Annotated in this window: 82 protein-coding genes and 1 pseudogene; 45 read left to right on the top strand and 38 right to left on the bottom strand. The window is 56.6% G+C overall.

Annotated features, from left to right (window positions below):
• Positions 1 to 185: pseudogene (locus C5F52_RS27755) on the top strand (IS3 family transposase); the annotation flags it as partial.
• A 225-nt stretch (positions 186 to 410) separates the two neighbouring features.
• Here C5F52_RS27755 and C5F52_RS30100 read toward each other — a convergent pair.
• On the bottom strand, positions 411 to 662 hold the full coding sequence (locus C5F52_RS30100) for a DUF333 domain-containing protein (RefSeq protein ID WP_201747105.1): 252 nt from the start codon (positions 660 to 662) through the stop codon (positions 411 to 413).
• Positions 663 to 818: 156 nt separating this feature from the next.
• On the opposite strand from C5F52_RS30100, the gene recC reads away from it, so the two are divergent.
• The 4 genes from recC (at position 819) to C5F52_RS27730 (ending at position 8,796) form a co-directional block, all read left to right on the top strand.
• On the top strand, positions 819 to 4,502 hold the full coding sequence (gene recC / locus C5F52_RS27745) for an exodeoxyribonuclease V subunit gamma (RefSeq protein WP_104801609.1): 3,684 nt from the start codon (positions 819 to 821) through the stop codon (positions 4,500 to 4,502).
• Positions 4,499 to 8,116: an exodeoxyribonuclease V subunit beta gene (recB, locus tag C5F52_RS27740; RefSeq protein ID WP_104801608.1), complete on the top strand. Its 3,618-nt coding sequence runs from the start codon at positions 4,499 to 4,501 to the stop codon at positions 8,114 to 8,116. The genes recC and recB overlap by 4 nt, the downstream gene beginning before the upstream one ends.
• Before the next feature lie 96 nt (positions 8,117 to 8,212).
• Positions 8,213 to 8,467, top strand: a complete 255-nt coding sequence (locus C5F52_RS27735) for a type II toxin-antitoxin system HicA family toxin (protein ID WP_104801607.1) — start codon at positions 8,213 to 8,215, stop codon at positions 8,465 to 8,467.
• Positions 8,464 to 8,796, top strand: coding sequence for a type II toxin-antitoxin system HicB family antitoxin (locus tag C5F52_RS27730; RefSeq protein ID WP_104801606.1), 333 nt, complete (start codon positions 8,464 to 8,466; stop codon positions 8,794 to 8,796). Before C5F52_RS27735 ends, C5F52_RS27730 begins: the two co-directional genes overlap by 4 nt.
• A 58-nt stretch (positions 8,797 to 8,854) precedes the next feature.
• Here C5F52_RS27730 and C5F52_RS27725 read toward each other — a convergent pair whose 3' ends face one another.
• Together C5F52_RS27725 and C5F52_RS27720 are read right to left on the bottom strand one after the other, a co-directional pair.
• Positions 8,855 to 9,178 carry a CcdB family protein gene (locus C5F52_RS27725; protein ID WP_104801605.1) on the bottom strand — a complete coding sequence of 108 codons (324 nt, stop codon included), beginning with the start codon at positions 9,176 to 9,178 and terminating at the stop codon, positions 8,855 to 8,857.
• Positions 9,178 to 9,435 carry a type II toxin-antitoxin system CcdA family antitoxin gene (locus C5F52_RS27720; protein WP_104801604.1) on the bottom strand — a complete coding sequence of 86 codons (258 nt, stop codon included), beginning with the start codon at positions 9,433 to 9,435 and terminating at the stop codon, positions 9,178 to 9,180. The genes C5F52_RS27725 and C5F52_RS27720 overlap by 1 nt, the downstream gene beginning before the upstream one ends.
• Before the next feature lie 99 nt (positions 9,436 to 9,534).
• Here C5F52_RS27720 and C5F52_RS27715 point away from each other — a divergent pair, with 99 nt between their 5' ends.
• From C5F52_RS27715 to C5F52_RS27700, 4 genes are read left to right on the top strand one after another with little or no spacing between them, the layout of a single operon-like run.
• Positions 9,535 to 10,032: a DUF2878 domain-containing protein gene (locus C5F52_RS27715; RefSeq protein ID WP_104801603.1), complete on the top strand. Its 498-nt coding sequence runs from the start codon at positions 9,535 to 9,537 to the stop codon at positions 10,030 to 10,032.
• A 23-nt stretch (positions 10,033 to 10,055) separates the two neighbouring features.
• On the top strand, positions 10,056 to 10,604 hold the full coding sequence (locus C5F52_RS27710; protein ID WP_369954535.1) for a DUF3833 domain-containing protein: 549 nt from the start codon (positions 10,056 to 10,058) through the stop codon (positions 10,602 to 10,604).
• Positions 10,605 to 10,607: 3 nt separating this feature from the next.
• Positions 10,608 to 10,946 (top strand): 4a-hydroxytetrahydrobiopterin dehydratase, encoded by a 339-nt coding sequence (locus C5F52_RS27705; protein ID WP_104801602.1) that lies wholly within the window; start codon positions 10,608 to 10,610, stop codon positions 10,944 to 10,946.
• The gene (locus C5F52_RS27700) at positions 10,937 to 11,506 is read left to right on the top strand and encodes a histidine phosphatase family protein (RefSeq protein ID WP_104801601.1); all 570 of its coding nucleotides are present in this window, start codon (positions 10,937 to 10,939) and stop codon (positions 11,504 to 11,506) included. The genes C5F52_RS27705 and C5F52_RS27700 overlap by 10 nt, the downstream gene beginning before the upstream one ends.
• A 28-nt stretch (positions 11,507 to 11,534) precedes the next feature.
• On the opposite strand, the gene C5F52_RS27695 is transcribed toward C5F52_RS27700, so the two are convergent.
• On the bottom strand, positions 11,535 to 11,822 hold the full coding sequence (locus tag C5F52_RS27695; RefSeq protein ID WP_104801600.1) for a TIGR03643 family protein: 288 nt from the start codon (positions 11,820 to 11,822) through the stop codon (positions 11,535 to 11,537).
• Positions 11,823 to 11,961: 139 nt separating this feature from the next.
• Between C5F52_RS27695 and C5F52_RS27690 the strand changes: the two genes are divergently transcribed.
• The 8 genes from C5F52_RS27690 to acs all read left to right on the top strand — a co-directional run bounded on the left by C5F52_RS27690 (position 11,962) and on the right by acs (position 22,751).
• On the top strand, positions 11,962 to 12,954 hold the full coding sequence (locus tag C5F52_RS27690; protein WP_161499780.1) for a MerR family transcriptional regulator: 993 nt from the start codon (positions 11,962 to 11,964) through the stop codon (positions 12,952 to 12,954).
• The gene (locus C5F52_RS27685) at positions 12,951 to 13,118 is read left to right on the top strand and encodes a DUF2256 domain-containing protein (RefSeq protein WP_104801598.1); all 168 of its coding nucleotides are present in this window, start codon (positions 12,951 to 12,953) and stop codon (positions 13,116 to 13,118) included. Before C5F52_RS27690 ends, C5F52_RS27685 begins: the two co-directional genes overlap by 4 nt.
• A complete protein-coding gene (locus C5F52_RS27680) occupies positions 13,115 to 14,719 on the top strand; it encodes a cryptochrome/deoxyribodipyrimidine photo-lyase family protein (protein WP_104801597.1) in 1,605 nt (534 codons plus the stop codon). Before C5F52_RS27685 ends, C5F52_RS27680 begins: the two co-directional genes overlap by 4 nt.
• A gap of 20 nt (positions 14,720 to 14,739) precedes the next feature.
• Positions 14,740 to 16,695 (top strand): exodeoxyribonuclease V subunit alpha, encoded by a 1,956-nt coding sequence (recD, locus tag C5F52_RS27675; RefSeq protein ID WP_201747104.1) that lies wholly within the window; start codon positions 14,740 to 14,742, stop codon positions 16,693 to 16,695.
• Positions 16,696 to 16,721: 26 nt separating this feature from the next.
• Positions 16,722 to 18,278 carry a hypothetical protein gene (locus C5F52_RS27670; protein WP_146100180.1) on the top strand — a complete coding sequence of 519 codons (1,557 nt, stop codon included), beginning with the start codon at positions 16,722 to 16,724 and terminating at the stop codon, positions 18,276 to 18,278.
• A 17-nt stretch (positions 18,279 to 18,295) separates the two neighbouring features.
• Positions 18,296 to 19,045 (top strand): OmpA family protein, encoded by a 750-nt coding sequence (locus C5F52_RS27665; protein ID WP_104801595.1) that lies wholly within the window; start codon positions 18,296 to 18,298, stop codon positions 19,043 to 19,045.
• 14 nt (positions 19,046 to 19,059) lie between these two features.
• A complete protein-coding gene (locus C5F52_RS27660) occupies positions 19,060 to 20,532 on the top strand; it encodes an EH signature domain-containing protein (protein ID WP_104801594.1) in 1,473 nt (490 codons plus the stop codon).
• A gap of 254 nt (positions 20,533 to 20,786) precedes the next feature.
• On the top strand, positions 20,787 to 22,751 hold the full coding sequence (acs, locus tag C5F52_RS27655; protein WP_104801593.1) for an acetate--CoA ligase: 1,965 nt from the start codon (positions 20,787 to 20,789) through the stop codon (positions 22,749 to 22,751).
• 112 nt (positions 22,752 to 22,863) lie between these two features.
• Here the strand turns inward: acs and C5F52_RS27650 are convergent, their stop codons facing one another.
• Positions 22,864 to 23,640 carry a class II aldolase/adducin family protein gene (locus C5F52_RS27650; protein ID WP_104801592.1) on the bottom strand — a complete coding sequence of 259 codons (777 nt, stop codon included), beginning with the start codon at positions 23,638 to 23,640 and terminating at the stop codon, positions 22,864 to 22,866.
• Between the two features lie 47 nt (positions 23,641 to 23,687).
• Complete coding sequence (gene hppD / locus C5F52_RS27645) at positions 23,688 to 24,767, bottom strand: 4-hydroxyphenylpyruvate dioxygenase (protein WP_104801591.1); 1,080 nt, start codon at positions 24,765 to 24,767, stop codon at positions 23,688 to 23,690.
• A gap of 106 nt (positions 24,768 to 24,873) precedes the next feature.
• On the opposite strand from hppD, the gene C5F52_RS27640 reads away from it, so the two are divergent.
• The gene (locus tag C5F52_RS27640; RefSeq protein ID WP_104801590.1) at positions 24,874 to 25,407 is read left to right on the top strand and encodes an Lrp/AsnC family transcriptional regulator; all 534 of its coding nucleotides are present in this window, start codon (positions 24,874 to 24,876) and stop codon (positions 25,405 to 25,407) included.
• Here C5F52_RS27640 and C5F52_RS27635 read toward each other — a convergent pair whose 3' ends face one another.
• From C5F52_RS27635 to C5F52_RS27595, 9 genes are all read right to left on the bottom strand, one after another.
• A complete protein-coding gene (locus tag C5F52_RS27635) occupies positions 25,408 to 26,292 on the bottom strand; it encodes a 2-hydroxy-3-oxopropionate reductase (protein ID WP_369954528.1) in 885 nt (294 codons plus the stop codon).
• Between the two features lie 22 nt (positions 26,293 to 26,314).
• Entirely contained in the window at positions 26,315 to 27,658 is a 1,344-nt protein-coding gene (gene gudD, locus C5F52_RS27630; RefSeq protein ID WP_104801588.1) for a glucarate dehydratase, read from the bottom strand.
• A gap of 7 nt (positions 27,659 to 27,665) precedes the next feature.
• Positions 27,666 to 28,628 carry a tripartite tricarboxylate transporter substrate binding protein gene (locus tag C5F52_RS27625; RefSeq protein WP_104801587.1) on the bottom strand — a complete coding sequence of 321 codons (963 nt, stop codon included), beginning with the start codon at positions 28,626 to 28,628 and terminating at the stop codon, positions 27,666 to 27,668.
• Between the two features lie 25 nt (positions 28,629 to 28,653).
• Positions 28,654 to 29,637 carry an SMP-30/gluconolactonase/LRE family protein gene (locus C5F52_RS27620; protein ID WP_104801586.1) on the bottom strand — a complete coding sequence of 328 codons (984 nt, stop codon included), beginning with the start codon at positions 29,635 to 29,637 and terminating at the stop codon, positions 28,654 to 28,656.
• Between the two features lie 36 nt (positions 29,638 to 29,673).
• On the bottom strand, positions 29,674 to 30,957 hold the full coding sequence (locus C5F52_RS27615) for a TRAP transporter large permease (RefSeq protein WP_104801585.1): 1,284 nt from the start codon (positions 30,955 to 30,957) through the stop codon (positions 29,674 to 29,676).
• Entirely contained in the window at positions 30,948 to 31,436 is a 489-nt protein-coding gene (locus C5F52_RS27610; protein WP_104801584.1) for a TRAP transporter small permease, read from the bottom strand. Before C5F52_RS27610 ends, C5F52_RS27615 begins: the two co-directional genes overlap by 10 nt.
• A gap of 11 nt (positions 31,437 to 31,447) precedes the next feature.
• Positions 31,448 to 32,428: a TRAP transporter substrate-binding protein gene (locus C5F52_RS27605; RefSeq protein WP_104801583.1), complete on the bottom strand. Its 981-nt coding sequence runs from the start codon at positions 32,426 to 32,428 to the stop codon at positions 31,448 to 31,450.
• Between the two features lie 30 nt (positions 32,429 to 32,458).
• Positions 32,459 to 33,274 carry an NAD(P)-dependent oxidoreductase gene (locus C5F52_RS27600; protein WP_104801582.1) on the bottom strand — a complete coding sequence of 272 codons (816 nt, stop codon included), beginning with the start codon at positions 33,272 to 33,274 and terminating at the stop codon, positions 32,459 to 32,461.
• A 64-nt stretch (positions 33,275 to 33,338) separates the two neighbouring features.
• Entirely contained in the window at positions 33,339 to 34,388 is a 1,050-nt protein-coding gene (locus C5F52_RS27595) for a LacI family DNA-binding transcriptional regulator (protein ID WP_104801615.1), read from the bottom strand.
• An 84-nt stretch (positions 34,389 to 34,472) separates the two neighbouring features.
• Between C5F52_RS27595 and garD the strand changes: the two genes are divergently transcribed.
• From garD to C5F52_RS27580, 3 genes are read left to right on the top strand one after another with little or no spacing between them, the layout of a single operon-like run.
• Positions 34,473 to 36,020, top strand: a complete 1,548-nt coding sequence (gene garD / locus C5F52_RS27590) for a galactarate dehydratase (protein ID WP_104801581.1) — start codon at positions 34,473 to 34,475, stop codon at positions 36,018 to 36,020.
• Positions 36,021 to 36,071: 51 nt separating this feature from the next.
• Positions 36,072 to 36,728, top strand: coding sequence for an energy transducer TonB (locus C5F52_RS27585; protein ID WP_104801580.1), 657 nt, complete (start codon positions 36,072 to 36,074; stop codon positions 36,726 to 36,728).
• Between the two features lie 20 nt (positions 36,729 to 36,748).
• Positions 36,749 to 37,621, top strand: coding sequence for a fumarylacetoacetate hydrolase family protein (locus tag C5F52_RS27580; protein WP_104801579.1), 873 nt, complete (start codon positions 36,749 to 36,751; stop codon positions 37,619 to 37,621).
• A gap of 85 nt (positions 37,622 to 37,706) precedes the next feature.
• Here C5F52_RS27580 and C5F52_RS27570 read toward each other — a convergent pair whose 3' ends face one another.
• Both C5F52_RS27570 and C5F52_RS27565 read right to left on the bottom strand, forming a co-directional pair.
• Entirely contained in the window at positions 37,707 to 38,612 is a 906-nt protein-coding gene (locus C5F52_RS27570; protein ID WP_104801578.1) for a hydroxymethylglutaryl-CoA lyase, read from the bottom strand.
• Positions 38,609 to 39,796, bottom strand: a complete 1,188-nt coding sequence (locus C5F52_RS27565; RefSeq protein ID WP_104801577.1) for a CaiB/BaiF CoA-transferase family protein — start codon at positions 39,794 to 39,796, stop codon at positions 38,609 to 38,611. Before C5F52_RS27565 ends, C5F52_RS27570 begins: the two co-directional genes overlap by 4 nt.
• Positions 39,797 to 39,910: 114 nt before the next feature.
• On the opposite strand from C5F52_RS27565, the gene C5F52_RS27560 reads away from it, so the two are divergent.
• Positions 39,911 to 40,822, top strand: a complete 912-nt coding sequence (locus C5F52_RS27560) for a LysR family transcriptional regulator (protein WP_104801576.1) — start codon at positions 39,911 to 39,913, stop codon at positions 40,820 to 40,822.
• Here the strand turns inward: C5F52_RS27560 and C5F52_RS27555 are convergent, their stop codons facing one another.
• A complete protein-coding gene (locus C5F52_RS27555; RefSeq protein ID WP_236658034.1) occupies positions 40,823 to 41,452 on the bottom strand; it encodes a hypothetical protein in 630 nt (209 codons plus the stop codon).
• A 289-nt stretch (positions 41,453 to 41,741) separates the two neighbouring features.
• On the opposite strand from C5F52_RS27555, the gene ppx reads away from it, so the two are divergent.
• Both ppx and C5F52_RS27545 read left to right on the top strand, forming a co-directional pair.
• Positions 41,742 to 43,235 carry an exopolyphosphatase gene (gene ppx, locus C5F52_RS27550; RefSeq protein WP_104801613.1) on the top strand — a complete coding sequence of 498 codons (1,494 nt, stop codon included), beginning with the start codon at positions 41,742 to 41,744 and terminating at the stop codon, positions 43,233 to 43,235.
• Between the two features lie 54 nt (positions 43,236 to 43,289).
• Positions 43,290 to 43,823, top strand: a complete 534-nt coding sequence (locus C5F52_RS27545; RefSeq protein WP_236658033.1) for a hypothetical protein — start codon at positions 43,290 to 43,292, stop codon at positions 43,821 to 43,823.
• On the opposite strand, the gene sixA is transcribed toward C5F52_RS27545, so the two are convergent.
• The 5 genes from sixA to C5F52_RS27520 all read right to left on the bottom strand — a co-directional run bounded on the left by sixA (position 43,792) and on the right by C5F52_RS27520 (position 49,191).
• Positions 43,792 to 44,292: a phosphohistidine phosphatase SixA gene (gene sixA / locus C5F52_RS27540; RefSeq protein ID WP_104801575.1), complete on the bottom strand. Its 501-nt coding sequence runs from the start codon at positions 44,290 to 44,292 to the stop codon at positions 43,792 to 43,794. The two genes, C5F52_RS27545 and sixA, sit on opposite strands and share 32 nt — an antisense overlap.
• 10 nt (positions 44,293 to 44,302) lie before the next feature.
• Positions 44,303 to 46,405: a polyphosphate kinase 1 gene (gene ppk1 / locus C5F52_RS27535; protein WP_104801574.1), complete on the bottom strand. Its 2,103-nt coding sequence runs from the start codon at positions 46,403 to 46,405 to the stop codon at positions 44,303 to 44,305.
• 124 nt (positions 46,406 to 46,529) lie between these two features.
• On the bottom strand, positions 46,530 to 47,576 hold the full coding sequence (locus tag C5F52_RS27530) for a glycosyltransferase family 1 protein (RefSeq protein ID WP_104801573.1): 1,047 nt from the start codon (positions 47,574 to 47,576) through the stop codon (positions 46,530 to 46,532).
• On the bottom strand, positions 47,573 to 48,436 hold the full coding sequence (locus C5F52_RS27525; RefSeq protein WP_104801572.1) for a UDP-2,3-diacylglucosamine diphosphatase: 864 nt from the start codon (positions 48,434 to 48,436) through the stop codon (positions 47,573 to 47,575). Before C5F52_RS27525 ends, C5F52_RS27530 begins: the two co-directional genes overlap by 4 nt.
• Entirely contained in the window at positions 48,343 to 49,191 is an 849-nt protein-coding gene (locus C5F52_RS27520; protein ID WP_104801571.1) for a GNAT family N-acetyltransferase, read from the bottom strand. The genes C5F52_RS27525 and C5F52_RS27520 overlap by 94 nt, the downstream gene beginning before the upstream one ends.
• Positions 49,192 to 49,339: 148 nt before the next feature.
• Between C5F52_RS27520 and C5F52_RS27515 the strand changes: the two genes are divergently transcribed.
• Positions 49,340 to 50,092 (top strand): 1-acyl-sn-glycerol-3-phosphate acyltransferase, encoded by a 753-nt coding sequence (locus C5F52_RS27515; protein ID WP_104801570.1) that lies wholly within the window; start codon positions 49,340 to 49,342, stop codon positions 50,090 to 50,092.
• Between the two features lie 6 nt (positions 50,093 to 50,098).
• Here C5F52_RS27515 and C5F52_RS27510 read toward each other — a convergent pair whose 3' ends face one another.
• From C5F52_RS27510 to C5F52_RS27495, 4 genes are all read right to left on the bottom strand, one after another.
• Positions 50,099 to 51,883, bottom strand: coding sequence for a TRAP transporter large permease subunit (locus tag C5F52_RS27510; RefSeq protein WP_104801569.1), 1,785 nt, complete (start codon positions 51,881 to 51,883; stop codon positions 50,099 to 50,101).
• On the bottom strand, positions 51,883 to 52,890 hold the full coding sequence (gene dctP / locus C5F52_RS27505) for a TRAP transporter substrate-binding protein DctP (protein ID WP_104801568.1): 1,008 nt from the start codon (positions 52,888 to 52,890) through the stop codon (positions 51,883 to 51,885). The genes C5F52_RS27510 and dctP overlap by 1 nt, the downstream gene beginning before the upstream one ends.
• Before the next feature lie 10 nt (positions 52,891 to 52,900).
• Positions 52,901 to 53,752, bottom strand: a complete 852-nt coding sequence (locus C5F52_RS27500) for a TRAP transporter TatT component family protein (protein ID WP_236658031.1) — start codon at positions 53,750 to 53,752, stop codon at positions 52,901 to 52,903.
• Between the two features lie 117 nt (positions 53,753 to 53,869).
• Entirely contained in the window at positions 53,870 to 54,985 is a 1,116-nt protein-coding gene (locus C5F52_RS27495) for a magnesium transporter CorA family protein (protein ID WP_104801566.1), read from the bottom strand.
• 118 nt (positions 54,986 to 55,103) lie between these two features.
• Between C5F52_RS27495 and C5F52_RS27490 the strand changes: the two genes are divergently transcribed.
• The 7 genes from C5F52_RS27490 (at position 55,104) to C5F52_RS27460 (ending at position 62,653) form a co-directional block, all read left to right on the top strand.
• A complete protein-coding gene (locus tag C5F52_RS27490; protein WP_161499779.1) occupies positions 55,104 to 56,354 on the top strand; it encodes a DUF3419 family protein in 1,251 nt (416 codons plus the stop codon).
• On the top strand, positions 56,354 to 57,400 hold the full coding sequence (locus tag C5F52_RS27485) for a hypothetical protein (protein WP_104801564.1): 1,047 nt from the start codon (positions 56,354 to 56,356) through the stop codon (positions 57,398 to 57,400). The genes C5F52_RS27490 and C5F52_RS27485 overlap by 1 nt, the downstream gene beginning before the upstream one ends.
• A gap of 96 nt (positions 57,401 to 57,496) precedes the next feature.
• On the top strand, positions 57,497 to 58,648 hold the full coding sequence (locus C5F52_RS27480; protein ID WP_104801563.1) for a porin: 1,152 nt from the start codon (positions 57,497 to 57,499) through the stop codon (positions 58,646 to 58,648).
• A 138-nt stretch (positions 58,649 to 58,786) separates the two neighbouring features.
• Complete coding sequence (locus C5F52_RS27475) at positions 58,787 to 59,023, top strand: hypothetical protein (RefSeq protein ID WP_104801562.1); 237 nt, start codon at positions 58,787 to 58,789, stop codon at positions 59,021 to 59,023.
• Between the two features lie 69 nt (positions 59,024 to 59,092).
• Entirely contained in the window at positions 59,093 to 60,529 is a 1,437-nt protein-coding gene (locus C5F52_RS27470; protein WP_104801561.1) for an alkaline phosphatase, read from the top strand.
• Positions 60,530 to 60,548: 19 nt separating this feature from the next.
• The gene (locus C5F52_RS27465) at positions 60,549 to 61,967 is read left to right on the top strand and encodes an alkaline phosphatase (protein ID WP_369954541.1); all 1,419 of its coding nucleotides are present in this window, start codon (positions 60,549 to 60,551) and stop codon (positions 61,965 to 61,967) included.
• 2 nt (positions 61,968 to 61,969) lie between these two features.
• Complete coding sequence (locus C5F52_RS27460) at positions 61,970 to 62,653, top strand: hypothetical protein (protein WP_104801559.1); 684 nt, start codon at positions 61,970 to 61,972, stop codon at positions 62,651 to 62,653.
• Between the two features lie 85 nt (positions 62,654 to 62,738).
• Here the strand turns inward: C5F52_RS27460 and C5F52_RS27455 are convergent, their stop codons facing one another.
• Complete coding sequence (locus tag C5F52_RS27455; protein ID WP_104801558.1) at positions 62,739 to 63,068, bottom strand: polymer-forming cytoskeletal protein; 330 nt, start codon at positions 63,066 to 63,068, stop codon at positions 62,739 to 62,741.
• A 171-nt stretch (positions 63,069 to 63,239) separates the two neighbouring features.
• Between C5F52_RS27455 and leuC the strand changes: the two genes are divergently transcribed.
• From leuC to leuB, 4 genes are read left to right on the top strand one after another with little or no spacing between them, the layout of a single operon-like run.
• Positions 63,240 to 64,661, top strand: coding sequence for a 3-isopropylmalate dehydratase large subunit (gene leuC / locus C5F52_RS27450; RefSeq protein ID WP_104801557.1), 1,422 nt, complete (start codon positions 63,240 to 63,242; stop codon positions 64,659 to 64,661).
• A 15-nt stretch (positions 64,662 to 64,676) separates the two neighbouring features.
• Positions 64,677 to 64,811, top strand: a complete 135-nt coding sequence (locus tag C5F52_RS27445; RefSeq protein ID WP_104801556.1) for an entericidin A/B family lipoprotein — start codon at positions 64,677 to 64,679, stop codon at positions 64,809 to 64,811.
• Entirely contained in the window at positions 64,811 to 65,455 is a 645-nt protein-coding gene (gene leuD, locus C5F52_RS27440; RefSeq protein WP_104801555.1) for a 3-isopropylmalate dehydratase small subunit, read from the top strand. Before C5F52_RS27445 ends, leuD begins: the two co-directional genes overlap by 1 nt.
• A gap of 32 nt (positions 65,456 to 65,487) precedes the next feature.
• Positions 65,488 to 66,573, top strand: a complete 1,086-nt coding sequence (leuB, locus tag C5F52_RS27435) for a 3-isopropylmalate dehydrogenase (RefSeq protein WP_104801611.1) — start codon at positions 65,488 to 65,490, stop codon at positions 66,571 to 66,573.
• Between the two features lie 48 nt (positions 66,574 to 66,621).
• On the opposite strand, the gene C5F52_RS27430 is transcribed toward leuB, so the two are convergent.
• A complete protein-coding gene (locus C5F52_RS27430; RefSeq protein WP_104801554.1) occupies positions 66,622 to 66,909 on the bottom strand; it encodes an addiction module antidote protein in 288 nt (95 codons plus the stop codon).
• Positions 66,910 to 67,319: 410 nt separating this feature from the next.
• Between C5F52_RS27430 and asd the strand changes: the two genes are divergently transcribed.
• The 9 genes from asd (at position 67,320) to C5F52_RS27385 (ending at position 76,114) form a co-directional block, all read left to right on the top strand.
• Positions 67,320 to 68,450 carry an aspartate-semialdehyde dehydrogenase gene (asd, locus tag C5F52_RS27425; protein ID WP_104801553.1) on the top strand — a complete coding sequence of 377 codons (1,131 nt, stop codon included), beginning with the start codon at positions 67,320 to 67,322 and terminating at the stop codon, positions 68,448 to 68,450.
• A 23-nt stretch (positions 68,451 to 68,473) separates the two neighbouring features.
• On the top strand, positions 68,474 to 70,135 hold the full coding sequence (locus C5F52_RS27420; protein WP_104801552.1) for a FimV family protein: 1,662 nt from the start codon (positions 68,474 to 68,476) through the stop codon (positions 70,133 to 70,135).
• Between the two features lie 3 nt (positions 70,136 to 70,138).
• Positions 70,139 to 70,936: a tRNA pseudouridine(38-40) synthase TruA gene (gene truA, locus C5F52_RS27415; RefSeq protein WP_104801551.1), complete on the top strand. Its 798-nt coding sequence runs from the start codon at positions 70,139 to 70,141 to the stop codon at positions 70,934 to 70,936.
• On the top strand, positions 70,933 to 71,613 hold the full coding sequence (locus tag C5F52_RS27410; protein WP_104801550.1) for a phosphoribosylanthranilate isomerase: 681 nt from the start codon (positions 70,933 to 70,935) through the stop codon (positions 71,611 to 71,613). Before truA ends, C5F52_RS27410 begins: the two co-directional genes overlap by 4 nt.
• Positions 71,614 to 71,696: 83 nt before the next feature.
• Positions 71,697 to 72,986: a tryptophan synthase subunit beta gene (gene trpB, locus C5F52_RS27405; RefSeq protein ID WP_104801549.1), complete on the top strand. Its 1,290-nt coding sequence runs from the start codon at positions 71,697 to 71,699 to the stop codon at positions 72,984 to 72,986.
• Between the two features lie 8 nt (positions 72,987 to 72,994).
• Entirely contained in the window at positions 72,995 to 73,804 is an 810-nt protein-coding gene (trpA, locus tag C5F52_RS27400; protein WP_104801610.1) for a tryptophan synthase subunit alpha, read from the top strand.
• A 74-nt stretch (positions 73,805 to 73,878) separates the two neighbouring features.
• The gene (gene accD / locus C5F52_RS27395; protein ID WP_104801548.1) at positions 73,879 to 74,751 is read left to right on the top strand and encodes an acetyl-CoA carboxylase, carboxyltransferase subunit beta; all 873 of its coding nucleotides are present in this window, start codon (positions 73,879 to 73,881) and stop codon (positions 74,749 to 74,751) included.
• Between the two features lie 60 nt (positions 74,752 to 74,811).
• Positions 74,812 to 75,441, top strand: coding sequence for a hypothetical protein (locus C5F52_RS27390; RefSeq protein WP_104801547.1), 630 nt, complete (start codon positions 74,812 to 74,814; stop codon positions 75,439 to 75,441).
• Between the two features lie 28 nt (positions 75,442 to 75,469).
• Entirely contained in the window at positions 75,470 to 76,114 is a 645-nt protein-coding gene (locus C5F52_RS27385; RefSeq protein ID WP_161499778.1) for an aspartyl/asparaginyl beta-hydroxylase domain-containing protein, read from the top strand.
• On the opposite strand, the gene C5F52_RS27380 is transcribed toward C5F52_RS27385, so the two are convergent.
• From C5F52_RS27380 to C5F52_RS29965, 9 genes are all read right to left on the bottom strand, one after another.
• Positions 76,062 to 76,883: a GNAT family N-acetyltransferase gene (locus C5F52_RS27380; RefSeq protein WP_104801545.1), complete on the bottom strand. Its 822-nt coding sequence runs from the start codon at positions 76,881 to 76,883 to the stop codon at positions 76,062 to 76,064. The genes C5F52_RS27385 and C5F52_RS27380 overlap by 53 nt on opposite strands.
• Complete coding sequence (locus tag C5F52_RS27375; protein ID WP_104801544.1) at positions 76,880 to 77,140, bottom strand: hypothetical protein; 261 nt, start codon at positions 77,138 to 77,140, stop codon at positions 76,880 to 76,882. Before C5F52_RS27375 ends, C5F52_RS27380 begins: the two co-directional genes overlap by 4 nt.
• A 17-nt stretch (positions 77,141 to 77,157) precedes the next feature.
• Positions 77,158 to 79,146, bottom strand: coding sequence for a prepilin peptidase (locus C5F52_RS27370; RefSeq protein WP_104801543.1), 1,989 nt, complete (start codon positions 79,144 to 79,146; stop codon positions 77,158 to 77,160).
• A 9-nt stretch (positions 79,147 to 79,155) separates the two neighbouring features.
• On the bottom strand, positions 79,156 to 81,315 hold the full coding sequence (locus tag C5F52_RS27365) for a site-2 protease family protein (RefSeq protein WP_104801542.1): 2,160 nt from the start codon (positions 81,313 to 81,315) through the stop codon (positions 79,156 to 79,158).
• A gap of 40 nt (positions 81,316 to 81,355) precedes the next feature.
• A complete protein-coding gene (locus C5F52_RS27360; RefSeq protein ID WP_104801541.1) occupies positions 81,356 to 83,227 on the bottom strand; it encodes an efflux RND transporter periplasmic adaptor subunit in 1,872 nt (623 codons plus the stop codon).
• Between the two features lie 15 nt (positions 83,228 to 83,242).
• Positions 83,243 to 84,019 (bottom strand): efflux RND transporter periplasmic adaptor subunit, encoded by a 777-nt coding sequence (locus tag C5F52_RS27355; protein ID WP_161499777.1) that lies wholly within the window; start codon positions 84,017 to 84,019, stop codon positions 83,243 to 83,245.
• 59 nt (positions 84,020 to 84,078) lie between these two features.
• Positions 84,079 to 85,647: a TolC family protein gene (locus C5F52_RS27350; RefSeq protein ID WP_146100179.1), complete on the bottom strand. Its 1,569-nt coding sequence runs from the start codon at positions 85,645 to 85,647 to the stop codon at positions 84,079 to 84,081.
• 20 nt (positions 85,648 to 85,667) lie between these two features.
• Positions 85,668 to 86,456, bottom strand: coding sequence for a SapC family protein (locus C5F52_RS27345; RefSeq protein ID WP_104801538.1), 789 nt, complete (start codon positions 86,454 to 86,456; stop codon positions 85,668 to 85,670).
• Positions 86,457 to 86,543: 87 nt separating this feature from the next.
• Positions 86,544 to 92,849, bottom strand: coding sequence for a hypothetical protein (locus C5F52_RS29965; protein WP_236658030.1), 6,306 nt, complete (start codon positions 92,847 to 92,849; stop codon positions 86,544 to 86,546).
• Between the last annotated feature and the right edge of the window lie 8 nt (positions 92,850 to 92,857).

Raw genomic sequence — 92,857 nt, 5'->3', positions numbered from 1 at the left:
AGTTGATTCACCGCCGTGCGCCTTGGAAAACGAAGGAGTCTGTGGAATTGGCAACTCTTGAATGGGTGTCTTGGTTCAACCACCACAGGTTGCTGGAGCCGATTGGGTATATTCCACCTGCCGAGGCTGAGGCCAACTACTATCGGCAACTCGCTGAGAAGGCCAACACCGAGGTGCTAACTTAAACCAACTGGCCTCCTCGAAATGCGGGGCGATTCACATCGATAAATACTTTTTAACTGCGTGCACACGCACTAGTTCTTTGCGTTCAAAACTTATAGGAGCCTGAAGGTCTGCGGTGATTTGCCTATCTTCTATTTTTTCTTTTTTGTGTCCTATCAAATAGTCCATACAAACTTTCAAATTCAATTTTTAATCTAGGGTCAAGCCGCGAAATAGCTTGTCTTGGTTCACAAACACTCACCCCGAAACAAAGCCCACTCCTCACACACCTTGCCCGAGGGCAATTGGCACATGCCAAATTCGCCTTGCTGCGTTCGCTGGATGGTCAACTTGCCGCCTGCGTTGATGCAGTGCACCGATGCGGGGTTGGCCATTTCGGTGGCGGGCTTGGTGGCGGGTTCAGACGGGGTGCAGGCGCTGGTGGCTAGGGCGATGGCGATAGCGGTGGTGAATAGGGTGGGAATTTGCGGCAGATGCATGTCAATTAACCGTCATGCATTCGTTTTAAAAATTAATTGAATTTTATTGTGTCTATTTTTCGACGATTGATAGGATCACAGTTTGCGCCCAGCCATCCAGTATGCTCACTGGCTCACGCACATATTTAGTCCCTTTTTTCGCCTGTTCTGCCCCACATGTCTAGCCCCCACGCCACCGGTTTTATGGTGCTTCATAGCAACCAGCTAGAGGGCCTGCGCGAGTTGGCGGTGCAGTTCATCCGCAACCACCCGCTGCCCGTGCTCGCGCCCGAGGTGTTGCTGGTGCAAAGCAACGGCATGAAGCATTGGCTAGAGCTGGCCTTGGCCAAAGACCTTGGCATTTGCGCGGCCACGCAGGTGGAGCTGCCATCGACGAAGCTGTGGCAGATTTACCGCGCCGTGCTGGGCCCAAGCAATGTGCCCGCGCACATGCCGCTGGACAAGTCGCCACTGGTGTGGCGCATCATGCGTTTGCTCCCCAGTTTGTTGGCCAAGCCCAGCTTTGCGCCGCTGAAAAACTACCTAGGCCAAGCTGAGGCTGACCCGTCGCCCATGAACCGCCGCGCTTATCAGTTGGCCGCGCAACTGGCCGACGTGCTGGATGGCTACCAAAACTACCGCGCCGATTGGCTAGAAGACTGGGCCAATCACAAAGACACACTGCGCACACAAGCAGGCACAAACGCTTCCGCATTCACCACACCCCTGCCCGCCTCACAAAGCTGGCAGCCCGAGCTGTGGCGCGATTTGCTAGATGACCTCGCAGCTGATACCGAGGTGAAAGCCGCTTTAAACACGGAGACGCAACACAGCTTTAGCTCACGCGCCAAAGTGCACGAGGCCTTCATGACCAAGATGGCCACCTTGCATGAATTGAACGAAGGCAGTGGCCAACGCCCTGAGGGCGTGCCGCACCGCATCATGGTGTTTGGCGTGACGTCGCTGCCCATGCAAACCGTGCAGGCGCTGGCCGCTTTGGGCCGCGTGTGCCAAGTGCTCATGCTGGTGCAAAACCCCTGTCAGCACTACTGGGGCCATGTGGTGGAAAGCCGTGTGCCATTGGCTAAGTTGTCTAAACAACGCCAAGCACACAAAGCCGGTTTGCCCGTGCCGCAAGACGATGGCTCGCTGTCCGAGGCCGACCAATACACCCTGCACACCGACACACATCCGCTATTGGCCGCATGGGGCAAACATGGCCGCGACTACTTGCACTTGCTCGATAGCTTTGACGATGTGGACCAATACAAAGGCCAGTTCAACCGCGTGGATGTGTTTGTCGACCCCGCAGACACAGCCGACTACGAAGGCAGCGAGCCCACGATGCTGGAGCATTTGCAGTCGTCCCTGCTCAACCTTGCGCCACTGCCCAACCACTTAACCAACGTGCCCGCAGACGACACCAGCGTGCGCTTTGTGCAAACGCACTCGGCCCAACGCGAGGTCGAGGTGCTGCACGACCGACTGCTGGCGTGGCTGGATGCAGACCCCACGCTAAAGCCTGCCGACATCATGGTGATGGTGCCCGACATGGCCAACTTTGCGCCGCACATCCACGCGGTGTTTGGCCGCTTTGCCCACAACGCCCAAGCCCATGACCCGCGCCACCTGCCCTACACCGTGGCCGACACCACACCGCGCACCGAACCACTGGTGCAAGCGCTAGACACCCTGCTGCAACTGCCCCAACTGCGCGTGACACGCGTGGAGTGGCAAAGCCTGTTTGAAGTGGCCGCCGTGCGCGAACGCTTCGGCCTAGAAGAACACGATGTGGCCCTGCTCGACACCTGGCTGGCCGACGCTGGCGTGCGCTGGGGCCTAGACGCGCCGCACCGCAAACCTTGGGGCATTGCGCCCGACATGGCCGACGCCAACCAAAACAGTTGGCTGTTTGGCATCGAGCGTTTGTTGCTGGGCTACGCCACGGGTGCGAGCGACGACCTCGCCTCACCTTGGGCCGACACCCTGCCCCAAGCAGGCGTGGGCGGGCTGGACGCACGCGTGGTCGATGGCCTGTTGCAATGGCTGCGCCACACACAAATTGCGCTAATCAAACTGCGCCAAGAACACACGCCCACCGAATGGGTGGCGGTGTTGCAGCAGTTGGTGGCTTTGTTCTTCAAACCGAGCGACGAAGCGGATGTGCGTTTGATTGAACGCGTCATGGCCCCGCTAGAAACATGGCTGGCCGAATGCCAACTGGCCCGCCTCGACAGCCCGCTGCCACTGGTGGTGGTGCGCGAACACTGGATGGCACAACTGCAGCAGCCCGCCATGCAACGCCGCTTCTTTGGCGGTGGCGTGCAGTTCGCCACGCTCATGCCCATGCGCTCCATCCCGTTTAAGTGCGTGTGCTTGCTGGGCATGAACGATGGCGACTACCCACGCAGCCAAACCCCACGCGACTTTGATTTGATTAGCGACGCCGCACACGCAGGCAGCACCCAATCGCACTGGCGCGCAGGCGACCGCTCGCGCCGCGAAGACGACCGCTATTTGTTTTTAGAAGCGTTGCTCTCAGCCCGCGACAAGCTCTACATCAGCTGGCAAGGCCGCCGCACGACAGACCACGAAATCAAACCACCTTCGGTGTTGGTGGCGCAGTTGATGGACTACCTCAATGCGGTGTGGACGCGCGGCAAAGACGCAGACAGCGGCCAAGACATACCTGCGTTTGACATCCACAACCAGCTGCAGCCGCTGCAAGCTTTCTCGCCCAAGTACTTCACGCAAGGCACAGGTTTTGAAACCTACGCGGCTGATTGGCAACGCGCACGACCTGCCGCACAAACTGCACAAGCATCTTCGGCAAATATCTCCACAACTTCTGACGTATCCAGCGCAATAACAGCCAACACGCTGGCCAACCACGCCGCCCCCTCCGAACTCACGCTGCAACATTTGCAGCGCCTGCTCAAACAACCGGTGGAGGTGTTCTTGGTGGACCGCTTGCGTGTGCGCCTCGACAAGCCCGAAGAAGCCGCCGAACAAGAAGAGCCTTTCTCGCTGAACGGTTTGGAGAAATACAAACTCAACCAAAGCATTGCCCAAGCCGACGATGCCGAGCAAGCCATTGCCCAACTGCGACTGAGTGGCCAGCTGGCCTTGGCGGGTTTTGGTGAAGCGCAGCAACACATGTTGCTCAAAGACCGCAGCACCCTGCGTGACCAGCTCGACGTACTGCTGCCCAAATGGCCTCATGTGCTGGGCGTGCAGTCGGCCCATTGGCAACTGGGCCCAACCCGCCTCAACGCTGAATGGGCCAACGGACAAACCTTGTGGCGCAGCAACACAGACATGCCAACCGCCAGCACGCAATGGCTGCAAGTCGCCCTGCGCCCAGGGGCCGTGACCGAAGGCAAAAAAGAAAACCAACAAGCGCGACTCGACACCCTAGGCCACCTGTGGCTGCACCACTTGGCAGCCTGTGCCAGCGGCGTGCCGACCACCAGCGTGCAAATTGGTTTCGATGCCGCTGTCGAACTCAAACCCATCGCAGCCGACGCGGCCCAAGCCCTGCTGCAAGACCTCTGCAACGCCTACCAAGAAGCCTGGGCACAGCCCTTGCCCATCGCCGCCAAAACGGCATGCGCCTATTGGATGGCGCGCCAAGGCGACGGCAAAGACCCCTTAAGCAAAGCGCAAACCACCTTCAATGGCGCCCACCAAAAGCGCGGCGAATACCAAGACTCGCCCGCATTGCAACGCATGTTCAACCGCTTTGACGATGTGGCCGACGCCCTGCCCGCTTGGGCCGAGCGCCTGTACGCCCCCATGCACAGCGCAGCCAAGGTCATTCACCTGAGCGAAGACGACGACACCCAAGGGGCCCACGCATGAAAGCGCTCAACCCCCACACGCTACCGCTGCTAGGCCGTCAAGTCATCGAAGCCAGCGCAGGCACTGGCAAAACCTGGACCCTCGCCGCGCTGTACCTGCGCTTGGTGCTGGGCCACGAACGCACCGAGGCCTTGCTGCCGCCACAAATTTTGGTGATGACCTTCACCGATGCCGCCACCGCTGAACTGCGCGAGCGCATCCGCACACGACTCAGCCAAGCCGCCACTTACTTTGACCTGAGCGCCCAAGGCCGCCCGCTGCCCGAGCGCTTGAAGGTGGATGGATTCTTGGTCGAGCTGCGCGACAGCTTTGATGAAACCCTGTGGCCCCGCTGCGCCCTGCAACTCAACTGCGCCGCCGAGTGGATGGACGATGCGGCCATCTACACCATCCACGGTTGGTCGCGCCGCATGCTCACGCAACACGCGCTAGAGAGCCAAAACTTGTTCGAGCAAACGCGGCTCGAAAACGCCGCCGAACTCAAACTCACGCTGGTGCAAGACTATTGGCGCGCATGGTTTTACCCCTTACCCGCTGACACACTCCAACACATCGCCCCGCTCATCGGCCAAGACCCGAGCCAACTGCTGAAAACCTTGAGCGACATGTGGCGCGAGCAAGAGCGCACGCCACGCGCAGTGCCCGAGCCCACCACCAGCCCCTCCGAAGCCGTGGCCGCGCACATGGCGTGGCAGGCCCAAGTGCAAGCCTCCGCCCAAGTTGCGCGTGAGGCTTGGAGTGACGCCGTGTTGCAAGCCCTGCAAGACGCAGGCGCTCAGAAAAAAATCAAAGGTCTGCGCGCTGACTACTTTGCCAACTGGCTCAAGGTGTTGCAAGCGTGGGCCGTGCAAGGCGAGAAAGCAGATCGCAAAGTGCTGGAGCGCTTCACCACCCAAGCGCTGCAAGACAAAGGCTGGGCCGAGGCCGAAGGCTTTGCCTTCTTCGCCGCCGTGGCCGATCACATCCAATCGCTAGGCGCTGAGCCCAGCACCACCAAGCTCATTGCCCTGCACGCCGCACACGCGGTGGGCGAGGCCTACAAGGCAGCCAAAACGCAACGCGCCGCGTTTGACTTTTCGGACCTGCTGCAAAACCTGCACCACGCCGTCATGGCAGACGACGGCCGATTGGCCACCGCCATTCGCCAGCAATATCCGGTCGCGTTGGTGGACGAGTTTCAAGACACCGACCCTTGGCAGTACGGCACGCTCAACCGCATCTATGCGCCAGAGGCCTGCACCGACGCCAATGTGCTGGTGATGATTGGCGACCCCAAGCAAGCCATTTACAGCTTTCGTGGCGCAGACTTGGGCACGTACTTGCAAGCGCGCGAAGATGCACAAACCCACACGGACGATGGGCAAAAACGAGACGACACACTGCACACCCTCACGGGCAACCACCGCTCCAGCGAGGGCTTGGTCAAAGCGGTGAACCATGTGTTCATGCAAACCGAGCAACCGTTTGCATCGGCACAAGGCGAGATTGCGTTTGTCGAAGTGTCGGCACAAGGCCAGCAAGCACCGCTTGTGGTCAACGGCGCAGAACAACCCCCGTTCACCGTGTGGCAGATGCACCCCGAAGGCGACAACGACACCGTGTCGATCAGCAGCTATTTGCAACACACCGCAGCCGTGTTTGCCGACCAAATGGCGAACTTGCTGAACGCACAAGCAGCCACGCCGGGCGATATGGCCGTGCTGGTGCGCAGCCAAGCGCAAGCCGACGCCGTGCGTGGCGCCCTGCGTGCCCGCCACATCCCCAGTGTGTATTTGTCTGACCACACCAGCGTGTACCAATCGCCCGAGGCCACCGACCTGTGGCGCCTGTTGCGGGCCGTGGCGTCACCCCGTCAAACCGCTTGGGTCCGCGCCGCGGTGGGCAGCCGTTTATGGGCGCTTGATTTGCAAGAGGTGCTGGCCACCACGCAAGACGAAGCGCCATGGGAGCGCTTGCTCGACCAGTTCCACCAATGGCACGTGCTGTGGCAACAACACGGCGTGTTGCCCATGCTGCACCAATGGCTGCACGGCCAGCACGTCGCGCAACGTGTGTTGACACAAGCCGACGGCGAACGGCGCTTGAGCAACCTGCTGCATCTGGGTGAGTTGCTGCAACACGCCGAGCAAAGTTTGCAAGGCGAGCACGCCTTAGTACGTTACTTGGGTGAGCAAATTCAAACGCCACACCACGATAGCGACACCCAACAGGCGCGCTTAGAAACCGACGCCTTGTGCGTCAAAGTCATCACCTATCACAAGAGCAAGGGCTTGCAATACCCGCTGGTGTTTGTGCCCTTCGCGGGCGCTTTTGGTGTGGAGAAAAAAGCCAAAACCAACTACGCCCAAGACGACGAAGCCGATGACGACAGCGACCCCACCGCCTCCTCGGTCGAAGAAGACATGCGTCTGCTGTACGTGGCCCTCACGCGGGCGCAACGCGGCCTGTGGCTGGGCGTGGCAGAAACCAAAAACGATTTGAGTGGCAGCGCCGACAAAGGCACCCTCAAACGCAGCGCACTGTCGCTGTTGCTAGACCGCCAAGCGCGTGGCGACTTAGGCAACCAACTCCACACCTTGTGGGGGCCTTGCCCGCACATCCAAGTGGCTGCGCTGCCCGAGGTGCAACACATCGCTTACCAAGCGCCAGCAGCCACCAGCGCTGCACAAGACGCACGCACCCCCACACGTACCCACCACAGCTTGTGGTGGACGGCGAGCTTCAGCGCCATCACGCGTGGCTTGGTGTCCGAATCCAAACGCGATGAAGCCGTGGCCGATGCGATGACAGATGCCATGAACGACGTGTTGTCCGACGGGCTGACGAATCAAGCCACCACCACACCTGCGCCCGACCCCGACAGCATCAGCCCGTGGCAAAGCTTCCCAGCCGGTGCGCGCTACGGCACGCTGCTGCACGACTTGTTGGAATGGCTGTCGCAAAACGAATGGCCTGTGGCCGAGGGCCACGCACCCGCATGGGCGCAACAAGCTTGGGCTGAGTTACTCACACGCAAAGCCAGCTGGCTGCAAATCGACGACACACACAGCGCGCAACTCACGCCTTGGCTGCAAGCCGTGGTGCAAACACCGCTGCCACTTCATGAACTGAACGCCTCACCACTGACATTGGGCCAACTGACGCGCGAGCACATGTGGCCCGAGATGGAGTTCAACCTAGAGGTGAGCCATGTGCCCGCCACCGTGCTGGACCAACAGATTCAAGCCCATGTGTTTGAAGGCACGCCACGCCCTGCGCTGCAAGCGCGCGTCATGCAAGGCATGCTCACCGGCTCGCTAGATTTGGTGCTGCAACACGACGGCCGCTATTGGGTGGTGGACTACAAGTCCAACAAACTCCCCAGCTACGACCCCGCCACCCTGCAAGACGCCGTGCTGCACAAACGCTACGACGTGCAATACGTGCTCTACACCTTGGCCCTGCACCGCTTGCTCAAAGTGCGCCTGCCCAATTACGACTACGACCAGCACATGGGCGGTGCGGTGTATGTGTTCTTGCGCGGCATCCACGCACAAGGCGCGGGGGTGCATTTGCGCAGACCGCCACAGGGGTTGATTGAAGCTCTGGATGATTTGTTTGCAAATGGCTCGTGAAAAACACAAGCCGCACCTGCACTGAAGCAAACAAACTAGCCAAACAATTCGTTTCATCGGCCACACCAACCAGTACCAATTACTGGTACCATACAAATGAAGCGAAAACACCAAAAAACTTTAGACGCCGTTTACGCTCGCCCCGTCAGTGCCAACATTCAGTGGCGCGACATTGAAGCACTCTTTGCAGAGCTGGGCGCAGACATCAGCGAACGGGAAGGTAGCCGTATTGCGGTGGTGCTGTTTGATGAAGTCCGCGTATTTCATCGGCCACACCCTTCGCCCGATACGGACAAAGGTGCAGTCGCCAGCATTCGCAAGTGGCTTGAACAACACGGAGTCGCACCATGAATTTGATGACCTACAACGGCTACAACGCCAAAATTGAATACGACGCTGAACTGGATATGTTCAGAGGTGAAATCCTAGGCCTCACAGGCGGCGCAGACTTTTACGGCAAGAACCCCAAAGAGCTACGTGCTGAATTTAAAAAATCACTTGAGATTTTTTTAGAGGTGTGTAGAGAAAAAGACATAGCGCCACGCCGCAATTTTTCGGGCAAGTTCAATTTGCGTATTTCCACCGAGTTGCACGAAAAGCTGGCCATCGTGGCGCAAGCCGAAGGCAAGAGCATCAACACGTTGGCACAAGAAGCTTTGCTTCAGAGAGTGGCTGCATAAAGCCAAACGCGAATGCGATAGTGAAGCCATGATCGCCGTTGGTAGGAGCGTTTATGCCTCAATGCCAAGATCGCGTCAGCAACTCATCCAACGCATCTGCAATGTCTTGGCCATGGTCTGCCAATGAGCCCACACATTCGCCCAACTGATCCAAGGCCACAGACACCATGTCCAGCGGGTGCAACACCAGCACCGCACCACGCACTTTGAAACTCGGGTTCATCCGCGTGCCCGCGATGCCAGCAGGTAAGACATTGCGACGCACCAAGGGCACCACCACGCGGCGGCGATAGCCGTCAAACAAAGAAGACTGAACCACGACCACGTAAGGGATGGTGTCCTTTAAAGGTCCTTTGTTTTTGTGAAGATCGAACTGCGCCATCAGAGTGTGGAGTGTTCGTCGGCAAAAGAGCCAAGGTCTGCATGCAAAGCATTCCAGCCTGCCACAGCTTGATCAGCTTCTTGTTGACGATTGAGCCGCGCAAGCTTTTGCTCAACAACATAGGCGGAGAGCAACTCTTCAGCCGTCGCAGACAAATTCGATGTGTAGCTTTTGAGGTCTGCCACCAAACCTTCGCTCAAAGTCAGATTGACAGGGCGTTTGCGTGATGCAGCGGTGGCTGTGTTGATGCGTGGCATGATAGATCCTTTGTAAGGCTATGCGCATTTTATGCGCATAGAACCAAAGCATATCACCACGAAAACTCAAAGGTTAAGGGTAATTTTTAGAATCGCTTTATGTATCGTTTCATCAATGCCATTGGATTTCAAGCCGCTTGGTGGGCCTGTGTGGCCGGGGTGGCGCATGGCTTTGAAATTCCGGCCTTGATGTTTGGCGCATGCTTGGCGGGTGCGCATCTTCTGTACACCGAACACAAGCGGCAAGACATGCGACTGGCCGCCTGGGCGCTTGGCGTTGGCATCGCCACCGACTCGCTGCTTCAATATTTTTCGGTGATGCAGTTTCACGGTCTGTCCATCTGGGGGCTGAGTCCACTTTGGTTGTGGATGCTGTGGGTGTTGTTCGCCCTGACGCTGAACACCTCACTCGCCTTTTTAAAAACAAAACCTCTGACGTTGTCTGCGCTGGCAGGCTTTGTTTTTGGGCCCCTCACGTATTACGCAGGCGCTGAGCTGGGTGCTGCATCATGGGAGGGTGCGCGTTTTCCATTTCTGACGCTCGCACTCGCTTGGATGGTGACGCTGCCCGGCTTGGTTTTTCTCGCCAGAAAATGACTCGACAACCCAAGAGGTTTCCCATGATGAATCGACGACTGCTTTTACTCACAGGCATCACCACCACGGTGAGCGCCGCCAGTCTGAGTGGCTGCGCCAGCCCCACAGTGGACGACTATGCGGCTGAGAAGCCCGTGCTTGATTTGAAAACTTACTTCAACGGCATGGTCGACGCGTGGGGCCTCTTCACCGACCGCAACGGCAAAGTTGTCAAACGCTTCACCGTCGAGATGAAGTGCGATTGGCAAGGCAAGCAAGGCACACTCGATGAAGATTTCGTTTACTCAGACGGCACGCGCGAAAAACGCATTTGGCAGCTGACCGATCAGGGCAACGGCGCGTACTCAGGCACCGCAGGCGATGTGGTGGGTGTGGCGCAAGGTCAAACCCGAGGCAACGCCTTCAATTGGCGCTACACCTTGGCCTTGCCCGTGGATGGCACCGTGTTGAATGTGCAAATGGACGACTGGATGTACCTGATGAACGACCGCGTGATGCTCAACAAAGCACGCATGACCAAGCTCGGCATTCATCTGGGCGATGTCACTTTGTCCTTCACACGCAGGGCTTGACGCATGCGTGCCGAAAAACTCAATGCCGCCCAAATTCAGGAGGCTGTGGCCAAGCTAGATGCTTGGACGCTGGACACGGACACAAACACCATTGAGAAAACTTGGACGTTTGACAGCTTTCCAACCGCCATGGCATTTTTTGCACAAGCCGGGGCGTTGGCTGAACGCCTCGACCATCACCCCGAATTTTTGTCGACCTACACCCGCATGCGGGTGCGCCTTTGGACGCACGACGTGAATGGTTTGACACACCTAGACTTTGAACTCGCAACCGCCATCGACCACTTGGTCGCCACTGAGTTTTCACAACGAGTGCGCAGCACGGAGCCACCATGCGCCTGAAACACCTCACCCTGGCAGCGATGTGCAGCCTCTTTGCCTTGTGGGCGCAGGCCAGCGACTTGTCAGACAAACTTACATCCAACGATTACGTGCTGTTGATGCGGCACACACTGGCACCCGGCGTGGGCGATCCAACTGGTTACACACTGGAAAACTGCAAGAGCCAACGCAACCTCAGTGCAGAGGGCCGCAGCCAAGCGGTGACGGTCGGCAACTGGCTGAAGAAACAAGGCATCACCACGGCCGATGTGCGCAGCAGCGCGTGGTGTCGTTGCAAGGACACCGCTGAACGGCTGACCTTCAAAGGGTTCAAGGTAGAGCCGACCTTGGCCTCCTTTTTTGACGAGATGGACAAAGCCCCAGAAAGAACGCAAGCCCTGCAAAATTTCATCGCCGAGCGGCGTCAAACCAAGGGTGCCCAAGCGCTCATCTTGGTCACCCACCATGTCAACATCCATGCCTACATGGGCGAAAACATCGCCTCAGGCGACATGGTGCTGGCCAAAGTCGATGGCCACGGAAAAATGGTGTCTTACCAACTGATACCAAGACCTGACTGAACTCAGGGGGCGCTTTGTCGCTTAGAAATTAGCAATTAGCCCGGCGATGGTCAGCCACGGCATGGTCGTCAAACTTCATGTCGGGGTTGCGCAGCGCTCGGTGCTTAGTCACACGGCCCCGCATGCGGGTGCGCCACATCTTGAACGAACGTGGCGTGAGTTCAGCCCGCATCAAGCGAATGACATCTGGCTCGCCAAGTCCCATGCGCGCTTGGATGGTTTCAAACGCGGTTCTGTCTTCCCAGGCCATTTGAATCACGGCCGAGCGGTCGCCCAAACTCAAGCTGTCGAGGCGATGACGGAAGGGATTGGGCATGAATAAACTCCAATGAAACCGCAGCAGTGCTGCACAAAAGGGTATTTTTAGGCACTTAGCTACGCAAAACAAAGTGAACTCTAAAATTGAAAGATATTTCGACCATAAATCTACGCAACCCCTACGCAAAGGTGCCACTTTGGACCCCAAAACTGCCTACTCCACACCGCTGTATCGCATTGGCGCGGTGTCCAAAACCACAGGCATTCCGGTGTCCACCTTGCGCGTGTGGGAGACGCGTTACGGCGCCTTCAGCCCCTTAAAAACACAAGGCAAGCAACGCTTGTTTGAAGAGCTGGATGTGTCCAAGGCGCTGCTGCTCAAGCAGCTGTCGCAAGCTGGGCACGCCATCAGCGCGATTGCCAATTTGGAGCTGGACCAGCTGCGCAGAATGAGCCTTCGGTCCAACGTCACGACACCCAGCTTGGCCGAAGTCAAGCAACCCATGTCATTGGCCATCATCGGTCTGAGCATGGCGAATCGTCTGGAGTCCAGCAAGTTCGCCCAGAACTGGCAGCACCACACCCTGCCCATCACCCACGTGTGGGTCGACTTGGCCACGGCCAGCGCGGCCAGCGTCGAGGCGTCAAGCACACCACGGGTCTTGCTCATCAAAGTCAACACCCTGCAAATGGCGGTGCATGACGCCATTCAAGCCCTGATTCAAAAGCACAAGTTTGCGCAAACGGTGGTGCTCTACCACTTCGCCACGGATGCGATGGTTCAAGCCATGACCTTGTCTGGCCTGATCGTTCGACGCGAGCCCTTGGCAGACAACGAACTGGCGGGGCTGTTGCAGTCGGTGCTGGGCGCCCCGCACGCTCGCCAGCCAGACTTCAGCACGGCAGAGCCCCTGATCGCGGCACGCAAATACTCGGACGCAACCCTCAGCCGCGTGGCTGGCATTTCCAGCAACGTGCTGTGCGAATGCCCCAGGCATGTGGCCGAGCTGATTTCGCAACTCGCCAGCTTTGAGCAGTACAGCCAAGAATGCTTGAACAAAAGCACCGACGACGCGCACCTCCACGCGTATTTGCGCACCATCTCTGGCTCAGCCCGCGCTTTGTTTGAAACGGCACTCGAAAAAATAGCCTTGCACGAAGGCATTGATTTGCACGAGTCGGTGCCGTGAAGTCGTCCTTCAAAGGCAACAAGCAAAGCCTGCCCAGCAAGCCCTGCGCCGCGTGTGGGCGTGACATGACATGGCGCAAGGCGTGGGCCAAAAATTGGGAGCAGGTGCTGTACTGCTCCGACGCCTGTCGCAAAAACAAACCCAAGCCAGCCGCCCAGCCATGACGTATAGCTTGGTGTGGTTCAAGCGCGATTTGCGCTGGCAAGACCATGCGGCGCTGGCTGAGGCGGCCAAGCAAGGGCCGGTGCGCTGCGTGTATGTGATCGAGCCCGAACTGTGGCTGCAGCCCGATGCGGCGCTGCAACACTTTGAGTTCGTGCGTGAGTCGCTGCAAGCGCTCAACGATGCGCTGCATGCGCAAGGCGGCTGCATAGAGGTGCACACGGGTGAACTGCCCGAGGTGCTGACCCGTATTTGGCAACAAGCCCCCTTTCGTCAGCTGCACGCGCACCAAGAAACAGGCAATGGTTTTACCTATGAGCGCGACCTGAAAGTAGGCGCATGGTGCCGAGCCCACGGCGTGGGTTGGCACGAGTACCCGCAGTTTGGCGTGGTGCGCGTGCTGAAAAATCGCAACCTGTGGCAAGCCGCTTGGGAAAGGCACATGGCCGAGCCCGTGCATCACGTTGGCGCCTTGCAGTTTTGGCAGCCGTTGGCCAGCACTCAAGCAGGCACAGCAAGCTGCACAAAGTTCGAACCACCAAGCCCCTCATGCCAAACACCCGCTTGGTGCTCGCCGTCGCACATGCAAGCGCCTGAGCATCTGCAGCACAACCCGCCTTTGCGCCAGCGCGGCGGCAGGCCTTTGGCGCTGGGCATCTTGCAAAGTTTTTTGACGGCGCGCAGCTTGGGTTACCGCGGGGGCATTTCATCGCCGCTGTCTGCGCCCGATGCGTGCTCGCGCCTGTCGGCTTATTTGGCGTGGGGCTGCATCAGCCTGCGCGAAGTCGTGCAGCAAACGCGGGCGCACATCGCGCAACTGCCGCCACAGGCCACGCGGCACCGCGCGGGTTTGACCGCTTTCATCAGTCGCTTGTACTGGCACTGCCACTTCATTCAAAAGTTGGAGAGCGAGCCCGCCATCGAGTGGCAAAACATGCACCGTGGCTATGACGGCCTGCGTGAGCACGATTTTGATGAAGCGCTCTTTGACGCCCTCAAAGCCGCCCGCACCGGCTGGCCCATGGTGGATGCGTGCGTCACCATGCTGCGCGAAACCGGTTGGCTGAACTTTCGCATGCGGGCCATGCTGGTGTCTGTCGCGGCCTACCCGCTGTGGCTGCACTGGCGGCCTGTGGGCGAGTGGCTTGCCACGCAATTTCTGGACTACGAGCCGGGCATCCACTGGAGCCAGTTGCAAATGCAATCGGGCACCACCGGCATCAACACCACGCGGGTCTACAACCCCATCAAACAAGCGCAAGACCAAGACCCGCACGGCCAATTTGTGCGGCGCTGGCTGCCCGCCATGCGGCGTGTGCCCGACACGTGGTTGTTTGAACCCTGGCTGATGCCGCCCATGGTGCAAACCCATGCCGGCGTGCAGCTTGGCGTGGACGTTCCCGAGCCCATCGTGCCGCTGGCCGAAGCCACACGCACGGCCAAGCAGCAATTGCACGGGCGGCGTCAAACGGCAGAAGTCAAAGCGGGCAAAAAAGCAGTGGTCGACAAACACGCCTCACGCAAAACCATGGGCCAACGAAAAACCTCGCGTGCGTCAGCCGCAGCCACCGATGCCAAGCAGCAACTGGGCTTTGATTTTTAATTCTTCCAAGTAAACTGCCTGTGAAAGCCACCCCTGTGGCGCTGCTCGGCATGTCCACCACACCCACACTCTCTCCTCTGCTGCAATCGTCTTGGGCACAAACCGCCCCCCTGACGGGTTTAGACAAATCGCTGGCCAACCTGCTGCAAAGCAAGCAACCCAGCGACGACCCGCGCCACGTTTGGCTGGCCGCACTCACCAGCCACCAATGGGGCCGAGGCCACGCTTGTCTGGACTTGACCGCCCTGCCATCCGAAGCCGCCGCGCTGTTGGGCTGGAGCGACGAGCAAGTCGCCCTGCTCCCCACTGATCTACACAACGCTGCCGCCACCCTGCCTTGGACGCAGGGCGAGGCCAGCCCCTTGGTGCTCGTGCAAGGCGCAGACAAAGAGCAAGAAAACAACCCAGCCGATAACGCCCATGGAGACCGCTTGTATTTGCGCCGCGCTTGGGCCGCCGAACAAGCCATTCGCCAACACATCACGCAACGGCTGGCCATTCCCTGCGACGTGCCCGCCGATTTGCAGCAACGCCTAGAGGCGCTGTTCCGCCCGAACAGCCCAGCCGACGCCCCAACAGGAGCCCAACCCGACATGCAGCGCTTGGCCTGCGAAGTGGCGGCACAAAACCGCATCACCCTCATCACGGGCGGCCCGGGTACAGGCAAAACGACCACCGTGGTCAAACTGCTGGCCTTGCTGGTGGGCACAGCGCAAAGCGACTTGCAAATTCACCTCGCCGCGCCCACGGGCAAAGCCGCGGCACGTTTGACCGAATCCATCCGCAACGCGCTGCGCAAAATGCCTGCCGAGTTGCAAGCCCGCATTCCCACCCAAGCGCAAACCCTGCACCGCTTGTTGCAAACCAACAGCCGCGCCAACCCCACCCACGCACTGGCCACCGATGTGGTGGTGGTCGACGAAGCGTCCATGATCGACTTGGAGATGATGGCGCGCCTGCTGCAAGCCGTGCCGCCCACCGCCCGCCTCATCTTGCTGGGCGACAAAGACCAACTCGCGTCCGTCGAAGCCGGTGCGGTGATGTCGCAGCTGTGCACCGGCGCTTTGCTGCGCGCGCAAACCGTCACGCTCACGCACAGCCACCGCTTTGGTGCCCAAAGCGGCATTGGGCAATGGGCGCAAGCCGTGAACCACGCAACAGCCAACAACACCCCCGCGCTCAAAGCCTTGTGGAAAACAGCACCTGACTGGCTGGCCAGCTTGCCCCTGCAACAACGCTTGGACGGCGACATGCCCGAGCCCGATGTGACGCGCTTGCAACTCAGCAGCGCCAGCGACCCGCAGTTGGCGGTGGGCCTGCGCCACGGCTGGCGTCATTGGCTGACCTTGCTGGACGCACACCGCCCCAGCAAAACACGCGCCGCCGCACCTTGCCGTGATGAGCAGGCCTTGGCACTGCTCAACGCCTTCACCGAGTTTTGCGTGTTGTGCGCCGTGCGCGAAGGCCCGCTGGGCGTGACGCAGCTCAACCCCCACATCGAACGCGCCTTGGGGCTGGGCGACAACATTTGGTATGCCGGTCGCCCCGTCATGGTCACCCGCAACGACTACGCGTTGTACCTGATGAACGGCGACATTGGCCTGTGCCTGCCCGATGCCAACGGCGTGCTGCGTGTGGCCTTCCCCGCCAGCGCAGAGCCTTCAAACCCACCCAAAACCCAGCCTTCGCCTGTACGCTGGGTCATGCCCTCGCGCTTAGAAAGCGTGGAAACCGTGTTCGCCATGACCGTGCACAAATCGCAAGGGTCTGAGTTCACCCATGTGCTGCTGGCCCTGCCTGCCCAAGAGTCGCCCGTGCTCACACGGGAGCTGGTCTACACCGGCCTCACCCGCGCCCGCGAACGCCTCACCCTGTGGGCACCCAACGTGGGCCTGCTTTGGAATGCTTGTGCGCGCCGCGTGATGCGTGCGGGCGGTTTGGATCACCCAGACAGCACGGGGCGATCGGCCCCCTGATCTTTAGACACAATAGCGCTATGCCCATGAATCCTTACCTTGCCCAACTCGAACAGCTGGCTGTGCCACTGGCCATTGCGGCCCTGATTTTTGTCTTTGCAATTTTGAACTTTCAAAGATGGACGGCTCGCATCTCCAGCGTGCGCGAACAAGTGCGTGAGCTCAACGACTGGTTGGCCGCCGCCACCGGCAGCAGCCGCGATGCCTTGCTCAAAGCCGAACGCCAAACGCAAGACAACGAGTTGAAGTTTTTGCTGCGCGAAACCGAAGCTGGTTTGATCGACTTACCCGCAATAAATGGCACATCCAGCGGGGCCAACGCAGGCCAACGCGCCAGCTACAGCTTTCGCAGCCATGCCGACACCTGGACCGTGCGCAGCGTGTTGGGCGGTCGCCTCAATTTGGCGCTGTTCGAGACCATGCCCAACTTGCTGATTGGCTTTGGTTTGATGTGCACGTTCATCTTTTTGGCGGTGGCCTTGCAACAAGCCGGTTTGGCCTTGAACGCTTTGGACGTGTCGGCACGTCAGCAAGACCAAGCCCTGCAATCGTTGATCGCCACGGCGGGCGGCAAGTTCATCACCTCCATTGCGGGTCTGCTGTGCTCGCTGGTGTGGAACTGGCGTGCCAAGATTTCGCTGGAAAACCTGCAAAACAGCATCGACACGCTGTGCCACACCCTGCGTGCACGCGTGCCTGACAACGCGGCCGAAGCCAGTGTGCGCATGCAACTCGCGTTATTCCAAGACATCTTGGACGAGAACCGCACCCAAGTGGGCCAACTGCGCCGCTTAGAAGGCGACTTTGCCGATGCCGTGGGTGAGTCCTTGGCGCGCAACATGCAACCCGCGTTCGACAAACTCGCCACCTTGGCCGACAGCATTCAAATCTCGAGCCAAAGCTTTGGCAGCGCGGGCACACAAGCCGCTGGCGAACTCAGCAAAGCCGGTGCTGCTCTCACGCAAGGCATGGAAAGCGGCCTGACCTCGTTCAACGACGCCGTGGGCATGCTGACCCAAGCCGTGCAAGCCACACGCGGCACGGTGACCGAACTCGACACCGCCTTAGAGCGCATCAACCATTCGGGCCACCAAGGTGCCATTCAGCTTGAGTCGTTGCTCAGCAAATTTGGCCAAACCATCACCACCGTGCAAAACGCCATGCGCGGCTTAGAAGGCACCGTGGGGCTGATCCAGCAAACCGCCGAAGCCTTCAAGGGCAGCGCCAGCACCATCGAAAACTCGGTGGCCTTGCAACGCGCCGCCGCCACCGATTTCAAAGACGCCTTGGTGCCCATGAACCAAGCTTTGGGTCGCACCGTGGAAACCCTGCAAACCAGCGCCCAAGCAGCCGACTCGGCCTTGGGCCAAGTGCGCACCCACATGCAAGACGCGCAAGAAGCCTTGCAAAGCACGGTCAGCGCCATCACCCAAGGCGTGTCGGGCTACACCCACCAAGTGGCGGACTTGCACCTCAAGATGGACCAACACCTGGCCACCGCGGTGACCCAGCTCGGCGGCAGCATCAGCAACTTGGAAGAAGTGCTCGATGAGTTCATCGACGCGCTGCCCGTCAAGCGCTAAATGCCGAGCGTTCACCCATGTTGATTCAACGCCGCCGCCCCTCCGCCGTCAACGAACAGGTTGAAGAGTCGGGCTACATGGCCTCGGCCAGTGACTTGATGATTGGTCTGCTGTTCATCTTCATCGTCATGGTGATGGTGTTGCTGGCCCGCAAGCCTGAGATTCCCACCGACAACCCACCCGACCCACTGGCGGGCGTGGTGCAAGCCATTGGCAGCCGCCTGCAAAAAGCGGGTGTGCCCGTGGCCATTGACCAAGCCTCGGGCGTCATCACCTTGCCCACCGACACCTTGTTTGCACGCGGTCGCCCCGACTTAGAGGCCAACGGCGTGCGCGCCCTGCGCCAATCGGCCGAGCAACTGCAACAGGTGCTGCCTTGCTACATCTATTCACAACGCCGTCAATTGCCCGCCAACTGCCCGCCCAACCCACAGCATGTCGAAATTGAAACCGTGCTGATTGAGGGCCACACCGACTCGGTGCCCTTGCAACGCGGCGACTACAGCAACTGGCACTTAGGACTCGACCGCGCCCGCGCCGTCTACAAAGAACTCAATGCCGGCCCCATGCAACACTTTCGCAACGAGCGCGAACAGCCCGTCTTTGGCATCAGCTCGTACGCCGATGAACGCCCCAGCAACAAAAAAGACGCCGCGCAAAACCGCCGCGTCGAGCTGCGCTTTGTGCTGGCCTTTCAAGCAGGCGACAACGCCGCCACCAAAGGCGCCAGCAGCACCTTGAAAAAGATGCAAGAAGTCGTGCGCTGAAAGCGCAAGCCGCCATGACCGTGTTGTTTGCGCCCCTGCCCCTCGACTTTGACCAGCTTGCGCTTGCAGCCCGCGTCAAGCGAGGCAACGGCATTGGCAACGACCCCGATTTGCGAGGCGTGGGCGAGCGCACCTACGCAGCCTTTGAGGCCGTGAACTTTGCCCCCTTGTTGCCCCATGCGGCGCGGCAAGCGCTGGCCTCAGGCACGGAAGAAACACCCACCCCGCGTCTGCGTGACTGGCGTCACATTCCCTACGCCCTGTGGCTCAGCGGCGGTCGTGGCTTGCACACGCAAACAGCCTTGGTCGATCGTTACCTGGCCCAAACCCTGCACGAGACGGTGCGCAGCCGCCGCCCCATGCGATGGGGTCGCAGCATGCTGCACACCTATTGGCAACATTTCGACCTTGAAAATCCGGTGCTGGTCAAACTGGCCAAAGCCGCCAACACGTTTTTCAAACAGCCCCGGGTGATTCAAGCCTTGGAAGGCGGTCAATCGGCGGGCTTGATCCGCTTGGTCACCGAGCTCGACATGTTTGACCCCCAGCTTGGCCCCGCCAACATCGCCCGCGACATCTTGAACCTGCCGCCGCACACCAGCTTGGCGCAATGGCAAAGTCAGCATGACGTGAGCGAAGGCTTTTGGCTCAGCCCGTTTTGTCGCCAAGCCTTTGCGCTGGCCTTGACCGCCCCTGAAGATGTGCGCAGCAGCTTGGCCTACGTGCGGCGCATGTGCGAATGGGCGGTGCATGCGCCCAACACCGACGCACGCCGCTTTCGTTACCCGCTGTGCCGCGACGACTTTGCCTACAACTTGCTCTCGCCATGGTTTGAGCGCTCGCCACCACCCGAGTTGCAAAACGCGCTGTTGTCTGAATTGCTGCGCACCTTGGGCGACCCGCGCCACGACCACGCCGGATGGTTAGGCGTACGCCGCGAGGCCATCGCCACCGCCAGCCGCTGGGCCAGCGCGCGCACCTTGAGCGCATTTTTTGACATCCTCGACCACACCCAAGACGACATCGCCCCCTACCGCCGCCGGTTTTGGGAGGCCTATTCGCAGAGGGGCCACATCAGCGAAGCGTGGGTGGCCTTGGGCGAAGACGCCGCCGCACAACTGGCCCGCATCGATCCCGCAGGGGAATTGAGTTACGCCCAAATTCTGGGCAAGATCGCGCCCAACCAAAGCGTGCTCCTGCTACGCATGGGCGACTTGTTGTTTTGCGACTGGAGCCACCAAGGCCGTCTGCGCGCCATCGCGGCCTCCAGCCGGCAAGCGCCCAAGCTTTACCTGCCGCGCTACGAACTGTTCGAACTGCGCTTTGCCACGCCCTTGGACTTCAACCAAGGTCAAGACCAAGACCCCGGACTGCTGCACCACGACGCCAAACTGGGTGGATGGCAAGACAGGGCACGTCAATTCATCGCGCAGCACTTGGACATTCACCTGACCTTGGCTGAGCTGATGCCTGCCCCAAAGACCTGATCGGATTTTTATTTTTTTCCAAGGCAAGTTGGACCGCTCGTTCTTTTGGATACCAAATTGATTGTGATTTTTGAGGGTTTTATCAACCCTCAACTGTTTTTCTCTTATTGATTTAAGAGTTGTCTCAACAGTGCGGGTCATCCCTAGGCCCAACGCGCGGGTCAGGCCTGAATCAGTCAGACCCTTGTAAGAGCGGAGCGCCACAGTCGTGGGGTTTTGAAAGCCAGCCGTCTAATAAAGAGGAGACCGTTTCTATGAGCGACATCACCATTCACCTGCCATCCGCAGAGTTCGTCAAACAAGCCAACGTATCCGGCATGGCCGCCTACGAGGCCTTGTGCAAAAAGGCAGAGACCGACTACGAAGGATTTTGGGCCGAGCAAGCACGTGAACTGCTGAGCTGGAAGACCCCTTTCACCAAAGTGCTCGACGAGAGCAACGCCCCTTTCTTCAAGTGGTTCGAAGACGGCACATTGAACGCCTCTTACAACTGCTTGGACCGCAACATCGAAAAAGGCTTGGGCGACAAGACCGCCATCATCTTCGAAGCCGACGGCGGCGAAGTGACCAAAGCCACTTACAGCCAATTGCTGGCCAAAACTTGCCAATACGCCAACGCCCTGAAATCAGTCGGCGTCAAAAAAGGCGACCGCGTGATGATCTACATCTCCATGTCGATCGAAGGCGTGGCCGCCATGCAAGCGTGTGCCCGTATCGGCGCCACCCACTCGGTGGTGTTTGGCGGCTTCTCCGCCCAATCGCTGCGTGACCGCGTGGAGGACACAGGCGCTGTGGCCATCATCACGGCTGACCAACAAGTGCGCGGTGGCAAGCACCTGCCCCTGAAAGCCATCGTCGACGAAGCCCTGACTTTGGGCGGTTGCGACTCTGTGAAAAACGTGTTGGTGGTCAAGCGCACCGGTGGCGACATCGCCATGACCGCTGGTCGCGACCAATGGATGGCTGACTTGGCTGAAAAACAAGCCACCACCTGCGAACCAGAATGGGTGGGCGCTGAGCACCCCCTGTTCTTGCTCTACACCTCGGGCTCCACTGGCAAGCCAAAAGGCGTGCAACACAGCACCGGTGGCTATCTTCTGCACGCAGCGTTGACCACCAAGTGGACCTTCGACTTGAAAGACAACGACGTGTTCTGGTGTACCGCCGACATCGGTTGGGTCACAGGCCACACCTACATCACCTACGGCCCATTGGCTTTGGGTGGTACTGAAATCGTGTTTGAAGGCGTGCCCACTTACCCAGACGCTGGCCGCTTCTGGAAGATGATCCAAGACCACAAAGTCTCGATCTTCTACACCGCGCCAACCGCCATCCGTTCACTCATCAAAGCGGCTGAAGCCAACGATGCTGTGCATCCCAAGAGCTACGACTTGTCGAGCCTGCGTTTGCTGGGTTCGGTCGGCGAGCCGATCAACCCAGCTGCATGGGAGTGGTACTACAAGCACGTGGGCGGCAGCCGTTGCCCCGTCGTCGACACCTTCTGGCAAACCGAAACCGGTGGCCACATGATCACCCCGCTGCCAGGCGTGACGCCGATGGTTCCCGGTTCTTGCACCTTGCCCTTCCCCGGCATCCAAGCAGCCGTGGTGGACGAAGCAGGTCACGACATGCCCAACGGCCAAGGCGGTATTTTGGTGGTCAAGCGCCCATGGCCTTCGATGATTCGCACCATATGGAATGACCCCGAGCGTTTCATCAAGAGCTACTACCCCGAAGAATTCAAGGGCAAGTACTACTTGGCTGGCGACGGCGCGATCCGCGACGAGAAAACTGGCTACTTCACCATCACCGGCCGTATCGACGACGTGTTGAACGTGTCGGGCCACCGCATGGGCACGATGGAAATCGAATCGGCCTTGGTGAGCTGCACCGAGTTGGTGGCCGAAGCCGCTGTGGTGGGTCGTCCTGACGACACCACCGGCGAAGCCATCTGCGCGTTCGTGGTGCTGAAGCGCGCGCGTCCCACAGGCGACGAAGCCAAAGCGATTGCCAAAATCTTGCGCGACCACGTGGGTAAAGAAATTGGCCCCATCGCCAAGCCCAAAGACATCCGCTTCGGCGACAACTTGCCCAAGACCCGCTCCGGCAAGATCATGCGCCGCTTGCTGCGCAGCTTGGCCAAGAACGAGGCGATCACGCAAGACACCTCGACACTGGAAAACCCAGCCATCTTGGACCAGTTGACCGACAACCACTGATCCGTGTGTTGAACACATCAGGCACTGACGCAGCGCCTGATGCGCCACAAAAAAGCCCGCTGAATATTCAGCGGGCTTTTTGTTTTAGGGGGTGTTGAGGCCCTCTGATGCGTTATGCGTCGTAGCCGGGGTTCAACCGATCCAAACGACGCAGCAGCGCAGGCCAAGCCAGCTGCCCCGCCGAGCCTCGGCCTTGCCCCTGCTGCAAGCGCATGGCCGTTTCCACACCGTCCAACACCGTTTGCGACACCATGTTGAGTTCACCGCCCGCTTGCGCGCTGATTTGAATTTGGCAGGTGGATTCCAAAAAGTACATCGCCAAAAAGGCGTCGGCCACCGTTTTGCCGACCGTCAACAAACCGTGGTTGCGCAGCACCATGTAGTTGCTGCTGCCCATGTCGGCCTTCAGGCGCGCCCGCTCGTCGTCGTGCACCGCCAAGCCTTCGTAGTCGTGGTAACACAGCGAACTCATCAACAACGTCGCCTGTTGCGAAATGGGCAGCACACCCGCCTTTTGCGCACTCACCGCCACGCCCGCGCGCGAGTGGGTGTGCAGCACACACGCGGCGTCGTGACGCGCTTCGTGGATGGTGCTGTGAATCACAAAGCCCGCGCGGTTGACACTGAACTCGGACGGCGTGATTTGGTTGCCTGCCATGTCGATGCGAATCAACGACGAGGCCGTGATTTCATCGAACATCAAGCCATAAGGGTTGATCAAAAACTGCGGCGAATCACCGGACACACTGTCTGGCAACTTGGCGCTGATGTGCGTGAAGATCAAATCACTCATGCCGTACATGGCCACCAGGCGATAACACGCCGCGAGGTCCACACGCAAGGCCCACTCTTCGGGGCTGACTTCATTTTTGAGGGACGGAATGTGCATGAAAAGTGTCTCCTAAGTTGAATGGCTTGAGGGTAACGGCATTGCCGTCAATCACTTGTCACCAGTACGCCACGCTGAATTTGATCACGCTCAATCGACTCGAACAGCGCTTTGAAGTTGCCCTCCCCAAAGCCCTCGTCAGCACGGCGTTCAATGAATTCAAAGAACACCGGCCCCAGCATGGTTTGCGAAAAAATTTGCAGCAGCAACCGTGGCGCACCCTCGCCCGTGACGCCGTCGAGCAAAATGCCGCGAGCTTGTAAGTCCGGCACATGCACCCCATGCCCAGGCAAGCGTTGCTCAAGCATTTGGTAATACACGTCATTGGGTGCCGTCATCAAAGCCACGCCCGCCAGTTGCAGGCGATCCACGGTGTCCACCAAGTTGTCGGTCAACAAGGCAATATGCTGAATGCCTTCGCCATTGAACTGCATCAAAAACTCTTCAATTTGCCCCGTGCCCTTGGAGGCCTCTTCGTTCAAAGGAATGCGGATCATGCCGTCGGGCGCCGTCATGGCTTTGGACGTGAGCCCCGTGTGCGTCCCCTTGATGTCGAAGTAACGGGCTTCTTTGAAGTTGAACAATTTTTCATAAAAATTAGCCCAATACTGCATGCGGCCTCGGTAGACGTTGTGCGTCAAGTGGTCAATCAAACGCAAACCGTGGCCAACAGGGTGGCGCTCTACGCCTTGAAAAAACTCAAAATCAATGTCGTAAATCGACTTGCCCTCTTCAAAGCGGTCAATCAAATACAGCGGCGCACCGCCCAGCCCTTTGATGGCGGGCAAACGTAACTCCATCGGTCCGGTTGGGATGTCCACCGGTTGTGCACCCAGCGCCAAGGCGCGCGCATACGCTTGATGCGCGTCTTTCACACGAAACGCCATGCCGCAAGCAGACGGCCCATGCTCGGCAGCGAAGTAAGCCGCCGCACTGTTGGGTTCCTGATTGACGATGAAATTGATCCCCCCTTGGCGATACAGCCACACGTTTTTAGAACGGTGCTTGGCCACGCAGGTGAAACCCATGCTGTCAAAAAGGGGGCCAAAGATTTCTGGATGGGGCGCAGCGAATTCGACGAATTCAAAACCCATCAAGCCCATAGGATTGTCTAAATGTTCGGTCATGGCATACGCCTCGTTGGTGTGATGAGAAAACCCATTGTGGTGAAAACCCACAGCAAGAGGTGCGCATTTTCAGCACCAGAAAAGCTAATTCATGCATAATTTGTGCATGAAAACACCCATCAACGACGATCTTCTTCTAGACACTTTTGATCTCAAGCTGTTGACTGCGTTGCAAAACAACGCGCTCGCCACCAACCAAGAGCTGGGAGATTTGGTGCATCTGTCGGGCTCACAGGTGAGTCGACGCGTGCAAAGACTGCACGCCAACGGACTGATTCGTCAATACACAGCGCTGCTGGACGCCCAATTGCTGGGGTTGACCGTGCGTGCCATCACCGCCGTCAGTTTGCTCAGACACGGGGGTGATGAAGGACGCGCGTTTGAAGCCGCGATCCAAGACATGCCAGAAGTCTTGGCCTGCGACTCCGTGACTGGCGAGGCCGACTACATTTTGCAAATCGTGGCGGCCAACTTGGCCGATTTGTCGGATTCGGTGCTGCGCCGACTTACCGCGCTCGAAGGGGTGAGCAGCATTCGCTCGAACTTGGTGTTGCAACGCATCAAGTCCAGCACCGAATTGCCACTGCAGCATTTGAGCCGCAACAGCGGTCAAGCGCGCGTGGCCAAGTTGGTCTCCTGATCAGCCTTGGCTGACCTCGTGCGCGGCCATCAACTCCAGCGACTTCACCAAAGCCGAGTGGTCGAGTTGGTCCCAGCCTTGCGCCGCACACACTTGCATGAGTTGCGCCGCCGAAGCGGTTTGCGGCAATGCCACGCCCATGGCTTTGGCGCCACTGAGCGCGAGCCCCAAGTCTTTTTGATGCAACGCGATACGGAAACCGGGGTTGAACGTGCGCTTGATCATGCGCTCGCCATGGACTTCCAAAATGCGGCTTGACGCAAAACCACCCATCAAGGCAGCGCGCACTTTGGCGGGGTCGGCGCCCGCTTTGCTGGCAAACAGCAAGGCCTCACCCACCGCTGCAATGTTGAGCGCTACGATGATTTGGTTGGCCACCTTGGTGGTCTGACCATCGCCATTGCCGCCCACATGGGTGATGTTTTTACCCATCAACTCGAACAGTGGTTTGACACGCGCAAACGTGTCCTCTGTGCCGCCCACCATGATGGTCAAGCTCGCCGCTTTGGCCCCCACTTCGCCGCCCGACACGGGTGCATCAAGGTACTCAGCGCCCTTGGCGTTGATTTGCTGGGCAAAGGCCTTGGTGTCGATGGGCGAGATGGAGCTCATGTCCACCACCACTTTGCCAGCGCTCAAGCCCTCAGCCACGCCGTCTTTGCCAAACAACACGGCCTGCACATCGGGGGTGTCGGGCAACATCAAAAAGATGATGTCTGCCGCACGCGCCACATCGGCGTTGGTGGCGCACACGGTGGCGCCTTGCAAGCCTTCGGGCACTTTGCTGCGGGTGCGTACAAACATCTCGTGGCCAGCAGCCAACAGGTGTTGCGCCATGGGGGCGCCCATGATGCCGAGGCCAATGAATCCGAGTTTCATAGTCATATTTCCTTTTTTATTTCCAAAATCAGCGCACCATGCACGGGCGCTTGTGGTCAAACTTCCAGCCTGGAATCAGGTACTGCATGGCCGTGGCATCGTCACGCGAGCCCAAGCCGTGTTGCAGATACAGCTGATGCGCGGCCTCGACTTTGGCCATGTCAAGCGCAATGCCCAAGCCCGGTTTTTGCGGCACTTGCACATGACCATCCACAATTTGCAGGGGCTCTTGGGTGAGGCCTTGGCCGTCTTGCCAAATCCAATGCGTGTCGATGGCTGTGACTTTGCCCGGTGCCGCCGCCGCCACATGGGTGAACATGGCCAGCGACACATCGAAATGGTTGTTGGAGTGCGAGCCCCAAGTCAGGCCCCAGTCGCGGCAGGTTTGCGCCACGCGCACCGAGCCCGCCATGGTCCAGAAATGCGGATCGGCCAGTGGAATGTCTACGCTTTGTAGCGATAAGGAATGCACCATCTGACGCCAATCGGTGGCGACCATATTGGTGGCGGTGGGCAAGCCGGTTTCGCGTCGGAACTCGGCCATCACTTCGCGGCCGCTGAAGCCTTCTTCGGCACCGCATGGGTCTTCGGCGTAAGCCACCACGCCGTGCATATCGCGCATCAAATGAATGGCTTCTTTGAGCGACCAGCCACCATTGGGATCGAGCGTGACGCGCGCTTGCGGGAAGCGTGCGTGCAAGGCGCGAACGGCTTCAATTTCAGCCTCACCAGCCAACACCCCCCCTTTGAGCTTGAAATCGTTGAAGCCATATTTCTCACGCGCGGCTTCGGCCAAACGCACCACCGACTCAGGCGTCATGGCTTTTTCGTTGCGCAAGCGGAACCAGGCGTTATCGGCATCGGCCTCTTGGCGATAAGGCAAATCGGTTTGTGTGCGGTCGCCAATGAAAAACAGGTAACCCAGCATCTCCACCGCGCTGCGCTGCTGGCCTTCGCCCAAGAGCGCGGCCACAGGCACGTTGAGGTGCTGGCCCAACAAGTCGAGCAAGGCCGACTCCACCGCCGTGATGGCGTGGATGGTGGTGCGCAAGTCAAAGGTTTGCAAGCCACGGCCGCCCACATCGCGGTCGGCGAAGCGGGTGCGCATGGTGTTGAGCACCGCTTGCACATTGCCAATGCTCTGGCCCACCACCAGCTCGGTGGCGTCTTCCAGCGTGGCGCGAATCTTTTCGCCGCCCGGCACTTCGCCGATGCCCGTGCGTCCCGCGTTGTCCGTGAGGATGAGGATGTTTCGGGTGAAAAACGCGCCATGTGCACCCGACAAGTTGAGCAACATGCTGTCATGCCCCGCGACAGGGATGACACGCAATTGAGTGATGACGGGAGCTTGCGTCACAGTGGTGTTGGCCATAAATCGTTCAGTCTGCTTTGATGTTGCGGGTTTCAATCAGCTTCTTCCAACGCGCAAACTCAGTCGCTTGGAACGCGGTGAATTGCTCAGGGGTGTTGGCCACGATCTCAAACCCCAAGTCCAGCAATTTGGGCTTGACTTGCGGGTCGTTCAAGGCAGACACGATGGCCGCATGCAATTTGGCTTTGATGTCGGCTGGCAGACCTTTGGGCGCGGCGATGGCTTGCCAAGAGTTGACGTTGGCATCTTTGATGCCCAGCTCTTCTAACGAAGGCACATTGGGCAGCAAGGGCGAACGTTTGGCACTGGTGATGGAGAGCGCACGCAACTTGCCCGACACAATTTGTGGCATGGCCGTGTTGATGTTCATGAAGGACGAGTCCACTTGGGCACCCAGCAAATCGCTCATCACAGGGCCACCACCTTTGTAGGGCACATGGATGCCCGTGGTGCCTGTTTGCAACCAGAACAACTCAGCGGTCAGATGGTCGCTGCTGCCGTTGCCCGAGGAGGCAAAGGTCATTTTGTTGGGATTGGCTTTTTGGAAGGCGATGACATCGGCCATCGATTTAAAGGGCGAACTCGCGGGCACCACCAACACGTTCGGCGCTTGCACAGCGACGGTGATGTAGTCGAAGTCTTTCAAAGCGTCGTAAGGCACTTTAGTCAACAAATGGGGGGCAATCACAAAGGGCCCTAAAGACGACACAAACAAAGTGTGGCCATCGGGGGCAGAACGCGCGACAAAACCCGCGCCAATCGTGCCTGTGGCTCCTGCTTTGTTGTCGGTGATGAAGGTGCCGCCCAGTTTCTCTTGCAGCTTGGGGGCCAACGTGCGTGCGATCAAATCGGTGGACCCACCCGGTGGGAAAGGTACGACCAAAGTGACGTTTTTGTCAGGCCAAGCATAGGCCGCGGTCATACTCAGGAAACCCGCAAGGCATGACATCAAAAAGTTACGTTTTTTCATAGAGGACTCTCTTCTTTCATTGAAATTAACCGAGCGCATTTGCGCCACGGGTGTGGGTGTAAACGGCATACAGCGAGTGGCTGCTGGCCATGAAAAGTCGGTTGTTTTTGGCGCCACCAAAGCAGACGTTGGCGCAACGCTCAGGCAAGTGGATATGGCCAATGGCCGTGCCATCTGACGCAAAGACACGCACACCATCGAGCTGTTCAGGATTGCCGTGTGCCGAGCCATCGCTGCCCCAGCCGCACCAGAGATTGCCTTCCACATCCACCGCTATGCCGTCCAAAGCACCGGGCCCTTGCGCGTCAATCACCACGCGGCGGTTTGACAACTCGCCTTGTGCGTCCACGTCATACGCCCACACCTGACGGTGTGGTTTGGCCCGGCTCGCCACGATGTAGAGCACCGACTCGTCCGGTGAGAAGGCCAAGCCGTTAGGCCCAGGCACATCGGTCAGCACCTGTTGCAGTGCGCCCGTTTGTGGGTCGATGCGGTACACCGCATGGGGCAATTCGGCAGGCGCAGGGTCGCCCTCCCAATCGCCCGCAATGCCAAAGGGCGGGTCGGTGAACCAGACCGCGCCATTGCTTTGGCAAATGATGTCGTTGGGGGAGTTGAGGCGCTTGCCTTCGAAGTGATCGGCCAACACGGTGATGCGACCGTCGTACTCGGTGCGCGTGATACGCCGTGACTGGTGCTCGCAGGCCAACAAGCGTCCTTGCTGGTCGCGCGCGAGGCCGTTGGCGTTGTGCGAGGGCGTGCGAAATTCACTCACCTGCCCCGATGCCTCGTCCCAACGCAAGATGCGGTTGCCGGGAATGTCCGACACCAACAGGTAGCGACCATCGCCAAACCACACGGGGCCTTCGGCCCAACGCATGCCACTGAAGAGTTGCTCCACGCTGTTGCTGAAAACGCGCAATTTCATAAAGCGCTCATCCAACACCTCGATGCGAGGATCAGGGTAGCGAGGGCTGGTCACAAATGGGATGGATGGGCCTTGGTTCATACAGGTGTATCAGTTCAGGTGTGTGTGCCGTGAGGCTTATTTCAAAATCAAGTTGGGCAGCCACATCGAGAACGAGGGCACGTAAGTCACCAGCATCAAAGCGGCGATCAAGCCACCGTAAAACGGCCAAATGGTTTTCATCACCGTGCCCACCGAAACGCCACCAATGGTGCAACCCACAAACTGGGTGGTGCCCACGGGCGGCGTGTTCAAGCCCAGCGCACAGTTGATGAGCATGACGATGCCAAACTGCTCGGTGCTCATGCCCATTTGCTGGCAAATGGGCAAGAAGATGGGCGTGCAAATCAAAATCGTGGCGGCCATGTCGAGGAAGGTGCCCAACACAAACAAGATGACGTTCACGCACAAAAAGATGACCCACGGTGTGCTGCTGAAGCCCGACAGCAAATTGCCCGTCAACTCAGCCACGCCGTACAAGCCAATCAAGTAGCCAAACATGGAGCTGATGCCGATCAGCAACAACACCGCACCGGTGCTCTTGACCGCTTTAGAAGCCGCCTTCATCAACTGCTCGCGCGTGAGTTTTTTGTAAACCACTGCGGCGAGGAACAAGGCCCACAGCACCGCCACCGAGGCCGACTCGGTCGCGGTGAACGCGCCCGACAAAATGCCCACGATGATGATGACCACCACAAACAGTCCTGGCAGCGATTGCACAAACGAGTGCCCCACCACCGCCCAACCGGGGAAGGTGCCTGCGGGATAACCGCGCTTGACGGCCACCGCATACGCCGCCACCAAGTTGCAAATGGTCAGCACAATGGCTGGCACGATGCCCGCCAAGATCAAGGCGGCAATGCTCACCTTGCCACTGGCTGCCAGCGTGAAGATGATGAGGTTGTGGCTGGTCGGCATCAAGGCGCCCACCAACGAAGCATGGGTGGTGACGTTGACCGCGTAGTCGGCGTCGTAGCCCTCTTTTTTCATTTGTGGAATCAACACCGCACCCATCGCCGACACGTCGGCCACAGGAGAGCCCGACACACCGCCAAACAAGGTGCAAGCCAACACGTTGCTCATGCCCAAGCCGCCGCGCACATGGCCGGCGAGCGACTTGGCGAAGTCCACAATCTTGTCGGCAATGCCGCCGTACATCATGATCTCGCCTGCGAAGATGAAGAACGGAATCGCGAGGAACGAAAACGGGTTCATGCCCGAAATCATTTGCTGAAAGCCGACCGCAAGCGGCAAGCCTTCGTAAAACAGCGTCGCCAAAGACGACAAGCCAATCGAGAACGCCACGGGCACACCCAAAAGCAGCAACAGCGTGAAGCTCACGCACAAAATAGTCAATGCCATGCGGGTTCTACCTCTTCACCGCGCAACAAGGCGATGATGTGTTCCAACGAAAACAAAGAAATCAAGACACCCGCAAAAGCAGGTGGGGCGTACTTGAAGGCTTCTGACAATCCCAAGGTTGGAATTTTGTAGTCCCACACGCTTTGCGCCAACACCGCGCAGTTGTAGGCCATGATCAGGCCAAACACCAGCACCAAGGCGTGAATGAGCAGCTCCATCTTCAAGCGCACGGCCTCTGGGACCAGCACCAACAAAGACTCCAAGCCAATGTGACCCGCGTCGCGCACCCCCACCGCCATGCCCAGCATGGTCACGTAGAGCACCAACAACACCGCACCACTCTCCGCCCAAGTGGGCGTGTCGTTGAACACGTAACGGCCAATCACTTGGTAGAGCACGGCGGCAATCAGCAACCCAAGGCCGCCGACGCCCACCTTCAAACAAAGCCGCGCTAAGGCGGCACAAAAGCGTGTGTACATGAACGACTCAGTTACTTGACAGCGTTGATGCGCTTGACCATGTCTTGGAGTTTGGGGTCCTTCAAGAACTTGTCATACACGGGCTTCATGGCATTTTGGAAAGCAACCTTGTCAACTTCCACAATCTCAGCACCGCCGGCTTTCACAATCGCCAGCGATTTGGCTTCACGCTCGTCCCACAGCTTGCGCATGTACGTCACCGACTCTTTGGCAGCTGCGCGGATTTGCTTTTGGTCTTCAGCAGACAGGGTGTCCCACACCTTCTTGGAGAACAACAAAATTTCGGGCGCCATCGAGTGCTCGGTCTTGTTGTAGTACTTGGCCACTTCGAAGTGACGTGAGCTCTCATACGAGGGGTAGTTGTTTTCTGCGGCGTCCACCAAACCAGTTTTCAACGCGGTGTACACCTCGCCATACGGCATGGGCGTGGCATTGGCGCCCATGGCTTCGAGCACCGACACCCACAAATCGCTTTGCTGCACGCGCACCTTCAAACCCTTGGCATCAGCCAAGACCTTGATGGGCTTTTTGACGGTGTAAATAGAGCGTGCGCCTGAGTCGTAGAAGGCCAAACCCACAAAGCCTTGTGGTTCGCAATCTTTCAAGATTTCTTCACCAATCGCACCATCCAACACTTTGCGCATGTGCTCGGTCGAACGGAACAAGAACGGCATGGTGGGCACCATGGTGGCCGCACAAATGTTGTTCATGGGTGCCACGTTGACGCGGGTCATGGCGATGGCACCGAGCTTGGTTTGCTCAATCGTGTCTTTTTCTTGACCCAAGGTGGACTTGGAGAACACCTTGATGCTGTGCTTGCCATTGGTGGCCTTGCTCAGCTCTTCGCTCATGTGGCGCACGGCCTGTACGGTGGGGTAGTCGTCAGGGTGCGTGTCTGACGAGCGGAACTCTGTGGCGTTGGCCGCCATGGCGAATAGGGAAGCGGCGGCCGTGGCCACCAAGGTTTGAATCAGGCTGAAGCGTTGTGTCATGGTGTTGTCTCCTGTGAGGTTGTCTAAGAATTAAAAAGGACCCGCTTTGACAAACCCGCCGCCCTGGTAAATCACAGCGGGGTCGTTCAAATCAAGAATGGGCTGACGCGCTTCGGCGGCGGCGCGGAAAGGCTCGGAGCTGTCTTGCGGGCGGTAGCCAATGTGTTTGGCAGGCGTGTTGTCCCACCACACATGGTGGTTGTCGGACATGCCGTAAATCACGCTGTAGCCCACCACGGGTGAGCTGAGGCTGGCGACCACCAAACGCTCTAAGTCGTCGTAGCTCATCCAAGTGGCGAGCATGCGGCGGTCTTTGGGCTCGGGGAATGAGGAGCCAATGCGCAGCGCCACGGTCTCGATGCCGTAACGGTCAAAGTAAAAGCGGGCCAAGTTTTCGCCAAAGGCTTTGCTCAAACCGTAGTAACCATCGGGACGCACGGGTTGGTTGGCATCGATCACCTCGTCTTGGCGGTAAAAACCGGTGACGTGGTTGGAGCTGGCAAACACAATGCGACGCGTGCCGTGAATACGGGCCGCTTCGTACAGGTTGTAGGCGCCAATGATGTTGGCTTGCACGATGTCGTCAAACGGCTGCTCGGTGGAGATGCCCCCTAGGTGCACCACCGCATCCACCCCTTGCAACAGTTGCATCACGGCGGGACGGTCTTGCAGCGCGGCAGGTCGGAGCTCTTCGCCATCGGCGGCTTCGCCCAAATTCGACAAATCGCTGACGCGCAGCACATCGCAACGGGTTTTCAAGCGTGGGCGCAGCACTTGGCCCAGTCCGCCCGCAGCGCCCGTCAAAAGCAAACGCGAATACATGTGTGATGAGGAAGTTATATTCATTTGGTAGCGCTACCAAGTTAAGTTAAAGGGATGGTAACGACGCAAAAACGCAGCGTCAATGCTTTTAGCCTAGGGTTTTCGCTAGGGCTGTACTCTCACGCTCGATGATCGAAAAGCCCACATCCACGATGCGTGGGTCCACGGGTCGATCCTCGGCGCGGTCAATCAAAAAGCGGGCCGCTAGCTCGCCAATTTGCCCACCGTTGATGCGCACGGTGGTCAGCGCAGGCACCATGTCAGCCACAAAAGGCACGTCGCCAAAACCCATCACGGCCACATCGTCGGGCACCGACAGACCGCGTGCGCGCGCCTCGGTCATCACACCCAAAGCCAGCAAGTCGGAACTGCAAAAAACAGCCTGCACGCCTGGCGCTTCGGCCAAGATGCGGGCCATCGCGTCGCGCCCACTTTTGAGGGAACGTGAGGCCCCCACGTTCACCACAAACACAGGTGGCAAACGCCGCTGCGCAACGGCCTCTTGAAACGCCACGGTGCGGCGATCGGCGCGCTCATCTTCCGCACGCACGATGGCGAATTTTTGGTAGCCCTTGGCCATCAAGAAATGGGCCACTTCACGCCCAATGTCCGAGTGAGAGAAGCCAATCAGCATGTCGATCGGGGTGGGCGTCAAGTCCCACGTTTCGACCACCGGAATGCCCGATGCCAGCAAACGCGTGCGCGCCCTGCCCGGCGGCAAAATGCCCGTCAAAAAGATGCCGTCAGGACGACGTCCAATGATGGCTTCAAGCAGCAACTCTTCGCGCTCGGCAGAGTACCCCGATTGGCCCAGCATGAGTTGGTAACCCGCGTCAAACAAAGTGCCGTTCAATGACTCGATGGTTTCCATGAACACCGACACCACGGTGCTGGGCACCACGGCGGCAATCAAGCGACTGCGGGACGAGGCCAAACCACCCGCCATGCGGTTGGGCACATAGCCCGTGCGTTGCACCGCCTCTTGCACTTTGCGCAACACCTCGGGCGACACCTGCCCGGGCGTGTTGATGGCACGCGAGGCCGTGATGGGCGCTACACCCGCGAGCATGGCCACGTCACGCAGGGTGATGGCACCGCTGCTGCGGCGTGATCGTTTGGGGGTTTCTTTGTCAGTCATGTCGCTCACTTGCACGTCGGTATTCAACGGGTTCTTGACCGGATAAATGGTACCGCTATCATTATCCACAAACAGGAGACTTTGATGACCACCCCGATCACCATCCGCATGCATGCCCGCGACAACGTGGCCATCGTGGCCAACGCAGGCGGCTTGGCTGCTGGCACCGTGTTGCCCGACGGCCTGACCTTGACCACCCAAGTGCCCCAAGGCCACAAAGTAGCGCTGGTCGATGTGCCTGCTCAAGCCGCGGTCATTCGCTATGGCATTCCCATTGGCTACGCGCTGCAAGACATTCCTGCAGGCAGCTGGGTGCATGAGCGCCTGCTGCAAATGCCCGAAGCCCGCGAGCTGAACAACCTGCCCATCGCCACGATCATGCCCGAGCCGCTTCCTCCGCTGGAGGGCTACACCTTCGAGGGCTACCGCAACGCCGATGGCTCAGTGGGCACGCGCAACATCTTGGCCATCACCACCACCGTGCAATGTGTGTCGGGCGTGGTGGAATTTGCGGTGCAACGCATCAAAGCGGAGTTGCTGCCCAAATACCCCAACGTCGACGACGTGGTGGGCATCGAACACACCTACGGCTGCGGCGTGGCGATTGACGCCGACGGTGCAGAAATCCCAATTCGCACGCTGCGCAACATCAGCCTGAACCCCAACTTTGGCGGCGAAGTGATGGTGGTCAGCTTGGGCTGCGAAAAGCTGCAACCCGAACGCCTGATGCCCCCCGGCGCCATCCCGATCAACGACCAGCGCGGCGAAGCCCTGGATGTGGTGTGTCTGCAAGACGACGCCCATGTGGGCTTCATGTCCATGATTGACGACATCATGCAAACCGCCACACGCCACCTTAAACGTCTGAACTTACGACGCCGCGAAACCGTGCCTGCCAGCGAGCTGGTGGTGGGCGTGCAATGCGGCGGCAGCGATGCGTTCTCAGGCGTCACGGCCAACCCCGCCGTGGGCTTTTGCACCGATTTGCTGGTGCGAGCAGGCGCCAGCGTGATGTTCTCGGAAACCACCGAAGTGCGCGATGGCATTGACCAACTCACCGCACGCGCCACCACTCCGGAAGTGGCCGAGGCCATGATCCGTGAAATGGCTTGGTACGACGCCTATCTGGCCCGCGGCCGTGTGGACCGCAGCGCCAACACCACGCCGGGCAACAAAAAGGGCGGTTTATCCAACATCGTCGAAAAAGCGATGGGCTCCATCGTCAAGTCAGGCTCGGCCCCCATTTCGGGCGTGCTGTCACCGGGCAACAAGCTCACCCAAAAAGGCTTGATATACGCGGCGACCCCTGCGAGCGACTTCATTTGCGGCACGCTGCAACTCGCCGCGGGCATGAACATGCACGTCTTCACCACGGGGCGCGGCACACCGTATGGCTTGGCCGAAGTGCCCGTCATCAAAGTGGCCACCCGCACCGACCTTGCCCGCCGCTGGCACGACCTGATGGACATCAACGCGGGCACCATCGCGGATGGCGACAAAACGATTGAAGACGTTGGCATGGAACTGTTCCAACTCATGCTGGACGTGGCCAGTGGTCGTAAAAAGACATGGGCGGAGCATTGGAAACTGCACAACGCGCTGGTGTTGTTCAACCCAGCCCCCGTGACCTAAAGAGGTCACACGGGCGCCCTAGAATCAGAGTTGATTTTCAGTACCCGCCCCGTGCACACTTCTTCGACCTCCTCATCGCCCTACGCCCAGCGCCAACGCAACCCGCGCAAGCACCTCGTCAGCATCGCGCTAGTGGTGTTGCTGCATGGGCTGCTGCTGTGGGCGCTTCAGTCGGGCTTGGCCCAAAAGGTCGTGAAAATCACCGAGGTCAAAGTGGTCGCCATGTTGCTGAGCGAGAACGTACCGCCGCCGCTCGCCCCACCCCAAACGCCACCACCGCCCCCTAAAGCACCGCCGCCGCCTGCTGCCGCGCCTGTGCCAACCCCCACCAGCACCACACCGACCATCACCGTGCCTGTGGCACCGCCCAGCGCAGCCCCTGCTGTGGTGGCACCACCTGTGCCAGCCGCCTCACCAGCCCCTGCGATACGCACAGGCGCGACCATTCAAGCCGGCGCGAGCTGCGCCAAGCCCGACTACCCCAGCGCCTCACGCCGCCTCGAAGAAGAAGGAACCGTCACGCTGAAGTTTTTGATTGGTGCCGATGGCCGTGTGCTGCAAGCCGAGATTGAAAAGTCTTCTGGCTTCAACCGCTTGGATGAAGCGGCACGCAATGCCCTCTCGAAATGCCAGTTCCGACCTGGCACAGTGGACGGCAAAGCTGAACAAAGTTGGGCCAGTATGAAATACACCTGGCGCTTGGAATAAATAAAAAAGGAGACAACCACATGCGATTTTTAAGCTTCAAAACAGACCACCACACCGGCGTGGGCTGGATCAAAGATGCGTCCTCCGAGACGTTGGTGGACCTGAGTTTGCTGGGCCTCGATTTACCCGCAGATTTGAAAACGCTGATTGCCACCGAAGGTGCCATGGCCGCCGCCCACGCCGCCGCACTCAAAGCCCCCGCCACGGCCATTCGCACGCTGTCGTCGGTTCAATTGCTGCCGCTGATTCCCAACCCCGGCAAGATCGTTTGCATGGGTTTGAACTACGCCGACCACGCCAAAGAAGGCGGCAATGCGCGCCCCGAGTACCCCAGCTTCTTCATGCGCGGCGCCACCTCGATGGTGGGCCACCAAAGCCCCATCGTGCGCCCCAAAGCGTCGACACAGCTCGATTACGAAGCCGAGTTGGCAGTGGTCATCGGCCAGCGTGCACGCCACCTGACAGCGGACAATGCGCTAGCCTGCATTGCCGGTTACGCCTGCTTCAACGACGCGAGCATCCGTAACTACCAACGCAAATCCGCGCAATGGACGATTGGCAAAAACTTTGACGGCACCGGCCCCTTCGGGCCTTGGCTGGTCACGCCCGACGAGCTGCCCGCAGGCGCTGAGGGCTTGCGCATTCAATCGCGCTTGAATGGCAAAGTCATGCAAGACGCCAACACGCGCGACTTTTTGTGGAACGTGGTGGAGTCGTTGCGCATCATCACCGAGTGCATGACCTTGGAGCCTGGCGACGTGGTGATCACCGGCACGCCAGCGGGTGTGGGCTATGCGCGCACACCACCCGTGTGGATGGCGCCTGGCGATGTCTGTGAGATCGAGATTGAGGGCATTGGCACCTTGTCCAACCCCATCGTCGACGAGCAATAAAGAACAAACACCGCCACGCGCGTGTAGAAATCGACACAAGCGTCTTCGTTGAAGGTGGTGAGCACTAAATGGTCGAGGTGATCCATCATGGCGCTGGATGCAAATCGGTGATGCGACCGGCCTTGGCCACCTGCCCCGGCACCTCGTGGCCCACCATCTGCGGCAACTGCCGCGCCAACTTGATCAGCTGCGCCACGTCCATACCGGTGTCGTAGCCCATGGCGTCGAGCATGTGAATGGCGTCTTCGCTGCACACATTGCCACTGGCGCCAGGCGCATAAGGGCAACCGCCCAAACCGCCCAGCGAGCCGTCGAAACGTGTGATGCCCGACTGCACCGCCGCCAAGATATTGGCCAAGCCCATGCCACGCGTGTTGTGAAAGTGCAGCGTGAGTTGGGTGTTTGGCAATTGCTGTTGCAGCGCTTCGGCCATGCGCGTGACTTGCAGGGGATGCGCCATGCCCGTGGTGTCGCAAAGGGTGAGGCCACGCACACCGAGGTCGACAAAGCGACGCGCGACACCCAACACATCAGCCAACGCGACATCGCCCGCCATGGGGCAACCAAAGCACGTCGAGAGTGACACGTTGATGGGTGTTTGACCGTCCACATAGCGCACCACGCCAGCCAATGCGGCGAAGCTTTGAGCGCGGGTCATGCGCAGATTGGCGAGGTTGTGCGCCTCGGAAGTGGACATCACCAAATTCAACTCATCAGCCTTGGCCTCCATGGCACGCTCAGCGCCACGCAGGTTGGGCACAAGCACGGTGTATTCCACGCCGGGCACACGTTGAATGCGGCCCATCACCTCGTCGGCGTCACGCAACATGGGAATCGCTTTGGGCGAGGTGAACGACGTGGCTTCAATCTTGGCGTAGCCACACAAGCTCAAAGCGTCGATCAAGGCCACCTTCGCATCCGTAGAAATAAAGTTGGGTTCAATTTGAAAGCCATCACGCGTGACGACTTCGTTGAAATAAATGCGGGTCATGCCACGATGCCTTTGTCTTTGAGCGTTTGAATCTGTGCTGAGGTTAAACCCATGTCTTGCAGCACCGCATCGGTATCTTGCCCAATGGTGGGGGCATTGCGACGGTGACTACCTGGGGTGCGCGACAACTTCGGCACGATGCCGGGGACAGACAGAGAGGTGCCATCGTCCATCTGCACCTGTTGAATCATGCCGCGCGCTTGGTAATGCGGATCTGCAGCGATGTCGGCCACGGTATAGATACGGCCTGCGGGCACAGCCGCCAGATCGAGCGCGGCCAACACATGGTCCACGGTGTGCTGGGCGGTCCATGCGCCAATGACGGCATCAATTTCTTCCACGCGTTTGACGCGACCGGCGTTGTCCGCGAGGGCTGGGTCTTGCCCCAAATCGTCACGGCCCAAGGTGTGCATGAGGCGTTTGAAAATGCTGTCGCCATTGCCCGCGATCAGCACATAGCCCTCATCTTGGCAGCGGTAAGCGTTGCTAGGTGCAATGCCAGGCAACGCGCTGCCTGCAGCTTCGCGCACCACCCCAAAGGCGCTGTACTCGGGCAGCAAACTTTCCATGCAGTTGAACACAGCCTCGTACAAAGCCACATCGATCACTTGGCCTTGGCCACTGTGTTGGCGCTCTTGCAGTGCCAACAAAATGCCAATCACGCCATGCAAGGACGCCAAGGTGTCGCCAATGCTGACGCCCACACGCACGGGCACGCGACCGGGTTCGGCCGTCAAGTGGCGCAAACCACCCATGGCCTCGGCCACCACGCCAAAACCGGGCTTGTCGCGGTAAGGCCCGGTTTGGCCATAGCCGCTGATGCGCAACATGATGAGGCGCGGGTTGATGGCCAACAAGGCATCGGGGCCCAAGCCCCAGCCTTCCATGGCACCAGGGCGGAAGTTCTCGATCAGCACATCGGCGTCTTGCACCAATTGACGCACGATGTCTTGCGCTTCTTTTTCTTTCAGGTCCAGCGCCACCGAACGCTTGTTGCGCGACTGCACTTGCCACCACACCGAGGTGTCGTCTTTGAGCAAACGCCATTTACGCAGAGGGTCGCCCGTTTGCGGCGTTTCAATTTTGACCACGTCGGCACCGAAGTCGGCCAAAGTTTTGGCAGCAAACGGCCCGGCGATGAGTTGTCCGAGTTCAATGACTTTGAGTCCAGTTAGTGCGGACATGGTTTTGGGATTTCTAAATCAAACATGTGGAGACTGTAAAAACAAAGCGCCTTCAAGAAAATTGCTCATGCGTAAAATCTCCTTCGCATTTTGCGAAGGTCAACACACTCACGCATGAAAAAAAGTTTCAACCTCAGCCGATTCGACTTTGTGACACTGCGCCTCTTTTGTGCGGTGGCTCAAACAGGCAGCATCACCAAAGGCGCAGAAGCCTGCCATTTGGCTTTGTCTGCGGCCAGTCGACGCTTGTCTGACTTCGAAACGGCGACAGGGTCACAGTTGCTAGATCGCAGTCAAAAAGGTGTGCAGCTCACGTCTGCGGGGCACTTGGCTTTGCAGCACTGCATTCGTTTATTTCAAGGTTTAGAGCGGTTCAACAGTGAGCTCAGCGATTACTCGCAAGGCATTCGCGGCCATGTGCGTTTGTGGGCCAATATGTCGTCGCTCACCGAATACCTGCCCAACATCCTGCATACGTTTTTGTCCGAGCACGCCGATATCAGGGTGGAACTCGAAGAACAACTCAGTGGCGACATTGCGCGCGCCTTGGTCGACGGCATTGCGGATATTGGCGTTTTGGCCGACGAAACGCCCTTGGACGGGTTGACGGTGTTGCCATTTCAAACCAACGAATTGGTGGTGCTCAGCCATGCCACGCACCCGCTAGCCAAGCTGAAAACCGTGGACTTTAAAACTTGTTTGCAATACGACTTCGTTGGCCTGAACCGAGGCAGCTCGCTGCTAGAACTCACGTCGCGCATGGCAGAACAAGAAAGTGAACACATGCACATGCGCGTGCAAGTCCGAAGCTTTGACGCCATGTGTCACATGATTGCGGCAGGCTTGGGCGTTGGCGTGTTGCCGCTAGGCGTTTGCGTAAGTCAAGTGGAAGCACTCAAGCTCAAAGTTATTCCGCTGCAAGACGCTTGGGCCAAGCGTAAATTGGTGGTCGCCTTTAACCCCCAGCGCGAGCTATCGCCCTCGGCACAACTGCTGATGCAACAGCTGACCTACGCCTCTGCATGATCAGGGTAAAAATGCAGGACTAAGCAAGCGCAAACCCACAGAAATCCAACGCATCTGTTCAGGCATGCCGACTTGATTACCATACGTGGCGTCAACCTGAACGCGTTGCGGCACTAACCAGACACGAAGTCCGAGCTGATAACGCCGACCAGCATCTTGTTCGCCAAAGGTTTCTGCAATGGCAATGACCTTGTCGCTCAATGGCAACTCGCCGCCTACGCCCCATGTGGCACGACTCACGCCCAAGCTTTGATGCTGCACCCAGCCTGCGTTGACGTGAAAAAAACGGTCTGCCCCAAAAGGCACGGTAACAGGCACGTTGAGGTAGTAGTCTTTGTCGCTGGGTCGCAAAGCCGTGGCGGGCCGCATAGACACCACCCCGACCGTGGTTGAAACGCCTACCTTACCTTCGCCCACAGGCAGCCAACGCTTTTTCACTTGGCCCGCCCAATACCGGGTTTGACCCACCACATCTTCGGCTTGGGAATTACCTCCCAGCGTCCACTCAATTTCACCGCCAAAATTGCAACCAGGTAGCGCCCAGCGTTCTAGCGAGGTGTGCGTAGTTTTCACCCACGCCTCCAGCTGACACGATTTCTCATCCACGATGTTGGCGTCATCCGTATTCATAGGACGGGCTGCTTCAGCTTCGACCATGCACAACAAAGCCAAGCTAAAAGCCAACGCAGTTTGTCGCAAAGGAATAAAAGGAGGAATGAGGCCTAGCACGTTTTAAGGGAGGTTAGAACACAGCTCAGATGTGCAATTTGTACATTGTAGAAAGCCTTTGTTTCATTTCGGTGAATTCACCTATTGCGTAGCGGACGGCGTCGAGGTCTCAGCTCAAGGTACAGCAGTACACCAAGCCTTTCACAAAATTGACATCAATTTGTCACGAAAAAAAGATAATATTGTTTTTATGAATCACGGCACCTTACTTGCAGCAATCGACTTAGGCTCCAACAGCTTCCGACTTGAAATTGGCCGTTACGACCATGGACAAATCCAACGCATTGAGTATTTGAAAGAAACGGTCCGTCAAGGCAATGGCTTGGACGAAGACCGAAACCTCACGCCCGACGCCATGGAGCGAGGTTGGGCTTGTTTGGCACGCTTTGCCGAGCGTCTGTCGGGTTTCAAAAAAGCACAAGTGCGCGCGGTCGCCACGCAAACACTGCGCGAAGCCAAAAACCGCGATGTGTTCATCCAACGTGGCTGCGAGATTTTGGGGTTCCCGATTGAAGTGATTGCAGGCACAGAAGAAGCGCGCTTGATTTACCAAGGCGTCTCGCACATGCTGCCGCACAGCGATGAGCGCCGCTTGGTGATCGATATTGGTGGACGCTCCACAGAGTTGGTTCTGGGCTTGGGCACAGAAGCAACCGAAACGGCTTCGTTCAGGGTTGGTAGCGTGACGTGGTCCATGGCGTATTTCCCCCAAGGCGAGTTCACCGAACAAAGTTTTTACCGCGCAGAAATTGCGGCACAAGCCGTTTTAGAAGAAGCCCTCAGCAGCTACCCTCGCACGCAATGGGACACGGCTTATGGCGCGTCGGGCACCGTGGGTGCAGTGGCGGACATCTTGGCGTTGTCGGGTTGGCCCGCAGGTCAAGTGACACGCGAAGGGCTAAATTGGTTGGTGAAATGTTTGCTGCGCGCTGGCCACGCCTCACAAGTGCGCCTAGAAGGCTTGAAAGAAGATCGGCGCGCTGTGATTGGCGGCGGCGTGAGCGTGTTGCGCGCCTTGATGGAGCTGCTGGAAATTGACACCTTGCAGGTGGCACAAGGGGCCTTGCGTCATGGGGTGTTGTTCGAGATGGTCGAGCGCGATGACCACAACACCGATGCGCGAGACATCTCGGTGCAGCGCTTGGCGCAAAAATTCTCGGTCGATGCGGCACAAGCCACACGCGTCAGCAGAGCCGCCCTCACCTTGTTTGAGCGCATCGCCCCCAAAGACACCCCACACACCGACAAGCTAGAACGTAAGCTCAGCTGGGCGGCCCATTTGCACGAGGTGGGCATGGCCATCTCGCACAGTGACTATCACAAGCACGGTGCTTATATTTTGGACAACGCCGATCTGCTGGGTTTTGGCATGCAAGAGTTGCACCGCTTGAGCGTGTTGATACTGGGGCAACGGGGCAAACTGAAAAAACTAGAAGCCGAGTTTGATGAGCCGGATTTCGTCAAAATGCTTTTGTCGCTGCGCATCGCCATCATTTTGTGCCACGCACGCAAAGAGCCAGACCACAACGGTCTCTCCCTGCGATGCAACGATCTCCGGCAATTGTTCGTTTTGACAGTTGATGCGGAGTGGACAAGCCGCTACCCACAATCGGCGCACTTACTCAGACAAGAGTGCGCGGCTTGGGAGAGAACACCTTGGACGCTTCATTTTCTAAATCATTAACAAAAAGAGTAAACGGTTTATACTGTTTACTATTTTTAATTGAAGGATTCCTCAATGAATGCACAAGCCACCCCCAGCGTGACCTCCCACGAACCCAAAGCAGCCGCGCCTAAAGCCGTCAAAGCAGCGACGCCTAAAGCTGTCGCGAAGCCCAAAGCGGCTGTCAAAAAAGTTGTCGCCAAAAAATCTGCGGTGAAAACACCTGCGAAGCCAGCCGCCAAAGTGGCCGTCAAGCCTGCAGCAAAACCAGCAGCCCCCAAGGCAGCGCCCGCAAAAGCTGTGAAGAAAGCCGTCAAAGTTGCCGCTCCCAAAAAACCAGTGGTAGCTGCCAAGCCCGCAAAAGCTGAGAAACCAGCCAAAGTAAAAAAACCGAAATTGGTCCGCGACAGCTTCACTATTCCTAAAGACGAATACGAAGTCATCGACGCCCTCAAAGTGCGCGGCGGCAAGTTGGGTCAAGCGGTCAAGAAAAGCGAACTCTTGCGCGCAGGCATCAAAGCATTGGCCGCCATGAGCGACATTCAGTTCAAAGCAGCCTTGATCAAAGTGCCCACGATCAAGACCGGTCGTCCCACGAACGCGAAATAAGGTCTGGACAGACCACGGTCAAGAGCACCGTTTGCAGTTGACCTTCGCGTACCCGCGTGCGCAGCCACCACACGCTGCCTTTGCGAATGGCGCAGGCTTGCTCAGGCATACCGAGCAAGCGCGCCACCAATTCCCCCAAATAAGGCTGGTGTCCCACCAACAGCACCGGACCTTTGCCTTGAGGCCCCGTCTCTGGGTGCCACTTGATCAAGTCCAGCACGGCATCTGCACTGCTGTCGGGCACCAACTCTTCGCGCAATTTGAATTTACGGCCCAAGGCCTTGGCCGTTTGCTCTGTTCGCTTTGCAGGACTGCACAGCACGCGTGTGCCTTCAGGCAAGTGACTGTCTAGCCACGAGGCCATGCGCTGGGCCTGGCGGTCGCCTTTTGACGTCAAGGCCCGCGACAAATCATCATCGCCTTCAGCGGCAACTTCGGCCTCTGCATGGCGCCACAAAATCAAATCCATCGCATCCCCCTCAAACTTTGACGCCGTACAACGCTTTCAACGCGGCCTGAGCGCTTTGTGGTTCTTTCGGCTTGGCTGAGCGACTCTTAGGTGCTTGTACGCGTTTGTAGTTGCCATCGGCATCCAACTCCCATGCGTCCACGTTGTCCTGCAAATACGCCACCAAACATTCGTTGACGATGCGAGTTCGCAAGGCCACATCTTCCACAGGCCATGCCAACTCCACACGGCGCAACATATTGCGATTCATCCAATCAGCACTCGACAAATACAAGGTCTCACTGTCACCGCTGGCAAAGTAAAACACGCGTGAGTGCTCTAAGAACTGACCGATGATGGAACGCACGCGAATGTTGTCTGTGAAGCCAACGCGCTGCGCAGGCAACATGCAAGCGCCACGCACGATCAAATCAATTTGCACGCCCGCCTGCCCTGCCCGCACAAGCGCTTCCATCAACTTCTCATCGGTCAAGGTGTTCATCTTCAACACGATGCGACTGGGAACGCCCGCCACAGCCGACGCTGCGGTTTTGTCGACCCATTCGATGAGACTACGTTGCAAGTGAAACGGCGCAATCAACATCTTGTTGAGGCGAGGAATTTTGCTTTGACTGGCCAGCAAATTGAAGACGGTTTCAACGTCTTGCGTCAATTTGGGGTCGCAAGTGAGGTGACTCAAATCGGTATAGAGCTTGGCGGTGCGTGGGTTGTAGTTGCCCGTCGACATGTGCGCGTAACGGCGGATGTTGCGACCTTCGCGGCGCGACACCAGCAGCATCTTGGCGTGCGTTTTCAAACCCACCACCCCATACACCACTTGTGCGCCGATGTACTCCAGCTTTTCCGCCCAGTTGATGTTGGCCTCTTCGTCAAAGCGAGCTTTCAGCTCCACCACCACGGTCACTTCTTTGCCACGCTGCACGGCCTCGCGCAGCAACTCCATCAGCACCGAATCGGCACCTGTGCGGTAAATGGTTTGCTTGATGGCCAACACATCGGGGTCACGCACGGCGTCACGCAAAAAGGCCAGCACGCCATCAAAGCTCTCATAGGGCTGATGAATCAACACATCACCGGCTTGTAGCTGCTCAAAAATGGACGTATTGGGATTGAGCTGATGCGGAAAGCTGCCGACATAGCGCGGGAACAGCCACTTGGGGTTGTCCACCAAATCGATCAACTGGTTCATGCGCACCAAATTGACAGGGCCATGCACGCGGTAAAGCGCAGAAGCAGGCAACTCAAATTGATGCAGCAAAAAATCAGACAAATGTTCAGAGCAACCCGCCGATACTTCCAAACGCACCGCTTGGCCGTAGTTGCGGTGCACCAGCCCCTTGCGCAACGCCGTGCGCAGATTTTTGACGTCCTCTTCATCCACCGCCAAGTCTGAATGGCGGGTCACGCGGAACTGTGAAAACTGCCCCACATCGCGGCCTGGGAACAGGTCTTTCAAATGCGCGCGAATCACGCTGGAAATCGAGACAAACAACTGACGCTTGCCAGACAATTTTTCAGGCACAGGGATGAGACGCGGCAAGCTGCGCGGCACTTTGACAATGGCAATTTCGTTGTCGCGGCCAAAAGCGTCTTTGCCTGAGAGTCGCACAATGAAGTTGAGTGACTTGTTGGCCACTTGGGGGAATGGGTGTGCAGGGTCCAAGCCCACAGGCAAAAGCAACGGGCGAACTTCGCGGTCGAAAAAGGATTTGACCCAACGGTGTTGAGCCAAGTTGCGCTCGCCATGCGACAAAATGCGCACGCCTTCTTTGGCAAATGCGGGCATCAACACATCGTTGTAGAGCGCATATTGCTCGTCGACCAAGGCGTGTGCCACCTCACTCAAATTCAAATGGGCTTTGGCGCTGGCAGCGTCTGGCGCGGCTTTGGGGTTGTCGACGCTTGAATACAGCGCGGCACGCACTTCAAAAAACTCATCGAGGTTCGACGAGACGATGCACAAGTAGCGCACACGCTCTAACAAAGGCACTTCAGGGCGTTTCGCCCAATCCAGCACACGGGCATTGAAGGCAAGAAGACTTAAATCGCGATCCAACCAATCGGTCGATACCGTCGCTGCGGGTGTCTTTGAGGGCGTTGGCGAAGTCGTCATGTGGATACCTAGTTTCAATACATGCAAGTTTGTCCTGCCATCGTGACAGTCTCGTGACAAATCAACGCATATCGACAAGCTTGACACATTTCAAACACCACGTCTGCGCGGCAACGCACCATCCTCAAACGCGCCGAGGCGGCACTTTGACCAAATGCGATTCAAACAAACGCGTGGCCTCATCCCAACTGAAGCTCAGCGCTTGCAAGCGCGCGTTGTGGCGCGGCACTTTGAGCGCTTCTAAACTGGCCAAAGCCAAGTCTTCATGCAACACACCGCCCTGCGGAAGATTCAGGGCACCCGACGGATCACGCAACACCTCCAAGGGCCCATCCACTGGAAAAGCCGCCACGGGGGTGCCGCATGCCATGGCTTCCAGCATCACCAAACCAAAGGTTTCATTGCGGCTGGGAAAGGTGAACACGTCCGCACTGGCATACACCTTGGCCAGTTCATCACGCGGCAACACGCCTAGCCAGCGAACGTCGTGAAAGCGTTGCTTCAATGACGCCTCCAACGGCCCAACACCACAGACCACTTTGCTGCCATGCCAAGGCATCGCTAAAAATTGGTCAATGTTTTTTTCATACGACACGCGCCCCACGTACAACGCAACAGGACGCGGCAAATCATCCAAAGCAGGGTGATTTTGAACCGATGAACAAAACTCAAACAGCGCCATATCCACACCATGGGTCCAGCTGCACAAGTTTTTAAAGCCCTTGCCATCGAGCAAGCGCATCACGCCTTGCGTGGGCACCATCACGCCCGAAGAGGGCTTGTGAAAATGCCGAAATAAGGCGTAGCCCATCCACAACGGCACACGCAGGGCTGCCTTCAAAATTTCGGGGAACCGTGTGTGAAAGGCCGTGGTGAAAGGCAGCTTTCGACGCACACAATATTTACGCGCGGCCCAACCCAGAGGGCCTTCCGTCGCAAGGTGAATCGCATCTGGCACAAAGCGATCCAGCTGCGCTTTGAGCTGCGCGTCAGGACGCACGGCCAATTCAATGCCCGCATACCCTGGGCAAGGGCGCGTCTGAAACAGACCTGGGTGCACCACCTCGACCTCATGACCTTGGGCCATGAGTTGATCGACCAGCTCGACCAGCGTCGTCACCACACCATTGATTTGTGGACGCCAAGCGTCTGTGATCAAAGCGATTTTCATGCGACCTTGAGTAACTTGGGTTTTTCAACGGCCTTGGCTTCGGCATTCCAGAACAACAACTCTAAGCGGCCATCTTTGTGCTCGACCAATGCGCTTCGGCTTTCCACCCAATCGCCGTCGTTGCAATACAAAACGCCATTCACATCGCGAATCTCAGCGCGGTGAATGTGGCCGCACACCACACCTTGGTAGCCATGCTTGGCCGCTTCTTGCGCCACTGCATTTTCAAAATCAGTGACGTAGTTCAAGGCCTTCTTCACCTTGTGCTTCAAGTAAGCAGACAAAGACCAGTAAGGCAAACCCAAGCGACCACGCATGTTGTTCAAGTAACGATTGAGTTTGAGTGTGAACTCGTACAAATAGTCACCCACGTAGGCCAGCCATTTGGCTTGCTGCACCACGGCGTCAAAGTAGTCGCCATGAATGACCCACAACTTGCGACCATCAGCCGTCAGGTGCGTGGCTTCTTCCACCACCTCAATGCCGCCGAATTGATGGTCTAAAAAACCGCGTGCAAACTCATCGTGGTTGCCTGGCACGTAAATCACACGACAGCCCTTGCGGGCTTTGCGCAACAGCTTTTGCACCACATCGTTGTGCGCTTGTGGCCAATACCATTTGCGACGCAATTGCCAACCATCCACGATATCGCCCACCAAGTACAAATAGTCACTGGTGTTGAGCTTCAAGAAGTCAAGCAAGGCATCGGCTTGGCATCCAGGCGTTCCCAAATGCAAATCAGAAATGAAGATCGCCCGGTAATGCATCAAGCACCCAAAAAGTGTTTGCGGTAACGCGCTGGCATGTCGTTGATTTTCATCAACATGGGCAAATCTGCGGTGTTGAAGTCGGGGTCCCATGCGGGCGCGCCCAACACTTTGGCGCCCAAGCGCAAGTAGCCTTTGATCAACGCTGGCGGCTCAAAAGCAGGGTTCACCTCCCACTGGTCTACCGGCAACGCCAAACGTGGCGTGACGTGGTCCGACACATCCGCCAAATGCGTTTGCTTGAGTTGGTGCCAAATGCTGGCGGCCACTTCGCCACTGATCACGCCTTGGTGCAGCATCGGGATGCTGGCACAACCGATCATCACGTCTAACTTGTTGCGCACCATGAATTCAGCCAACGCACCCCACAGCGCCATGATCACGCCACCGTGACGGTGCTCAGGATGCACGCAGCTGCGACCTAACTCGACCATGCGCTCGCGGTAAGCACGCAAGCGAATCAGATCAAATTCCAAATCAGAATAAGTGCTGCCAATGCGTTTGGCTTGTGCGGGCGTGAGCACGCGGTAAGTGCCAATGACTTGCTCGGTGGCGTCATCACGAATGATCAAGTGCTCGCAGTAATCGTCGAATAAATCGATGTCATGGCCTGGGATGCTTTCTTTCAAACGCGCACCCATCTCTGTGGCGAACACGTCGTAGCGCAAACGCTGTGCTTCACGCACCTCATCTTGGTGCTTGGCCCACTCAACGATCAGCGCTGGACGCTCTTGAGCTTTTTGGGGCGCAACAAGATTTTTTTCAACTTGATGATCGTGTCGATGAAGTGACCCCCGAGGGAAGTCGATCAACGACAACGGCATGGTGGGGTTTGGCAATTCTTTCATGGTCAGTCCTTTTTTTGACGTGATGTATGTCTTGCAATGCCTGCAATTCTCAAAACATCGCGTGACGGGACAAAGACGAAACCATGAAATTTTGATGACAACGATTTAACGGTTTTGTCACATCGAAGACCTAAACTTCTAGGCGTTTATGCTGCTCATCAAATACCTACGCCTCATGCAGGCATTCCTCCGTGCATTTTGGATTTTGTGGGTGCGATTCCCCAAACTCAGCCGCGAAGAAAAACTCTTAGCCATACAAACTTGGTCTGCGCAAACCGTGAAACTCATGGGCGTGACCGTTGAAGTCATCGAGCCCATCCAGCGTCACCCGTTGGCAGACACCCCCCAACTGCTCGTCGCCAACCATGTGTCGTGGTTGGATGTGCTGGTCATTCAAACGATACAGCCCAGCATCTTTGTCGCCAAACAAGAAGTGCGCCATTGGCCCGTGGTCGGCGCCATCGCGCAGGCTTGCAGCGTGGTGTTTGTGAACCGAGGGTCGCCGAGTTCGGCGCGGCGCATGGTGGTCGATGTGGCCACCGCCTTGCAGCAAGGCTACAACGTTGCGGGATTCCCTGAAGGCACCAGCACACTGGGCCACTCCGTCGAGATGTTTCATGCGAACTTGTTTGAGTCGGCCATTCACCAAGATGTCCCCGTGCAGCCCTTGGCGTTGCGTTACACCAGCACGCACACAGGCGCGCATTGCACACGCGCTGCGTTTGTGGGCGATGTGAGCTTTCTCAACTCACTCCACCAGGTGATGCGAGCCCGTGATGGTGTCTGCATCAGCTTGCATGCAGGCCACTGCTTGATGCCACAAGGTCATTCCAGAAAAAGCTTGGCACTGCTGGCACGCAGCAGCGTGACCGCGCAACTAGAGACACTCAGCGCAGGCTGATCAACGTCAGCGCCAACCAGCGGCCACCAGCGCTGGCAAGCCCGTCGCCACAAGTGGTAGCCACGAAATCAACACCGTCCCCACAAAAATCGCCACCAAAGCAGGCAAGACAGACAACGCGACCTCACGCAATGACTTCTCAAAAACGGCCGACGCAAAATAAATGTTCATGCCTGCCGGTGGACATAAAAATCCCATCTCCATATTGGCTAAGAAAATGATGCCGAAGTGAATGGGGTCGATGCCATAGCTCACGGCCAACGGCAGCAACAGCGGCACCAACACCACAATGGCTGCATAAATTTCCATCAAAGCACCGGCAAAAAACAAAAAGACGTTCAATGCCAACAAGAACACCCACTTGTTGCTTGTGATGCCTTGCACCCAGTCGATGGCCAAATCGGGCACGCCTGCATCCACCAAAAAATTGGTCAAGCCCAAGGCCATTCCCAAAATCAACATCACGCCGCCAATGATTTGCGCACACGTCGACAAACACTGCGCCAACAAACGGGTGGTCAATTCACCATGCGCAAAAGCCTGTGTGAGCACCGCATAAACGGCCGTCAAAGCCGCACTTTCAGTCGGCGTGGCAAGGCCTGAAATCAACGAGCCAATCGCGACGACCGGCGCCAATATTTCCCACTTGGCTTGCCACACCGCATCTTTCAGAGAAAGAGATGCCGAAGCTGTTTGTGCACTTGTAGCGGCCGTGGGAACGCGCAAATAGCCACCAAACAGCAGCAAGCACCCCACCATCACCACGGCCGGAATCAAGCCCGCCAAGAACATGGTGTTGATCGGCACGCGCGCGATGATGGCGTACATGATCAGTGGCACAGACGGCGCCAACAACACCCCCAATGCGCTGGCACTGGTGACCAAGCTGATGCCCTTTTTCTCGGGATAGCCCGCATTGCGCAACAAGGGCAACAACAAACCACCCAAGGCCAAAATCGTCACCCCGCTACCGCCCGTGAATGCGGTAAAGACGGAGCACAACACCGTAGCGGCCACGACCGACCCCGCAGCGCCGTGGCCAAACATGGCCAAAAAGACAGCCCCTAACCGCTGCGCGGCCCCCGTGCGTGCAAAGACCAAACCTGCCAATGTGAACAAGGGCAAAGCGGGCAGCGACGGATTCACTGTGATTTGATAATGCGACAACGCAATCGACGCCAACGGCAAACCTTCTTGCCAAAACAACGCCAAGGCCAGCCCGCCCAACACCGCAAAAATGGGCGCTCCGCACAACAACATCAAGGCCAAGCCCAAGAGCATCGGCCATAGCGCAAGCACTTCGCCGTCGCCCATCGCCCCCAAACTGAAACCCAATACGGGCAGCAAGATGCCTAAGAAAAGTTTGCCCCAAAGTTGCGGCACGCAGCGTGCGGCCAATTTAAAACCCAACAACGCAAAACCCACAGGCATCGCCAACTGCACCCACCACATGGGCAGGCCATAGGCCAAGGTTTGCGCGCCCTCACGCTCGCTCGCCACCAACTGCCAACTTGCCCAGACCAACACCCCGCACACCAGCGAGGCCGCAGCTTGCGCCCAAGCATTGAAGCCTTGGAACACAGCCCCCAAACTCGTCAAATGACCGTGTCGCTCAGCCGCCAAAGCACCCCACATGGCCATCACCAATCCCAAGTGCTGCACCAACACCGGTGCGTTCTCAACGCCCTTGCCCAGCAGGGGGCGAGAGACAATTTCAAGAATAGGGATCAGCGCCATCAAGGCCAGTGCAATCCCTGCCAAAGCCTCGTCTAAGGGCCAGATTTTTATCATCACTTGGCCTTGCTGGCACGGTAGGCCTTCAAATGACGAAACACTTCGTCAAAGGTTTCGGCTGGCACCAAGGTGCCGCGAATACGGGGGTAGAGCTTGTCGGCCAACTCGGTCCATTCACGCATTTGTTCGGGGTTGGGTTTGTTCACCACAAGGCCACGTTTTTTCATCGCGTCAACGGCCTCCTCCACCTCTTGGCGCGCTTTGGTACGAATTTGAGCGCCGGCTTTTTCACCCGCCACACGCACCGCATCTTGCGTCGCGGGGGACATCTCGTCCCATGCCTTTTTAGTCACAACCAAAGCCCCAACGATCGGCGCCCAATTGATCTCCAACATATGGGGGGCCATGGTGTAGACCTGACTGGCCAAGGCAAAGTAAGGCGTCGAAGGCACCACATTGATCATGCCCGTTTGGATAGAGGGCAAGATGTCGCTGGTCTCAAGAGGCACTGGGGTGTAGCCCAGACTTTTCATGATTTCTTGCTGATCGGCCTCGCCACCCCACGCAAAAAACTTCATCTTTTTGTAGTCGTCGGGCCTGAAGGCCGGCTCTTTGGAGAAAAACCTCACCCAGCCTGCATCCCCCCAAGCGAGCACCACAAAGCCTTTGTCTAAAAATTTCTTCTCCATGGCAGGGCGCATTTTTTCGCGCACGAAATCCACCTCGTCCCAACTCTTAAACAGCAGCGGCATCGCTTGCAGCGCGCTGATTGACGGCTCAATTTCATGCAAGCCAACCACCGACAACAGGGCCCCTTGAAGCTGCCCAATACGCATGCGGCGCGCCAGCTCTGTCTCACCGCCTTGACTGCCATCGGCAAACACCACGTACTTGGCGCTGCCACCTTGCGCAGCACGCCAAGCCTCACCCACCTCTAAAAGTTGGCGGTGATAGAGCGAATTTTTCGGGGCCAACGTACCCATACGAAATGGCTTGTCGGCCGCTGAAACAGAACACATGGCGCCCCACGACACCGCCAACACCACCAAAGCAGACTTCAACATAACAAGGCTTTCAAAATAAATCGTCCGTCATTTCAAGCAGCCACACAGCGCGCTCGCGCATGACTTCGTTTTGCAAATTGCGGTGGCGGCTGGCCACATCGACCGCTTGATGCAACAGCTGCTCAAACATCGCGCGATCTTGCGCGACCAACGCAATGCCTTCGGCTTTCGCCACATAAGGCCCTGCTTGGGCACCTGCACCATCGCGCATGGCTTGGTCGAAATACTGTGCAGCTTGTGTTGCAGACCCGTTGGGTCGCGCCGCCTCAAACGTGCCCAGCAAACTGGCCAAAGCGCCCTGCCCATAACTCGGATTCGCCTGCCAAGCCCAATGCGCTAAGCGAATGGCCTGAGGTAAATCGGCCACCACATCGGGTTGGTCTTTGGACAAAGAAATGAGGCCGCCCCACGACGCAGCAGCCCAATAAGCCAGGGCCACTTGTTGCTCAGAAGGGTTCGGAGCCAGCACTTTGGACGGCTGCGACAGCGCCAAGGTCAATCCTGGGTTGCTCTGTTCTAAAGCGGTCATGGCATGGCGGTGCGCACGACCATACAAACGTGCTGCACGCTCGCGCAGCACAAAAGCGGCCTTGGCATTCACAGGTTCGGTTTTCTCGGCCTCGAAGGCCACAAACGCATAGGCGTATTGTGTGAAGCTCGCCGCGACGGTTTGCGCTAACTTGAGGTTGCTAGGCGACTCGCGCAGCAAAGATTCAGACACCTTGAGGTAGAACGCGCTGGCTTCGCGCACCAACACCAAGTCATCCTCAGCGGCAAGATCTTGGCCCGCTAGAGCGTTTGCCGCTTGATCGACGGCATAACTGCGAATGGCGCACCCAGACAAGAGGTGCAAGAGGCACAAGCAGCACGCAGCCTTAAAGATAGGGCGAAAAATAAGGCCACCTTCATGTCAATCGATTGAGAAATTGACATGAACTTTAGCGACCCATTGTGAAAAATCAGTGACAGTGCCGCAAGCTCAACTGGTGCCACCCAAATAACGCTTGCGCCAAAAGAAAACCACCAAGCTCACTGCCAAGACCAGCATGAACAGCGTCGTCCACCACAAACCATGCTCATCATGAAGGACGGCAAAGGTCTCAAAGTTCATGCCAAAAAATCCGGTGATCAAGTTCAAAGGCAAAAAGATGGCCGTCAAAACCGTCAAGGTGCGCATGATGTCGTTGGTCCGATTGCTCTGCGCGTTGAAATGCATTTGCACGGCCGTTTCAGCACTTTGCTCTAAGCGGCGCACATGGTGCACCACCCGCTCAATGTGCTCCAACACATCACGACTGCGCACTTTGAGCAACTCAAACGAACGCGGGTGCACGGCATGCGGCTCAACCACCGCATCGAGGGCGTCGATCCAGTCTTGAATGGCCGCACGTTGGTCTTCGCAAATCTCATCCAAATGGTGCAGAGACAAACGTGCATCCAACAAAGCGCTCCAATTGTTGAAACGCGTTTTGGGGTTGATCAACTCACTTTGCCAGTGGTCAAGTTGGCGCGTCAGTTCACGACGCAAATTGAGATAGCCGTCCACCATTTGACTGATCACACGCAGCATCAAATCCGGTGGACTTACAGGCAAACGGTTGGGTTGCTGACCCGCTTGTGTATTGGCAGCCAACGCGCCCAAGCTCAACAGGCGCGCGGCATAGCTCTCGCGAATGGCACAGTCGGTCGGGTGGACCGTCAACACCAAGCGGTCAAACACCACAAAGGCCACAGGGCTGGTGTCGATGCGGTGCAACACGGGCGGGCCGCCTTTGTCGCGGGAGCGATGCAAGATCTCGCCAGGTCGGGACAGGTCTGACTCCGTTTGTCCCGCCGCAAGCCGTCGAAACACCATCAGGTTGTAGTCGGAGGTGTAGTCGTAATGCGAAGGCAACTGGTTGTTCAGCACATCCAGCACATGCAAATCGACAATTTGCGCGCCGCACAAGCGTTCTAAGGTGCTCTGAATCTCTTGCTGCAAAACCTCAAATTCTCGTCTTGCAAAAGCCATCCAGATGAAGCCTTGTTCGGGCAATTGATCGGGCAGCTTGGCCGACTCAACAACGGCTTGGGGGTTGATTTGAAAAACTCTCATGGCGCGAACTGTACGTGAAAAGCGTGCCTCTAATTTCATGAACGCGACACCAAATCGTCACGCTATCTTCACGAATGAAACGCATCATGCAAGGCGTCGCTTCTACTCAAAGTACGTCATGGAATTCACACAAACAATCCCCGCCCCCATTGCCAACGCAGACCGCTCTAAAGAATTATTGAGCAACGCGGTGTTTGGCCACAAACAAAAAGCGACCTTGAAAGAGCGTTTGTTTGCGATGTGGTTCCGTCAATTGGTTTACACGCAAATTTGGGAAGATCCAGTGATGGACATGCAGGCCTTGAATTTGGGTGAAGGTGACCATGTGGTCACCATTGCCTCAGGCGGCTGTAATGCCTTGTCGTATTTGACAGCCAATCCAGCCAAGGTGACAGCGGTTGACTTGAACCACGCCCACGTCTCGTTGGTCAAGCTCAAAATGGCGGGGCTGCGCGCTTTGCCCAGCTACGAGGATTTCTTTCAGTTCTTTGGCATTGCACAAGCGTCGAGCAACGTGCGTGTCTACAAAACGCTAATCGCGCCCAAGCTCGATGCGGACAGCCGCCATTACTGGGAAGGTGGCCCCATTGGCTTTCGACGCATTCGCATGTTTGCCAAAGGCTTCTACAAATATGGTTTGCTGGGGCAGCTGATTGGCATCATCCACTGGGGTGCCAAATTGCACGGCGTGAAGCTCAATGAGTTGCTGGAGCAACCCACCCAACAAGCGCAGGAAAAATGGTTTGACGACAAAGTTGCCAAAATTTTCGACTCCAAATTGATGGCCAAAATTTGCAGCAGCCCCTTCGCGCTTTATAACTTGGGCATTCCACCCAGCCAACACAACGCCCTGTGCGATGAGCAACCCGACAACATGGCCCAAGTGTTGAAAGAACGCGCACGTCGCTTGGCCACGGTGGTGCCCATCAAAGACAACTACTTTGCGTGGCAAGCCTTTGGTCGACGCTATGACGCAACAGGTCAAAGTGCGTTGCCACCTTATTTGATGCGCAAACATTACGCGCAAGTCAAAACCAACTTGAACAAACTCTCGGTCGAGCAAAGCAACATCCGCGATGCGATTGCACGCATGGATGTGCTCAGCGTGGATGCCGTGGTGTTGCTGGATGCACAAGACTGGATGTCGAACGAAGAGATCACCGCTTTGTGGCGCGAAATCACCCGCGCAGCCAAGCCTGGTGCACGCGTGATCTTCAGAACAGCGGGCGTCACCTCTCCGGTGGACGTCTGCTTTACGGGCGACTTGCAAGGCAAATGGGACCGCGACGATGCCACCTCTGACACACTCGGCCCCACCGACCGTTCGGGCATTTACGGCGCGTTCCATTTGTACCGTTTGCAAGCCTGATGCCACCCACATGGCCGCGCCAGCCGCTTGAGCGCTGGATGCGCAATGCCTGCGCGGACCTGCAATGGCTGGGCACTGCGCCATGGGCAGTCACGGTCTCGCACAGTCAACGAACGGCCAACACCAGCTACCTCACCTCGCTGCGCAGCGGTTGGTTTGACTACGCCGCAGAAGAGTTGCAAGACAAATGGTGGGCAGCTTGGTTGATACGACGGCTAGGAACCTGTTCGTCTTGGATGGGTCTGGACCGCATCGCCTTGGTGGGCAATTGGCCCGTTTCTACCAACGTGTGGGACGGCGCAACCGTCGCAGACTTGACGCAGATGTGCACCCGCGTCATGACCGAGAACCCTGACTATTTTGTGGGCGTGCGAAACCTGCAACCCGATAAGCATGCGCACCTAATCGCCGCACTGCGCCAGATAGGTTTTGTGGCGCTACCTGCACGCGTGGTGTATGAGTTTGACTTGCGCCAAGGCTTGGCGCGCAAACCTTCGCACCTGATGCGTGACCACACAGCACGCAAACGATCAGGCCTGCGCATGGCCGTGATGGACAGCGTATCGCGTGAATCAGCACGCCGTATGGCCGCGCTTTACACCCGCATTTATTTAGACAAGCACAGCCAACTCAACGCCCAATACACCACTGATTTTTTTGAAGACATATTGAATCAACACGTCATGCGCGCGGTGACACTGACACACAGCAACGGCGACATCATGGCCTTTGCCATGCTCTACCAAGTCGGCAACACCTTGACCGTGCCAGCGCTGGGCTACGCCACAGACGCAGAGATCGACGGTTTGTACCGCCTGTTGTTTTCGGCCATTCATGAATACACCCAAACCCATGCGTTGCTTTTGAATTACAGCTCAGGCGCAGGCGACTTCAAGCGCAAACGTGGTGGCTTGCCGCAACTGGAATACACGATGGTTTGTGCGCCATCTAGAAAAAGGAACGGCTGGCGAACTTCGTTGTTACGTTGGCTAGAAAAGAAAACACGCGGTATCAACACGACCGCACTTATCGCACTTGGTGCTTGAATTTAGCGGTTTCAAAAAAGTTTCATAAATCCTTCACGGCCTCGTCATACGCGAAGGCAACACTGGCTAGGTTTTTAACCAACCGGAGTTTTACTCGTGAAAAAGAATGTAATTTTGGCTGTGGCCATGGGCGCTACCGCATTGTCAGCCGTTGCTCAATCTAGCCAACTCAAAACCGCAGGCAACTGGGAGTTTTACGGCCGTGCGCACATCTCGTTTGACCAACTCAACGATGGCAACAAATACGACCGCATGAACTTGTCCAGCAATTCATCACGCGTGGGCTTTCGTGGCGACAAGAGCTTTGGCGACCTGAAAGGTATTTGGCAAATTGAATCTGAAGTGTTGTTCACCAAAACTTCGGACTCTTCCAACGCGGTCACCATTCCTGCTTTGCCTGTTACTGGAACAACACCCACAACAACAGCGACATCCATCAACGCGCCTCAAGACGACAAAAACCGTCTAGCCACGCGCGACACATTCGCCGGCATCGAAGGTAGCTTTGGTCAAGTCAAAGTGGGTAAGTTTGACACCCCCATGAAAGTGGCACGCGAAGCTGCTAACTTGTTTGGCGACCAACTGGGCGACATGCGCAACATCACGCGCACAGGCGCCAAGTTTGACGAGCGTCCTAACAACATCATTCAGTACCAATCGCCTGACATGATGGGCATCCGCGTTGCTTTGGCTTACTCGCCTCACGAAGCCGCCACAGCCGTGACCAGCTCTGCTGGCGTGGAAACCAAAAACGCTATGACCAGCATGTCTGCGACTTACAACGGTGGTGATTTCTCAGCCGCTTTGGCCCAAGAAAACTACCAAGCCAACGCCAAAGACGGTGACCGCGATGCCACCCGTTTGGCTTTGTCTTACAAAGTGATGAGCGATTTGAAATTGGTCGGCTTCTACCAAAAAGCCAACTACATGAAAACCGCCACAGATGACCAAGGCAGCAAGATCACTGGCTTTGGCGCTGAATACCAAATCATCCCTAACCACACCGTATTGCGCGCCCATGTGATGGACCGTTCTGCCAACAAAGTGGGCATGGACACCAAGATGACCGCCGTTGGTATCGACCGCATCATCAACAAAGAGCTCCGTTTCTACGCCAACTACGCCACCGTGTCTAACGGTACAGCCGCTGCTGTGACACCTTGGACTGAAGGCCGTTCGACCAACGTCGCCGGCAGCACAGGCAAGGACAGCAAGGGCTTGTCTTTGGGTATGCGTTACGACTTCTAAGAAGTTGTTGATTTGAGTTTGGAGGTGTTGCGTGCAGCAGCGCCTCCAACTCGGATAGTTCTCTCCAAGGTCTCCTAGCCTTTTCAAAAGCCGCAACTTGCGGCTTTTTTTTGATGCCTATTTTGTGAGGTCAAGCGCATGAACGATTACCACCACGACAAAACACAAATCGCCAGCGATGGCTTGCGCTACACAAACAAAAAAAATGGCTCCCCCTTTCAAGGCATGGGTCGCACCGGCGAAACGATGAGCTGCATGAAATGCGGCCAACACAAAATGCGCAACACGGGTTCGTTCAAGCGTTATTTGGGTGCCAATTTGTTTTTTTGTGCAGATTGCAAACCACTCAAATCTGCTGACGCGAAATCTTCATAAATCTTTCATGACCTCGTCTTATTGGGTTGCAAAGATACACATTTTCTTTGCTACTCAACGAGGATCATCATGAAGCGTAAAGTCATTTTGTGGGGTGCACTTGCAGCACTCTCGGTCGCAGGTTTGTCAGCCTGCAGCTCCACCAACGAGGCACCTGTTGCCAAGAACGTGATCTTCTTTTTAGGTGACGGCATGGGTTTAACCACCATGACCGCAGCCCGCATCTACAAAGCGGGTGAAGACGGTGAGTTGACAATGGACACACTGCCAGAAACGGCTTTCATCACCACCTACTCAGGTGATTCGCAAGTGACTGACAGCGCTCCTTCTATGGCCGCTTACATGACCGGCGTCAAAATGAACAACGAAGTTGTTTCGATGTCTGCGGACACCAGCGCCTACGACAAAAACACATTTGCCTCTTATGTCAGCGGTGCCAACAGCACTTGCCCAAGCAACAACGGCACGCCTGTTCCTACCTTGCTCGAAAAAGCAAAAACAGCGGGTATGGCAACGGGCATCATTACAACGACGCGCATCACGCACGCCACACCCGCAACAACCTTTGCACACATTTGCCACCGTGACGGCGAAAACGCTATTGCGGCACAACTCGTGCCCAACGGCAGCGGTTACAACAGCGCATTGGGTTCTGGCGTTGATGTGATTTTGGGCGGCGGTTTACGTCACTTCACACCAGCTGGCACCACGGGTACCAGCCGTACCGACAACCGTGATTTGGTGGCTGAGTTCAAAACAGCTGGCTACAAATTCGTTGCCAATAAAACTGAATTCGACGCGGCCTCAACCAGCGAAAAGAAATTGGTGGGCTTGTTTACTGGTAGCCACATGAGCTACGACTTAGATCGTCTCTCGACTCCCGCCACATTGGCCAAGGAGCCTAGCTTGGCAGAAATGACAAGCAAAGCCATTGATATTTTGAAGAGCAACAACCGTGGCATGTTTTTGATGGTCGAAGGTGGCCGTATTGACCATGCTCTGCACGAAACTACGGCGCGCAAAGCCCTGCAAGACACTGTTGCATTTGACGATGCCATCAAAGTAGCGATCGACAAAATGAAGGTGATCGACCCCGATCTGAAAAACACCTTGATCGTTGTGACTGCTGACCATGACCACACCTTGGTTTTGAATGGTTACGCAAAATTGACTGGCAAAACAACAGACACCAGTCCAGGGGTTTTAGGCTTATTGAAGGATTACATCACCGGCTCAGAGTCCAAAGACTTAGACGGTAACCCGTTCACCATCATTGGATTTGGCAATGGTGAAAACCGTCTTGCAACGCGCACTGCGTTGACGGACGCCACAGTATTTGGGGCCACGTACCACCAAGAAGCGGTTATTCCTACAGCCTTAGGCAGTGAAACCCACGGTGGCGGTGACGTGTTTTTTGGCGCCATCGGCAAAGGCGCTGACAAGTTCACGGGCGTTCTCAACAACACCGAAATCTTCGGTTTGATTCGCAACATCTTTGGCCTGTAAACCCTGACTATTTTTTGGAATACACACCATGAAACACTCTTTCAAACTCTCGATGGCAGCTCTTGCCATGACGTGCGCCGTATCTGCTTTTGCTGATGGCGAAGCTAAAAACGTGATCTTCTTTTTGGGCGATGGCATGGGCCCTGTGACCGTGACTGCCAGCCGCATTTACAAATACGGTGAATCAGGCAAGCTAGCGATGGACACCATGGGCCGCACGGCTCGTGTGAAAACATATTCGCTGGATGCGCAAACCACTGACAGCGCCCCATCCATGGGCGCTTACATGACCGGCGTGAAATCACGTAACGAAGTGGTATCGATGGATGGCAACACCTTCGCGCAAGGTTCATTCAGGCCCACGACTGACACCTCTGTAACGCCCAACGTCAGCAGCGCGATCAACAACTGCCCTGCAACTGGTAACGGCGCTTCTGTACCCACATTGCTTGAGCAAGCCATTGCCAAAAATAAGGCGACTGGCGTGGTCAGTACAGCACGTTTGACACACGCAACCCCGGCTATTACTTACTCACACATTTGCAACCGTAATGCAGAGTACGACATTGCGCGCCAAGCCGTCCCCGGCGGTGTGGGCGCCAACCCTGCCTTGGGGACTGGCGTCGATGTTTTGATGGGTGGAGACAGCCGTTACTGGGTGCCTTTCAACACAAGCATTTCTGGCAAGGGCCGCCCTGATGGTCGTAACTTGGTGGCAGAGTTACAAGCCAAGGGTTACACACACGTTACCGATCTGACCACCATGAACGCGGCCCCCACTGCGGCGGGCACCAAGATCATTGGTTTGTTTGACCAAGCGATTGCAGAAGGTCAAATGTCTTACGAGCTAGACCGTAACCCAGCCTTAGAGCCTAGCCTCGCACAAATGACCGCAAAGTCGATTGACATCTTGTCTAAAAACGCCAACGGTTACTTTTTGATGGTTGAAGGTGGTCGCATTGACCATGCTTTACACGGCACCAATGCGGCACGCGCCTTGGCTGACACCATTGCTTTTGACGATGCCATCAAAGTGGCGTTGGACAAAGTGGATCTGAAAAACACCTTGATTGTGGTCACGGCTGACCACGACCATGTCATGGCATTTAATGGTTACTCTCATTTGGGCAACAACATTCTCGGTAAGACAACCAACTACCGCACCAAGCAATTGGAAATGGCTGCCGACGGCAAACCTTTTACAACGCTCGTTTTTGGCAATGGCCCTAACCGCAAAGCCGTGCGTGATGATTTGACCAGCGTTGACACTATTTACAACAAAAATTATCAGCAAGAGACAGGTGTTCGCCTGAGTTCTGAAACCCACGGTGGCGGTGACGTGATGTTGTTTGCCAAGGGCGCTGGTTCTGCAGGCTTTAAGGGCACGATTGACAACACCAAGGTCTACACCTTGTTGAAGAAAGCGTTTGGTTTTTAAAGATGAATATGTTTTACAAAGTCAAACCTTGGGGCTTGGCCCTGGGGTTGGCTTGCATGGGCGCCGCGCAAGCGGCACCTGATGTGAGCTTAGAAGTGACCCATCAAAGTAGCGTATTGGGTGCTGATGGCATCAAACGAAGCTCTGTGTTCAGCGAACGTGTGGTTCGCCAAGGTGATACGGTCTGGATTGAGCGTGTGATGCCTGCAGGTGCCCATCAAGAAGACGATCACGCCAAAGCCAAAGTGGGAGCTGCGAAAGACCACAAACACGCCGACTTGAGCGCCGCCACCCGTTGGATTCAACGTTTGCCAGACGGCAAACTGAAATTCCGACTGGTTGCGATGCACGATAAAGTGGTGGTCAATGTACCCCCTGCGGAATACGCCACCGTAGGTTTCGATGGCGCTTGGTTAGCCGCTTATCACTTGATTGATCCTGCCGTTCTTAAAACCATGAAGGCCAGCGAAAGCACCTCTCAAGGACAATGGTATGAGAGTGCCAAAAATGGCAATAAGGTTCGTGTGCTGTGGGATGCCAAGCGCGAAATGCCTTTGCAAGTGGTGAGTCAGGGCCCTAACGGGAGTCGTTCTACCATGGTCAAAGTGTTGGGTTCTGTCGTCAAAAACCCTTGGGACACAGCCAACAAATTTGTCCAAAAAGACTATTCAGACTTTTTGGATTGAGCGCACGTCATCCGCTGATGCATGCAAAAAGGGGGCTTGTTCAGCCCCCTTTTTGTTTGAAAGTGCGGCCATCGGCCGCCCCAACTCAAACCTGCTTCATGTCACCTTGGAAGCGTCCGCCGCGCTCAACTTCAAGTTCGGCATAACTCAAAGCACCTGTCACTTGGCCTGTTCGGCGAATGACCATGTGCTCTTTGCATGTGATGTCTTCGAACAGCGCGCCATGCACGTCGATGACGCGGGCTTGGACTTTGCCTTTCAAACTGCCTTGCGGCCCGACCAACACATCGTCGGCCTTGAGGTCCCCGCTGACCTTGCCATTGATGGACACCTTGCCGGGTGCATGAATCGAACCGATGAATGTCACGCCCTCGCCAATCAACAAGTTGTTGGTGGTTGAAACAGGTTCAGTCATACATATCCTTCGTGTTGAGATGTTCGCTTTTAACACTTCACATTGTGCATTTTAATTTTGTTGATTAATTTATAAAAGATCACAAATCGACTTTAAAAACCATCCTGACTGCTGAAAAGGCTGGGGTTGGACGCTAGGCATAAAATCGCAGGCTCCACCTAAGGAAGACTCATGGGACGCACCCTTTACGACAAGATTTGGGACGAGCACGTCGTCCACACCGAAGAAGATGGCACCTCCATCCTCTACATCGACCGCCATTTGGTGCACGAAGTCACCAGCCCGCAAGCGTTTGAGGGCATTCGCCAAGCGGGCCGCAAGGTCTGGCGCGTCAGCTCCATCGTGGCCACCGCCGACCACAACACGCCCACCACCGGCTGGGAGCTGGGCTACGACGGCATCACCGACCCCATCAGCAAAGAACAAATCACCACGCTGGACAGCAACATGGCCGAGTTCGGCTCTGCCGCGTTCTTCCCGTTCATGTCCAAGCGTCAAGGCATCATCCATGTGATTGGCCCTGAAAACGGCGCCACCCTGCCCGGCATGACCGTGGTGTGCGGCGACAGCCACACCTCCACCCACGGCGCGTTTGCTGCGTTGGCCCACGGCATCGGCACCTCTGAGGTCGAGCACGTCATGGCCACGCAAACCTTGTTGGCCAAAAAAGCCAAGAACATGCTCATCAAAGTCGAAGGCACGCTGGCCAAAGGCGTGACCGGCAAAGACGTGGTGCTGGCCATCATCGGCAAGATCGGCACAGCCGGCGGCACGGGCTACACCATTGAATTTGCAGGCTCTGCCATTCGCTCACTCAGCATGGAAGGCCGCATGACGGTCTGCAACATGGCCATCGAAGGCGGCGCACGCGCTGGCCTTGTGGCGGTGGATGACAAAACCATCGATTACGTCAAAGGCCGTCCTTTGTCCCCCACCGGCGTGGAATGGGATCAAGCCGTGGCTTACTGGAAAACTTTGCACTCTGACCCCGACGCCAAGTTTGACGCCGTGGTCGAGCTCAAAGCCGAAGACATCTTGCCGCAAGTCACTTGGGGCACCTCGCCCGAAATGGTGCTGGACATCAACGGCATCGTGCCTGACCCCGACAAAGAAAAAGACGCCAACAAGCGCGGTGCGATTGAACGTGCGTTGACGTACATGGACCTGCAGCCAGGCAAAGCGTTGAACGATTTGTTTGTGGATAAAGTGTTCATTGGCTCTTGCACCAACAGCCGCATCGAAGACATGCGCGAAGCCGCCGCGGTGGTGAAAAAGCTCGGTCAAAAAGTGGCCAAGAACATCAAGCTTGCCATGGTGGTGCCAGGCTCTGGCTTGGTCAAAGCACAAGCCGAAGCCGAAGGCCTGCACGAGATTTTCAAAGCCGCTGGCTTTGAGTGGCGCGAGCCCGGTTGCTCCATGTGTTTGGCTATGAACGCCGACCGCTTAGAGCCCGGCGAACGCTGCGCCTCCACCAGCAACCGCAACTTCGAAGGCCGTCAAGGCAACGGTGGCCGCACCCATTTGGTCAGCCCCGCCATGGCCGCTGCGGCCGCCATTCACGGCCACTTTGTGGACGTGCGCAAGTTCGCGTAACTCAGGAGCATCGCTATGAACAAACTTCTGTTGATCGCATTAGCCCTCGTGGCCGTGGTGGGCCTCAGCGCTTGTAACACGATGCGCGGCATTGGCCAAGATGTGCAAAAGGCCGGTACGGCCATTGAAGACGCAGCGAAGAAAAAATAATGCAGAAATTCACTTTACACAAAGGCATCGTGGCCCCCATGGACCGCGAGAACGTCGACACCGACGCCATCATCCCCAAGCAGTTTTTGAAGTCGATTCGCAAGACGGGCTTTGGCCCCAACTTGTTTGACGAATGGCGCTATTTGGACCACGGCGAGCCCGGCCAAGACCCCGCCAGCCGCAAGCCCAACCCCGACTTCGTGCTGAATCAGCCGCGCTACAAAGGCGCATCGGTGTTGTTGGCCCGCAAGAACTTTGGCTGCGGCTCGTCACGCGAACACGCGCCTTGGGCGATTGACCAATACGGTTTCCGTGCCGTGATTGCCCCGAGCTTTGCCGACATCTTCTTTAACAACTGTTTCAAAAACGGCTTGCTGCCCATCGTGTTGCCCGAAGCCGCGATTGACCTGTTGTTCAACGAAGTGCACGCCTTCCCCGGCTATGAGTTGACGATTGACTTGGAAAACCAAGTCATCGTGCGCCCCCAAGGCGAGACCATTCCATTTGACGTACAAGCCTTCCGCAAATACTGCTTGCTCAACGGTTTTGACGACATTGGCCTGACCCTGCGCCAGTCCGACAAGATCAAAGCCTTTGAAGCCGAGCGCTTGGCCACCAAGCCTTGGTTGGCTCACACGATGTAACGCACACGCACGCACAAAACAAGAAAGCACACATGAAAATCGCAGTTCTCCCCGGTGATGGCATCGGTACCGAAATCGTCGCAGAAGCCGTCAAAGTTTTGAATGTCTTGGACTTGAAGTTCGAGATGGAAACCGCCTTGGTCGGTGGCGCAGCGTTTGACGCGCATGGCCACCCCTTGCCCGAATCCACGTTGAAGTTGGCCATGGCCTCTGACGCGGTGTTGTTCGGCGCTGTGGGCGATTGGAAATACGACACCCTCGACCGCCCTCTGCGCCCCGAGCAAGCCATTTTGGGTCTGCGCAAAAACATGGGCCTGTTTGCCAACTTCCGCCCTGCCATTTGCTACGAGCAATTGGTGAGCGCATCGAGCTTGAAGCCTGAGCTGATTTCAGGCCTCGACATCCTCATCATCCGTGAATTGACCGGCGACATTTACTTTGGCCAACCCCGCGGCCGACGCGTGGCCACGGACGGTCACTTCCCAGGTGCCGAAGAAGCGTTTGACACCATGCGCTACAGCAAGCCCGAGATCGAGCGCATTGCCCACGTGGCTTTCCAAGCCGCCCGCAAGCGCAAAGCGGCTGGCAAAGAAGGCCGCGTGACCAGCGTGGACAAAGCCAACGTGCTCGAAACCTTCCAGTTCTGGAAAGACGTGGTGAGCGAAGTGGGCAAAGAGTACCCAGACATCGCCCTCGACCACATGTACGTGGACAACGCCGCCATGCAACTGGTCAAAGAGCCCAAGCGCTTTGACGTGGTGGTGACCGGCAATATGTTTGGCGACATCTTGAGCGACGAAGCCTCCATGCTGACTGGCTCGATTGGCATGCTGCCCTCAGCATCTTTGAACAGCAAAAACCAAGGTTTGTACGAACCCAGCCACGGCAGCGCCCCCGACATCGCTGGCAAAGGCGTGGCCAACCCCTTGGCCACCATCCTCAGCGCCGCCATGATGCTGCGCTTTAGCTTGAACCAAGCGGCAGCCGCTGACCGCATCGAAACTGCTGTGAAAGCGGTGTTGGCCCAAGGCCTGCGCACCCCTGACATCTACAGCGAAGGCACCACCAAAGTGGGCACGGCTCAGATGGGTGATGCGGTGGTGAAGGCTTTGCGTTGATTCGACGTAACCTTGGTAACGAAAAACGCGCCTTTTGAGGCGCGTTTTTTATTGGGGTGTTGCGTGAAGCCGAAGCCCCAAAGCGTGAACTACTTTGATGATGGTCGCCAGCTCTGGGTTGCCTGTGGACGACAAAGCTTTGTAAAGGCTTTCACGGCCAAGCCCCGTATCGCGAGCCACTTGAGACATACCCTTTGCGCGCGCAATATCGCCTAACGCTGCAGCAATCAAAGCGGAATCGCCCTCCTCTAACGCTGCCTCTAAATAGGCCGCCATATCTTCTTCGGTTTTGAGATGCTCTGCAGCATCCCAAGTGCGGGTTGCGTTGTTTGCCATGTTTCTCTCCTAAAGCATCTTCGCCAATTCGCGCTCTCGCCGTTCGGTCACGCAGCGAAGCAAACCAGCGAGCGTAGTGTTCGGTTTGCCTGATTTCAATCGTGGCTTGATTGTATTCCATGGGATACATTCAATCAACATATCAAGGCAGCGGTTAAAGACTTCCTCAAAAATCTGTCAGCCAGCCACAAGAACCCATCCACTACAATCGCACACATGTTTCACGCCCGCTCGTTCTCTCTGAACTTCGCTGCCCCCGCACTGGTGGCGGCGCGCGCGCGTGCAATCACCATCAAAACCACGACCATTAAGGGCTAAACAGCTCCGGTTCGTCGTGCGCCCCCGGCCAGACGAGCCGGGCAAACAGTCAGGTCTGGCACTGTTTTCTACATTTGAAAAGGCGTTGAAAAATGAGCAAGTTAGTAGGTTTAGTCGGTTGGCGTGGCATGGTCGGCTCGGTGCTGATCGACCGCATGGTTCAAGAAAAAGATTTCGATCTGATCGAACCCGTGTTCTTCTCCACGTCGAACGCTGGCGGCAAAGCCCCCGCACAAGCCAAGAACGAAACCACGCTCAAAGACGCCAACGACATCGAAGCTTTGAAGAAGTGCGACATCGTGCTCACTTGCCAAGGCGGCGACTACACCAAAGAGGTGTACCCCAAGTTGCGCGCTGCGGGCTGGAACGGCCACTGGATTGACGCAGCCTCTAGCCTGCGCATGGCCGACGACGCCGTGATCATCTTGGACCCCGTCAACCGCAACGTGATTGACGCGTCCTTGGGCAAAGGCGGCAAAAACTGGATCGGCGGCAACTGCACCGTGAGCTTGATGCTCATGGGCTTGGGCGGCTTGTTCCAACACAACATGGTCGAGTGGGTCAGCGCCATGACCTACCAAGCGGCTTCGGGCGCGGGCGCACAAAACATGCGCGAATTGCTGAGCCAAATGGGCGCTTTGCACGACGCCGTCAAAGACGACTTGGCCAACCCCTCGTCTGCCATCTTGGACATCGACCGCAAAGTGGCAGCCACCATGCGCAGCGCCAAGTTCCCCACCAAAAACTTCCGCAACACCGCCTTGGCTGGCAGCTTGATCCCTTGGATCGACGTGCCCGTGGAGCACGGCCAAAGCAAGGAAGAGTGGAAGGGCGGCGCTGAGTGCAACAAGATTTTGGGTAACCCAGCGTTCCGCACAGCGGGCTCAATCCCCATCGACGGTTTGTGCGTGCGCATTGGCGCCATGCGCTGCCACTCGCAAGGTTTGACCATCAAGCTGAAAAAAGACGTGCCCATGGACGAGATCGAAAGCATCTTGGGCCAAGCCAACGACTGGGTCAAAGTGGTGCCCAACGTGCGCGAAATCAGCGAACGTGACCTGACACCCGCTGCCGTGACCGGCACTTTGACCGTTCCCGTGGGCCGTTTGCACAAAATGGCGATGGGCAACGACTACTTGGGCGCGTTCACCGTGGGTGACCAATTGCTGTGGGGTGCTGCCGAGCCATTACGCAGAATGTTGCGAATCTTGCTAGAAAGTTAACAAAAAGAGTTAATATAGCAAATATGAAAAGTCCTGCTTACACCCGTTCTTCACTGTTCAAACGTTCCGCAATTTGTGCTGCTTTGGCATTTGGCCTCGCTGGCAGTGCCCATGCCTTAACGTTGAGTCGTCCCAATGTTCAATCCAAGCAAGGCGAAGCTTTGCGGGCTGAAATTGACATCATCGACCTCACGACCAGCGAAGAAGTTGATTTGCAGGCCAGCTTGGCAAGCCCTGAGGCTTACCGCGCTGCGCGCATGGAGCTCCCTCGAAGCAACGGCAACGCCATTGACGTGCAAGTGCAACTGTTGCGCCGTCCTGATGGCCGTCCGTTCCTCAAAATCAGCAGTTCACAAGCCCTAGCGGCCAACTTCATAGACGTGCTGTTGGAGCTGCATTGGGCCACGGGTCGCTCGCTGCGCGATGTGAGTTTGTCGCTGGACGATGGCCGTCACACCGCTACAAAATCTCAGCCGCCCCTGTTGATGCCTCCCGATGTTCGGCCCACAGCAGCTGCAGGCAGCACAAATACTGCGCCAGCACCACGCCCACAACCCACACCCACGCAAGTCGACAACCGCATTGGCGTGCAACAAGGCGACACGGCAGGGGCTTTGGCTAAACAGAACTTGGTGTCAGGCGTCTCGTTAGACCAAATGTTGCTGGCCATGCTGCGCAGCAACCCATCCGCGTTCATCGAGTCCAACGTCAACCGCCTCAAAACCGGTGCTTTGTTGAAGCTGCCTTCTGCGCAAGAGGCCACCAGCGTGTCTCGTGAAGAGGCTCGCAAAGCCATCAAGATTCAAGCCGAAGACTTCCGCGAATACCGCGCCCGTCTGGCCGCCACCAAGCTCGGTGGCGACGTGCCCAAAGCGGCGCGTGCAGCGGAAGGCAAGTTAGAAGCCCAAGTCAGCAACAAAGCAGCCGTCGAAGAAGACAAGCTGACGCTGACAAAACCCGGCAAAGGCGCCGCTGAAGAAAAAGTTGTCAAGCAACTTGAAGTGCAAGACGTGGCTTCGCGCGCGTCTGAAATCAGCCAAAACATCGCTGACCTGAGCAAACTCGTAGCAGCCGCCACATCGAACGCATCAGGGGCGGGCCCCGTGGGCGCCACAGTGGTGATCGCCCCCCCGCCCGACACAGCCAGCGCCGAAGACTTCAACGAAGACACGCTCAAAGCTTGGATGTCTCACCCCTTGGCACCTTTGGGGGCTGGTGGTTTGGTGTCGATCATGGCCATCATCGGCCTGTGGCTCAGCCGTGGTCGCAAAAACGCCAAGCTTGAAGAAACCGAAGAGCTGCCACCGCTCAATGTCAACTTCGACTTGGATTTGCCACAGTTTGACAACGACGCCAGCCACCGCCAAGACCCCTCGCACGACGAGCCTTCTGGCGCATCGCATGCGCCAAGCGTCGAAGCAGAGGCAGCCGCCCACCAAGCCGCAGCCCCCGCTTCGCCACCGGCACAACCGGCGGCACGCCCCACCATGACCATGCCCAGCGTTTCGTTGGATCTGGACTTGGCGACTGAAACCGCCCCCTTCCAAGTCCGTGTCGACTTGGCCGAGGAACTTTGGAAATTGGGCCAACACCACACCAGCCGCGCGCTGATGGAAGAGGTGATGCAAGAGTCCAAAGGCGCCACTCAAGCCAAAGCCAAACAATGGCTGGCTGACCGAGAGTAAAACATGCGCTTGGCCATGGGCTTGAGCTACAACGGCCAAGCCTACGAAGGGTGGCAAAGCCAGTTGTCTGGCAAGACGGTGCAAGACCGTCTTGAAGCCGCCCTTCAAAAATTCACCCAAACACGCGTTCAAACCCTGTGCGCGGGTCGCACAGACTCCGGTGTGCATGGCCTCATGCAAGTGGTTCACTTTGACACCGACCTAGACCGCACAGCTCAGTCGTGGGTGCGTGGCACCAACCGCTATCTGCCCCTCGACATCGCTGTGCAATGGGCGCGCGAAGTGCCCCGTGAATTCCACTGCCGAGGCAGCGCCATTGCGCGACGCTATGCCTATGTGTTGCTCGAATCCGCGGTACGACCCAGCGTCGAGGTGGGCCGTGTAGGCTGGATCTATCGCCCACTTGACCTAGAAGCCATGCAAAAAGCCGCCCAGTATTTGATGGGCGAACATGACTTCACCTCATTCCGAGCGTCCAGCTGCCAAGCCCTGACGCCCGTCAAAACCATGACGCACATCGCGATCAGCCGCAAAAGCACCTCGCCCAACACCGCCTATTGGCGCTTTGAGTTTGAAGCCAGCGCGTTTTTGCACCACATGATTCGCAACCTCATGGGCTGCTTCGTGAAGATCGGCACCGGCGACAAACCACCCGAGTGGATGGCCGACGTGCTGGCCGCCCGCGACCGCGATGCGGCCGCTCCCACCTTCAGCCCCGATGGCTTGTACTTCTTAGGCCCCCGCTACGAAGCGCACTGGGACTTGCCCGATCGCACGGCTGCGTATGATTCGCTGCCATGAACCGCACCCGCATCAAAATCTGTGGCCTCACCCGTGAGCAAGACGTCGCCGTGGCCGTGGCGGCTGGCGTCGATGCCATTGGCTTTGTGATCTATGCCAAAAGCGCACGCGCCGTCACGGCGGAACGGGCAGGCGAATTAGCCCGTCTGCTGCCTGCCTTTGTCACGCCGGTGTTGCTGTTTGTGAACGAAACGCACGAGGCCATCGCCCAAGCCTGCGCCCAAGTACCGGGCGCGTGGCTGCAATTTCATGGTGACGAAACGCCTGAAGAATGCCGCCAAATCGCCCAAAGCTTGGGCCGCCGATGGCTACGTGCTGCGCGCATTCCCCTAGAACCCGCGCCGGACGAGCCTGCGTTTGACCTCGTAAAATACGCGCAAGATTACTCAGACGCCCAAGCAGTGCTGCTCGACGCCCATGTCGACGGTTACGGCGGCGGCGGCAAAACATTCAATTGGTCACAGCTTCCTCCAAACGTCAACGCTCACCTCGTCTTGTCTGGTGGACTCAACGCTGCCAACGTGACAGACGGCCTGCGTGCGCTGCGTGACCGCGGCTTGTCGCTCGCGGTCGACGTGAGCTCCGGCGTGGAATCGGCCAAAGGCATCAAAGATGCCGCCAAGATTCACGAATTCGTCAGAGCCGTACGCGCAGCCGACGCAGAGCACCCGCTCTGAACCATCTCCCCCTTTTTTGTTTGAAGCTCTTGGGCTGACTGCGATGACAGCAGTTAGCACTAGACATTTTTTGCAGGCAACCTATGTCGAACTACCAACAACCCGACTCACGAGGCCACTTTGGCATTTACGGCGGCAGCTTCATCAGCGAAACGCTGACCCACGCCATTGAAGAACTCAAAGACGCGTACGCCAAATACCAACACGACCCCGAGTTCATCGCTGAGTTCAAGTCAGAACTCGCTCACTTTGTGGGCCGCCCTTCGCCCATCTACCACGCAGCCCACATGAGCCGCGAAATGGGTGGTGCGCAAATCTTCTTGAAACGTGAAGACCTGAACCACACCGGCGCACACAAGATCAACAACACCATCGGCCAAGCCATGCTCGCCAAGCGCATGGGCAAGCCCCGCGTGATTGCCGAAACTGGCGCGGGCCAGCACGGCGTGGCCACCGCCACCATTTGTGCGCGTTACGGATTGGAATGCGTGGTCTACATGGGCGCAGAAGACGTGAAACGTCAGAGCCCCAACGTGTACCGCATGAAGCTCTTAGGCGCGACCGTCGTGCCCGTGGAGAGCGGCAGCCGCACCCTCAAAGACGCGTTGAACGAAGCCATGCGCGACTGGGTGGCCAACGTGGACAACACCTTCTACATCATTGGCACTGTGGCGGGGCCTCACCCCTACCCGATGATGGTGCGCGACTTCCAAAGCGTGATTGGCGAAGAGTGCCTCACGCAAATGCCAGAGATGTTCAAGAGCCTCAAGATGGCCGAAGAACAACCCGATGCCGTGGTTGCCTGCGTGGGCGGCGGCAGCAATGCCATGGGCATCTTCTACCCCTACATCGACCACGCCAACACCCGCCTCATTGGCGTGGAGGCCGCTGGCGAAGGCATGGACACCGACCGTCACTCGTGCTCGTTGCAGCTGGGCGCGCCCGGCGTTTTGCACGGCAACCGCACCTACATCTTGCAAGACGAGAACGGCCAAATCACCGAAACGCACAGCGTGAGCGCTGGCCTCGACTACCCCGGCGTGGGCCCCGAGCACGCGTTTCTTAAAGACATTGGCCGCGCCGAGTACGTGGGCATCACCGACAAAGAAGCGTTAGAAGCCTTCCACTACCTGTGCCGCACCGAAGGCATCATCCCTGCGCTGGAATCCAGCCATGCCATCGCCTACGCCATGAAGCTGGCCAAGACCATGAAGCCCGAGCAGTCCATCTTGGTCAACCTCTCGGGCCGTGGCGACAAAGACATTGGCACCGTGGCCGACCTGAGCAACGCAGACTTCTTCTGCCGCCCCAGCTGCCAAGGCCAATCGGTCAAGGGCGGCCCTGCCGAACAAACCATGAAATTTGTGAAGTGAACCGCACCATGAGCCGTATTGACGCCACCCTCGCCGCCCTCAAGGCCCAAGGCCGCAAAGCCCTCATCCCTTATGTGATGGCTGGCTTTCCGCAAGCCAACATCACGCCCGCGCTCATGCACGGCATGGTGGATGCAGGCGCTGACATCATCGAACTGGGCGTTCCCTTTAGCGACCCCATGGCCGATGGCGCTGTGATTCAAAAAGCAGGCGAAGCCGCGCTGCGTTTTGGCATTGGCACAGCCCAAGTGCTGGACATGGTGCGTGAGTTCCGCCAAACCAACACCACCACCCCTGTGGTGCTGATGGGCTACGCCAACCCCGTGGAGTGCTACAACCTCAAGCACGGCGCAGATTCGTTCGTCAAAGACGCTTCTGCTGCAGGCGTAGACGGCGTACTGATCGTCGACTACCCACCTGAAGAGTGCGAAGAGTTCGCCGCCACCTTGCGTGCGCACAGCATGGACCTGATCTTCTTGCTCGCACCCACCAGCACCGACAAACGCATGGAACAAGTGGCGCGCATTGCCAGCGGCTATGTGTACTACGTCTCGCTCAAAGGCGTGACGGGCGCTGGCAACCTTGACACTGATGCCGTCGAAGCCATGCTGCCGCGCATTCGCCAGCATGTGCACATCCCCGTGGGCGTGGGCTTTGGCATTCGCGATGCCGCCACCGCCAAAGCCGTGGGCCGCGTGGCCGATGCCGTGGTGATTGGCAGCCGCATCATCCAGCTACTCGAAGCCGCGCCAGCAGGCCAAGAAGTGGCTGCTGCGCATGCATTTTTGACTGGCATTCGCCAGGCTCTGGACGCTTAACGCGCCCCATTCAGCCGCACCGACCCCGCCCGTTAAAATCAATCAATTCCAAAAGAACTGACGAAAGGCTCACCATGAGTTGGCTCGAAAAACTGCTTCCCCCCAAAATTCAACACACCGACCCCGCAGACCGCCGCAGCGTGCCTGAAGGCGTGTGGGTCAAATGCCCCAGCTGCGAAACCGTGCTCTACAAGAGCGACTTGCAGCAAAACAACAACGTTTGCCCCACCTGCAGCCACCACCACCGCATGGGTGCGCGTGAACGCCTCAATATGTTCTTGGACGGCGAAGGTCGCTATGAGATCGGCCAAGAAGTGGTGCCCGTTGACGCCTTGAAATTCAAGGACAGCCGCAAGTACCCCGAGCGCCTCAAAGAAGCCATGAACAACACCGGCGAAACCGACGCCTTGGTGGTCATGGGCGGTGCGGTGCACAACATCAACGTGGTTGTGGCCTGTTTTGAATTCGACTTCATGGGCGGCTCGATGGGCTCGGTCGTGGGCGAGCGCTTTGTGCGCGGCGTGCACACCGCCATCGAACAAAAAGTACCCTTCATCTGCTTCACCGCCACCGGCGGCGCGCGCATGCAAGAGGGCTTGCTCTCGCTCATGCAAATGGCCAAAACCAACGCCTCGCTCACCCGCTTGGCCAAAAAAGGCTTGCCTTACATCAGCGTCTTGACCGACCCCACCATGGGCGGCGTGTCCGCTGGCTTCGCCTTCTTGGGCGACGTGGTCATCGCCGAACCCAAAGCGCTGATCGGTTTTGCTGGCCCCCGCGTGATTGAAAGCACCGTGCGCGTGACCTTGCCAGAAGGCTTCCAACGCGCCGAGTTCTTGCAGCAAAAAGGCGCCATCGACATGATTTGCGACCGCCGCGAACTGCGCAAAACCATCGCCAGTACCTTGGCTATGTTGCAACGCCAGCCAGCTGACGCGGTGGCTTGACGTTTAGGATTCGTCCATTCCTTTACACCCGTGCGCACTCAGGAGCTCAATTACTACCCAATGCTTGATGAAGTAGCTTCGCAAGCTTGGGCGAAATTGGTGCTCTCCGTCCCATCACAATGGACGCAGCGCCATCCCTCCGTGCCGTTCTTTACACTCGGTATGGCCGCGTACCTAGATGCCAAATCTACGGCTGCAATGCCATCAAGTATTTATGCGCAGCGTAGCGTTCGTGATGCATCAAACGCCATTCTGATGGCACATTTCGAGCCCTTGTACGATCAGCTTTGCCATGCAATAGGTCAATACTTTGGCGTGGATGCTCATCTCATTGCTGACCAAGCAGCCCTCCCAGGGTTTCACATTCACCTGCCCCATCCCGTATTTGCCAATGAGGTGGCGAGCGTGCATCGTGACCTGCAATTTCAACAGGTGTTCCCACTTGAATCGTTCGAACCTCATGAGGTCTTCACTTTCACATTGCCTATTTCTATTCCGCCAGGCGCTGGATTGAACCTGTGGATTGAGGGTGAAAAACAGTTCCATCCGTACCGAACGGGTGAACTCGTGATCCACTCCGGCCTGAAAACGCACCAAGCAGCCTTGTGTTGCGCCGGCAATGTGGTGCCACGAATCGCGCTACAAGGACATGGTGTGCTTCGAAAAAATACTGTGGCGCTATATTGGTAGTTGCCAAAACTTGTCAAAGAATCGCACCATGACGCTCCCATCCGAGCCAGCTTTTTGGAACGACCACCTGCACCAGGTTCCTTTGTGCGCTGAACTTCGGCATTACTTTTCAACGATTCAAAGTGAAATTAGAAACTTCATAGATGCAGCGCATCCATTTATGGCTTATCCCAAATATGCCAACCTTTATACAAACACTTGGGATGCATTTCCACTTTCTAAATTTCAAAATGAATTTGCAGAGCTTTCTCAAAAAAATCTCAACTTCAATTTAGATCGAATCGTTGCTTTTACGCGGAATCGATTGCCCACGCTTTCTGGTTTGATCACTGCTTTGGAACAAGAGGGACATTTAAGCAATGTGTTTGTGAGCCGTTTGTTACCCGGCTCCGTGATCAACCCGCACAGAGGTTGGACGCCAGATTTCTTGCGGATTCATCTGGCTTTGTACGCCGATCCTTATTGCCGAATCACCGTTGGCAACGAAACCCAAACTTGGATTGAAGGGGAGTTACTGGCATTCAAAGATGGAGGCCCCTATCTGCACCAAGTTCGTCATGACGGAACATCAGAACGGATTATCTTGTCGCTCGATCTGTCACTCAACTATCTCGAACAATTTATCCCCGGAATTTCTCGCTCGTCGATCGGGGCCAATGGCGTCGGGTCGTGAGAAAGTCACCCCTCGCTTCGCGTCCGATATATCGTTGAATAAAACGCCCTGCCAAAAATTCTTCGTAGAGCAACGATATCTGTATGAGGTCTAAGTAGCGCTGATCCGACTCACTCCAAACGGCCTGTCGGATGACCCCCTCACGTTGAAATCCAAACCGTTGCTGCAAATTAGCGGCGCTTTCGTTGGTGTCGTAAATCAAACCTTGAACTTTGTTCAGCCCGAGCGTGTTGAAGGCAAATGACAAGCTTGAAAAATAAGCATCCGCAACCAAGAAGGAACTGTCGAATTCAGGCAGGATTCCCATGATCTGCTCAGCCGTTCGGTTCTTAAAGTTGATATTCACAAACATGGACAAACCAATGGGCTGATCGTCTTTGTAAATCACCCAAGTAATCGACCGTGATTCTGGAATGATTGCATTGGCCTCATTTGTCAAAATCAGCATCAGATCGCGCGGCGTCAAATTGGGCGGTAGATGTTTGAGTTGATATGCAAAATCTTTTTGCACGACCAAAGACCATAAAAACTCAAAATGGTCTGGATTTCGCCTCTCTAAGCGAATAGCACCAAACTCAATAGGTTTCCACCAGACTGCGTCATACCAGTCGCGCAAGGCCTGAAGTCCGGCCTCTTCTGGAAATCTATGCGTTAGGTTAATGATCGTTGATTGAGCTTGAGCCAAGCCTTGTTGAGAGCGAAGCCGAGACAACCAGTCTCGAATCGCATCGACATCCGGCGGCATCTGAGAGTTGAATGCGGGAATCATGCAGCGGATGCAGTTCCAGCCGGAGGTGCGGCCACGGGCACAGCGCCTTCAAACGGTGACTGATTCAGTGCATAACTGGTCATTGCCGAATCAAGCAAGCGACCCACATGGTCTCTCGACAATTGAAACGTCCCTAGCTGCATCTTCAACCGCTCGACCTCACTGTCAATATAGGACAAGAACTTTAAGTGTGTCTTGATCTCCTCATTGAGTGCATCGAATTCATAAGTCACCCCATTAATTTTGACCAACGGCATAAAAATATCCTTGAAAATTATTCAGAAAAAGAGAGCTGGCTTTCCACCCGTTGCTCTCGTTCAGCAAGTCGCTGTCGGGTTGCATAAGCCGACCGTTGCACCATGGACTGAGCCAACCAAATCATGGCTTTAGCCAAAAAAGCATGCGACGTAATGTAGTGGCTGTGGCGAATGATCAGCTCATAAATAGGCCCAAATGTCTTGGCCAATAATTCGTCGCGTAAGCATACGAAACCTAACGCCGTCCCCGGCGAACCTTGTCGCCCAGAACGTCCATAAAGCTGCCATTCAATTCGAGCAGCCTCGTGGGGCTCGAACATCAACACGCGTAAACCACCCCGCTCCAACACCCCACGACCCAATGCAATATCCGTCCCGCGCCCAGCCATGTTGGTCGAAATCGTGACGGCACCAATCTCCCCCGCACGCTCAACGATTTCTGACTCCCGCGCATGATGTTTGGCATTCAGCACCTGACACGGCACCAATAACGAACTCAATCGTTCGAACAAGGCCTCCGTATCTGCAATCTTGCGAGTCCCCACCAAAACCGGTGTACCTGCCTCATAAGCCTTGACCACCTCATCAATCACAGCTTCAAAACGCGGTACTGGATCGGAAAAGACCCGCACTTGCTCGACATGTAAACGGCTTGGAACTCGCGGCTCAATCTTGACGACTGGCAAACGGTAGGTTTTCCATAGCTCTGTCTCAATCCCTTGCAACGTGCCACTCGCGCCACTCAGGCGGTGATAACGCATGAAAAATATTTGAAAAGTCATGCGAGCAATTGTTTTCGGGGGGCTGCTCAGCTCCACCCCCTCCATGGCTTCGATGGCTTGGTGAATGCCGTGACTCCAAGAGCGGCCAGCCATGACACGCCCTGTTTTCTCATCGACGATGACTACTTTGTTTTCTTCATCCACCAAATAATGACGATCACGCAAGTAAACATACTTGGCCATCACAGCCAGTGACACCATACCCTGTGCACGCTCTTTGAATTGCCAAAAAGCAGGCAACAGATACGTGAGTTCTTCTATACGACGCTCGCCTTTGGGCGTAAATCTGATATCGGGAACCGGTTCTGTTTTGACTTCAAAGTCTTCATTCAAAGTCAGATTTTCAAAAATCTTTTTACCCGCCAACACGGCCTCAACCAACATGGGGTTGTCTTCAGAGGTTGAGATGATCAGTGGGGTGGTCGCCTCATCAATCAGCACATTGTCTGCCTCGTCCACGATCGCAGCCCAAAGGCCTCGGGTCACTGGACGGCGCGCAGTGGCGTCTTGACGCATCTCCCACAGTCGACGACGCACAGGGTCTTTGGCACCTGAGAGCAAGATTTGATCACGCAAGAAATCTGCCAATAACTGCTTACCCGTAGCATAAACCACATCCGCTTGATACAGCTGCGCGTATTGCTCAGGCGCAGTCTCTGTGGTGATCGCAACAACCGACACACCGCCTAAAGCCAAAAAACTCGCCATGGACTCAGCATCCCGCTGCGCCAAATAGTCATTGGCCGTAATCACATGACAAGGTCGACCCGCGCCTGCGTAAAGTGCAGCGGCCAAGCCGATGGCCAATGTTTTACCTTCGCCTGGGGCAAGCTGCACCAAGCGACCGTTGCGCATTTCTAGAGCGGCACGAATTTGTGTCACATGCGGCAACATGCCCAGCTTGCGCTTTGCAGCCAAGCACCATAAGGCCAAAAGTTGCTGGCGCTTTTCGGCTTCAGCCACCGTCATGCGTCCGACGTCACTGTTCACTTGCCTGAAACGCATATCTTTTGTTTGACGCTTCAGCTGCACCTCAAGCGCTGCATCCGTCAAATCCTCAAAGCGCTCAAGACTCTTGTAAACCTGCGCCACATCGTGATCCGTGGCTTTGGTGTTGGCACCTGTCCACGCATTCCAACGAATGCGCCAAGCTTGCCAGAAGGGCATCTCTTGGCTCGGATCCCGCGGCGGATGCCAATCTTCGCGCGCTAAACCTTGTTCCATGATGCCTTCTTAGCCTAAGTAGTAGCGCTTTTGGAACAGCTGACGCACAGACTCATACAAGCGTGCAAACACCGAACGAGAGGGCATATCAATTGACAACACCCCTTTGAGGCCACTCACCAATGCCACTTGATTTGCGGCATCTGGGGCTACTTGTGCACGTATTTCAAAGAAGTCTTCTGAACTGGTTTCGCCTTTGTTGTCTTGAGAAAGCACAGGCATATCGCCGCCCCCCATCCAACCCAGTGCAGCAGAGGGCAAACGATTGCGTTGATAGGGCAACACCACCAAATGACTGATCGGCAAAGTCTGTTCAGACTGGCCTACCAAGCGAAGTCGTAAACGGCCCTGCCCCGCATCAAAAATTTCCCGAGCATGCTCTTGGTTGACCACGGCGACGAACTCAAAAGGCGCAGTCGGGTCAATCACATGGCCCAACTCAGCGCCTTGCTGCACCCATGCGCCTACTTTTTCACGACTTTCGATGGAGACAAAACGTCCATCATGCGGGGCCTTCAAATCCAATGTTTCAAGTCGTTGCGCGAGGTCACTCAGGCGTTGTGTTTTGTTATCAATCTGCTTATTCACCGCCGTGATTTCTGCCGACTTTCCGGTCAATGCTTGACGTTGCAGAATCAGCAGTTCATTTCGCTCCATCTCTACCTGCTCAATATCTAGCAGCAAAGAATCTGGATCAATGGCCAACAAGGGCTGCCCCGCCTCAACCGTTTGCCCATACCCGAAGGCAGACTTCAGGATGCGGCCGTCGACAGGGGCAAACAAGATGGTTTGCCGACTAGACTGCAAGATGCCATGCGCGTTGAGCGAATATGGGAATGGAATTACAAAAAACAACAGGGCTAGAACTGCAGCCAATCCACCAGCACCCGCCACGGCACGCGAACGGTGTGTCTGCACCATGGGCCCCGTGAGGTGTTTGAACAACTGAATCATGGGCATAAACACCATGGCAATCAGCGTCGTCAACAAAACAACCAAGCCCAAACCAAACCAAAGATCCATCACAAAAAACACAATGCCCGAGGTCACCAACAAGCGGTAGACCAAGCTGACAGGGGCATAAATCAAGAACCACGTTCGTTCGTGCTCGTCGTCCACGGGGGCGATAGCCGCGTGACTACCCAGCAAATAGCGGTCACCCAAGTAGTACCAGTATTGCTGCGCTTTTTGGTAGAGATTCGGAATGCCTGCCCAATCTGCCAACATGTAATACGCATCAAAGCGCAGCAAGGGGTTGCCATTAAAAAGCAAACTGGAAACTGAACCGATCAACATCAAGTTGAAGCCCAAACTATTCACCAAACCCGGTCCGGTCGAGGCCCAAACCAAAGCGCCAACTGCCGCACAAAACAGGTCCACCAACATACCGGCAGCACTGACGAAAATTCGCTGCCATTTGTTAGGAAATGCCCACGTGGAGGTCGTGTCCACGTAAGGCAACGGCGTGGTCACCAAAAACATCAGACCAAAGGTATGCACTCGCCCACCGTATCGTTTGCAGACATAACCATGCCCCAACTCGTGCAACAGCTTGTTAACAGCCAAGCAAACGTACAACCACGGTAGATTGGCCATGGCAAAAGCACCTTGCGCGCGATCTGCCAGCGTGGATAAGTGCTGTAGAACCGTCAATCCACCCGCGAAGCAAACGACCAGCCAAAGCCCGACGACCAACCAATTGGGCACGTGCTTGAGTACTTGGTGCAGCTTGTCAAGCATGTGATCCGGATTCCAGAGGGGAACTCGGAAAAACAAAAATGAAAGCAGCTTGCTTTTCCACTCTTTACGCTTTTGCTCTTGCTTACGGGCGAAAATTTCAGCGTCATTGGAGCCGTCGCGAAAATAAAGCAAGCTCGACATATGCAGCTGTGACAACAGCTGCACCACCTCTTCTTGACCCGGCGCTTTGTCGGGAAAGTCTGTGAGGTATTTTTGCCAAGCATCGTCCACGCGAACATCGGGAGTTAGCTTCCGAATAAAGTCGTAAGCCTCCGTGCTGAGTCGGAAAAATCGATGCGAATAGGCGTCTTCTAAAACCACCCAAGCGCGACCACGCCAAAACTGCCGATGGACAACAACGCCTGGCAGCAAGCTCACGCGTGCATCGGCAATCTTGTACCAACTGTCACTGAATATGGCGCCTGACATGCTGCGAATGAAAGAAGGTAGATGAAAAAGTGAAGCGGTTTTAGAACCAGAATTTCAGTCGAATCACGTCCAGCAAATCATGGAACAAAATCCAAGCAATGCTGCGACTTCCGACTTCAATTTTGGCCAAACCTGTCATACCCGGGCGCCACCAATCCAACACGGGATCTTGGATTTCTGCCTTGACCAAAAAGTGGTTACCTTCTTGCCCTCGGACCTGCGCCATCGGCACAAAGTTGGAGACTTTGAAGTGCACTTCATTGCCAGTTTGGCTCAGAAGCAACATCACACCTTGGGCATTGGGTTGAATATCGCGAATGGCTTTCTCTGGCACTTGAATCGCCAAGTACAGACCTTCAACTTTGGCCACTCTCAGTAACTTGTCACCCTTTCGTACCGAAGAGCCTTGCAAGTTGCGACGCTCACCCTCCACGACAACGCCATCAAATGGCGCGCGCAGTACGGCCTGCTCTTGCTGCAGAAGAATACGTTTGAGTCGCGCTTGAACTTGTTCACGTCGAAAACGTGCGACTTGTGAGTCGGCAATCGCCATGTTGGCGCGCGCTTTGTCTTCTTCTGCCTGAAAGCGACGAATTTCAGACGTCGTTTCCAGCTCTTGCTGCTTGAGGTCGACCAAGTCCAGCACAACCATAGGATCACCTTGGTGGATAGAAGCACCTGCATCAACGAAAACCTGGTCAACCCGACCATCAATCTGCGAGGTGATTTGACGCGTGCTGTCGGTCGTTAATTGACACGATCCTTCAACACGGTAATTCCAGGTTCCAAAGCACAAGACAAGGAGAACAAATGCAATGCTCACAGCAGAGAATTTCACCCAAGGCCTGCCAGGACCGAACAACACTTGCAGGCCATCGAGCAATCGCGCCTTCAACCGCCCACCCAACCACAAGTGGCGTTGGTAGGCCTCCTGCAATCGGGGGTACATCATCTCCAAGACCAACAACAAATGGTTCAAGGCAGCATCGGTCAAACTGCGCTGCTTGAACATCAACAACAGGACCGCTTGAGTCATACCTGAAGCGTCGCGCACTGGCACACTGATGACCGATTGAATCTCGGGCATGTTGTCCAATAAATCGCGATGCGCTGTAGGCAGGTCATCCTCACGGGCATCTGGTGTTTGGCTCGCTGTGATGACTTGGTCAACTGAAAAAACTTCCGTGGCCGACGCCTCAAGGGCTTTGACTAAACGAGAGTTTTTGTCAAAGTGATCCATGTGGCTAACGGCCATCAGCACGCCCTCTGAACCCTGACGCCAACATAAGGCCGCTTGGCCTAATTCAAATTGACGTGCAGCGCCGTTCACCAGAGACAAAGCCGCTGAACCAAAGTGTCGCTGCTGCATCACCGTGGTCGCTAAATCAAGCAAATCCAACAAACTGGGCTCAGAGTCGCCGGCAAAGGGCTCGACGGAATCACCGGGGACTTTCTGCGCTTGACTTGGAGGGGGCTGTAGCGGACGTAAGTCCTTGGTCAACAAAGCGCGAACCAAGGCTTCTTTCAGATAACTGCGCTCGCGCTCTGGCAGCGCCAACAGGAGATAGGTCTTAGACACATCCCTCAGCGGCAGTAACAACACAATCGACGCCAAGCCATCTGGCCAGTGCACGGTGTCATGCGAGTACCCCAAGCGATCCGCTTGCTCAATCATTGCGCCTTTGAGTTGCCCCACCAACCACTGCCCATCCTCGGCTCGACCATGACAACCACGCAGCGACCATTGCCCTTCGCTCGCTTCAATGACGACGGCTTTGTCTGCATGACACAGCGTGGCAACCAAACCTGCGTACTCAGCATAAAAGGAGGGTGCGCGAGGTCCATAGACCAACTGCTGCAGTCCTTCAATGACCTGGCGCGGATCTGTGGGAGGCGATGTTTTATCAACCATGTGACAACAACTCAGTTAACCCGCAGAGGCAGATTTAACGGCACGGACAGTTCCCTTCAAGCCCGGACGAATCTCGCCATTGGGGTTTGGATAGCGCACACGCACATCAACCAAACCGCTGGCAGCATCGACCACAGGAGAGACATATTTAACAACCCCCGTCACCGTGCTTTTCGATGACTCAAACACGCCCGCCAGTTTGTCGCCTTTTTTCAAGCGAGCGGAAAATGCAGGCGGCACATTCAGGCGTAACTCCACATGGGAAAGGTCGGCCACCTTGAGCACCACTTCGCCCAATCGCGCCCACTCACCCGGGTCAAATAAAACATCGGTCACGACACCGGCAAAAGGGGCACGCAAAGTGCGCAATGCCACTTCAGCTTGTGCAGACTCCAACTCAATTTGCTCACGTTTCTTTTGCGCTTTCAATTGCGCCACCTTGCCTGCCGCACCTGAAATTTCCAACTGCAGCTTCAGCAACTCTTCTTCAGAGATAGATTGCGTGGCCGCGCTCACCTCTTGGCTGATCTTCCACAACTTAGATGCCAGCTCCAAGCGTTCAACCGATGCCACGTACTCGCTGTTGTCTTGGAATACATGGGCACGCCGTTTCACCTCAATGCGTTGCACGCTATCTTCGAGCTCAACCAAGGCTTGCCCCGATGACACTCGGTCACCCGGCTGTACCAATAAACGCTGAACCAATCCCACAACAGGAGCACTGAGCTGAATGTCATGCTCCGAATACACAAGGCCCACATAGTCTTGCGCCTGAACATGTGCGCCAAACACACAAAAGCACAGAAGCAAAACTCGGTGAAACCAAGACAAATTACAAACGTATTTCATGGTCATTGCAAAGTAGTGGGCGGCAGCACCGCCTCAACGTGATGTGTTTCCAACAGCGTGCCATCCGCCAGCGACAAGGCCAGCCTTGCGATTTCAAGGCGACCCTTGGCGTCCAACAATCGGATTTGCGCCTCTAACAAGTCTTGGTCAGACTGAATCAAACCACTGACCAAACCTAGCCCTGCCTCAAACCGCAATTGCTCCGATTTGCGCAGTGCCGTTTTGAGTTGGACATCCGATTGATAGATCGCCACTTCTTTGCGTGTGCTGTCAATTTCACTGCGTTTAGAAAACAAATCGTTTTCTAAAGAAAGCCGAACGGCAGACAGTTCGGTTTCTGCTTGCGCCACGCGCAAATTTTGAGCTTGAAACTGAGCTTTTGCCTTTTCATTACCCAGCAAAGGCATTTCAAAGTTAAAACCAACCCACCAGTCTGGATATGTGTTTTGCTTCACCAAACTTGCGGAGGTCCTGAAGGCCTCTGCCAAACCATTGGACGAGTAGGAATACTGGAGGTCAAGGGACGGCAATCGCTGATTCGCGGCATATGCCAAACGGGTGCGCGCTTGCGCGACCTTAAGCCTAGACACCTGAAAAGGTGCCCAATTGTCCAATGCATAGTCGACAACATCACTACCGTCGGCAGATGCTTGTACGCGCGGTTCAAACGCATGAGGTTGCAACTCAACACCCGTAATATCAATGCGACGATAGTTCAACTGGGTCAGAAGACGTGACTGCAATTCATTGGCATTTTGTTGATAACGCACCCAATCTGCTTGGCGCGTCAAACGAAAACGATCCAACTCTTGAATTGAGCGAGGTGGTAATTTACCGGCCAACACGCGCTGACGGGCATCGGCCACCAAGGCCTCTGCAGTTCGAAACATCTCATGCCTCAAGCCAGCCACTTGATGGGCCATGTGGGCCTGCCAATAAAGTGACAAACCTTCACTCAAAACTTTGAGCAACTGCTGACGTGACTGCCAAGCAGTGATCAGCGATTCATATTCGGCAACCCGCTTGTCAGCCTCTGTTACTGTAACGCCAGCACCTTTGAGCAAAGGTTGCTTGACCGTCACAATCAGAGCACTGTTAATTTCTGATACGACAGGAGCCATGATGTTGTTGGCTCTCTCTACTATGCGAGCACCAATGGTCACCTCCGCACCTGTAGGCAGCAACTGCTTGATACCAGTTTCGACACTTTTTGCGTTCTCGATCAAAACTGGATCAGTTTGATTCAGAACGGTGATCTTTTTCTCTTCCGTTGTACGTTGACGTTGGGTATCCGTCTTTCTGTAATTCCCGTACATCACCGACTCATACAGTGCAGACTCGGCTGCAAAAATGCGCTCAGCCACCTCTTTGCTGTAGCGGCTGTACTCAATCTCCAAACTTCGCATCAACAGCAGTTGCGCAAAGCTGGTGGGGTTCAGAATCAATTTTGGGGCTGGACTGGCCTGTGACGACGCCGCCACAGGCTCAGCCGCCTGCACAGCACCTATGAGTGCTAGGCAGGACAAACCAACAACAAGGCGCAACTTAGGTAGTTGCTTCAACAGAGTCAACACCCAAGGCCCCTAGAGGCTTAGGCAGCAGTTGTCGTGCGACGTTTGCGAGCGTTAGTGGACTTGCCAGAGTCTTGTTCGTCAGAGGCTGCGGCGTCATGCGCAACGGCCTCTTTCTTCAAATTCACCAAGCGCTCAATTTGAGGCAAGGAAATCAGATGTGCGTAAATTGCTGGCAGATAGCGTTTGGCACGAACTTCTAAGAACAAGTTGTCCGAGAAGTTGTTCAAACGCTCTTCATTGATCACATAGCAACCGGTGATGTTCTTGACTTCATCAGCAGCGTTGACACGCATGTTCAGAGGTGTCAACAGGTTGTGCTCGCCCAAGAATTTGGTGAACTCGCGGGTCAATTGATCCATTTGCTGCAACTCAGCCAAATAACGACGCACGTTTTCAATCACTTCGGTTGGGTTACCTTGTTCGTCGAACATGGCATTGCCTTCGGTCTCGCTCAGCAATTCGCTGGCTTCGTCCACACACACCACATAGCGATCTTCGTCTGGCACTTTGGTCAACGCAAAGGGGTAACGGCGAATCATGGCAGGCACATACGAAGCCTCCCAAGTACCTTGGTCGTTCACGAACAGGTTCTCACCTGCATCCAAGCCCATCAACACCACAGGGCGAAAGTCGTCGGCTTCTTTGTCTTCCAAGAAAACAATGGGGTATGTTGCAGCCGCGCGAACGAATTCGTGCATGGTCACATAGGCGATGTGGAATTTCGAAGCGAATTCAAAGTCAGCAGAAGGCTTAACTTTGAAATTTGCATGACGCTCTTTATTGACAGGAACCATTTTCTCAAACATCAAAACTCCTAGTAAATCACTATTAACAACAAAAACAACAGGCAATTCTATTTGAATCAAACCTGCAAAGACGCCAAAACTTTGCCTTTAACTAGGATTTACTTCTAGTAACAGTCGGTTATTTGCAATTGGCAAGCCCGTAGACCAAGCCATGGGACTGTTGATCTGAACGTCAGAGGGAACAGGATTGCTCGCGGTCGTACGCATGCCGTAGCTCAAATCTGACAACAAATCGCTGCTGTTGACTTCATTGGCTTGCGCCGACGCCATGGAAGGACTGGCGACCGAAGGCACCCACATCGCCCCAGCGATCGCGTTGGAAGCGTTCAATGGGGACGTTGTCACCACGTTAACCGCAGGATTCAGGGCTGCAGCATTGCGCAATGCAACATAGCTGCTATAGCCAGCTTCAATTTTGTGAACGACTTGCTCAAGCAAACCGCTAACCTGCGTCTTCGCCGCCACCACCTGTGAGGGGGCACTCCCCACAATCGTCGCTTCCCGGAAATAGGCATTGCGTTTGATCAAGGTGTAGAAAATTTCCCCGCTCGCGTTGACGTCACGAACCACCGACCCACTGGGTGCAGACACCTGCATGAGTTGCGCCTGAACCACAACAGCTTTCTGCGTGCCGATGTCGTTCACATTGGGACCGTTACCGTACAACGACACCGTCTTCGCACTGACCATACCGGTGGTTGAAGAAGCCGCACGTATCGTGCCACTCGTACTGTCCAAAGCCACGCCACCCACACTCATCGCAACCGCTGTGCTGGCGTTGAGCTCACTCACAAGCACATCACCTGCGGCGCGCAACGCCAAATTGCCACCCACCGTATTGAGCTTGGCGCCGACTGTCATCGCAACTTGTCCGGTTGCCGAACTCAAGCTCATACTTGTCGCTGTTGCACTGACCAAATTCACATCAATCAGCACATCGCGCGCGCCTGCGCTGCTTCCACTGGCTTGTACCGTGAACTGATCACTGTTGATATTCCATCTGGCGGTACCAGTCGAAATGTCATCCAAGTTCACTTGCGTACCCAAAACAGTCACCGCCTTGACATGCTCATTGAGCAGGCTGTCATTGGCCAGCGTTGTTGCGCGCTCTGCATCACCCAAAGTCAGCGCGGCAAAGCTGTTGTCGACCATCGCCATGGCGAGCACCGTAAGCTCTGCGGAATTGGCGCTATCCATAACGCCACCGTGCAAGACCAACTGCCCTGCCTGAGTTCCGTCAAGCGTCACACCCGCAGCCAAAGCCAAATGATTGGCACGGATGTTCAAAGTCGCCATATCGGTGGTACTTGCCGTGTCGTTTTGCAACTCAACACCGCTGCGCGTGACGCCGTTGAACACGCCTGAACCCAAAGTCACCGTGCCGCTGTCAGCCACCAAGGTCAAGGTCACACCGGGTTTGACCGTGATGCGACCGTTGATGGTGATATTGCCACCCACTGCCGTCAGCGTGGTGTTTTGGTTCACCAGCACCGAGTCATAAATGGTGATGTCGCCATCCTCAGAAACGGTTGCACCGTCGTAAGTAACCGTCGAACCTGAACCATAGATCGTCAAACCTCGGCCTTGAATGTCGCCGATCACTTTGACAGAGCTGCCAATGGTCTCAGTACCGCTCACCAGCAAACCAGAGGCCACCAACACCAATGGTGCATTGAACACCAATGGATTACTGTTGGCTGCGCTGTCAGACTGCAACCAAATGCCTTGTCCAGGCGCTTGGCTGCCCACAATAATTTCTTTCAGCTGCAAAGCTTCTGTTTGGCTCTTGCTACCAATCAAACCCACCTCAGCTCGGTCTAAGTGAACCAAATTGGTCGTAGGCGCATTGGAGGAGGTCAAAAAATCGCCCAACACGAAAGGTCGTGTAGGGTCCACGACCGTGCCTGCGGCGACTGTTGTCACCGTCACAGAGTTGGTGCTGTCAATCGAGTCCAAACGGGCAGTCTGTCCGGGCAAGGTCACCTCAAAAGTACCGCCGGCACTGACCACGGGTGCATCAATTTGGACATCCAAGCCCTTAATTCGCACTGGTTTGCCGCCGTAGTCCACCACTTCACCGGCTGCAACAGCGGGAAGCTCAAATGCACCTTGCGTCGAGGAAACACCCACATCGCCATTCACAGACGAGACACTGCTCATCTGCGCCTTTTGAAGGGCGGTGACTTGCACAGCACCCGAATCGCTTCTAACTTGACCACCCTGCTCTTGCGAAATTGAGCCTTGATCAGACTTCAAAGTGATGGTGCCGTTACCCGTGGTGAGGACTTGTGAGCCAGCTTTCAACAACAAATTGCCCGTTTTTAAGCGCACGTCCAAGGCGCCGCCATTTGACGCACTCAAAACACCATCAATGATCAGGCTATCTGCCTCATTGATATACGCACCACCACTGCCCGCAGAGACGGACAAACTATTGACTTGGGTCTCTAAGAAATGGTTAACACTGCCAGCCCCACCGGCGTTGCCTGTGGTGAGGTACAAGCCTGAAGCGGTCACATCGACAGCACCGACTTGACCACTCAACACACTTCCCGTCGTGCTTAAACGCACATCACCCGTAGCTTGTAGCGCTGCATTGATTTGCAAATCATGCGTCGCTTGCGAGCCCACTTGCAACACCAACGAACCGCCGGCTTGAATACCCGACACGTTGTAGGCGCTACCCAAATTCAAGGCGCTCACCTGTAAGCCAACGCTGTCGTTCAAATACACAGACCCATTCGCATGCACCGCCAATTGACCCAGTTGGGTCATGATCGCTTGTGCGCTAGAACCCACATCGCCACTGACGTTCAACACCAACGAGGTCGCTTCGATGCTGTTGCTGGCATCTTGCGCCAGCAGCGCTCCGCCAACCTCCAACCCCATGACAGAAGTCGTGCTGATCTTGTTGCCTGTCGCAATCGTCTGAGATTGCAAGGCGCCATTCGCATCCATGCGATTGACCGTAACCGGCACATCGCCAATCGTCAGGCCATCCGTTTCCTTCACGAAAATACCACCAGACCCAGCAGAGATAGACAAAGTATCTAAGGAGGTTTCAAGCGCATCGCTGTTGCTACCCACAGCACCAGCACTGCCAGCGCTCATCCATAAGCCCAATGCGGTCACGTCAAGCGTGCTGTCGCCATCGATCACAGAACCACCCGCTTGAATGGCCACACGACCGGCACTGCTGATGATTTGGCCAAGTGTCACGTTGCCCGCACTGGCTATGAGACTGACGTTGCCGCTTGTGGTGATAGTCGTTTCATTGTTGCTAGCACCAGCACCCGCATTAACCATGGTGATGGCTTGTGCAGCTTGCACGTCCACCGTGCCAGAACCTGTGACGGTGATGTCACCTGCGGCAGACAAGTTCACATCGCCAGCGTGAGAGACCACGCTGACAAAGCCACCATCGGTGTTGAGTCCTGAGGTCACATTCAATGTGCCTGCGGCAGTGATGACCACAGAGCCATTCACAGCACTTGCGCCCGATTGCGCGGTATCCGATGTCGGCGTAGCCAACAAGCCCGTCGTTTGAAGTCGACTCAAAGACACGGCGGAAGTCGTGCCAACGTCGAGCGCGCTGGCATCGGCCACATAAATGGCGCCATTGCCGGCGACTGCGCTTAGTTTTTGAACCTCTAGCTCGAGAGCGTTGGCTGAATTACCCAGCGAACCCAAGCCTTCACCTGCATTCAAGCGAAGATTCGAGGCATAAATGTCGGTCGCATTGCTGTCATTGGTATCGAGCACAGACCCACCAGCGGTGAGGCTGACAGCGCCCCATGTCGCTTGGCCAGTCAGTGTTGATGCGGCCCGGTCTGCGGCACTGCGTGTGTCGATCAGACCCAAGGTCACATTTTTAGCTGGCGTTGCAGCTGTCAGGCGAACGTTACCTGTATCCGTTTGAATCAGCGCCTTGTTGGTGCCATTGACTTGCATGGTCACCGCACCAGTCGTGGCTTGCACTTCGACCGTGCCACTGCCTGTGGTGGTGATGCCCCCAGATGAGCCCATGGTCACATCGCCCACCGTGGCGACCACACTCACCACGCCGCCAGACGTGCTCACGCCTGCATTCAAAGTCACACCCGCATCTGCGCCTTGCAAATACAAGTTACCCAGGGTTGAGGTGCCCGTCAATTGAATAGCTTGGTTAACCGTCAAATCGCGAGTTGCCGTTAGCACCACCGAACCATTGGCCGCACTAACGCCAGATTGCGTAGCATCGCTTGACGCGACACCCAATGTGCCATCAGCTTGAATGCGGCTAAAACTCACAGTCGATACCGTGCCGATATGAAGTGAATTCATGGCCTTGATGCCCACCACGCCAGCCTGCGCGAGCACGCTGAGTGTGTCAACTTCGACCTCAAGCACGTTGAGCGAATTGCCCAACACACCGACGGCTGCACCTGCGTTGATACGCAAGCTAGAGGCGTACACATCCACGGGTGCATTGCCCGTCGCTCCCTCGGTGGACGTGTCTAGCACTGAACCGCCAGAGATCAAACTCACAGCGCCCCAGTTCGATTGATCCGTCAGAGTAACGGCCGCTCTGTCTGCATTGCTGCGCGCATCGACCAGACCTAATGTCAAATTCTTAGTGGCTGCAGCGGCACTCACACGCACATTACCAGCGTTGGTTTTGATCACCGTCTTGTCTGTGAACGTGGTGCTCATGCGCACCACGCCCGTGGTGGACTCCACGTCCACACCTTGACCTGCTTGCGCCAAGGTGATGTCACCCGTAGCTGTGAACACCACATCGCCACCACCGCCCAACACCGTCATCGAACCAGCAGCAACCGTGCTGGCTGCGCTGACTTCCACACCCGCTGTGGTGCTCTTCAACAGCACAGAACCCGATGTTCCAGCGGCTACCAACGATTGATTCAACTGCAATTGGCCGTTGGCTACCACCACCACCGAGCCATTGGACGTTGACACACCACCTTGCGATGCATCAGCCGTAGCGGTCTGACTCAACGCACCAGACGCGGTGACACGACTGATGCTCAGTGACACCGTGTCCAAAGCCAAGTTCGAAGCGTCGGCAATCGCCACAGCACCTGTGGTGGAGAAAGTTGACAGCAACAACACCTCTAAATCGAGCGGATTTGCTGTAGAAGCCAAGCTACCGATACCGGTTCCTGCCTTGACGCGCAAAGCGAAGGCATACACATCCGTCGCTCCGTTTGTGTCTCCATCCGACACAGCCCCGCCAGCGATCAGGCTGACAGAGCCCCACCCGCCTTGACCGGTGATGCCCGATGTTGATCGGTCTGTCGTGGTACGCGTATCAATCAGACCCAGCGTCACGTCCTTGCCGGCGGTCGCAGCGCTCACGCGAACCTTACCGCCATTGCTTTGGATCACGTTTTTGTCTGCGCCACTGATTTGCATCGTCACTGCGCCGGTCGTGGATTCGATATCCACCGTGCCGCTGTCTGCCACGGTGATGTCGCCCGTTGCGCCCAGCGTCACATCGCCCGCTGTCGCCACCAAGCTCACCGAGCCACCTGCCGTGCTCACGCCCGCGGTCACGCTCACGCCTGCACCCGCGCCTTGCAACAACACGTTGCCCACGGTCGTTGTGCCTGTCAGTGCCACAGCCTGCGTCACGCTCAAAGCGCCTGCTGCTGTAATCGCCACCGATCCGTTAGCTGCGCTCACGCCCGACTGTGCTGCATCTGTCAGCACCGTCGTGTCCATCGTGCCGTCGGCCTTGACTCGGCTCAAACTGATGGCTGCCGTCGTGCCAACTGCTAAGTCGCTTGCGTCCGTCACACCGACCGCGCCGGCTGCTGCCGCTGCGCTCAGGGTTTGTACTTCCACTTCCAGCGCGTTAGGCGTTGTGCCCAGCACGCCCACGCCCGCACCTGCGTTCATTCGCAAGTTCGAGGCGTAAATATCTGTTGCGCCGTTGCTGTCTGCGTCCAACACCGAGCCGCCTGCGGTCACGCTCACGGCGCCCCAGGTTGCTTGGCCTGTCAGCGCTGACGCTGTGCGGTCTGCTGCGCTGCGGGTGTCGATCTGACCCACGGTCACGTTCTTCGCAGCCGTTGCGGCGCTCACGCGCACATTGCCTGCGTTGGTTTGGATCACGGATTCATCTGTGCCGTTCACCAGCATGGTGACGGCGCCAGCGGTTGCCTGCACGTCCACCGTGCCACTGCCTGCCACCGTGATGTCGCCCGTTGCGCCCAGCGTCACATCGCCCGCTGTCGCCACCAAGCTCACCGAGCCACCTGCCGTGCTCACGCCCGCTGTCACGCTCACGCCTGCACCCGCGCCTTGCAACAACACGTTGCCCACGGTCGTCGTGCCTGTCAGTGCCACAGCCTGCGTCACGTTCAAAGCGCCTGCTGCTGTAATCGCCACCGATCCAT

Source organism: Limnohabitans sp. TS-CS-82 (assembly GCF_002943475.1).
This window is presented reverse-complemented; position numbering and strand designations above follow the sequence as displayed.

What these genes read in the sequence shown, in the direction of transcription:
- C5F52_RS30100 (WP_201747105.1), bottom strand. Translation starts at nt 662, where the DNA reads ATGCATCTGCCGCAAATTCCCACCCTATTCACCACCGCTATCGCCATC.
- recC (WP_104801609.1), top strand. Translation starts at nt 819, where the DNA reads ATGTCTAGCCCCCACGCCACCGGTTTTATGGTGCTTCATAGCAACCAG.
- recB (WP_104801608.1), top strand. Translation starts at nt 4,499, where the DNA reads ATGAAAGCGCTCAACCCCCACACGCTACCGCTGCTAGGCCGTCAAGTC.
- C5F52_RS27735 (WP_104801607.1), top strand. Translation starts at nt 8,213, where the DNA reads ATGAAGCGAAAACACCAAAAAACTTTAGACGCCGTTTACGCTCGCCCC.
- C5F52_RS27730 (WP_104801606.1), top strand. Translation starts at nt 8,464, where the DNA reads ATGAATTTGATGACCTACAACGGCTACAACGCCAAAATTGAATACGAC.
- C5F52_RS27725 (WP_104801605.1), bottom strand. Translation starts at nt 9,178, where the DNA reads ATGGCGCAGTTCGATCTTCACAAAAACAAAGGACCTTTAAAGGACACC.
- C5F52_RS27720 (WP_104801604.1), bottom strand. Translation starts at nt 9,435, where the DNA reads ATGCCACGCATCAACACAGCCACCGCTGCATCACGCAAACGCCCTGTC.
- C5F52_RS27715 (WP_104801603.1), top strand. Translation starts at nt 9,535, where the DNA reads ATGTATCGTTTCATCAATGCCATTGGATTTCAAGCCGCTTGGTGGGCC.
- C5F52_RS27710 (WP_369954535.1), top strand. Translation starts at nt 10,056, where the DNA reads ATGATGAATCGACGACTGCTTTTACTCACAGGCATCACCACCACGGTG.
- C5F52_RS27705 (WP_104801602.1), top strand. Translation starts at nt 10,608, where the DNA reads ATGCGTGCCGAAAAACTCAATGCCGCCCAAATTCAGGAGGCTGTGGCC.
- C5F52_RS27700 (WP_104801601.1), top strand. Translation starts at nt 10,937, where the DNA reads ATGCGCCTGAAACACCTCACCCTGGCAGCGATGTGCAGCCTCTTTGCC.
- C5F52_RS27695 (WP_104801600.1), bottom strand. Translation starts at nt 11,822, where the DNA reads ATGCCCAATCCCTTCCGTCATCGCCTCGACAGCTTGAGTTTGGGCGAC.
- C5F52_RS27680 (WP_104801597.1), top strand. Translation starts at nt 13,115, where the DNA reads ATGACGTATAGCTTGGTGTGGTTCAAGCGCGATTTGCGCTGGCAAGAC.
- C5F52_RS27670 (WP_146100180.1), top strand. Translation starts at nt 16,722, where the DNA reads ATGAATCCTTACCTTGCCCAACTCGAACAGCTGGCTGTGCCACTGGCC.
- C5F52_RS27665 (WP_104801595.1), top strand. Translation starts at nt 18,296, where the DNA reads ATGTTGATTCAACGCCGCCGCCCCTCCGCCGTCAACGAACAGGTTGAA.
- C5F52_RS27660 (WP_104801594.1), top strand. Translation starts at nt 19,060, where the DNA reads ATGACCGTGTTGTTTGCGCCCCTGCCCCTCGACTTTGACCAGCTTGCG.
- acs (WP_104801593.1), top strand. Translation starts at nt 20,787, where the DNA reads ATGAGCGACATCACCATTCACCTGCCATCCGCAGAGTTCGTCAAACAA.
- C5F52_RS27650 (WP_104801592.1), bottom strand. Translation starts at nt 23,640, where the DNA reads ATGCACATTCCGTCCCTCAAAAATGAAGTCAGCCCCGAAGAGTGGGCC.
- hppD (WP_104801591.1), bottom strand. Translation starts at nt 24,767, where the DNA reads ATGACCGAACATTTAGACAATCCTATGGGCTTGATGGGTTTTGAATTC.
- C5F52_RS27640 (WP_104801590.1), top strand. Translation starts at nt 24,874, where the DNA reads ATGAAAACACCCATCAACGACGATCTTCTTCTAGACACTTTTGATCTC.
- C5F52_RS27635 (WP_369954528.1), bottom strand. Translation starts at nt 26,292, where the DNA reads ATGACTATGAAACTCGGATTCATTGGCCTCGGCATCATGGGCGCCCCC.
- gudD (WP_104801588.1), bottom strand. Translation starts at nt 27,658, where the DNA reads ATGGCCAACACCACTGTGACGCAAGCTCCCGTCATCACTCAATTGCGT.
- C5F52_RS27625 (WP_104801587.1), bottom strand. Translation starts at nt 28,628, where the DNA reads ATGAAAAAACGTAACTTTTTGATGTCATGCCTTGCGGGTTTCCTGAGT.
- C5F52_RS27620 (WP_104801586.1), bottom strand. Translation starts at nt 29,637, where the DNA reads ATGAACCAAGGCCCATCCATCCCATTTGTGACCAGCCCTCGCTACCCT.
- C5F52_RS27615 (WP_104801585.1), bottom strand. Translation starts at nt 30,957, where the DNA reads ATGGCATTGACTATTTTGTGCGTGAGCTTCACGCTGTTGCTGCTTTTG.
- C5F52_RS27610 (WP_104801584.1), bottom strand. Translation starts at nt 31,436, where the DNA reads ATGTACACACGCTTTTGTGCCGCCTTAGCGCGGCTTTGTTTGAAGGTG.
- C5F52_RS27605 (WP_104801583.1), bottom strand. Translation starts at nt 32,428, where the DNA reads ATGACACAACGCTTCAGCCTGATTCAAACCTTGGTGGCCACGGCCGCC.
- C5F52_RS27600 (WP_104801582.1), bottom strand. Translation starts at nt 33,274, where the DNA reads ATGAATATAACTTCCTCATCACACATGTATTCGCGTTTGCTTTTGACG.
- C5F52_RS27595 (WP_104801615.1), bottom strand. Translation starts at nt 34,388, where the DNA reads ATGACTGACAAAGAAACCCCCAAACGATCACGCCGCAGCAGCGGTGCC.
- garD (WP_104801581.1), top strand. Translation starts at nt 34,473, where the DNA reads ATGACCACCCCGATCACCATCCGCATGCATGCCCGCGACAACGTGGCC.
- C5F52_RS27580 (WP_104801579.1), top strand. Translation starts at nt 36,749, where the DNA reads ATGCGATTTTTAAGCTTCAAAACAGACCACCACACCGGCGTGGGCTGG.
- C5F52_RS27570 (WP_104801578.1), bottom strand. Translation starts at nt 38,612, where the DNA reads ATGACCCGCATTTATTTCAACGAAGTCGTCACGCGTGATGGCTTTCAA.
- C5F52_RS27565 (WP_104801577.1), bottom strand. Translation starts at nt 39,796, where the DNA reads ATGTCCGCACTAACTGGACTCAAAGTCATTGAACTCGGACAACTCATC.
- C5F52_RS27560 (WP_104801576.1), top strand. Translation starts at nt 39,911, where the DNA reads ATGAAAAAAAGTTTCAACCTCAGCCGATTCGACTTTGTGACACTGCGC.
- C5F52_RS27555 (WP_236658034.1), bottom strand. Translation starts at nt 41,452, where the DNA reads ATGAATACGGATGACGCCAACATCGTGGATGAGAAATCGTGTCAGCTG.
- ppx (WP_104801613.1), top strand. Translation starts at nt 41,742, where the DNA reads ATGAATCACGGCACCTTACTTGCAGCAATCGACTTAGGCTCCAACAGC.
- C5F52_RS27545 (WP_236658033.1), top strand. Translation starts at nt 43,290, where the DNA reads ATGAATGCACAAGCCACCCCCAGCGTGACCTCCCACGAACCCAAAGCA.
- sixA (WP_104801575.1), bottom strand. Translation starts at nt 44,292, where the DNA reads ATGGATTTGATTTTGTGGCGCCATGCAGAGGCCGAAGTTGCCGCTGAA.
- ppk1 (WP_104801574.1), bottom strand. Translation starts at nt 46,405, where the DNA reads ATGACGACTTCGCCAACGCCCTCAAAGACACCCGCAGCGACGGTATCG.
- C5F52_RS27530 (WP_104801573.1), bottom strand. Translation starts at nt 47,576, where the DNA reads ATGAAAATCGCTTTGATCACAGACGCTTGGCGTCCACAAATCAATGGT.
- C5F52_RS27525 (WP_104801572.1), bottom strand. Translation starts at nt 48,436, where the DNA reads ATGGGACCCCGACTTCAACACCGCAGATTTGCCCATGTTGATGAAAAT.
- C5F52_RS27520 (WP_104801571.1), bottom strand. Translation starts at nt 49,191, where the DNA reads ATGAAAGAATTGCCAAACCCCACCATGCCGTTGTCGTTGATCGACTTC.
- C5F52_RS27515 (WP_104801570.1), top strand. Translation starts at nt 49,340, where the DNA reads ATGCTGCTCATCAAATACCTACGCCTCATGCAGGCATTCCTCCGTGCA.
- C5F52_RS27510 (WP_104801569.1), bottom strand. Translation starts at nt 51,883, where the DNA reads ATGATAAAAATCTGGCCCTTAGACGAGGCTTTGGCAGGGATTGCACTG.
- dctP (WP_104801568.1), bottom strand. Translation starts at nt 52,890, where the DNA reads ATGTTGAAGTCTGCTTTGGTGGTGTTGGCGGTGTCGTGGGGCGCCATG.
- C5F52_RS27495 (WP_104801566.1), bottom strand. Translation starts at nt 54,985, where the DNA reads ATGAGAGTTTTTCAAATCAACCCCCAAGCCGTTGTTGAGTCGGCCAAG.
- C5F52_RS27490 (WP_161499779.1), top strand. Translation starts at nt 55,104, where the DNA reads ATGGAATTCACACAAACAATCCCCGCCCCCATTGCCAACGCAGACCGC.
- C5F52_RS27485 (WP_104801564.1), top strand. Translation starts at nt 56,354, where the DNA reads ATGCCACCCACATGGCCGCGCCAGCCGCTTGAGCGCTGGATGCGCAAT.
- C5F52_RS27475 (WP_104801562.1), top strand. Translation starts at nt 58,787, where the DNA reads ATGAACGATTACCACCACGACAAAACACAAATCGCCAGCGATGGCTTG.
- C5F52_RS27470 (WP_104801561.1), top strand. Translation starts at nt 59,093, where the DNA reads ATGAAGCGTAAAGTCATTTTGTGGGGTGCACTTGCAGCACTCTCGGTC.
- C5F52_RS27460 (WP_104801559.1), top strand. Translation starts at nt 61,970, where the DNA reads ATGAATATGTTTTACAAAGTCAAACCTTGGGGCTTGGCCCTGGGGTTG.
- C5F52_RS27455 (WP_104801558.1), bottom strand. Translation starts at nt 63,068, where the DNA reads ATGACTGAACCTGTTTCAACCACCAACAACTTGTTGATTGGCGAGGGC.
- leuC (WP_104801557.1), top strand. Translation starts at nt 63,240, where the DNA reads ATGGGACGCACCCTTTACGACAAGATTTGGGACGAGCACGTCGTCCAC.
- C5F52_RS27445 (WP_104801556.1), top strand. Translation starts at nt 64,677, where the DNA reads ATGAACAAACTTCTGTTGATCGCATTAGCCCTCGTGGCCGTGGTGGGC.
- leuD (WP_104801555.1), top strand. Translation starts at nt 64,811, where the DNA reads ATGCAGAAATTCACTTTACACAAAGGCATCGTGGCCCCCATGGACCGC.
- leuB (WP_104801611.1), top strand. Translation starts at nt 65,488, where the DNA reads ATGAAAATCGCAGTTCTCCCCGGTGATGGCATCGGTACCGAAATCGTC.
- C5F52_RS27430 (WP_104801554.1), bottom strand. Translation starts at nt 66,909, where the DNA reads ATGGCAAACAACGCAACCCGCACTTGGGATGCTGCAGAGCATCTCAAA.
- asd (WP_104801553.1), top strand. Translation starts at nt 67,320, where the DNA reads ATGAGCAAGTTAGTAGGTTTAGTCGGTTGGCGTGGCATGGTCGGCTCG.
- C5F52_RS27420 (WP_104801552.1), top strand. Translation starts at nt 68,474, where the DNA reads ATGAAAAGTCCTGCTTACACCCGTTCTTCACTGTTCAAACGTTCCGCA.
- truA (WP_104801551.1), top strand. Translation starts at nt 70,139, where the DNA reads ATGCGCTTGGCCATGGGCTTGAGCTACAACGGCCAAGCCTACGAAGGG.
- C5F52_RS27410 (WP_104801550.1), top strand. Translation starts at nt 70,933, where the DNA reads ATGAACCGCACCCGCATCAAAATCTGTGGCCTCACCCGTGAGCAAGAC.
- trpB (WP_104801549.1), top strand. Translation starts at nt 71,697, where the DNA reads ATGTCGAACTACCAACAACCCGACTCACGAGGCCACTTTGGCATTTAC.
- trpA (WP_104801610.1), top strand. Translation starts at nt 72,995, where the DNA reads ATGAGCCGTATTGACGCCACCCTCGCCGCCCTCAAGGCCCAAGGCCGC.
- accD (WP_104801548.1), top strand. Translation starts at nt 73,879, where the DNA reads ATGAGTTGGCTCGAAAAACTGCTTCCCCCCAAAATTCAACACACCGAC.
- C5F52_RS27390 (WP_104801547.1), top strand. Translation starts at nt 74,812, where the DNA reads ATGCTTGATGAAGTAGCTTCGCAAGCTTGGGCGAAATTGGTGCTCTCC.
- C5F52_RS27385 (WP_161499778.1), top strand. Translation starts at nt 75,470, where the DNA reads ATGACGCTCCCATCCGAGCCAGCTTTTTGGAACGACCACCTGCACCAG.
- C5F52_RS27380 (WP_104801545.1), bottom strand. Translation starts at nt 76,883, where the DNA reads ATGATTCCCGCATTCAACTCTCAGATGCCGCCGGATGTCGATGCGATT.
- C5F52_RS27375 (WP_104801544.1), bottom strand. Translation starts at nt 77,140, where the DNA reads ATGCCGTTGGTCAAAATTAATGGGGTGACTTATGAATTCGATGCACTC.
- C5F52_RS27370 (WP_104801543.1), bottom strand. Translation starts at nt 79,146, where the DNA reads ATGGAACAAGGTTTAGCGCGCGAAGATTGGCATCCGCCGCGGGATCCG.
- C5F52_RS27365 (WP_104801542.1), bottom strand. Translation starts at nt 81,315, where the DNA reads ATGTCAGGCGCCATATTCAGTGACAGTTGGTACAAGATTGCCGATGCA.
- C5F52_RS27360 (WP_104801541.1), bottom strand. Translation starts at nt 83,227, where the DNA reads ATGGTTGATAAAACATCGCCTCCCACAGATCCGCGCCAGGTCATTGAA.
- C5F52_RS27345 (WP_104801538.1), bottom strand. Translation starts at nt 86,456, where the DNA reads ATGTTTGAGAAAATGGTTCCTGTCAATAAAGAGCGTCATGCAAATTTC.